The sequence below is a fragment of the Delftia acidovorans SPH-1 genome (genome assembly GCF_000018665.1).
GTDB classification, from domain to species: Bacteria; Pseudomonadota; Gammaproteobacteria; order Burkholderiales; family Burkholderiaceae_C; genus Comamonas; species Comamonas acidovorans.
In genome coordinates this window covers 1-110,775 of record NC_010002.1, presented here as the reverse complement: position 1 = coordinate 110,775, position 110,775 = coordinate 1, and the positions used below count along the sequence as shown (strand labels likewise).

Here is a 110,775-nt window from a genome sequence, read left to right as displayed (position 1 = left end):
GCCATCGGCATGGCCGACCACTACGAAGGACCCATCGAGGACCCGGCCTGGCTGGGCATAGAGCGCCACCGCATCCCCGGCAATGCCGAGCTGTCGCGGCGCCTGATCACCGAGGTCATGCAGACCGTGGACGTGGCCTTTGCCGAGGAGTGGAAGTTCGACCACGGCATCATGGTCCCGCTGCACTTTCTGACGCCGGCCTATGACAAGGACATCATCCCCGTCAACATCAACTGCCAGGGCCCGCCGCTGACGCCGCTGCACCGCGCCTGGGCCTTTGGCGAGGCCCTGCGCCGCGCCTGCGACAAGGCGCCCGAGCGCATCGCCATCGTGGGCACGGGCGGCATCTCGCACTGGCCGGCCACGCCCGACTCGGGCAAGGTCAACTGGGAATGGGACCAGCAGTTCATGGACCGCTGGTGCCGCAACGACCGGGACGCGCTGCTGTCGTACACCGACGCCGAGACCTACCGCGACGGCGGCCAGGGCGGCTTCGAGATCCGCAGCTTCATCGCCGTGGCCGCCGCCGCGCGCGGCGCGGGCCAGGTGCTGTACTGCCAGCCCATTCCCATCTTCGCCGTGAGCTGCACGGCCGCCACCATGGAGGTGGCCTGAATGCCGCACGTGGTCATCCTCTACACGGCCAGCCTGGACGCGCACACCGACATGACGCAGCTGTGCCGCGCCCTGGCCGACACCATGCTCACCGTGCGTGCCGAAGACGGCGCCCAGGTCTTTCCCACGGGCGGCACGCGCGTGCTGGCCTACCCCGCGCCGCACAGCGCCGTGGCCGATGGCGGGGCTGCAGGCCGTGCGGCCGGCGGCGATGGCGACTACGGCTTCATCTACATCAACCTGCGCATGGGCCGGGGCCGCTCGGCCGCCGTGCAGCAGCAGGCAGGCGACGCCCTGCTGGCCTGCGCGCGCCGCCATCTGCAGCCGCTGTTCGCGCAGCGCCACCTGGGCCTGACCGTGCAGGTCGATGAAAGCCCGGGCCAGGTCTACGACGGCAAGCACAGCACCCTTCATCCTCTCTTTTCCAGGCCTTGAAATGTTTTCCCAAGAACTGTTGACCCAACTGGCCCAGGAGCTCGACCGCAGCGAGAAGACGCGCGTGCAGGTCGAGCATTTCTCCAAGCGCTTTCCCGGCATGACCGTGGAGGATGGCTACCGCGTCTCGCGCGAATGGGTGCGTCTGCAGATCGCGGCGGGGCGCAAGGTGATCGGCCACAAGATCGGCCTGACCTCGCGCGCCATGCAGATATCGAGCCAGATCGACGAGCCCGACTACGGCACCCTGCTCGACAGCATGCTCTACCGCTGCACGCCGGGCCAGGTGCTGGACATCCCGGCCGCCCACTTCATCGCGCCGCGCGTGGAGGTGGAGCTGGCCTTCGTGCTCAAGGCGCCGCTGCGCGGCCCCGGCCTGCCCGGCGGCAGGGAGATCACGCTGCAGGACGTGCTGGACGCCACCGACCATGTGACGCCGGCCATCGAGATCATCGACGCGCGCATCGAGCAGTTCGACCGCCACACCAAGGCCATGCGCAAGGTCTACGACACCATCAGCGACAACGCGGCCAATGCGGGCATCGTGGTCGGCGCCGGGCAGGCTGTTCCCGGGGTGCTTGACCTGCCCTGGTGCGGCGCCATACTGCGCTGCAACGGGGTGGTCGAGGAGACCGGCCTGGCTGCCGGCGTGCAGGGCCATCCCGCCATCGGCGTGGCCTGGCTGGCCAACAAGCTCTCGCCTTGGGGCGAGGCCCTGGAGGCCGGCCAGACCGTGCTGGCCGGCTCGTTCACGCGCCCCGTGGCGGCCAAGCCTGGCGACCTGTTCGATGCCGACTACGGCCCGCTGGGCCGCCTGCAATTCCGTTTTGTCTAGGCGCCGTCGTCCCGACGCCTGCCCCGCCCCTATTGGAGATTTCCCATGCCGCTTGCACTGCGCGACCCCAGCCTGCTCAAGAACCTCTGCCTGATCGACGGCCAATGGCTGGCCGCCGACGATGGCAGCCGCATCGACGTCCACAACCCCGCCACGGGCGAAGCCGTCGGCCATGTGCCCCGCATGGGCGAGGCCGAGACGCAGCGCGCCATCGCCGCCGCCGAGCGCGCCTTCGCCCTCTGGAAGCAGCAGACCGCCGAGGCCCGCGCGCGCCTGTTGCAGCGCTGGTTCGAGCTGATGATGGAGAACCAGGAAGACCTGGCCCTGATCATGACCAGCGAGCAGGGCAAGCCCCTGGCCGAGTCGCGCGGCGAGATCGCCTACGCGGCCTCCTACGTGCAGTGGTTTGCCGAGGAAGCGCGCCGCATCTACGGCTCCACCGTGCCCGCGCCCTGGGCCGACAAGCGCATCATCGTGACCAAGGAGCCCGTGGGGGTCTGCGCCGCGATCACGCCCTGGAACTTCCCGGCCGCCATGATCACGCGCAAGGTCGCGCCGGCCCTGGCGGCGGGCTGCACCATCATCGTCAAGCCCGCGCAGCAGACACCGCTGTCGGCCCTGGCCATGGCTGAGCTGGCCCAGCGCGCCGGCATTCCCGAGGGCGTGTTCAGCGTGATCACGGGCTCCTCGCGCGCCATCGGCGGCGTGCTCACGGCCAGCATGGCCGTGCGCAAGCTGACCTTCACGGGCTCCACCGAAGTGGGCCGCGTGCTGGCCGAGCAATGCGCGCCCACGCTCAAGAAGATGTCGCTGGAGCTGGGCGGCAACGCGCCCTTCATCGTCTTCGACGACGCGGACCTCGATGCCGCCGTCGAAGGCGCCATGGCCTCCAAGTACCGCAACACCGGCCAGACCTGCGTGTGCGCCAACCGCCTGCTGGTGCAGGACGGCGTGTACGACGCCTTCATGGCCAGGCTCAAGGTCGCCGTGCAGGCCCTCAAGGTGGGCAACGGGCTGGAGGCCGGCGTGGGCCAGGGCCCGCTGATCGACCAGGCCGCCGTGGACAAGGTCGAGGAACTGGTGGCCGACGCCGTGAAGAACGGCGCCGAGGTCGTGCTGGGCGGCAAGCGCCACGCGCTGGGCGGCACCTTCTACGAGCCCACCATCCTGGCCAACGCCACGGACCGCATGCGCATCGCCAGGGAAGAGGTCTTCGGCCCCGTGGCGCCCGTGTTCCGCTTCAAGACCGAGGAAGAGGCCATCCGCATGGCCAACGACACCGAGTACGGCCTGGCTGCCTACTTCTACGCCCGCGACGTGGGCCGCGTGTGGCGCGTGGGCGAGGCGCTGGAGTACGGCATGGTGGGCATCAACAGCGGCATCATCAGCACGGCCGTGGCGCCGTTTGGCGGCGTCAAGCAGTCGGGCATGGGCCGCGAGGGCGGCGCCGCCGGCATAGAGGAATACCTGAGCACCAAGTACCTGTGCATGGGCCACTGAGGCCCGGACAATCACACCATGCAGACACCTGTGAACCGCTTCAAGGCCGCCATTGCGGCCGACCAACCCCAGATCGGCCTGTGGCTGGGCCTGGCCGACGCCTATTCGGCGGAAATCTGCGCGGGCGCCGGCTTCGACTGGCTCCTGATCGACGGCGAGCATTCGCCCAACGACACGCGCACCCTGCTGGCGCAGCTGCAGGCCATCGCGGCCTATCCCGACAGCCATGCCATTGCCCGCGTGCCCATGGGACACGGCGAGGTCGGCGAGATGCTGATCAAGCAGTACCTGGACATCGGCGTGCAGACCCTGCTCGTGCCCATGGTGGACACGGCCGAGCAGGCCGCACGCATCGTGCGCGCCGCGCGCTATCCGCAGGCCGACGGCCAGGGCGGCATCCGCGGCATGGGCGGCGCACGCGCATCGGCCTGGGGCCGGCGCGCCAACTACGCCCATGAAGCCAACGCCCAGGTCTGCGTGCTGGTGCAGGTGGAGACACGCCAGGCGCTGGCCCACCTGGACGCCATTGCCGCCACCGAGGGCGTGGACGGCGTCTTCATCGGCCCGGCCGACCTGTCGGCCTCCATGGGCCACATCGGCAACCCCGGACACCCCGAGGTGCAGGAGGCGATTGCCGACGCCATCGCGCGCATACGCCGCGCCGGCAAGGCGCCCGGCATCCTCACGCCCAACGAGGCCCTGGCGCGCAAGTACCTGGAGCTGGGCTGCACCTTCACGGCCGTGGGCCTGGACACCAGCGTGCTGGTGCAGGCCACCAGCGCGCTGGCTGCGCGCTTCAAGCAGGCAGCGGCCCCCGCGCCGAAAAGCCAGACCTATTGAGGCCCCGGCCTGACAAGGCGCCCGCAACGCCGCTCCGGGGAGGGAGCGGCGGCTGCATAGAATCCAGCCGACAGATGCTGCCGAACATGCCCCAGACCACGACCTCTTTTGCCCCCGAGCCGCTGCGCGCCTTCTCGCGCTCCCTGCCCATGGCGCTGCTGCGCGCCCGCGAGTCGGTCATGGTGCGCTTTCGGCCCATGCTGCGCGCCCATGGCCTGACCGAACAGCAGTGGCGCGTGCTGCGCGCCATGGCGGCGGTCACGCACAGGCTGCGGCCCATGGAGCTGTCGCAGGCCACCTACATCAGCATGCCCAGCCTCTCGCGCCTGCTCAAGACGCTGGAAGGCCGGCAGCTGGTGGAGCGCTCGCGCCACGCCAGCGACATGCGCGGCGCCGAGTTCGAGCTCACGGCGGCCGGCCACGCCATCGTGGCCGAGATCGCGCCGCATTCCTCCGAGACCTATGCCGAGATCGAGCGCCTAGTGGGCCATGAAGAGATCGAGCAGCTCTACGCCCTGCTCGACCAGGTCGTGCAGCGCCTGGGCGCGGCCGACGGCAGCCAGGCCGAGGAATAGCCGCCCCGGCATGCCGGTCGGGCACTGCCGGGCACAATCGCCCCATGCCGCAGCCGATTGCCGTCATCGACTTTGAAACCACGGGCATGGCGCCCGCCCAGGGCGCGCGTGCCACCGAGGTCGCCATCGTGCTGATCGAGGGCGGCCAGGTGGTGGACCGCTTCCAGAGCCTGATGCGCACGGGCGCCTGGATACCGCCCTTCATCACGCGGCTGACCGGCATCACCAATGCCATGGTCGCCGCTGCGCCGCCCGCCGAGGAGGTGATGCGCGATGCCGCCCGCTTCGTTGGCAGCGCCCCCATGGTGGCGCACAACGCGGCCTTCGACAGCAAGTTCTGGCAGTCCGAACTGGCCCTGGCCGGCGAGGCCGCGCCCCAGCCCTTTGCATGCACCGTGCTGCTGTCGCGCCGCATCTACCCGGAGGCGCCCAGCCACAGCCTGAGCCGGCTCACCGCCCACCTGGGCCTGCCCGTGGCCGAGCGTGCCCACCGGGCGCTGGCCGATGCCGAGATGGCCGCCGCCCTGCTGGCGCGCATGCAGCAGGACCTGTGCCTGCGCCACGCGCTGGCCTGGCCCGAGCATGCGCTGCTGATGCAGCTGCAGCGCTGCACGCGGGCCCGCATGACGGCCTGGCTGAACGAGAACGCCGCGCCCGCCCAGATGAGCATGGCGCTGTGAGCCGGCGCCGCGCACACAGGGCAAAGACCTCCCTGGCAGAGGCCCCATCGGCCGCTTCTGCCGGCATCCGCACCCATAATGCAAGGTTGCTGCCCGGCTCCGGGCGCCCGTCCCAAACGCTGCAGCCCTGCTGCGGCCTTGCTGCCGCCTGGTTCTTGCACCCGTGAATTCCGCACTGCCTCCCGCCGCCATGGCCGCCCTGCCTCCACAGTCCCCGTTCTCGTCGCGCGAGTTCCGCGACGCGCTGGGCCAGTTCGCCACGGGCGTAACCATCGTCACCGCACGCAGCCCGCAGGGCCATCCGGTGGGCGTCACCGTGAGCTCGTTCAACTCCGTCTCGCTCACGCCGCCGCTGGTGCTGTGGAGCATGGCGCTGTCGGCGGCCTCGCTGCCCGTGTTCCAGCATTGCTCGCACTACGCCATCCACGTGCTGTCGGCCTCGCAAAAGCCCCTGGCCGAGCTGTTCGCGCGCAAGGGCGTGGACCGCTTCGCCAACACCGCCTGGCGCAGTTCGGCCCAGGGCGTGCCGCTGCTGTCCGAAGCCACCACCGTCTTCGAGTGCCGCAACCGCCATCGCCATGAAGAAGGCGACCATGTGATCTTCATCGGCGAGGTCGAGCAGTGCAGCCACCAGGCCGGCCACACGCCGCTGCTGTACCACGCAGGCCGCATGCACACGGGCGGCCTGGGCTGAGCCCGGGGCCTGCGGCAGCACTCCCGTCGCCTCTTTCGGCGCCTCCCCCATTCCCGTTTCTTCCCGCCTCCGGGTAATCCCCGGTCCGGGAAATCGGTGTCTGCGCATATTGTATATACAGGCTTATACATCTGATCGCAGACCCATCCACAGGCTGATGAAGCCTGTGGATGCGGCAGCCATTTCACCAATGACGGGGGGAGACAGCACATGAGTTCACCATCTGCAGGCAGCCTGCACCGAGGGCTGTCGGCCCGCCATATCCGCTTCATGGCACTGGGCTCGGCCATAGGCACGGGGCTGTTCTACGGCTCGGCCAAGGCCATACAGCAGGCGGGGCCCTCGGTGCTGATCGCCTACCTGCTGGCGGGCGCGGCGGTCTACATGGTGATGCGCGCGCTGGGCGAGATGGCCGTGCACAACCCCGTGCCCGGCTCCTTCGGCCAGTACGCCAGCGACTACCTGGGGCCGTTCGCCGGCTTCGTCACGGGCTGGACCTATACCTTCGAGATGGTCATCGTCTGCCTGGCGACGTCACGGCCTTCGGCATCTACATGGGGTTCTGGTTTCCCGAGGTGCCGCGCTGGATCTGGGTGCTGTCCATCGTCTGCTTCATCGGCGCGCTCAACCTGTGCTCGGTCAAGGTGTTCGGCGAGATGGAGTTCTGGCTGTCCCTGCTCAAGGTGGCGGCCATCATCGCCATGATCGGCGGCGGCCTGGGCATCATGGTGTTCGGCTTCGGCATGGCAGCCGACCAGGCACCCACCGGCGTGCAGAACCTGTGGGTGCACGGCGGCTTCATGCCCCATGGCGTCTCGGGGCTGATCGCCTCGCTGGCGGTGGTGGTGTTCGCCTTCGGGGGCATCGAGATCATCGGCATCTCGGCCGGCGAGGCCAAGGACCCGGCGCGCGTGATCCCGCGCGCCATCAACGCCGTGCCGCTGCGCATCCTGCTGTTCTACGTGCTCACGCTGTTCGTGCTGATGAGCATCTTCCCCTGGCCGCAGATCGGCAGCCAGGGCAGCCCCTTCGTGCAGATCTTCAGCGGCCTGGGCATTTCCTCGGCCGCCACCATTCTCAACATCGTGGTGATCTCGGCGGCCGTGTCGGCCATCAACAGCGACATCTTCGGCGCCGGCCGCATGCTCTACGGCATGGCGCACCAGGGTCAGGCCCCCGCCGGCTTCGGCCGCGTCTCGCGCCATGGCGTGCCCTGGATGACGGTGGTGGTGATGGCCGTGGCGCTGCTGGCCGGCGTGGTGCTGAACTACCTGATCCCCGAGGACGTGTTCCTGCTGATCGCCTCCATCGCCACCTTCGCCACGGTCTGGGTCTGGCTGATGATCCTGCTGTCGCAGTTCGCGGCGCGCCGCCGCATGAGCCCGCAGCAGGTGGCCGCGCTGAAGTTCCCGGTCCCGCTGTGGCCCGCCGCGCCGCTGGCGGCCATCGCCTTCATGCTGCTGGTGCTGGGCGTGCTCGGCTACTTCCCCCACACCCGTGCAGCCCTGGTCGTGGGCGGCCTGTGGATCGTGCTGCTGGGCGCTGCCTACCTGTTGTGGGTGCGCCCCGCCGCCGCGCGTGCGCAGAGCGAGGCCATGCTGCCTGCGGCGGAGTGAACTGCTGCAGGCCCCCGGGTGGACAATCGACTACCGTATCCAGAAAGCCCGGGCATGCAAATCTTCCAATGGAGCGAAAGTCTTGCCGCATGCCAGCCGGACTGCGTTGGAGCCGCGATGAATCCAATGCAAGAGACTGAGCAAGCACTGTGACCAGGCCATCGGCAGCCTGGCCATCCGCAACCCTTTCAGGATTGCATGAAGCCACGGCCCCAGGCCGTGGCAGCGCTCAGCGCGAGGCGTCGGGCAGTTCGATCTTGACTTCGAGCACTTCGAGGTTTTCCTGGCGCTCCAGGTGCACCTTGATGTCGTTGACGTCGATGTCCACGTACTTGGAGATCACCGCCATCAGTTCCTTTTGCAGCGCAGGCAGGTAGTCGGGACCGCCGCCATTGCCGCCCACGCGCTCACGCGCGAGGATGATCTGCAGGCGCTCCTTGGCCACCGAGGCCGTCTTCTTCTTTTCTCCGAGCAGGAAAGAGAGCATGGACATGGCCGCTTACCTCCCCCCGAACATGCGTTTGAAGAAGCCGGGCTTTTGCGCTTCGGTGAAGCGCATGGGCTTTTCCTCGCCCAGGAAGCGTGCCACCACGTCCTGGTAGGCCTCGGCCACGTCCGAGCCCTGCATGTGCACGGCGGGGATGCCCTGGTTGGAGGCCTGCAGCACGGTTTCGGATTCGGGCACGACACCGATCAGCTCGATGCGCAGGATGTCCTGGATGTCCTCCAGCGACAGCATCTGGCCGTCCTGCACGCGGTTGGGGTTGTAGCGCGTGATCAGCAGGTGCTCCTTGACGCTCTCGCCCGCAATGGCGCGCGCGGTCTTGGAGCTGAGCATGCCCAGGATGCGGTCGGAGTCGCGCACGGAGGAGACTTCCGGGTTGGTCACGACCAGGGCCTCGTCGGCGAAGTGCATGGCGATCAGGGCGCCGCTTTCGATGCCGGCCGGCGAGTCGCAGATGATGTACTCGAAGTCCATGCCCGCCAGGTCGTCCAGGATCTTCTTGACGCCGTCCTGCGTCAGCGCATCCTTGTCACGCGTCTGGGAGGCGGCCAGCACGAAGAGGTTGTCGCACTGCTTGTCCTTGATCAGGGCCTGGTTGAGGTTGGCCTCTCCCTGGATGACGTTGATCAGGTCGTAGACCACGCGGCGCTCGCAGCCCATGATCAGGTCCAGGTTGCGCAGGCCCACGTCGAAATCGATGACGGCGGTCTTGTGCCCGCGCAATGCGAGGCCCGATGCGAAGCTGGCACTGGTGGTGGTCTTGCCCACGCCACCCTTGCCGGAGGTCACGACGACTATTTTGGCCATGTTTGCACGGTTCCTTAAAGACTGGAGAGCAAAGAAGAGGGGTCCGGTGTCATACCGGCTCGATGAGGATTTTCTCGCCGTCGAGACGCACCTTGGCGGGCTTGGCAGCCACGTCCGCCGGGAGATCGGTCTCGATTGTGCGATAGATGCCGGCAATCGACAGCAGCTGTGCTTCCATGCAGGTGCTGAAGATGCGCGCCTCGGTGTTGCCGCGCGCCCCGGCGATGGCCCTGCCGCGCAGTGGCGCGTAGACATGGACGTTGCCGTCGGCGATGACTTCGGCACCATAGCTGACCATGGCCAGCACCACGATGTCGGTGCCGCGCGCATAGACGCGCTGGCCCGAGCGCAGCGGCTTGTCCACGATGAGGGCGTCGGCCTGGGGAGCAGGCACCTCGCGCACCACCTCGATCTCGCGCACGACTTCCTGGATCTCGATCTCGGGCACCGTGGGCCGCACGGGTGCGGCCTCGGGCGCGGGCGCCAGGCCTGCGGCACGCGCCGCCTCCATCTGCGCCGGGCTGCCGCCGCGCACGGCCACGGGCACGGTGCGGTGAAAGCGCAGCGCCTCCACGAGCACGGCGAAGTCGATGGACTCCTCGGCCTCGCGCACATGGGCCAGGTCGATCAGCACGGGGTCGTTGTCGAAGAAATCCGGGTCGTCGGCCAGGCGCTGGGCCAGGTCGGCCACGAGCGCACGTACGTCGGTATCCCGCAGGGTCACGGCCACCACGGGCAGCTGCGCGCTCTTGAGGTCGAAGCTGGGGCGGGCAGTACTCGTCGTTTCAACGGCCATGGGACTGGGAGTGCGGTGGATGGGAGAGTTGCCTCTCGACGCGCAAAGTGTACTGTGTGCGCAGTACATGGGCGCCCACTCCCGCCGGGAGGCCGGCACCGGGGAGTGTCCATTTGTGTTGTGTCACACACGGCCCATGCCCCCGTGGCGGGGGCCGGGCGGGCCCGGTCACTGAAACCGGGGCTTACGCTTCTCCACGAAGGCCATCACGGCCTCGCGGTGGTCGGCGGTCTTGTGCGCCAGGGCCTGGTAGCCGGCGGACAGCTCCAGCAGCGACTCCAGCGTGCTGTGCTCGCCCTCGCGCAAGAGGCGCTTGGTCATGCGCATCACGGCGCCGGGGTTGGCGGCGATCTTGTCGGCCAGCGCGCGCGCCGTGGGCAGCAGCTGGTCGGCGGGCACGACGCGGCTGACCAGGCCACAGGCCAGGGCCTGCTGAGCGTCGATGGCCTCGCCCGTGAACGCCATCTCGGCCGCCTTGGCGCGGCCCACGGCGCGCGGCAACAGCCAGGCGCCGCCGTCCCCGGGGACGATGCCCACGCGCACGAAGCTCTCGGCAAAGGTGGCCGTCTCGCTGGCGATGCGGATGTCGCACATGCAGGTCAGGTCCAGCCCCGCGCCGATGGCCGGGCCGTTGATGGCGCAGATCACGGGCACGTCCAGCTGGGTCAGGGCACGCGGAATGCGCTGTATGCCCTGGCGGTACTCCTCGCGGATGGCGTCGGGCGTGAGCGCGTCGTCGAAGAAGCGCTGCATGTCCTTGACGTTGCCGCCCGAGCTGAAGATGGGGCCGGCGCCCGTGAGGATGACGGCCTTGACCGAGGCATCGCGCCGGATCTCGTCGCAGACCTGCACGAATTCCTCCACGGCCGTGTTGCCCGTGAGCGCATTGCGCGTCTCGGGCAGGTTCATGGTGAGGGTCCAGATGGCGCCGTCGCGCGCGATGTTCAGAAAGGGCATGGATGGGTTCCTTCGAGAGCCTGTCAGGCGGTGATATCGGCGGTGATATCGGTGGTGGAGCGGATCAGATCCAGGGTGCTGCCCGCGTGGCCATGGACCAGCGCGGCACCCGCCACGCCATGCCAGTACGACTCGGAGCCAGCCGTCTGGCGCCAGGCATGCAGGCGGCGCGTGAGCAGTTGCAGGTCGTATTCCTCGGTGAAGCCCATGGCGCCGTGGATGGCGTGGGCTGCCTCGGCCACGGCCAGCGCAGCCTGGCTGCAGCGCGCCTTGGCCACGGCCACGCGCAGCCGCTCAGGGAAGATGCCCTGCCCCGCGCAGCCCAGCCGGGCGGCCATGCGCGCGGCGAAGACATGCTCGCTCATCACCGCCAGCTGGTGCTGAATGGCCTGGAACTTGCCGATGGGGCGGCCGAACTGCTGGCGGTCATTCGCGTACTGCAGCGTGCGCTGGAACACCTCCATGAGTGCGCCCGCGAGCTGCGCCGCCACCAGGCCGGCCTGCAGCGTGCGCAGGTCCAGCCCACCCGGCAGGGCGATAGCGGGAGCAGGCGCCGCGCGGACCTGCTCGGCGCTCCAGCGCAGGTTCACGTCCAGGCAGAAGGCCGCCGGCTTGGACTGCGCCTGCGCCACGGGCAGCAGGCTCCAGCCCTGCGCATGCTGCACCAGCACGCTGTCCGCCACCGCGCCCAGGCGCACGGGTTCGCAGTGCAGGCTGCCATCCGGCTGGAGCAGGCCTTGCACCAACGCGATGGCGCCTGGTGGACGCTCCGCCCCCGCGCCCGCCAGCAGCGCGCGCGCCAGCATGGTTTCGCCCAGCGGCACGGGCAGCGCATGGGCGCCGGCCTGCGACCACACATCGAACAGCTGCGCCAGCGCCAGCCCCGCGCCGCCCGCGTGCTCAGGCACCAGGGCATCGGCAAAGCCGGCCTGCTCCAGCGATTGCCACAGCGCCCGGGGCGAACCCCCGGCCTCGATGGCGCGCACCCGCGCGGGCGTGCACTCGCCCTGCAGCAGCTGGCGTGCGGCATCGGCAAACAAATCGTCTTCCATGTCTCTCTCCATTCATGACACATGACGCCAGGCCTTGGGCGTTCCGTTTGAAACTGGCGCACCTTTAACACCAGGGACACCGAGGAAGGGCCGCCCCGCACCGAGGGTGTCGTCCCCCCCGCGAAGCGAGAGGGGGAAGACGCGCAGCGGCTCAGGGGGCGCTTCGTGTCAACGAAGCCCCAAACCACGCGCAATCATTCCGCGCAGGATGTCGCGCGTGCCGCCGCGCAGCGAATACGAAGGCGCAACCTCCGTCACGTAGTTGAGGGTGCGCAGCAGCTCCAGCGGAACCTCGGACGCCTCGCGTGCGAACAGGTCATCGGCGATGGCGGCGGGAATGGACTGCTCCAGCGTCGTGCCCAGCTCCTTGACCAGGGCCGCCTCGACGATGGGGCTTTCGCCGCGCACCAGCTTGTCCTGCACGGCCACCGACATGGCGCGCAGCGGGGCCAGCTCGGTGAACACGCGGCCGGCCAGGCGCAGCGCGCCTTCGCTGCGCTCGCCCGTTGCACGCAGCCAGGCCAGCCATTCATCGAACAGCACGATGCTGGAGAACAGCCGCTCGGGCCCGCTGCGCTCGAAGGCCAGCTCGGCCGTGACCTGCTCCCAGCCCTGGCCTTCCTGGCCGATCAGGGCGTCGGGCGGCAGCTGCACGTTGTCGAAGAAGACTTCGCAGAAATGGCTGTCGCCCGAGAGGTCGGTGATGGGCCGCACGGTCACGCCCGGCAGCGACAGGTCCACGATGACCTGGGACAGCCCCTTGTGCCGGTCACCCGCCTCGCCCGAGGTGCGCACCAGGGCAATCATGTAGTGGCAGTGGTGGGCGTTGGTGGTCCAGATCTTCTGGCCGTTGAGCACGAAGCCCTTGCCGTTCGGCACGGCGCGCGTCTTCACGCTGGCCAGGTCCGAGCCCGCGCCGGGCTCGCTCATGCCGATGCAAAAGAAGGCCTCGCCCCGGCAGATGCGCGGCAGGTAGAACCGCTTTTGCGCCTCGGTGCCGTACTTGAGGATCAGCGGGCCGCTCTGGCGGTCGGCAATCCAGTGCGAGCCCACGGGCGCGCCGCAGGCCAGGTATTCCTCCACCAGCACGTAGCGCGTGAAGGCGCTGCGCCCGCCGCCGCCGTACTCGCGCGGCAGGGTGACGCCTATCCAGCCCTTTTCGCCCAGCTGCCGGCTCAGTTCGGCGCTGTAGCCGCCCCAGGAGCGCGCACGCACATGGGGCGGCAGGCCGCTTATGGCCTGGGCGAGGAAGGCGCGCACCTCGGCGCGCAGGGCTTCGTCCTCGGCGGGGATGCGGGTCAGGGCAAGGGAATCAAGCACGCTCATTGCAGGGCTCCATGGTTGGACCCCACTCTAGGCAGCCGGTCTGTCGCAGTCCAATATTAAAAACCGAGCCACTGATACCGTTTGAATATCAGGCGGCCTGTGCCTTGGCATGCTGCGCCGCAAAGCCCACATACCAGTCCAGGCAGCCCGGGTTGGCCATGGCCTCCTTGTTGACCACCTTGTCCAGCGGCTGGCCCAGCATCAGCTTCTTGATGGGCAGCTCCTGCTTCTTGCCGCTGAGCGTGCGCGGGATTTCGGCCACCTGCACGATCTCGTCGGGCACGAAGCGCGGCGACAGGGCCTGGCGGATGGCGCCCTGCAGGCGGGCGCGCAGGGCGTCGTCCAGATCCACGCCCGGGCGCAGCACCACGAACAGCGGCATGAAGCTTTCGCGGCCCAGGTATTCGAGGTCCACGACCATGGAGTCCAGCACTTCGGGCAGGGCCTCGACGGCGCTGTAGATCTCGCTGGTGCCCATGCGCAGGCCGTGGCGGTTGATGGTGGCGTCGCTGCGGCCGTAGATGATGCAGCCGCCCTCCGGGAGGATGCGTATCCAGTCGCCGTGGCGCCAGACCGGGCCCATGGCGGCGGGGCCGTCGCCGCCGCCGGGCGCGCGGCCATGGCCGGCCGGGTACATGTCGAAGTAGCTGGACAGGTAGCGCTTGCCGTCCGCATCGCCCCACAGGTACAGCGGCATGGAGGGGATGGGCTGGGTGCAGACCAGCTCGCCCACCTCGTCGATGACGGGCTGGCCCTGCTCGTTCCAGGCCTCCACGGCCGCGCCCAGCTGGCGGCACTGCATGATGCCCGGCTGCTGGGGCAGCTCGCGGTGGCCGCCGATGAAGGCGCCCGCGAAGTCGGTGCCCCCCGAGATGTTGTTCCACCAGATGTCAGGCCGCCCCATGCCTGCGAACTGCGCCGTGCCCCAGCTTTGCACCTCGGGCGACAGCGGCGAGCCCGTGGTGCCCAGGCTGCGGATGCGCGACAGGTCGCCGCACTGGGCCAGGTCCACGCCGGCCTTCATGCAGTTGGCGTAGAAGGCCGCGCCCGAGCCGAAGCTGGTCACGCCGGTCTCGGCCGCGAAGCGCCACAGCACGCCCCAGTCGGGCCTGTCCTTGCTGCCGCCGGGGCTGCCGTCGAAGATCACGCAGGTGGTGCCGCCCAGCAGGCCCGAGACCTGGGCATTCCACATCACCCACCCCGTGGAGCTGTACCAGTGGTAGCGCTCGCCCCAGCTGTTGGGGTGGTAGCTGCAGCCCACGTCGTTGTGCAGGGCCTTGAGCTGCAGGGCCACCAGCACCATGCCGCCATGGCCGTGGACGATGGGCTTGGGCAGGCCGGTGGTGCCGCTGGAGTAGACGATCCACAGCGGGTGGTCGAAGGGCAGCCATTCGGGCTCGAAGGCCGCCGTGGCCGCGTCGTCGCGCGCCGTGACCTGGCCGTAGTCGGCGGCATCGGCCAGCCTCGCCTGCAGATCCAGGTTGGGCACAAGGACCACATGCTCCACGCTGGGCAGGCCTGCGCGCAGCTCCGCCAGCACGGCCATGCGGTCGATATCGCGCCCGGCGTAGTGCACGCCATCGACGGCGATCAGCGCCTTGGGCGCGATCTGGCGAAAACGGTCCAGCACCGCGTTGGTGCCCATGTCGGGCGCGCAGATGCTCCAGACGGCGCCCAGGCTGGCCGTGGCCAGCAGGGCGACCATGGCCTCGGGGATGTTGGGCAGGTAGGCAGCCACGCGGTCGCCGCGGCCCACGCCCTGGGCCTTCAGGTGCAGGGCCAGGGCGGCGACCTGGCGGCGCAGCTCGGGCCAGGACAGTTCGCGGTGGCGGCCCGTCTCGTTGCGGCTGACCACGGCGGGCATGCCGGCCGCATGGGCGGCATCCACATGGCGCAGCGCCTGGCGCGTGTAGTTGATCTGGGCGCCCGGAAACCACTGGGCGCCGGGCATGGTGTTGCGCTCCAGCACGGCCGTGTGCGGCGTGGGCGACTGCAGCGCGTTGTAGTCCCAGATGCTTTGCCAGAAGGCGTCCAGGTCGGTCACCGACCAGCGCCACAGCGCGTCGTAGCTGTCGAACTGCAGGCCGTGGCGCTCGCGCAGCCAGTCCTGGTACAGGCGGATCTGGGGGATGAAGGCAGGGGTATGGCTCATGACCGGCCACGGTACGCGCGCGCTGCCCGCGAGCCCAGACGGGAAAGCCACTAGCCTGGCACCTGGGCGACAAAGTCTGCGGGCCGGATCGCGTATCTGCGCACAAACACTGGGAAAAAATTTCCGCTTCACCCCACCTGCCAGAAAACAAATGCCTCTAATATCGCGCCAATTTTTTACAAGGAGCGATGCCACATGGGCCTTTTCCAATGGACGGAAAAATCCGCCAACCAGCTGCAACGGGGAGGCGTGATCGGCCCCGATGAGCGCCTGCCCTGGCCCCAGACCGGGCTGATGGGCATACAGCACGTGATCGCCATGTTCGGCTCCACCGTGCTGGCGCCCATCCTCATGGGGTTCGATCCCAACGTGGCCGTGCTCATGAGCGGCATCGGCACGCTGATCTTCTTCCTGATCACGGGCGGCAAGGTGCCCAGCTACCTGGGTTCGTCCTTTGCCTTCATCGGCGTGGTGATCGCAGCCACGGCCTATGGCGGCAAGGGCGCCAACGGCAACATCGGCGTGGCGCTGGGCGGCATCATTGCCTGCGGTGCGGTCTATGCGCTGATCGGTCTGGTGGTGCAGATGGTGGGCACGCGCTGGATCGAGCGCTTCATGCCGCCCGTGGTCACGGGCGCCGTGGTGGCCGTGATCGGGCTGAACCTGGCGGCCATCCCCGTCAAGAACATGGCGGCCAACAACTTCGAGTCGTGGATGCAGGCCCTGACCTTCGTCTGCGTGGGCCTGGTGGCCGTGTTCACGCGCGGCATGGTGCAGCGCCTGCTGATCCTGGTGGGCCTGATCGCCGCCAGCCTGCTGTACGGCCTGTTCACCAATGTGCTGGGCATGGGCAAGCCCGTGGACCTGTCGGGCGTGATCAATGCCGCCTGGTTCGGCCTGCCCCAATTCCACGCGCCCGTGTTCAGCGGCCCGGCCATGGTGCTCATCGTGCCCGTGGTCATCATCCTGGTGGCCGAGAACCTGGGCCACATCAAGGCCGTGACCGCCATGACCGGCAAGAACCTGGACCAGTACATGGGCCGGGCCTTCATCGGCGACGGCGTGGCCACCATGGTCAGCGGCGCGGCCGGCGGCACCGGCGTGACCACCTATGCCGAGAACATCGGCGTGATGGCCGCCACGCGCATCTACTCGACGGCCGTGTTCTTCGTGGCCGCCGTCCTGGCCGTGCTGCTGGGCTTCTCGCCCAAGTTCGGCGCGCTGATCCAGGCGATCCCGCTGCCCGTGATGGGCGGCGTGTCCATCGTGGTGTTCGGCCTGATCGCCGTGGCCGGCGCCAAGATCTGGGTGGACAACCGCGTGGACTTCTCGCAGAACAAGAACCTGATCGTGGCGGCCATCACCCTGATCCTGGGCACGGGCGACTTCACGCTCAAGTTCGGCGACTTCGCGCTGGGCGGCATCGGGACCGCGACTTTCGGCGCCATCATCCTGTACGCGCTGCTGGATCACGCACGCGACGATCAGCCACTGATTCACTGAATGTGAGCACACGCAAATATTCTTTGAACCTTTGACTGCGCGGCAGGGCCTTTACGGGGAAACCCGAGGGCCCCTGCCAGCGCTGCTACCATCGGTTTCCGGAGATATACCGCCCTTGCGTTCTTGCATGGGGCGGTTTTTTTTAGGCTTGCAAGCCAGCGCTGCGGCACCCTGCCGGCTGGCGCGAGCCGTCAGCCGGAGCCATAGATGTCCCTCGCAGACCGCGTACGTTTCCCAGAATTCCTTTCGCGCACCATGACGGCCGAGCAGGCCGCCGCCCTGATCCCCCACGGCGTCAACGTCGGCATGAGCGGGTTCACGGGCGCGGGCTACCCCAAGGCCCTGCCCCAGGCCATCGCCCAGCACGCCAAGAGCGAACACGCGGCCGGCCGGCCCTACAAGATCAATGTCTGGACCGGCGCCTCCACGGCCGCCGAGATGGACGGCGCCCTGGCCGAGGCCGGCGCACTGGGCCAGCGCCTGCCCTTCAACACCGACCCGACCTGCCGCGCCAGGATCAATGCCGGCGAGATCGACTTCATCGACATGCACCTGTCCCACGTGGCCCAGCATGCGTGGTTCGGCTTCCTGGGCCCCATGAGCGTGGCCGTGGTCGAGGTGCTGGGCGTGACCGAGGACGGACGCCTCATCCCCTCCACCGCCGTGGGCAACAACAAGACCTGGCTGGAGATCGCCGACAAGGTGATCCTGGAGGTCAACACCAAGCCGCCGGCCAAGATGGAAGGCATGCACGACATCTACTACGGCACGGCCATCCCGCCGCGCCGCGTGCCCATTGCCCTGACCCATGCCGATGACCGCATCGGCGAGCCCTACCTGCGCGTGGACCCGGCCAAGGTGGTCGCCGTGGTCGAGACCCACAAGGGCGACCGCGACAACGTCTTCGCCCAGCCCGACGCCAACTCCAACCTGATCGCCGCGTCCATCATCGACTTCCTCGCGCACGAGATGAAGATGGGACGCCTGCCCAAGGAGATGCTGCCCATCCAGTCGGGCGTGGGCAACGTGGCCAACGCCGTGCTGGCCGGCCTGCTGACGGGGCCGTTCGAGAACCTGCTGGGCTTCACCGAGGTGCTGCAGGACGGCATGCTGGACCTGCTGCGCGCAGGCAAGATGAGCCGCGCCTCGGCCACCTCGATCTCGCTGTCCGGCAGCGCCTACAGGGACTTCGAGGAGAACATCGACTTCTACCGCGAGCGCATCATCCTGCGCCCCCAGGAGATCAGCAACCACCCCGAGCTGGTGCGCCGGCTGGGCGTGATCGCCATGAACTCCATGATCGAGGCCGACATCTACGGCAACATCAACTCCACCCACGTCATGGGCACGGGGATGATGAACGGCATCGGCGGCTCGGGCGACTTCGCGCGCAACGGCTACCTGTCCTTCTTCGTCACGCCCTCGGTGGCCAAGGGCGGCAAGATCAGCTGCATCGTGCCCATGTGCTCGCACGTGGACCATACCGAGCACGACACGCAGATCATCGTCACCGAGCAGGGCCTGGCCGACCTGCGCGGCCTGTCGCCGCGCAAGCGCGCCCAAGTCATCATCGACCGCTGCGCCCATCCCGACTTCCGTCCCCAGCTGCAGGACTACTTCGACCGCGCCCAGCGCCAGGGCGCGCTGCACACGCCGCACATCCTGGGCGAAGCGCTGAGCTGGCACCAGCGCTTTGTCGAAACGGGCGACATGCGCGCCTGAACTGCGCAAGCGCGCCAGCGCGCCAGCGCGCAGTCTCCTGGGCTACAGGCAGCCATCGGCATGGCTGCCCGGACTGGCGTAGCATGCAAGGACGGCCCCCGGGGCCGTCTTTTTCGTTGCACCCACAGGACTTCTCCCATGCCGATCTGGAAGCGCAGCTTCACCCTTGAAGACATCACCTCGCTGAGCGCCGACACGGCCGTCTCGCACCTGGGCATCGAGTTCACCGAGATCGGTGACGACTTCCTGCGCGGCCGCGTGCACGTGGACCAGCGCACCTGCCAGCCCTACGGCATCCTGCACGGCGGCGTGAACGTGGTGCTGGCCGAAACCCTGGGCTCGGTGGCCGCGGCCTGCTCCATCCCCGAAGGCTGGCGCAGCGTGGGCCTGAACGTCTCGGCCAACCATGTGCGCGCCGCGCGCCAGGGCTGGGTCACGGGCACGGCCCGCCCCGTGCACCTGGGCCAGACCACCCATGTCTGGGCCATCGAACTGCACGACGAAACCGGCCGCCTGACCTGCACCTGCAGCCTGACCATGGCGCTGCTGCCGCCCACGCATGCGCAGAACGTCAAGCTCGCGGCGCAGCCGCCGGTGGCGGCACAGCCCTGACCGCTTGATGGACCGGGAACCGTCGCGCTCTCGGTCACGTTGCTGTCGTCCGTTGTATTTCTTCTTCAGTTATTGATAATTGCCTAATCAATACAACAGACTCCGGCATGCCCGCTCCTGGCTCCGCGCTCGAACAAGCCGTTCTGGCACTGGCCGAACAACGGCCGCTGCTGCGCGCACGCGACCTTGCCGCGCTTGGCCTGCCGACCATGGCGCTGAGCCGGCTGGTCGCGGCAGGCCGCCTTGAACGCGTTGCACGCGGCCTGTACAGCCTGCCGGGCCGGCCGCTCAGCGAGCACCGCTCGCTGGCGGAAGTGGCCCTGCGCGTACCGCAAGGGGTGGTCTGCCTGCTGTCCGCGCTGCGGGTCCACGGCATAGGAACGCAGGCACCCTTCGAGGTGTGGATGGCCATTCCCCATCACTCGCCCACGCCCCGCATAGACCAGCCTGCATTGCGCGCCATCCGCATGTCCGGTGCGGCACTGTCCGAAGGCGTGGAAACTCTGCAGATCGATGGCGTCGGTGTCGCCGTCTTCAACGCATCGAAGACCGTGGCCGATTGCTTCAAGTACCGCAACAAGATCGGCCTGGATGTGGCGTTGGAAGCACTGCGCGACGGATGGGCGCAGGGCAAGCTGACGGCCGACGCGCTCTGGCACTACGCCGCCATCGACCGCGTCAGCAATGTGATGCGCCCCTATCTCGAAAGCATCGCCGCATGAGCCGCGATATCGCAGCCTCGATCCGTGCACGTTTGAAGCAATGCGCGGACGCCCGCAGGCAGGACTTCAACCTCACGCTCACCCACTATGGCCTGGAGCGCCTGCTGTACCGCCTGTCCATCTCGCCCCATGCGGACAGCTATCTGCTCAAGGGCGCACTGCTGTTCGCCATCTGGTACGAGCAGCCGCACAGGCCGACCCGCGACGCCGATCTGCTGGGCTTTGGCCTGGACGACGTTGACTCGGCGGTGAGCGCTTTCCGCGAGATCTGCGGGATTGCCGTGGACGACGGCATTGCCTTCGATGCCGCGTCGGTGCGTGGAACCACCATCCGCAAGGAAGCCGGCTATGGCGAAGTACGGATTGACCTGCGCGCCACGCTGGACGGTGCACGCATCACGCTGCAGGTGGACATAGGCTTCGGCGATGCCGTGACACCATCGCCACAAGCCATCCGCTACCCCGTGCTGCTCGACGGCCTGCCCGCACCGCAACTGCGCAGCTACCCCAAGTACACCGTGGTGGCCGAAAAACTCCACGCGATATGCCTGCTGGGCATGGCCAATACCCGGATGAAGGACTACTTCGATCTCTGGGTGTTGATGACCGAAGGCACGCTGGACCCTGCCGAACTGCGGCGCGCCATGAAAGCGACCTTCGAGCGCCGCCAACTCGCGCTGCCCGCGGGCCTGCCTGCCGGATTGAGCGATGGTTTCAGCAGCGATGCGGCCAAGCAGGCGCAGTGGGCCGCCTTCCTGAAGAAGAACCGGCTTGAAGCGCTGGAGCTGGCCCCTGTCGTGGCAAGGCTGCGAGAGGAATTCCAGCAATGCGGCATCTTCTGATACCGCCTGGAAGTCCTCCGCCCACCACCATCTCAAACCCCCAGCAACTCCGACAGGCGCTCCGGCTGCGTCAGCAGCTCCCGCGAGTCGGCCTGCAGCGCCAGCCGGCCCTTGGCCATGACCACGGCGCGGTCGGTGTGGGCCAGGACCTTTTTGTAGTCGCGGTCCACGATCAGGGTGGAGATGCCGGTGCTGCGGATGGCGGCGATCACGCGCCAGATTTCGGCGACGACCAGGGGGGCCAGGCCTTCGGTGGCTTCGTCGAGGATGAGCAGGCGCGGGTGCGTCATCAGCGCGCGGCCTATGGACAGCATCTGCTGCTCGCCGCCAGAGAGCTGGTCGCCGCCGTTGGCCAGGCGCTCCGCGAGCCGGGGGAAGGTGTCGAGCACGCGCTCCAGCGTCCAGTGGCGCTCTCCCTGCAGGCCGGGGCGGGCGCTCATGACCAGGTTCTCGCGCACGCTGAGGTTGGGGAAGATGCCGCGCCCCTCTGGCACATAGCCAATGCCCAGCCGCGCCATGCGTTCGGGCGGTGCGCCCGTGCAGTCGCGGCCATCGGCGCGCAGGCGGCCGCGGCGCGCGGGCACATAGCCCATGAGCGTGCGGATCAGCGTGGTCTTGCCCATGCCGTTGCGCCCCAGCAGGCCCACGGCCTGGCCCGCGCCCAGCGCCAGGCTCACGCCCTGCAGGATGTGGCTGTCGCCGTAGTAGGTATGCAGCTCGTCGATGGCGAACATGGGCTCAGTCATCGTCTTCTCCCAGATACGCAGTACGGACCACGGGATCGACACGGATCTGCGCTGGCGTGCCCGTGGCCACCACGCTGCCGTTGACCATCACGGTGATGCGGTCGGCGATGCGGAACACGGCGTCCATGTCGTGCTCGACCAGCAGTACCGCATGGCCGCGCTTGAGCTCCTGCAGCAGGGCCAGCATGCGCTCGGTCTCCTCGGCGCCCATGCCGGCCAGCGGCTCGTCCAGCAGCAGCACGCGCGGGCCGGTGGCCAGGCACATGGCCACTTCAAGCTGGCGCTTGGCGCCGTGGCTCAGCGTGCCGGCCACGGCCTGGGCCTGCCCGGCCAGGCCCGCACGCTCCAGGGCCGCATGGGCCTGGCGCACGCTGGCCGCGCAGCGCTGTGCGGACAGGCCCAGCTGCCAGGGCCTGAGCGCCATCTGCGCCTGGGCCGCGAGCCGGCAGTTCTCCAGCGCCGAGAACTCGGGAAAGATGGTGGTGCGCTGGTAGCTGCGGCCCACGCCGGCACGCGCGCGCCGGGGCTGGGGCATGCGCGTGACGTCCTGGCCCGCGAGCGCAATGCGCCCCGCGCTGGCCGCCAGTTCGCCCGAGAGCATGTTGACCAGGGTGGACTTGCCCGCGCCGTTGGTGCCGATCACGGCATGGACCTCGCCCTCGTGCAGGTCCAGGTCCACGCCGCCCACGGCCGTGAGCCCGCCGAAGCGGCGCGTGAGGCCGCGCACCGAAAGCAGTGCCGCATCAGCCATGTCCGGCCTCCTTGTGGTGGACCTCGTTGTGCACTCCAGCGCGTTGCCGTGCAAGGCCCGCCAGCCCGATCAGCCCCATCAGTCCTTTCGGCAGCAGGGCCACAAGCACGATGATGGCCAGGCCCAGGCTCAGCTGCCAGTGGTCGGCCATGGGGCCGACGATGGCATGCGTGGACAGCACCTCCTTGAGCGCGATGAAGGCCACCGTGCCCAGCACGGCGCCGCGCAGCGAGCCCAGGCCGCCGAGGATGACCATCAGCAGCACCTCGCCCGAGTGGTGCCAGGACAGCAGCTCGGGGTTGACCACGGCATCGCGCACCGCCAGCAAAAAGCCTGCCACGCCGGCCAGCATGCCGGCCAGCACGAAGGCCGCGAGCTTGTACCCGTAGGTGGTGAAGCCGGCCGCACGCATGCGCTGTTCGTTGACGCGTATGCCCGCCAGCGCCGCGCCGAAGCGCGACTGGCGCAGCCCGGCCAGGAAGGCATAGACCAGCACCAGGGCCGCCAGCACCACGTAGTACTGCACGCGCGGAATTTCCATGTCGATGGCGCCCAGCGCGGGCCGGGCCATCAGGTAGATGCCATCGCTGCCACCGCCGATGCCCGTGTCGTGGACCACGAAGTAGGCCATCTGTGCGAAGGCCAGCGTCACCATGATGAAGTAGATGCCGCGCGTGCGCAGGCTCAGCAGGCCCACCAGCAGCGCATAGCCGCCCGAGGCCAGCAGCGCCCAGCCCAGCATGGCCGGCAGGCTGCCGCCCTCGTTGCCTGCGGACAGCACGGCGGCATAGGCGCCCAGGCCCATGAAGGCCGCATGCCCCAGGCTCACCAGGCCCGTGCCACCCACCAGCAGCTGCAGGCTGAGCGCGAAGATGGCCAGGATCATGGTCTTGACCACCAGGCCCGACAGATAGTCCGACCACCAGGGGCCGGCCAGCGCCAGCAGCGCCACGCAGGCCAGCGGCACGGCGCAGGCCTGCCATCGGCAGGCGCGCTGCGGCATCTCTGCGGGCTGCACAGGCTGCAGGGGCTGCACGGCGGCCGCCAGCAGGGCCGGAGAAGGATTGGATACGGCCATTGTTCAGCTCCTTTGCCCCATCAGGCCCTGGGGCCGCCCCACCAGCACCACCGCCATCAGCAGGTAGACGCTCATGCCGCTGAGCTCCTGGAAGAACAGCTTGCCGAAGGTATCGACAAAGCCCACCAGCAGCGAGGCCAGCAGCGCGCCCGTGATCGAGCCGATGCCGCCGATCACCACCACCACGAAGCAGATGATGAGCACGTTGCCGCCCATGCCCGGATAGACCGAACTCATGGGCGCGGCGATCATGCCCGCCAGTGCCGCCAGCGCCACGCCGATGGCGAAGACGATGCGGTACAGGCGCTTCACGTCGATGCCCAGGCCGCGCACCATGTCGCGGTTGCTGGCGCCCGCGCGCACCATCATTCCCAGGCGCGTGCGGTTGACCACCCAGTACAGCGCCAGCGCCACCAGCAGGCACACGCCCGAGGCGAACAGCCGGTACCACGGATAGCTCATGAGCCCGCCCAGCGAGAAGCTGCCCGACAGCCAGCCGGGCAGCGGCACGCCATGCACGTCGTTGCCCGCCAGCAGCGAGCGCAGCTCCTCGAACACCAGGATCAGCCCGAAGGTCATCAGCACCTGCTGCAGGTGCTCGCGCTCGTAGAGGTAGCTGAAGAAGGCCCACTCCAGCGCATAGCCCAGCACCACGGTCAGCGCCACGCCGGCCAGCAGCATGGTGATGAAGTGCTGGCCCAGCAGCGGGGACAGCGCAAAGGCCATGTAGGCGCCGATCATGTAGAAGCTGCCATGGGCCAGGTTGATCACGCCCATGATCCCGAAGATCAGCGTCAGGCCCGAGGCCAGCAGGAACAGCAGCAGCCCGTACTGGACGGCGTTCAGGCACTGCACGAGAAAGGTGGCAAGGTCCATGGCGATGTCCGTATGCGTGCGTATTCGTCCGTATGAGTGCGCCCCGCGCCTCACATGCGGCAGCCGCGGCCGGTATCGCCCAGGGCCTTGATGGCCACGCCCATGCGCTGGTTCTCCTTGCCCACGACCTTGCGCAGGTACATGTCCTGCACGGGGTTGTGCGACTTGCTGATGGTGAAGTCGCCGCGTGGGCTGGGGATGGTGGCCTTCTCGATGGCCTGGCGGAACTCGGCCTTCTTCGCGATGTCGCCGCCCGCCGCCTTCAGGCCCACGCCCAGCATCTGGGCGGCGTCGTAGCCCTGCACGGCATACACATCGGGCATCAGCTTGTAGGCCTGGGCATAGGCGGAGCGAAAGCGCCGGTCGCGCTCCGTGCCCAGCTCGTCGGCGTAGTGCAGCGTGGTCAGCACCCCCTGGGCGGCCTCGCCCTGGGCCTCCAGCGTGCCGTCGGTCAGAAAGCCCGAGCCGTACAGCGGGATGGTCTTGTGCAGGCCGGCCGCGTGGTAGTCCTTGACGAACTTGACGGCGCCCGCGCCCGCGAAGAAGGCAAACACCGCATCGGGCCTGGCCGCCGCGATCTCGGTCAGCAGGGCCTGGAACTCCACGTTGGGAAAGGGCACGGTGAGCTGCTTGCTGACCTTGCCGCCCTCCTTCTCGAAGCCTTCCTTGAAGGCATTGGTCATCTCCTCGCCGGCCGCGTATTTCCAGGTGATGGTCATGGCGGTTTTCTTGCCCTCCTGCCTGGCGGCCACCACGCCCATGGGATAGGAGGACTGCCAGTTGGAGAAGGACGAGCGGAAGATGTTGGGCGCGCACATGGCGCCCGTGACCGCATCGGCACCCGCATTGGGCACGATGAGCACGGTGCCGCTTTCCTTGGCCGCGCGCGCCATGGCCATGGCCACGCCCGAATGCACGGTGCCCACCAGCACATCGACCTTGTCGCGCTTGATCAGGCGGTTGACGTTGTCCGTGGCCTTGGCCGGATCGGACTCGTCATCGACCTTGAAGAACTCGATCTCGCGCCCGCCCAGCCTGCCGCCCTGCTCGTTCACGAACATGCGAAAGCCGTTTTCTATGGCCGAGCCCAGCGCCGCATAGGTGCCGCTGTAAGGCAGCATGAAGCCGACCTTGATCCTGTCCTGCGCATATGCGCCGCAGGACAGGGAGGCCGTCAGGGCGAGGACGGCCCAGTGTTTGCGATCGGTGTTCATGCGTGTCTCCTTGTGGTCGATGGGTCTTGCTTTTGTCAGGGGAATCGGAAGGGGCTGTTCAGCCGACGCTGGCCTCGCGTTCACGCAGGCGAAAGCGCTGGATCTTTCCGGTGGCGGTCTTGGGAAGTTCGTCCACGAACTCGATGAAGCGCGGGTACTTGTAGGCGGCCAGGCGCTGCTTCACGAAGGCCTTGAGTTCGGCCTCGGTGGCGCTGCAGCCGTCCTTGAGCACGACGAAGGACTTGGTCTTGAGCAGGCCGTCTGCGTCGGTCTTGCCGATCACGGCGGCCTCCAGCACGGCCGGGTGCTGCATCAGCGTGGCCTCGACCTCGAAGGGCGAGACATAGATGCCGCTGACCTTGAGCATGTCGTCGCTGCGCCCGGCATAGGTGTAGTAGCCATCGGCGTCGCGCACGTACTTGTCGCCGCTCTTGAGCCAGCCGCCCTGGAAGGTCTCGCGCGTCTTGTCGCGGTTGCCCCAGTACATGAGGGCGGCGCTGGGCCCCTGGATGAACAGGTCGCCCACCTCGCCATCGGCCACGGGGCGGCCGTCCTCGCCGCGCAGCTCCACGCGGTAGCCGTCCACGGGCTTGCCCGTGGTGCCGTAGCGGATGTCGCCGGGCCGGTTGGACAGGAAGATGTGCAGCATCTCGGTGGAGCCGATGCCGTCCACGATGTCGGCGCCGAAATGCGCCTTGAAGCGCTGGGCGATCTCGGCCGGCAGCGCCTCGCCGGCCGAGGAGCACATGCGCAGGCTGACCTGCTCGCGCGCGGGCAGCAGCGGCGAGGCCAGCATGCCCGCAAAGCCCGTGGGCGCGCCGAAGAACACCGTGGGCCGGTGCTGCACCCAGCGCGCGAAGGTGGCCTCGGGCGTGGGCCGCTCGGCCATCAGCAGCACGGTGGCGCCCACGCTCAGCGGAAAGCTCAGGGCATTGCCCAGGCCGTAGGCGAAGTAGAGCTTGGCGGCGGAAAAGCAGATGTCGCCCTCGCCCAGACCCAGCACCGGGCCGCCATAGAGTTCGGCCGTCCAGTACGGATTGGCATGCGTGTGGACCGCGCCCTTGGGCTTGCCCGTGGAGCCCGAGGAATACAGCCAGAAGCCCGGGTCATCGCCCAGCGTGGGCGCCGGTGCGGGCAGCGGCGGCTGCGCCGCCAGCCAGGGCTGCAGCGGCGCAAAGCCTGCGGCGCGCGCCGCCGCTTCGTCGCCGGCCACCCAGACATGGCGCACCTCGTTGGGCGCCCGGTCCAGCGCCTGGCGCAGCAGGGGCAGCAGCGCATCGCAGGTCAGCACGGCCTGGGCGCGGCTGTGGCCCAGCATGTAGGCGTAGTCGTCGGCCGTGAGCAAGGTGTTCACCGCCACCGGCACCACGCCCGCATACAGCGCGCCCAGAAAGGCCACGGCCCATTCATGGCGGTCGTGCATGAGCAGCAGCACGCGCTCCTCGCGGTGGATGCCCGCCGCCAGCAGGCCGCTGGCCATGCGCTGCGCCTGCTGCTGCAGCTGGCCGTAGCTCAGCGTGCCGTGGTCGTCGATGTAGGCGATCTTGCCGGGCCGCCCCTCATTGAGCGCGAACAGGTGCGCGGCGAAATTGAAGGGCTGGGTGAAGTCGATCATCGGGGTCTCCTTCGACATCGGGCATCCGGCCCGACTTGTGATCTTCCGCACAACATGCAATATTGTGCGTGCATCAGAAAGATAGTTAGAACACCACCGAGCGTCAAGCACTATATTGCATGGCTGGTGTTAACCCCGACTGTTTATCATTCACGCCCTCTTCAAGGAAACTCTATGGACCAGTTCGAGACGGCAGCCCAGTCCGCCGGGGCGGCGGATTCCCTCTCAGAAGCCCCCAGGAACCAGGTGCTGCAGGCGCTGGGCGAGCGTGTGCGCAGCCTGCGCTCGCGCCGGGGCATGACGCGGCGCGCCCTGGCGGCGGCGGCCGATGTCTCGGAGCGCCACCTGGCCAACCTCGAATACGGCACGGGCAATGTGTCGGTGCTGGTCCTGCACCATATTGCACAGGCCCTGCAATGCTCCATGGCCGAGCTGCTGGGCGACGTGACCACCACCAGCGCCGAATGGCTGCTGATCCGCGAACTGCTGGAAGGCCGCAATGAAGAGGACCTGCGCCGCGTGCGCCTGGCCGCAGGCGAGCTGCTGGGCACGGCGCCCAGCGACCGCCAGCGCCACACGCGCATCGCACTGATCGGCCTGCGCGGCGCGGGCAAGTCCACACTGGGCCGCATGCTGGCCGAGCAGCTGGGCGTGCCCTTCCTCGAACTCAACCAGGAAATCGAGCGCATTGCCGGCTGCAGCGTGCGCGCCATCCACGACCTGTACGGCGCCAACGCCTACCGCCGCTACGAGCGCCGCGCGCTGGAGGAGGCCGTGCAGATCTACAGCGACGTGGTCATCGCCACGCCGGGCGGCATCGTCTCCGACCCGGCCACCTTCAACGAACTGCTGTCGCACTGCACCACGGTCTGGCTCAAGGCCCAGCCCGAGGAGCACATGGCCCGCGTCGTGGCCCAGGGCGACACCCGCCCCATGGCCGCCAATCCCGAGGCCATGGACGATCTGCGCAGCATCCTCGAAGGCCGCGCCGGCTTCTACGCCAAGGCCGACCACGTGGTGGATACCAGCGGCCAGACGCTGGAGCAGAGCTTCGACCAGTTGAAGGCACTGTTCCTGCCCGCACGCTGAGACGGCGGCAGCAACCCACGGCATCCAGGTCCCAGGCCTGGATTTTTTTCGCCTGCACTGCTGGGGTTTACCCTGGATATCAACAAAACACGCACTATCGTGCGTGTTGTTGCGTGCATTTTTTGGATGAGTCTGCATAATTGTGCCTGCACCGTATCTGCGACTGCACTATTTTTCATCCAAGAGGCCGTCCATGCACCCGTCCAGCCCCACTGTCGATTACCGCACCGAGCCCGCCCAGTACCGCCACTGGTCGTTCACCGTCGAGGGCGCCATCGCCCGCATGCAGCTGAACATCGCCGAGGACGGCGGCATACGGCCCGGCTACAAGCTCAAGCTCAACAGCTACGACCTGGGCGTGGACATCGAGCTGCACGACGCGCTCAATCGCATCCGCTTCGAGCATCCGCAGGTGCGCACCGTCATCGTCACCAGCGGGCGCGACCGCATCTTCTGCTCGGGCGCCAACATCTTCATGCTGGGCGTGTCCAGCCATGCCTGGAAGGTGAACTTCTGCAAGTTCACGAACGAGACGCGCAACGGCATCGAGGACAGTTCGCGCCACTCGGGCCTGAAGTTCCTGGCCGCCGTCAACGGGGCCTGCGCGGGCGGCGGCTACGAGCTGGCCCTGGCCTGCGACGACATCGTGCTGATCGATGACCGCTCCTCCTCCGTCTCCCTGCCCGAGGTGCCGCTGCTGGGCGTGCTGCCCGGCACGGGCGGCCTCACGCGCGTGACCGACAAGCGCCATGTGCGCCATGACCTGGCCGACATCTTCTGCACCAGCGTGGAAGGCGTGCGCGGCCAGCGCGCCGTGGACTGGCGCCTGGTCGATGCCGTGGCCAAGCCCGCGCAGTTCGAGGCCGTGGTGGCCCAGCGCGCGCAGCGCCTGGCCGAGGGCAGCACGCGCCCCGCCAATGCGCAGGGCATCACGCTCACGCGCCTGGAACGCGAAGCCACGGACGACGCGCTGCACTACCGCCATGTCAGCGTGCAGATCGACCGCGCGCGCCGCAGCGCCACGCTGACCGTGAAGGCGCCCACGCTTGGGCAAGGCCCGCAGCCGGCCACCATCGAAGCCATCGAGCAGGCCGGCGACGCCTGGTGGCCGCTGGCCATGGGCCGCGAGCTGGACGACGCCATCCTGCACCTGCGCACCAATGAGCTGGACGTGGGCACCTGGCTGCTCAAGACCGAAGGCGATGCCGCCGCCGTGCTGGCCGCAGACGCAGCCCTGCTGGCCCACCAGGACCACTGGCTGGCGCGCGAGACGCTGGGCCTGCTGCGCCGCAGCTTTGCGCGGCTGGATGTGTCCTCGCGCACGCTGTTCGCGCTGATCGAGCCCGGCTCCTGCTTCGTGGGCATGCTGGCCGAGCTGGCCTTCGCGGCCGACCGCGCCTACATGCTGGTGCTGCCCGATGACACCGAGCGCGCCCCGCGCATCCAGCTGGACGAGTTCAATTTCGGCCTCCTGCCCCTGGTCAACGACCAGTCGCGCCTGCAGCGCCGCTTCTACGAGGAGGCCGCGCCGCTGGAGGCCGCGCGCGCCGCCACGGGCCGCGCGCTGGACGGCGACCAGGCCCTGGCCCTGGGGCTGGTCACGGCCGCGCCCGACGACATCGACTGGGACGACGAGATCCGCATCGCCATGGAAGAGCGCGCCGCCATGTCGCCCGATGCGCTCACGGGCCTGGAGGCCAACCTGCGCTTTGCCAGCCGCGAGAACATGGTCACGCGCATCTTCGGGCGCCTGTCGGCCTGGCAGAACTGGATCTTCAACCGCCCCAATGCCGTGGGCGACAAGGGCGCTCTCAAGCTCTACGGCACGGGCCAGAAGGCCGGCTTCGACTTCAACCGCGTCTGACCGCAGGCACGCCCCGAAACATCCACGGAGACCCCACCATGAGCGCCATCAACTACAGCGAGAAGATCCCCAACAACGTCAACCTCGGCGAAGACCGCACCCTGCAGCGCGCGCTGGAGAGCTGGCAGCCCAACTTCCTGAACTGGTGGGGCGACGTGGGCCCCGAAGGCTCCACCGACTACGACGTCTACCTGCGCACCGCCATCAGCGTGGACCCCCAGGGCTGGGCCCAGTTCGGCCACGTGAAGATGCGCGACTACCGCTGGGGCATCTTCCTGAACCCGGCCGAGGCCGACCGCAAGGTGCACTTCGGCGACCACGCGGGCGAGAAGGCCTGGCAGGACGTGCCCGGCGAGCACCGCGCCAACCTGCGCCGCATCATCGTCACCCAGGGCGATACCGAGCCCGCCTCGGTGGAGCAGCAGCGCCACCTGGGCCTGACCGCGCCGTCCATGTACGACCTGCGCAACCTGTTCCAGGTCAACGTGGAGGAAGGCCGCCACCTGTGGGCCATGGTCTACCTGCTGCACAAGCATTTCGGCCGCGACGGCCGCGAGGAGGCCGAGGCCCTGCTGGAGCGCCAGTCCGGCGACGAGAACAACCCGCGCATCCTGGGCGCCTTCAACGAGAAGACGCCCGACTGGCTGTCCTTCTTCATGTTCACCTACTTCACCGACCGCGACGGCAAGTTCCAGCTGGCCGCGCTGGCCGAAAGCGCCTTCGACCCGCTGGCGCGCACCACCAAGTTCATGCTGACCGAGGAGGCCCACCACATGTTCGTGGGCGAGTCCGGCGTCTCGCGCGTGCTGCAGCGCACCTGCCAGGTCATGAACGAGCTGCGCACCGACGACGTGGGCCGCCTGCGCGCGGCCGGCGTGATCGACCTGCCCACGCTGCAGCGCTACCTGAACTTCCACTACAGCGTGACCATCGACCTGTTCGGCGCCGACCAGTCCAGCAATGCCGCCACCTTCTACAGCAGCGGCCTCAAGGGCCGCTACGAGGAAGGCAAGCGCGCGGACGACCACCGCCTGCACGACCAGCACTACAAGGTGCTGGAGGTCGTGGACGGCAGGCTGCAGGAAAAGGAAGTGCCCATGCTCAACGCGCTCAACGAGGTGCTGCGCGACGACTACATCAAGGACTCCAACGCAGGCGTGGGCCGCTGGAACAAGGTCATGGAAAAGGCCGGCATCGACTTCCGCCTCACCGTGCCGCACAAGGCCTTCAACCGCCAGATCGGCGCGCTGGCCGGCGTGCGCATGAGCCCCGACGGCCGCGTGGTCAGCGAGCAGGAATGGCGCATGCGCGAGGGCGAATGGCTGCCCACGGACGCCGACCGCGCCTTCGTCGCCTCGCTCATGGGCCGCTGCGTGGAGCCGGGCCAGTTCGCGGGCTGGATCGCGCCGCCGGTCATGGGCATCAACCGCCAGCCCGTGGATTTTGAATACGTGCGCTTCAACTGAAGCGCCGCGCCAGCAGGGAGTCGCCCATGACAGTCGCCTTGGTAGAACACGGCATCCTCACGCAGCACCTGATCGACCCGGAGATCTGCATTCGCTGCAACACCTGCGAGGCCACCTGCCCCGTGGGCGCCATCACGCACGATGACCGCAACTACGTGGTCCTGGCCGAGCAGTGCAACGGCTGCATGGACTGCGTCTCGCCCTGCCCCACGGGTGCCATCGACAACTGGCGCAAGGTGCCGCTGGCAAGCGCCTATCCCGTGGCCGAGCAGCTGCTTTGGGACGAGCTGCCCGAGGAGCTGCCGCCTGAGGTGCTGGTCCAGGCACAGGACGCAGGGGATGCGTCTGCCGCCGAGGACCTGAGCCAGGCACAGGCCGTGATCGCGGCGGCCGCCACGCGCGGTGCGGATGCGTCCCGGCCCGACGACCAGGCCGATACCCAGGTGTTGCGCAGCGCCAGCTACGGCGCCACCGTGCCGCCCTGGTCAGCCGCCCATCCGTACACCAACCTGCATGGCCCCAGAAGCCCCGTCACGGCGACCGTGGTCGGCAACCTCAACTGCACGGAGGCGGGATTCGACAGCGAGACCCACCACATCGTGCTGGACTTCGGCAGCCAGCCGTTTCCCGTGCTCGAAGGCCAGTCCATCGCCGTCATCGCGCCCGGCACCGATGCCCAGGGCCGCCCGCATGTGGCGCGCCAGTACTCGGTGGCCAGTGCGCGCAATGGCGAGCGGCCTGGCTACAACAACCTGGCGCTGACCGTGAAACGCGTCACCCAGGACCACCAGGGCCGCCCCGTGCGCGGCGTGGCCAGCAACTACCTGTGCGACGCACGCATCGGCGACAGGGTCCAGGTCATAGGCCCCTTTGGCCAGTCGTTCCTGATGCCCAACCATCCCCGATCGCACATCGTGATGATCTGCACGGGCACGGGCAGCGCCCCCATGCGTGCCATGACCGAATGGCGCAGGCGGCTGCGCAGGAGCGGCAGGTTCGAGGGCGGCAAGCTCATGCTGTTCTTCGGCGCACGCACGCCGCAGGAGCTGCCCTACTTCGGCCCGCTGCAAAGCCTGCCGCGCGACTTCATCGACAACAACCTGGCCTTCTCGCGCGTGGCCGGCCAGCCCCGGCGCTACGTGCAGGACCTGCTGCGCGAACGTGCGGCCGACCTGGCGGCCCTGCTGCGCGACGACAACGCGCACTTCTACGTCTGCGGGCTCAAGAGCATGGAGGAAGGCGTGGTGCTGGCACTGCGCGACGTGGCGCAGCAAGCCGGGCTGGACTGGGAGCAGGTCGGCGCGCGCCTCAAGCGCGAAGGCCGACTGCATCTGGAGACTTATTGAATCGCCACAGGCCCATACGCATCACCGGCCAGGGCCTGGGCCAGGATCCAGGCAGGGTCCACCAGCCCGGCGCCGCGCGCCAGCGGCGACTGCGGCAGGGCCAGCGGGATCTCGGTGCAGCCCATGATCACGGGCACATCGCCATGGCGCTGCAGCAGCGGGGCCAGCACCTCGCCGAAGCAGCGCGCGGCCAGGTCCATGTCGCCCTGCTTGACGCCGTCGTAGATGCCCTGCATGAGCCGCGCGCGGCCCTGTGCATCGGGCTGCAGCGCGGTGATGCCGCACTCGGCCAGTGCCGCGTCGTACAGGCCGCTGTCGTAGGTGCCCTGCGTGGCCAGCACGATGGCCTGCTGCGCGCCGCCGGCCTGCAGGTGCAGGGCGGCCTGGCGCGCAATGTGCAGCACATGCAGCTGCGGAAACAGCGCCTGCAGCTGCCCATGCCAGGCATGGGCCGTGTTGCAGGCCAGGGCCACGCTGCGCACGCCCAGCGCCGCCATGCGGCCCACGCCCTGCAGCAGGTGCTGGGCCGGCCCCGTGGGCGACTGCGGGTCCGCGCGCAGCGCGGCGCTGCGGTCGGGCATGGGCAGCTGCACCAGCCAGTGCTCGGGATAGGCCTGGTCATGCACGGGCAGGCCCTGCTGCTGCAGGTGCGCCGTGCAGGCCTGCACGAACAGGCGCACGAAATCCGCGCCTGCGGCCGGGCCCATGCCCCCGAGAATGCCCACCGCGCGCGGGGGCTGAAGCTGCTGCTGCATGCTGCGATCCGAAATCAAAAAGCAGGTTTGTCGCTGAGGTCCTGCAGGTTTTTCTGCAATTGCTCGCTCATCGGCAGGCCCAGGGCCACGTTCCTCGGGGCAATGGGCTGCATGAACCACTTGTCATACAGCCTGGCGAACGCGCCCGACTTCATCATGTCGCCGATCACGCCATCGACCAGTTGCTTGAACTGGGGGTCGTCCTTGCGCAGCATGCAGGCATAGGGCTCGACCTGCAGCGAGTCGGCCACCACCTCGAAGTCCCCGGGGTTCTTGGCCGTGGGGATCAGGCCGAAGAGCAGGATGTCGTCCATGCCGAAGGCCGCGGCGCGGTCGTTCTCCACCAGCAGGAAGCCGTCCGCATGGTCCTTGGCCATGACGATGTTCATGCCCCAGGCCTTGTCGGCATTGGCCTTGCGCAGCACCTGCAGGTTGGTGGTTCCCGTGGTGATGGCCACGGTCTTGTCCTTGAGGTCGGCGTAGTTTTTGATGCCCGAACTCTTCTTCACCAGCAGCCGCGTGCCCGTGTAGAAATGGTTGATGGCAAAGGCCACCTCCTTGCCGCGCACCGTGTTGTTGGTGGTCGAGCCGCATTCCAGGTCGATGGTGCCGTTGGCCAGCAGCGGCATGCGGTTCTGCGAGGTCACGGCCTGCCACTGCACCTTGAGATCGGGCCGGTTCACCGCCTTCTTCACGGCCTCGGCCACGGCCTGGGACATCTCCACCGTCATGCCGATGGGCTTGCCGTTGTCCAGGTAGCTGAAGGGCACGGAGGACTCGCGGTAGGCCAGCGTGATGCGGCCGCTGTCGCGCACCTTGGCCAGCGTGTCGGCATGGGCCGCAGCCAGGCCTCCCAGGGCCAGGGCCGCGCACAGCGCGGTGGTGTGAAGTTGCATGCTTGTCTCCTCGTCTTTGGTGGATGTGCGGCCAGTGTAGGAAGGGCTGCGGCCTTTGCGGAATGACAATATCGGGCCGGTCCATGCCCGCCGGTTATGGGCTGGCCGCCTGCCCGCAGCAGCAGCCCCCGGCCATAACCTGCGTGCATGGCCCGTGTGCCAAATGCCATGGCGCAGCCTGCCGCGCGCGGCCTACAGTGCGGCTGCATGGAGAAACGATCAATGCATGTCTGCATCGTGGGCGCCGGCATCGTCGGCCTGGCAACGGCCTGGGCGCTGCAGCAGGCCGGCCACCGCATCACCGTGCTGGACCGCGCACCGGGCCCCGCCCAGGGCGCCAGCGGCGGCAATGGCGCGCAGCTGAGCTATTCCTACGTGCAGCCGCTGGCCGATCCCGGCATCTGGAAGATGCTGCCCCGCCTGCTGCTGGAAAAGGATTCGCCGCTGGCCTTCCGCCTGCGCGCCGACCCCGCGCAATGGGCCTGGGGACTGCGCTTTCTGGGCGCCTGCAATGCCCATGCCTCGGCCGAAGGCACGCGCGCCCTGCTGGCCCTGGCCGCCGAAAGCCGCCAGGCCTTCGAGTCGCTCCAGGCCGACGAAGCACTGGCCTGCGACCTGCACACGCCCGGCAAGCTGGTGCTCTACCCCACCCAGCAGGCGTTGGATGCCGCCGCGCAGCAGGTGGCACTGCAAGCGGGCCTGGGCGGTGCGCCGCAGCGCATCGTCAACGCCGCCGAAGTGTCGCGCATCGAACCCGCGCTCGCCGGCTACGCCCAGCGCATTGCAGGCGCCGTGCACACGCCCAGCGAGGCCGCCGCCGACTGCCGCCTGCTGTGCGAGCAACTGGCCGCCCGGCTCACCGCACGCGGCGCCGAACTGCGCTACGGCGTGGAGCTGCAGGGCTTCGAGCGCGAAGGCGACGCCATCACCGGCCTGCGCACCGCCGCAGGCCCGCTGCCGCTGCGCGCCGACCACTACGTGCTGGCCAGCGGCTGGGAAAGCGCGGTCCACGCGCGCCAGCTGGGCCTGCGCATTCCCGTCTACCCGCTCAAGGGCTACAGCATCACCGCCGATGCCGCCGCGCAACTGCCGCACGCCGCACCCCGGGTCAGCGTCACCGACACCGCACGCAAGGTCGTCTTCGCACGCATCGGCGAACGCCTGCGCGTGGCCGGCATGGTGGAGATCGTGGGCCGGGACACGCGCACCGACCCGCGCCGCATCGCCAGCCTGCGCCGCTCCACGCAGGAGGTCTTCGCCGACCTGCCGCTGGACGGCAACCTGCACCCCTGGACCGGCATGCGCCCCGCCACGCCCACCGGCCTGCCCCTCACCGGCCGCCAGCGCGGCGGTCCGCGCAACCTGTGGCTGCAGACAGGGCACGGCGCGCTGGGGCTGACGCTGGCGTTCGGGTCGGCGCAGAGGCTGGTGGGGCAGATGGAGGCGGACGATCTGTAGAACCCGGTCCCGCAGCCACCTATGTCATGTCGCCGCTCAATCTCCGTACGAGTTGCCAGTCGTCCTTGGACCAGCCATGTCGGGCATCCACCGACATGGCTGCGGCGCCAATCAAGGCAAGCCAACCGCTGGCCTCCACACTTCGCAACGGCTCCCATGCCGGCTGCTGGGCTATTTGCTGCCAATCCGAACCATGGCAACCAGTGCACTTTGTCAGCGTGTCATCAGGCCGGAGTGGTTCGACCGTGACCGTCCCGGGTGGCACTTCGCCCCAATCAGCGATGAGGGTCTCCAAGGAACCTGTTGGAGGCATACCACCTCGACCCAGAATCCACTTGATCAAGCGCTCCCATAGCGAGACATCGGGAGGTTGATTGCGTGAATCGACATTTTTTGCTTTGGCCCACGCATCGTGAGACATCGGATTGATGTAGGCCACCAAAATGCATCTACTGGATCCTGCTTGACAGATGGTCACTGTATCTCCGGGCTTCCACTGTCCAATCGACAAGGACGAGTTGACCGTCTCCAGGATGAATCGAGCAATCTCGGTGTTGTTCCACCCGCGCGGATCTTCCTGGGTGTCGGAGACGCCACGCCAACTCGCTGCGATGAGTAACGCGGCAAGCGCGATGATGATCACAGAGCGCCACGTTTGGGGCAGGCGCGGTGACAACGAAGTTATTTGGCTAGCCACCACAGCATCTCCTCAGCAACTCCTGGGCCATATCCCTCGCGCGTTGACGGCCCTCAGGCGGCACTCGTTGGTCGATGCTCTGAAGCAGGTTCGCTTGCGATGACACATTGCCTTTGGCCTTGGCGTCGGCATAGACATATGCCCACACCTCGGCAGGCTGCGGCTCCCCCCATGTGGGGTTACTTCTGATGGAGGCCATCGAGATCAGCGCATCGACATAGCCTTGGTCGATCAAGGCGTTGAGGTATATCAGGGTGGTGCGCCGATACTCGGCGAGGCGCTCTGGATCCGTTCTCGCATGCTCCAGACCCCGGGTCCAGTAGGCTCCGCCATAGTCCATCATGCTCTGAGGATCTCCCTGCACCGCGAGCCGGGCAGTCCACTCATCGGCCCTTGTGTATGCGTCCATCGGGAGTTGTCCGCAGCCAGGGCGCGCACTGGCCCTCTGCTCCCGAGCCAGCCGTTGCGCCATTGCGTGCCCCTTGGGATCGGAATCCGGCGGAACCAGCAGCGCCATGCGCTCATAGAGGGACGCCATCCAGCAAGGCTCCAATGCCTTGTGGAGTTTGGCGACTTCGCCGGCCTGGTCCAGCGTGACCTCGCTGCGGGCAAGCCGGTTGTACAGAATCTCCGCCGATGCATCCACGACAACGGCAGGAAACGCCTTGGCTCGAGGTGTCGTGAGGGGCGCCACCGGCACGGGCGCCGGTACGGAAGCGATCGCCGGTGGAGCGGGAGTTTCAGGTGCTGGCGCAGCAGGCCTGGAAGCTTGCGCAGGTGGCTTGGTTGCGCTCACCTGTGCATGCCTGACCTCAGGCGCTGGTTCGGCAAAAAAGATGAGCGCCAGCCCACCGGCAAAGGCAAGAGCAGCACATGCCCAGGCAACGACCTGCCAGCGCGGACGCAAAGCTCCTGAATTTCTCATGACCCTCCTTCATGACGATGCAGTTGTCAGATCCCGGGTAATGATTGTGAATAATTCTCATTAGCAAATCAATCGATCATGAGAATTCAGTTGAATTTGACAATCGATCGTGCCAATGACCACGGCGCATCAGCCGCAGTCCAGCAGGCATGCTTGTATGAACGGCCTCAACCAGCCAGCAACTCGCGCAAGGCCTTGCGCATTTCCTCGGTCATTGCACGCGCCAGCACCGACCCCGGCCGCTGGGGCAGGCTGAGTGCATTCACACCCACCGTGATGCGCGGCAGCAGGGGCACGACATGGACCTTGCGGCGGTCGGCGGCCAGGGCGGTGCAGCCGTCCATGATGGCGGCGCCCAGGCCGTACTCGGCCATGGACAGGGCTGCGTGGTAGGTCTGCACGGTGACCACGGGCGACAGGCCCACGCCGTGCTCGCGGCAGGCCTGGCCCAGGCGCATGCCCAGCGGGTCGCGCGCATCGAGAGCGACCACGGGCAGCTCGGCCAAATCCTTGAGCTCCATCCCCTCTTCGCGCACGCGCGAGGGCGGCAGCAGGCCCTTGGGCAGCACGCAGAACATGTCCACCTCGGCCAGCAGTTCATGCTCCAGCGCGGGCTGGCCCACGGAGCTGATGACGAAGCCCACGTCGGCCTCCTGCAGCAGCAGGGCCGAGACCACCTGGGGGGTGTGCAGCGCTTGCACATGGACCTGCACCTGGGGGTGGCGGCGCCGAAAGCCGGCCACGGCGCGCGGCAGCACCTCGCGGCTGAGTGCGAAGACGGTGAGCACGGTGAGCCGGTCCGCGGCTTGGCCATGGCGCAGGTTGTCGGCCAGGCGCTGGACCTCGTCGAGCTGCTCGAACAGCTTCTCGATGTGGGGGAACAGCGCCAGCGCCTCATTGGTGGGCGTGAGCCGCCCGCGTGCGCGCTGGAACAGCGCAAAGCCCAGCTGCAGCTCCGCGTGCTGCAGGGTGCGGCTGACGGCCGGCTGGGTGATGTTGATCAGCCGTGCGGCAGCGCTGACGCTGCCGGTCTGCATGACGGCATTGAAGACCTCGATGTGGCGCAGGCGCATGGGCCGTCCTAAACGCGGGATTGGCGCGGGATTGGCGCAGGTTCAGTGCAGGTTCACTCTTCGGCGGACTGCGCGCGGGCCATCCGCTCGCTCTTCCAGTAGACGTCGTCGCCGCCATCCATGCGGTTGAGCACGCGCGCCAGCACGAACAGCAGGTCCGACAGGCGGTTCAGGTACTGGCGCGGCGCGGGCCGCATGGCCTCGCCCTGCTCCAGCGCCACCACCATGCGCTCGGCGCGGCGTGCCACCGTGCGGCAGACATGGGCCTGGGCCGCGGCGCGGCTGCCGGCCGGCAGAATGAATTCCTGCAGCCGGGGCAGCTGCGCGTTGTAGTGGGCCAGCGCTTCATCGAGCTGCAGCAGAGCGTCATCCTTGAGCAGTTCATAGCCGGGAATGGACAGCTCGCCACCGAGGTTGAACAGCTGGTGCTGCACATCGACCAGCAGTTCGCGCACCTCGTCGGGCAGGGCCTCGCACAGCAGCAGGCCGATGTGGGAATTGAGCTCGTCCACATCGCCCATGGCGTGCGGGCGGCCGCTGTTCTTGGAGACGCGCGTGTTGTCGCCCAGGCCCGTGCTGCCGTCGTCTCCGGTGCGCGTGGCGATCTGTGTCAAACGGTTGCCCATGGGCGTTCTCCTTGGCGGTGCGGGGGTGGAAAGCTGGACCCGTAACGGCCCAACACCCAATTGTGCGTTACAGGCGGCACGCAAATGTTGTAGCAGGCAACAGCCGGCAAAAGTGCTGGCCCTGCTGCGCTGCAGCAGATGGAATGCAGTCATGTTCCACGTTCGACAAGGAGTTCGACACATGACCTCTCAACTGCGCAAAGTCTCTGGTTTTGAAATCCGCAGCGTGATGTTGTTCGCGGCCATTTCGCTGGGCAGCGTTGCTGCCATGGCGCAGACATCTACTCCCGCTGCGCCTCCTTCGCAGGCCTCCTTTGGAGCCGGTAGCGGCCCTGCAACTGGTGTGCAAGCCGCACCCACTCCATCGTCGGCCGGCGCCAACGACGTGCAAGCCGCATTCGACCGCGCCGACACCAACCGGGACGGCAAGCTGAGCAAGAAGGAGGCCGAGGCCCTGCCCGCCGTGAGCAGCAATTTCGCGCAGATCGATGCCGACAAGAACGGATCGCTGTCGCGCGATGAATTCAGCAAGGCTGTCCAGCCGCGCTGACACCCGGATGCCAGGCGGCTGACCCACACGGTTGGGCGGCAGGGCCGGTGGTATTCTTTCCAGTTCCCCCTGGAGAACACCGATGAACGCCCCTGTCGCCCCCGTCCGCCTGCAGCCTGACTTCGCTCAGCGCCCCATCCCCGAAGCCTTCCTCCAAGCCCTGGCCCAGCGTTTCGGCGCCCAGTGCTCCACGGCTTTGGCGGTGCGCGAACAGCACGGCCGCGACGAGGGCGCCATCCAGGCGCCCCCGCCTGCGGCCGTGGTCTTTGCCGAAAGCACGCAGGACGTGCAGGATGCGCTGAAGCTGGCCGACCAGCATGCCGTGCCGGTCATCCCCTACGGCGCTGGCTCCTCGCTCGAAGGCCATCTGCTGGCCGTCGAGGGCGGCATCAGCCTGGACCTGAGCCGCATGAACCGCATTCTCTCGGTCAACGCCGAGGACCTGACGGTCACCGTGCAGCCCGGCATCACGCGCAAGCAGCTCAACGATGCCATCAAGGACACGGGCTTCTTCTTCCCCATCGATCCTGGCGCAGATGCCTCCATCGGCGGCATGACCGCCACGCGCGCCAGCGGCACCAATGCCGTGCGCTACGGCACCATGCGCGAGAACGTGCTGGCGTTGGAACTGGTCACGGCCAGCGGCGAGCTGATGCGCACCGGCACGCGCGCCAAGAAAAGCAGCGCGGGATACGACCTCACGCGCCTGATCGTGGGCAGCGAAGGCACGCTGGGCGTGGTCACCGAGATCACGGTGCGCCTGTACCCGCTGCCCGAGGCCGTGAGCGCGGCCATCTGCTCCTTCCCCAGCATCGAGGCCGCCGTGCGCACGGTGATCCAGACCATCCAGATGGGCGTGCCGATCGCCCGCGTGGAGCTGGTGGACGTGAACTCGGTGCGCATGGTCAATGCCTACAGCAAGCTCACGCTGCGCGAGGAACCCATGCTGCTGATGGAGTTCCACGGCTCGCCCACGGGCGTCAAGGAGCAGGCCGAGATGGTGCAGGACATTGCGGGCGAGTTCGGCGGCAATGCCTTCGAATGGGCCGAGCGTCCCGAGGACCGCACGCGATTGTTCACGGCCCGCCACAACGCCTATTTCGCGGCTGTCTCCAGCCGCCCCGGCTGCCGCTGCATCACCACCGACGCCTGCGTGCCCATCAGCCGCCTGGCCGATGCACTGCTGGACTCGGTGCGCGAGGCCGACGACAGCGGCATCCCCTACTTCCTCGTCGGCCACGTGGGCGACGGCAACTTCCACTTCGGCTACCTGATCGACCCGGACAACGAGGACGAGCGCTCGCGCGCCGAGCAGCTCAACCACCAGCTGGTGTCGCGCTCCATTGCGCTGGGCGGCACCTGCACGGGCGAGCATGGCGTGGGCATCCACAAGATGGACTTCCTGCGCGAGGAAGCCGGCGACGGCGCGGTGCAGATGATGCGCTCCATCAAGCAGGCGCTGGATCCGAAGAACATCCTGAACCCCGGCAAGATCTTCAGCCTCTGAGTCCCTCCGCCGCGGCCTTCTCGCGCAGGAAGTCGATCAGCGTGGTGATGGCCCGCGTCTGGTAGTGGGACGGCATGTACAGCAGGTACTGGCGCGTGGCCAGAAAGTCCAGGCTGCCCGGCGGCAGCGGCAGGCGCTCAAGCGCGCCGCTGGCCAGTTCGGCCGCCACCATGTAGCGCGGCACAACGGCCACGCCCAGGCCCTGCAGCACGGCATCGCGCAGGAAGTGGAAGTTGGGCGACATCAGGCGCGGGCGTATGCGCAGCTCGGTGGGCCGGGCGCCGTTCATGCCCGCCGTGCGCAGCTTCTGGCCCGTGAGCGCCGAGGTGATCAGCGGCACGCGCTTGAGCGCCAGCAGCGAGTCGGGTTGGCCATGCTGCGCCAGGAACTGCGGCGTGGCGCAGGCCTCGTAGAGCACATCGCCGAGCTTGCAGGCCACCAGGCTTTCAGGCGGCTCGGTCATCACGCGCACGGCGAAGTCCACCGCGCCCTGCATCAGGTCCTCGATGTCGTTGTCGAAGATCACCTCCAGCGTGATGCCCGGATGCATGCGCATGAACTCCGTCAGCCAGCCCGACATCTGCAGCTGGCCGTAGCCGCTGGGCACGCTCAGCCGCACGGTGCCCTGCAGGCTCTGGCCCAGGCTGTCCACCGACTCGTCCGCCGCCATGGCTTCCTGGCGTATCGCGCGGCCATGGGCATACAGGCGCAGGCCCAGCTCGGTGGGCTCGACCTGGCGCGTGGTGCGGCGCAGCAGCTGCTGGCCGATCTGGCGCTCGAACTGGTTGAGCCGGTGGCTGACGTTGGCGCGGCTCATGCCCAGGCGCACGGCGGCGCGGCTCAGGTTGCCGGCTTCGATGATGTCCACCAGCAGGGACAGTCCGCCCAGATCCATTGTCAAACCTCAGTACACACAATGTCCATTTTTTAGCACGATTGTCAAAGTCCATAAACGAATGAAGAATGCGGGCCTGCCCGGGCATCACCGGCCCGTTGCGGTTTTCGTGGTTCGACAAGGTTTCGCATGAGTGCTCTCCCCTCTTCCCTGCCGCTGGACGGCGTGCGCGTCCTGGATCTTTCGCGCGTGCTGGCCGGCCCCATGTGCGCCATGGCGCTGGCCGACCTGGGCGCCGATGTCGTCAAGGTCGAGCACCCGGGCCGCGGCGACGACACGCGCGACTGGGGCGTGCGCGTGGGCCAGCGCAACACCTCCTACTTCAACAGCGCCAACCGCAACAAGCGCTCGGTCACGCTGGACCTGCAGGCCGAAGAGGGCCTGCGCATCGCACGCGAGCTGGCGGCCGACAGCGACGTGGTCATCCAGAACTTCAAGGTCGGCGGCGCCGAGAAGCTGGGGCTGGGCTACGAGCAGCTGTCGCAGCTGAACCCGCGCCTGGTGTACTGCTCCATCTCGGGCTACTCGCGCAGCGGCCCCGAGGCCACGCGGCCCGGCTACGACCTGGTGGTGCAGGGCGAGTCCGGCATCATGGCCATGAACGGCGAGCAGGGCCAGGGCCCGCTGAAGTTCGGCGTGGCCGCCGTGGACATGTTCACGGGCATGTACTCGGCCCAGGCCATCCTGGCCGCGCTCTACGAGCGCGAGCGCAGCGGGCGCGGCCGCCATGTGCAGATGGCCCTGTACGACTGCGGCCTGATGATCACCAGCTACTACGGCATGGAGGCCTTGCTCAAGGCCGGCGACCCGCCCAAGTTCGGCAACGCCCATCCGTCCATCGTGCCCTACGGCGTGTTCGAGGCGGCCGACGGCCCGCTGGTCATCACCGTGGGCAACAACGGCCAGTTCCAGCGCTTTTGCACCGACGTCATCGCCAAGCCCGAGTGGGCCGCCGACGAGCGCTTTGCCACCAATACCGCACGCTCGGCAAACCGCGAGCTGCTGATGCCGCTGGTGCAGGCCGAGCTGCTGCGCTTCACGCGCGCCCAACTGCTCGAATGCCTGACGGCCGCGCAGATTCCCTGCGGCGAGGTGCTGGGCCTGTTCGAGGCCCTGAACTCGCAGCGCACGGCCGACGCCGGCCTGCTGCACCGCTTCGAGGACAGCGAGGCCGGCAGCCAGTCCGTGCTGGCCCCGCCCTATGCGCTGGACGGCCAGCGCCTGCCCGTGCGCCGCCCGCCGCCGCACCAGGGCGAACACACCGACGAGGTGCTGCAGCAGCGCCTGGGCCTGGACGAACAGGCCCGCGCCGCACTGCGCGCCAAAAACATCATCTGAGAGCGCGCAGACGTTCCCGCCCAGACCGCTCCACGGCTCTCACTTCCACCCCTTCCCGCTTGAGGAGACATATGACTTCCACCCCCTTCCAGGCCTCGCGCCGCCAGATCCTTTCCGCCGCCTGCGCCACCGCCATCGCCACGCTGGCCCCCGCCGCCCGGGCCCAGAGCCAGTGGCCCGACAAGCTGATCAAGCTGACCGTGGCCTTCCCGCCCGGCGGCCCCACCGACACGGCCGCGCGCATCGTCGCGCAGCGCCTGACCGAGCGCCTGGGCCAGACCATCGTCATCGACAACCGCCCCGGCGCCTCGGGCTCGGTGGGCACGGCGGCCTTCATCAAGTCGCAGCCCGACGGCTACTCGCTGTCCATGTTCGGCATGCCCGCGCTGCTGGCGCCCATGCTGTTCAACAACAACCTGTACGACGTGCGCAAGGACTTCCTGCCCGTGGCCACGGTCTATGACCTGCCCATGGCCATCGTCATCAACCCGCGCGAGCTGCCAGACGTGACCAACCTGCAGCAGCTGATCGAGCATGCCAGGAAGGCCAAGCCCGCGCTGAACTACACCAGCTCGGGCACGGGCAGCTTCGGCCACCTGTCCATGGAGCAGCTCAAGGACCTGGGCGGCTTCGACATGCAGCACGTGCCCTACCGCGGCAGCGCGCCGGCCGTGACCGACCTGATCGGCGGCCAGATCGCCGTGATGTTCGCCGACGTGGTCGCGGCCCTGCCCCACATCCAGGCGGGCAAGCTGCGCGCCATTGCCGTCAGCTCGCAAAAGGCCAAGCAGCTGCTGCCCAATGTGAAGTCGGTGGCCGAGCAGGGCTTCCCCGGCTTCGACGCCGACACCTGGGGCGGCCTGATCGCCCCGCTGAACACGCCGCCCGCCGTGGTCCAGCGCCTGAACCAGGAGCTCAAGCTCATCCTGGCCGAGCCCGAGCTGCAAAAGAAGATGCTGGCCGCAGGCGCCATCGCCACCTACCAGGACGGCGCGGCCATGAAGGCGCGCCTGAACGCCGACTTCACGCGCTGGAGCAAGATCGCGAAAGACAAGAACATCTCTTCGCAGTAAAGAACACAGAGCGCCCCACGATGCGCCTTCAGGGCATGCCGCAAGGCATGCCCTTTTTTGCTTTTTGCCCCCGCCATCTGCAGAGTGCGCCAGGTTTCGCCGCCGGGCCGCCCCAAGGCGAAACGCGGCCCCCTCGGGGGGCGCCCGGCCAGGGGCAGCGGACCATGCGAAGCAGGGGAGCGTGGGGGCTACTTCGACAGATCCATGATCATGCGCGTGGCCAGGTACAGGCGCGGCACGATGGTGTTCAGCTGCACATACTCCGCATCATTGGAGTGCGCGCCGTAGCCGCTCAGGCCAAAGCCCTCGATGACCGCACCCTTGGCCTTGAGCGCCGCAAACGCCGCGTCGGTGCCGCCGCCCGTGGCCTTTTCCATCACGCTCATCTTCAGGCCCAGCTCATCGCTGTAGATGGTCTGCGCCTGTTTGGCCAGGCTGCGCGAGGCCTCGTTGGCCTCCAGCGGCGGGCGGCGCACTTCGAACTTGAGCTGCACCTTGCTGGCGTCCAGCAGCTTGTGGCCCACCTTGGCCTGCATGGCCTGCTCCAGCGCCGTGAAGTCGGCCACGCGCAGCGCGCGGGCGTCGGCCTGGGCCGTGGCCTCGGCGGGAATGACGTTGCGGTTGGTGCCGGCCTTGGCCACGGTCCAGTTGAGCTTGAGGCCGGTCTCGGGCTTGGACAGGTCCTTCATCTGCAGCAGCTGGTGCGACAGTTCGTACAGCGCGTTCACGCCGTCCTCGGGCTTGGCGCCCGCGTGCGAGGCCTTGCCCTCGACCTTGAGGTAGGCCGCGCCGATGCCGCTGGTGGCCAGGCGCACGCCGCCGTCGGTGCCGCCGCCTTCGAACGAGAAGACCGCATCCTGCTCGGCGCCCATGCGCGTGATGGTGCTGCGCGCGCCGGGCGAGCTGATTTCCTCGTCGCTGTTCATCAGCACGGTCAGCGTGCCGTAGTTGTCGAAGCCCAGCTGGCGCAGCATGGCCACGGTGTGCAGGATCAGGGCCACGCCCTGCTTGTCGTCGGCAATGCCCAGGCCGTAGGCGCGCTCGCCATCGATGCGAAACGGCTGGTCCTTGAGCATGCCGCGCAGGTAGACCGTGTCCATGTGGGCGATCAGCATGATGCGGCTGGTGCCCTTGCCCTTGAACTCGGCATGCACCATGGGGCCGATCTTCTCGGGCGTGTCGCCCAGCCGGTAGACGTCGGTGGGCTGCAGGATCTCGACCTTGCCGCCCTGCTCGCGCAGCTTGCCGGCCACGTAGTTGGCGATCTGTTCCACGCCCTCCATGTCCTTGCTGCCCGACTCGATGTGCACCAGGTCGCGCAGCGTGTCCAGCAAGGGCTGCTGGTGCTTTTGCGCCAGCGCCTGGATATCGGCCTTGGGCGCAGCCAGGGCACTGCCGGACAGGCCGGCCATGGCAAGGGCCAGCGCCAGCGGGGCGCTGCGGAACATGAGGGAAAGCGGTGCGAAGGCGGAACGCATGGACAGGTCTCCTGTGTTGAAAAAGTTGTGCCTGCACGATAGCAGGCGCCGCGCAGGGCGCACGCAATTGCCGTGCCTGTTTTGTCCATCTCACCGCCCAAAGCAAAGGCCCCGCAAGCCTTGGCTTGCGGGGCCTTGTGGGGAGCGAGACCCGGGATCAGCCCGCGCTCAGCGCCATGCCGCCCTTCTTGCTCACGCCATCTCCCACGACCACGGCCGACACCACGCTCAGCACCAGGGCAATGGCCGATCCGTAGAACACGCCGTGACTCATGCCGTGGTCCAGCATGTAGCCGAACACCGGCGCGGCCAGGCAAAAGCCCAGGTCCAGGCCCGAATACACCGTGCCGTAGACGCGACCCGTGGCGCCGGGCGGCGCGGCGCGCTTGATCAGCATGTCGCGCGATGGGCCGGCCAGGCCCGTTCCCAGGCCCGCGATGGAGGCCACGGCCACGGCCGCCATGGCCGGCAGCCAGCCCGTGCCGACCAGGAACAGCGCAACGCCCGAGCCCAGCATGCAGATGGAGATCACCTTCTCCAGCCGCTGCACGCGGCCCACGAGGAAGCCGCCGGCCAGCATGCCTGCCGCGCCGCACAGCATGTAGCCCGTGACGATCAGCGCCGTCACGCTCAGCGGCAGTCCGTACATGGACTGCATGGCGGGGCTGGCAAAGCTCTGGATGGCGCTGAGCGCGCAGGTGCTCCAGAAGAAGAACGAGAAGCACAGCCAGACCGAGGGCAGCTTCAGGAAGGCCATGGGATGCTCCTGCGGCACGGCGGCCGCAGCGGCGCGCGCCGCGGGGGCGTGGGCATCGGCGGCACGGTCGTCCAGCGCCTCGCGGTTGAGCACCATGATGGTGAGGATGACGGCGGCCAGGGCCGCGCCGCACAGGCAGGCCAGGCGCCACGAGCCCGTGGCCGTGGTGATGCCCGCCATGAACAGCGGCGCCAGCGCCCAGCCGATATTGCCCGACAGGCCGTGCACCGAGAACGCATGGCCGATGCGCTTGGCCGACACGCGCTTGTTGAGGATGGTGAAGTCCACCGGGTGGAAGGGCGCATTGCCCAGGCCCGCGAAGAAGGCTGCCAGCAGCAGCATTCCATAGCCCTGTGCCAGGCTGGCGACCACGCCCGCCACGGTGAAGCTGCCCAGCGCCGCAAACAGAATGGGGCGCGCGCCGAAGCGGTCCACGGCAAAGCCGGCCATGGCCTGTCCCACGCCGGAGACCACGAAGAACAGCGACACCATCACGCTGAGTTCGGCATAGCTGTAGCCGAACTCGGCGATCAGCCACGGGAACAGCGGCGGCAGCAGCAGGTGGAAGAAATGCGAGGAACCATGCGCCAGGCCGATCAGGCCGATGGTGCGCACATCGCTGCGCAGCGGGTCCGGAGCCACGGCGTCCGGCATGGAAGAAGAAGAGGCGGTCATGGGCCGCATCTTAGGCAGCAGCGTTTCGTCTTGTATGCGATAGTCTGCCAACTTCTATCGCAAACATGCCAAAGCCTGTCTCCACGCCCGGCACCCCTGCCCACACCCTTGCCGACACTTGTGCCGACACCCTGCCCAGCGCCTGCCCCGCAGCCGCGCTGCGGTCGGTGCGCAGGGCCCGGCCGATGGAGCCGGTGGAGGCCTTGCATCCGCACCTGTTCGTGCCCACGCCCCAGCGCCCCGTGCGCGCCAAGCAGCACCGCCTGTCGGCACGCACGCGCGTCATACCGCACAGCCACAGCTGGGCACAGATCGCCATCTCGCTGGACGGCGTGCTGCACCTGTCGGCCCCCCAGGGCACGCTGATCGCACCACCCTCCAAGGCCGTGTGGATTCCGCCCGGCCTGGTCCACGCCGTGGCCATGGTCGAGGAAGCCGATCTCGTCTCCATCTACGTGCTGCAGGACGATCCGGCCCAGGGCCCCGTACTGCCGGACCTCCCGTCCTGCGGCGTGGCCTGCAACCCGCAGGACTGGGCACGCTGCCGCGTGCTGGAGGTCTCGCCGCTGATGCGCGAGCTGATCACGGCCCTGCCCAAGCAAAGCGATGACCAGCCCGCTCCCGACGCCGCCACGCTGCAGCGCGAGCACCATCTCAGCGCCCTGCTGCTGGAAGAACTGCGCCGGGCCAGCGAAGTCCACCTTGGCGTGAACATGCCCCAGGACAAGCGGCTGCGCATGCTCTGCGAGGCCGTGGTGGCCGACCCCACCCAGCACGAGAGCCTGGCCGACTGGGCGGCAGACACCGGCGCCAGCCCGCGCACCGTGGCCCGGCTGTTCCAGCAGCAGCTGGGCTGCAGCTTCACCACCTGGCGCCAGCAAGTCGTGCTGGCCCATGGCCTGAGCCTGGCCGCGCGCGGCCTGCCCATACAGCAGATCGCCGCCGAGCTGGGCTACAGCCCCAGCGCCTTCAGCGCCATGGTGCACCGCACGGTGGGCATGCCTCCGGCACGGTTCTTCGGGCAGCAGGCCGGCTCCGCTGCCCACAGGGTCGGATCAGGCGCTGTATCGCGGCCGACCAGGGAATTACTGGGAACCATCGCCTCTTCGCGATAGCTGATCCGATATAGGGTTTGCCTAAGGCCAGCCCATGGAATAGGGCGGCGCCCTGCGTGCTCTTATGCCGCATGATCTCCACCGCCGAGTCGCGCTACAACCAGTGGGTGCGCGAGCACTACCGATTCCTGTTGCGCAGCGCCTGGGCGCTGACCGGCTCGCGCGCGCTGGCCGAGGACGTGGTGCAGGACTGCTTCACCAGCGCCTGGCGCTTTCGCCACCAGCTGCGCGAGGCCGCAATGGCGCGGGCCTGGCTGTTCCAGATCATGCGCCGCCATGCCTTCCGGCACCTTGCGCCATCGGCCCATCTGGTCAGCGATGACGAGGCGCTGGACCAGCATCCCGCCCCCACCCCCTCGCCTTCGGCGCTGGACGACCGGCTCGACGTGGTCAAGGCGCTGGCGCGCATCGCGCCCATCCACCGCGAGGTGCTGGTGCTCTATTACTTCGACGACATGCCCACGGCCCAGATGGCCGAGGCCCTGGACATTGCGCCGGGCACGGTGCTGTCGCGCCTGTCACGCGCCCGCGATGCGCTGAAGGCGGCACTGGAGCAGGCCGCCCCGGCGCCTGCTCCAGAGACTGCCAGCGTGATCCCGCTGCGCCCCACCCCGCTGCGCGCCACCCGATACCAAGGCTTGAAATGACTGCCCCGGACACGACCGACGAATCGGCCTTCGACCTGCGCGCACGCGCCGAACTGGCCCTGGCCTTCGACCCCGGACCGCACGGCGAGCCGCCCGCCCATCTGCTGCGCCACACGCCCTGGCATGCGCGCAGCGGCGTGCGCCGGCTGATTGCCGCGCTGCTGGTGGGCAGCTCGGCCGCCACGGCCGTGTTTGCCATGCGCCCGCCCGAGCTGGTGCGCGCCGCCATCGAGCACGAGTACTACGAGCGCACGCTGCGCGGCAGCTTCATGCCCGAGGCCGAGGTCGCGCGCCGCATGGACCTGCCGGCCGGCGAGAAGCTGCCCGGCTACACCCAGCTGATGCGGCCCTGCGACATCGACGGCACGCGCGCCTACCACCTGACCACCTTCTTCGAGAAGGGCGGCATCGTCACCGTGCTGGCCTTCGACCAGCCCCAGCGCCTGGCCGACGGCCAGGGCTGGTGGGCCAACATGCACTGGCAGGTCGTTCGCTCGCGCGAAGGCCGGCCGCTGGTGCTGGTGGCCCAGAAGAAACAGGCCCTGGCCGTGGCCAGCAAGGCCCTGGGCACCCCTGCCCCATGAGATGCCCCATGAGACGCCCCATGAGACGCCGCATGACACGCCCCCATGACAACCACCACGAGGAGACAACCATGAACCACTTGCCGACATCGCCCACCTCCCCCGCGCGCCGCAGCCTGCTGGCCGGCAGCGCCAGCGCACTGGCCGCCGCAGGCCTGGCCGGCCTGCACCAGGGCGCACTGGCCCAAGCCCAAGCCCAAGCCCAGGCACCCGCAGCTGCGGCAGCCCCGGTGGCCAAGCCCCTGCCCGGCTACGCGGGCTGGAAGAAGGCCGATGCCCTCATCGTCCACAGCTCCACCACCATAGAGACGCGGCGCGGCGCCTTCGGCACCAGCGTGATCACGCCCAGCGACCAGCTCTATGTGCGCAACAACCTGCCCACGCCACCCGAATCCATCGTGGCCGACCGCGATGCCTGGCAGCTGCAGGTGGAGGGCGTGCGCCAGCCCCGCAGCCTCAGCTTGCGCGAGCTCAAGTCCCTGGGACTGGAGACCGTGGCCATGGTGCTGCAGTGCTCGGGCAATGGCCGGGCCTTCTTTCCCAGCAAGCCCAGCGGCACGGCCTGGACCGTGGGTGCGGCCGGCTGCGTGATCTGGAGCGGCGTACCCGTGCGCGAGGTGGTCAAGGCCCTGGGCGGTGTGTCAGACGGCGGTCTCTACATGACGGGCACGGGCGGCGAGGTGCTGCCCGCGGGCCTGGACCCCAAGAGCGTCATCGTCGAGCGCTCGGTGCCGCTGTCGGCCATGGAAGACGCGCTGCTGGCCTGGGAGATGAACGGCGAGCCCATCCCGCTGGCCCATGGCGGGCCGCTGCGCCTGATCGTGCCCGGCTACACCGGCGTGAACAACATCAAGTACATCAAGCAGCTGGCCTTCACGCCGCGCGAGAGCGAGGCCCACATCATGTCCCACGGCTACCGCATCTCGCCGCCCGGCAGCAAGGGCGACCCGAGCCAGCCCTCGGTGCAGGAGATGAGCGTCAAGTCCTGGATCAACTCGCCCCTGCCCGAGGATGGCGGGCAGGCCGCCGGCCTGGTGCAGATCCACGGCGTGGCCTTTGGCGGCATGGACGCCGTCAAGGGCGTGGAGGTGTCCACGGACGGCGGCAAGAGCTGGCAGGCCGCGCGCCTGGTCGGCCCCGACCTGGGCAAGTACGCCTGGCGCCAGTTCGTGCTGCAGGCGCGCCTGCCCAAGGGCACGCATGTGCTGGCCAGCCGCGCCACCGACGCGCGCGGCCGGGTCCAGCCCGAGACGCGCGGTGAAAACCAGAGTGGCTACAACAACACCAGCTGGGCCGACCACGCCGTGACCGTCACCGTGGCCTGAGCACGGCCCGCGCGCCCATCCCGCCCCCCTTCCCGTCACCTCCCGCACACGGCGCCAGACCGTGGCGGGCCCGTACCCCCATTGCCATGTTCACGATGAAACACCTAGTCCACACCGCCCTGCTGGGCAGCACTTTGCTCGGCAGCGCCCTGCTGTCCGCCCCCGCCTTTGCCGATGAAGCGGCCCAGATGGCCCTGGGCAAGAAGCTGTTCGCCACGGCCACGCCCGCCTGCGCGCTGTGCCACACGCTCAAGGACGCGGGCGCCGAGGGCGCCATCGGCCCCGTGCTCGACGAGCTCAAGCCCGACGCCGCGCGCGTGGCCCGTGCCCTGCGCGACGGCATAGGCGCCATGCCCTCGTTCAAGGCCACGCTCAGCGAGGCCGATATCGCCGCGCTGTCGCTCTATGTGAGCAAGGCCAGCGCGAAGAAGTAGGCGGCACGGCCCCTCACCGGCGTTCCTGCAGTTCCCGCAGGGCCTTTTCGTAGGGCGTTTCCTCGGGCTCGGGCACATGCACCACGGCCTCGCCGGCACCGCCCAGCGGCATGCGGTAGAGCCAGAGGCTGTGGCGGCCCGGTCCCTGGCGCTGCCAGGAGGGCTCCACGCCGGGCAGCGCAAAGTCCAGGCTGACCAGCCAGGCGCCCTCAGGCAGCTCCGTGGCGGCCTTGACGGCCGCACGGCCCATGCTTTCGGGGCGCTGGAACAGGTAGACCATCTGGTAGCTGCTCCAGTCGGCCAGCCAGATGTCGGCACGGCGCACGCGGGCCCAGGGGCAGCGCAGCGCGCACAGCCAGCGCAGGGGCCAGCTCCACTCCATGCCGTTGAGTCGCGCCTGCGGGTACTGGCCGCGCAGCGCGCGCAGGCCGTCGCCCAGGCCGCAGCCGGCATCGAGCACGGCCGCGCCATCGGGCAGCGGCGCGGCATCGGCCAGGCCTTGCAGCGCATCGGTCGGCGTGGGAAACAGCGGCGCATCGCGCCAGGCGTTGAGCGGATAGACCAGGGTCAGCAGGCCCAGCGCCGCCAGCCACAGCCAGGGGCTGATGGCGGCCAGGCCGCCCGGCCCCCACAGCATCAGGCAGGACAGCGGAAAGCCCGCCGCCACGGCCAGGCGCCGCCACCAGGGCGTGGCCAGCAGGCTGGCGAGCACGCCCAAAAAACAGGCCGCCAGCCAGGCGGCCAGCGGCCCTAGGGTCGATTGCAGCGCGGCGTAGACAAGCCAGGCGCCCGCCCAGGCAAGAAGGGCCGGGGCCGGCCAGGGAAGGCGCCGCATGTCAGAGCCTCATTGCGCGACGCGCCTCCCACAGCCCATGAAACGAGCGCGACCTATGCGCCCGAAACGCCCCAAACCAGGGACAGCGAGCAAGGGCCGCCCCGCAGCGAGGCTGTCGCCGGCCGCCCGTATGCCCCCCTCCCGCAGGAGAGGGGGAAGGCGCGAAGCGACTCAGGGGATGCTGCATCTCATTGCTGTTGCAGTGCTTGCGAGGTGGCACGGTCGAGGCGGCCGGTCTGCGGCAGGCTCTGGTCGCGCTGGAACTCGCGCAGGGCGTTCTGGGTGTTCTTGCCCATGGAGCCGTCAGGCGTGCCTGCGGTGTAGCCCAGGGCATTGAGCTTTTGCTGTGCGGCGCGCAGCGACATGCCGGCGGCATTGGCGCCCGGAGCCGATGTCTGCGACGGTGCGGCACCGCCGTCCACGCCCAGGCGTCCACCGCCGCCCAGGCCCTGGCCCTTGACGGTCTGAGCCTTGTAGTTGCGCAGCGCGCGAACCATCTGGTTGTAGGCGTCCATGAAGGCGGCGGCGATCACCTTGCCTTCGGCCGTGCGTGTGTAGCCGCCCAGCGAGGCGCCGGCGGAGCCGCCGAACAGCGCGCCCATGCCGCCCCAGTCGGTCTTGGAAGACGAGCCTTCGGAAGCCGACACCTGCACGCCCGAACGGTTGTCCACCAGGGCCAGCATGACCGAGGCCTCGCGCGTCTTGGTGGCTGCAGCCAGCGCGCCGAAGATGCCGCCTGCGCGGCCGCCGATGGCGCCGCCCATGCCGCCGGCATCGCTCTGGTTGAAGATCACTTCGGGGGACAGGCCGTAGTCGGAGGCCACCATCTGGCCCTTGCCCAGGTTGCTGCCGCCGCGCATTTCGCCCGAGTCCATCAGCGCGCGTTCACGCGCCATGGCGCCCATGCCGGCCGCGCCGCGTTCCACGACGATGAAGCAGTTGGACTGCTGGATCATCAGGCGCAGCAGCTGCGAGGTGGGCGGCAGGCGGTACTGCTGGGTGAGGATGGTGTACCAGCCCGCGGTCTGGTTCTCGACCAGGGAGATGGTGCCCAGCGAGGAGTCGCAACGCTCCAGCTCGGTATTGGCGTTCTCGGCGCTGGCACCGCCTGCGGCACCCGTGGCCACGGTCTTGGCTTCGGGCGAGCCCATGCGCATGTCGGTGGTCACGCAGCCGGTCAGCGCCACGGCAGCGATGGCGGTCAGGGCAAGATACTTCTTCACGTTGTAATCCTCTTGGTCTGGTCTAGGTGAATCAGCGCCAGGGCGATGGGCGTCCACGGCCAGGCGGCGTCGCCAGCCATCGATTACACACAATTACCCCGCATAACAGCGCGCAAATATACCGGGATTCATCCTTGCGAAAAAGCGCTGCTTTGCTGGAGAACGACAGATCACAGACGGTTACAGATATTGCCATTACTCCGATGCATCACCGCGCAAACGTTCGATCAGCCCGTTGAGCGCATCGAGCGATCCGAACTGGATCGCCACTTCGCCCATTTCCTGCAGCTTGCCGCCACGGCGCACGGACTTCTTGATGCGCACTTCGACATCGGCCATCAGCAGGTCGGACAGCTCTTCTTCCACGCGCTTGATGTCGCGCGACTTGCCGTCCTTCTTTGACTTCTGGCGCACCAGGCTGAAGTCGGCGCCGATCTTCTTGACCAGGGCCTCGGCCTCGCGCACCGACAGCTTCTTGGCCGCGATCTGGTTGCCGGCCGTGATCTGGGCCGCGCGGTCCAGCGACAGCAGGGCGCGCGCATGGCCCATGTCGATGTCGCCGGCCATGAGCATGGTCTGCACCGGGTCGGCCAGGTTGAGCAGGCGCAGGATGTTGGTGGCTGCGCTGCGCGAGCGTCCCACGGCCTGGGCCGCCTGCTCGTGCGTGAGGCCGAATTCCTTGACCAGGCGCGACAGGCCCTGGGCCTCTTCCAGCGGGTTGAGGTCCTCGCGCTGGATGTTCTCGATCAGCGCCATCGCGGCGGCGGCCTCGTCGGGCACCTCGCGCACCAGCACCGGCACCTCGGCCAGGCCGGCGATGCGGGCCGCACGGAAGCGCCGCTCGCCCGCGATGATTTCGTACTTGCCGGCGTGGTCGCCCTTGGCCAGGCGGCGCACCAGGATGGGCTGCATGATGCCCTGGGCCTTGATGCTTTCGGCCAGCTCGTAGAGCGCGCCCTCGTCCATGTGGGTGCGCGGCTGGTACTGGCCAGGCACCATGACGTCGAGCTGCAGGATGCTGGGCAGGCCGGTCTCGGCCACCGGGCCGCCGCCCTCTTCCTTGTCGTGGACCTTGGGTCCGAGCAGGGCTTCCAGCCCGCGTCCCAGTCCCTTGGGTTTCTTGGTCACCATGGTGTTGTCCTTGTCAAAGCGATGCCAGCAGCGCGTGTCCGCTGTCCCAGTCGCCCAGCCCGCTGGCCGTGTTGAGATGGCCCGAAGGCCCTGCGTCGACAAAGCGTGCGCCCCAGGCATCGGCCATGGCTTGCACGCGCTGGGCGCTGCAGTAAATGTCGTTGTCGCTGCCGACCACGATGGAGGCAAACGGCAGGCGCTGCATCATCACGGGCGACCAGCCGGGCAGTTGCTCGCGCAGCTGCGGCTGCTCGGTATCGCCGGGGGCCACCAGCAGCGCGCCGCGCACCTTGCGGGCGGCCAGCGGAGAATGCGCCGCCCACCAGGCCACAAGGATGCAGCCCAGGCTGTGCGCCACCAGCACCACGGGGCGCGGGGCGTCGAGCACCGTCTCCTGCAGCCTCGCGCTCCAGTCGCCGCGCAGCGGGCGGTCCCAGTCGTTTTGCTCCAGGCGGCGGTAGCCGTGGCGCTGCTCCCAGCGGCTTTGCCAGTGATCGGCGTCCGAGTTCTGCCAGCCGGGCAGCAGCCAGACGTCCTCGGCAGTCACGTCGATTTGCATGGTCTGCTCAGCCATTTAAATAACCAATGCGCTGAGTTGCGCCTAAAGCCCATGAAACCGGCGTGGCCCAAGGCCAGTGACAGCAAGCAAGGGCCGCCCCGCAGCGAGGCTGTCGTCCCCCTCCCGCAGGAGAGGGGGAAGGCGCGAAGCGACTCAGGGGGTGTTGTGTCGAACCTTGCATGGCTCTCACATCTTCTTGATGCGGCGCACCATCTCGTGCGCGAAATCGATGAAGGCCTTGCTGCCCTTGGCGCCCGGATCGAAGACCACGCCAGGCACGCCATAGCTGGGCGCCTCGGCCAGGCGCACATTGCGCGGGATGACGGTGTCGAACACCTTGTCGCCGAAGTGCTCCTTGAGCTGGTCGCTGACCTGCTGCTGCAGCGTGGTGCGCGGATCGAACATCACGCGCAGCAGGCCGATGATCTGCAGGTCGGGGTTCATGTTGGCATGCACCTGCTTGATGGTGTTGACCAGGTCGGTCAGGCCTTCGAGCGCGAAGTACTCGCACTGCATGGGCACGACCACGCCATGGGCCGCGCACAGGCCGTTCAAGGTGAGCATGGACAGGCTGGGCGGGCAGTCCACCAGCACGAAGTCGTAGTCGGCATCGACCGCCTTGAGGGCGCCCTTCAGGCGATCGTTGCGGCGCTCCAGGGTGACCAGCTCGATCTCGGCGCCGCTGAGTTCGCGGTTGGCGCCCAGCACGTCGTAGCCCACGGCCTCGGAACGCACGGCGGCTTCCTTGACGCTGGCGTTCTCCAGCAGCACGTCGTAGACCGACAGCTCCAGCGCACGCTTGTCCACGCCCGAGCCCATGGTGGCATTGCCCTGCGGGTCCAGGTCGATCATCAGCACGCGCTGGCCGACCTTGGCCAGGCCCGCTGCAAGGTTGACGGCGGTGGTGGTCTTGCCGACCCCGCCCTTTTGATTGGCGACACAGAAGATTTTGGCCATGGTATTTACACGCTTATTTGGCGATGGCCAGCTTGAGGCCAAAACCGATCAGGAACACGCCCGCAGTCTTTTCGAGAACCCGGGAAACCGCAGGATTGGCGCGCATGCGCTCGGCCAGATGCGCGGTCAGCAGCACCACGATCAGGCAATAGAGAAAGGTCAGCGCGGCCACCGTGGCCGCCATCACCGCGAACGTGAGCAGGCCCTGGTGGCTTGCGGGATCCACGAACAGCGGGAAGAAGGCCATGTAGAACACGATGGACTTGGGGTTCATCAGGGTGATCAGGCCGGCCTGGCGAAAGTAGTGGCGCGGCTCGATGTGCAGCACGGGCTTGTCGCCGGGCTTGGCCGTGAGCATCCTGAAACCCAGCCAGCCCAGGTAGGCGGCGCCCAGCCACTGCACGGCATGGAAGGCCGTGGGATAGGAGGCCAGCAGCGCGGCAACGCCCGCCACGGCCATCCAGATCAGCACCTGGTCGGCCGCCAGCACGCCGGCGCAGGCCGCCATTCCGGCACGTATGCCGCCCTTGCCGGTGGAGGTGATCAGCGCCAGATTGCCCGGCCCCGGAATCAGCAAAAACAGAAGAATGGCAACAACGAATGCGCTGAAATCGGAGATGCCGAACATACTGACCCCTGAGCGATGAAAGCTGGGAGTTTATGCGAGGGCCATGGCCAGCGCATGTGGAACATGGCCCCGCCGCAACGCGGCAGTGTGCCATTCGGTAAAAAAATCAGGCGCAAACGCGCAGCCAGAGGATGCAGCGCTCGGCATCCAGGCCCGGCACCTTCAATGGTTCCACGTGAAACACCTGCACGTCGGCGGGCAGCGCGGCGATTTCATCGTCGGGGTGCTTGCCCTTCATGGCCAGCCAGGTGCCGCCCTCCTCCAGCGCCTGGCGCGACCAGCTGGTGAAGTCCGCCAGCGAGGCAAAGGCACGGCAGCTGATCAGCGGATAGCGCGTGGTCAGCTGCTCCACGCGGCTGTGGATGCCGCGCAGGTTGGGCAGGCGCAGCGTGGCCGCCGCCTGCTGGATGAAGGCGGCCTTCTTGCCCACCGTGTCCACGCAGTGCACGTCGATCTGCGGGCAGCAGATGGCAAACACCACGCCAGGCAGGCCGCCGCCCGAGCCCACGTCCAGCATGGCGGTGCGGCCTTCGCGCGCAGGCATCTGTGCCAGATGGCGCTGCAGCGCCGGCACGGCAGCCAGGCTGTCGAGCAGGTGATGGGTCAGCATCTCCTGCGGATCACGCACGGCCGTGAGGTTGTAGACCTTGTTCCACTTGCCCAGCAGGGCCTGGAATTCCATCAGCGTATCGATCTGGGCGGGGGTGAGGTCCAGCCCCAGCGCCTGCAGGCCGGCTTCGAGCGGAGCGCGCAGTTCCTGGCTCATGCGGATGCCTCCTCGCCCTTCGCATCAGTCACATCCGGTGCAAAGCCCCGAAAGCCGCCCTTCTTCAGATGCACCATCAGCAGCGAGATCGCCGCCGGCGTCACGCCCGACATGCGCGACGCCTGGCCCAGCGTCTCGGGCCTGTGCTTTTGCAGCGACTGGCGCACCTCGAAGGACAGGGCCGGCACCTGCATATAGTCCAGCTCGGCCGGCAGGCGCAGGTTCTCGAAGTGGGCGGCGCGCTGGACCTCGTCCTTCTGGCGGTCGATGTAGCCCGCGTACTTGGCCGCGATCTCCACCTGCTCTACCACGGAGGCGCTGAGATCGCCCAGCACGTCGGGCTGCACATCGGCCGAGGCATAGCGGCCCTCGTTCAGGCTCATCAGCTTGCCGTAGCCCACGTCGGGGCGGCGCAGCAGGTCGAACAGGTTGTACTCGCGCTCGATGGACTTGCCCAGCACACGCTCCGATTCCTCGGGCGTGACGATGCGCGGATTGACCCAGGTGGACTTCAGGCGCTCTGTTTCACGTGAAACAGCATCGCGCTTGCGGCTGAAGGCATCCCAGCGCGCATCGTCCACCAGGCCCATGGCGCGGCCCGCTTCGGTCAGGCGCATGTCGGCGTTGTCCTCGCGCAGCTGCAGCCGGAACTCGGCGCGGCTGGTGAACATGCGGTAGGGCTCGGTCACGCCCTTGGTGATCAGGTCATCGACCAGCACGCCCAGATAGGCCTCGTCGCGGCGCGGCAGCCAGGCTTCCTGGCCGCGGCACTGCAGTGCGGCGTTGAGGCCGGCGAACAGGCCCTGGGCCGCCGCTTCCTCGTAGCCCGTCGTGCCGTTGATCTGGCCGGCGAAGAACAGGCCCTGGATCTGGCGCGTCTCGAAGCTGCTCTTGAGCGAACGCGGATCGAAGTAGTCGTACTCGATGGCGTAGCCGGGGCGCAGGATGTGCGCGTTCTCCAGCCCCTTCATGCTGCGCACCAGTTCGTACTGGATGTCGAAGGGCAGGCTGGTGGAGATGCCGTTGGGATAGAACTCGTTGGTGGTCAGGCCTTCGGGCTCCAGGAAGATCTGGTGGCTTTCCTTGTCGGCAAAGCGGTTGATCTTGTCCTCGACGCTGGGGCAGTAGCGCGGGCCCACGCCCTCGATCTTGCCCGTGAACATGGGGCTGCGGTCAAAGCCGCTGCGGATGATGTCGTGCGTGCGCTCGTTGGTGTGGGTGATCCAGCAAGGCATCTGGCGCGGGTGCATGGCCGCATTGCCGATGAAGCTGAACACGGGCAGCACGCCTTCGTTGACACCGCCGGGCATGCCATCGCCGGGCTGCTCCTCGCACTGCGAGAAATCGATGCTGCGGCCATCCAGGCGCGGCGGCGTGCCGGTCTTCAGGCGCCCCTGGGGCAGCTGCAGCTCCTTGAGCCGCGACGACAGGCTGACGGCCGGCGGGTCGCCCGCGCGGCCTGCCGCGTAGTTGTTCAGGCCCACGTGGATCTTGCCGTCCAGGAAGGTGCCCGCCGTGAGCACCACGGTGCGGCTGCGAAAGCGCACTCCGACCTGGGTGACGGCGCCCACCACGCGGTCGCCCTCGACCATGAGGTCGTCCACCGCCTGCTGGAACAGCCACAGGTTGGGCTGGTTCTCCAGCATGTCGCGGATGGCGGCCTTGTAGAGAATGCGGTCGGCCTGGGCGCGCGTGGCACGCACGGCCGGGCCCTTGGAGCTGTTGAGGATGCGGAACTGTATGCCGCCGATATCGGTGGCCAGCGCCATGGCGCCGCCCAGCGCATCCACTTCCTTGACCAGATGGCCCTTGCCGATCCCGCCGATGCTGGGATTGCAGCTCATCTGGCCCAGGGTCTCGATGTTGTGGCTCAGCAGCAGCGTCCTGCAGCCCATGCGCGCAGCGGCCAGCGCGGCCTCGGTGCCGGCGTGGCCGCCACCGACCACGATCACATCAAATTCCTGTGGGTACAACATGCTTATCACTCCGGGGGCCTGCCCGGCCCAAGCCCCCGACACGGAGCACTCACGCTCCGGCGCTCATGGCAGGTGGCCCTCGTTCATGTAGCGAGGGGAACCCAGCGGGGAACCCGCGATTTTCCCACCTTTGCCGCACCAGTGCCTTGCAAGGGGTCGGCCGGCCCCGCCACCGGGCCGGCACTGCGCCGGTGTTCCACGTGAAACAGTGCGGCGAACACGTGTGCACCGCAGGATGCTGCGCGCCGCCGCCCGCAGGGCGGCCCGCTTGCAAGAAACATGTGCAGGGCCTGTGATGCAATGGCGGCCATGCAGATCCTCATCTTCGCGGGCAGTACCCGCCAACAATCGCACAACCGGCGCCTGGCCGCCGCCGCCGCCGGCATGGCGCGCGAACTGGGCGCCCAGCCCACGCTGCTGGAGCTGTCGGATTTCGACATCCCCATGTACAACGCCGACCTGGAGGCCAGCGGCACGCCGCCCGACGTGCTGCGCTTCAAGGCCGCGCTGCACAGCCACCCGGCCTGGCTGATCTGCTCGCCCGAGTACAACGGCAGCTACCCCGCCCTGCTCAAGAACGCCATCGACTGGGCTTCCAGCCCCGTGGCCGGTGATCCGGTCTGGTCCGATGGCACCCTGCCCTTTCGCGGCAAGGTCGTGGGCATGGCCAGCGCCTCGCCCGGCGGCCTGGGCGGCCTGCGGGCCCAGTCGCACCTGGCGCCGCTGCTGCTGAACCTGCAGTGCTGGCTGGCCCCCGTGAGCCACGCCGTGGGCCAGGCAGGCCAGGCATTCGACGACGCCGGCCGCCTGCAGCGGCCCCAGGACCAGCTGGGCATGAAGGCCGTGCTGGAACAGGTGCTCTGGGCTGCACAGCGCCTGTCGGCCTGAACCCTGCCGCCAGCGCGGTCCCATCATGCGCAGCCCCTGCACATGGGGTTAGCATGGGCGCTTGTCTTTCTTACCCTGATCGGAAGCCATCCACCATGAAGCTCTACTACAGCCCTGGCGCCTGCTCTCTGTCTCCCCACATCGTCCTGCACGAGGCAGGCCTGGCCTACGAGCCGGTCCTGGCCAGCACCAAGACGCACAAGCTGCAGGACGGCACGGACTACTACGGCATCAACCCGCTGGGCTATGTTCCCTTCCTCGTGCTCGACGACGGCGACACGCTGCATGAAGGCCCGGCCATCGTCCAGTACCTGGCCGACCTGGTCCCCGAGAAGAAGCTGGCGCCGGCCAACGGCACCATGGCCCGCTACCACCTTCAGGAGTGGCTGAACTTCATCGGCACCGAGCTGCACAAGGGCTTCGGCCCCCTGTTCAACCCCGCCACGCCCGACGACTACAAGCCCGTGGTGCGCCAGCGCGTGCTGGACCGCCTCAAGTGGGTGGACGGCGAGCTCAATGGCCGCGACTACCTGATGGGCGAGCAGTTCACCGTGGCCGACGCCTACCTGTTCACCGTGACGGGCTGGGCCCAGTTCGTGGGCGTGGACATCTCCGAGCTGACCAACCTCCTGGCCTACCGCGAGCGCGTGCTGGCCCGCCCTGCCGTGCAGGCCGCGATGAAGGCCGAAGGCCTGCTCAAGTAAGCAGCGCCGAGCCCGGGCTCGGCGGCACAAGGGGCCGACAAGGGGCCGGCTGGTGTGGACCAGCCGGCCCCTTATCTTTTGCGCGTGCGGATGCGCTGCTCTATCTGGGCCGCCGCAGCGCGCACCTGCTGGGCGATGCGCCGCACGCGCGCCGCCGTCATGCGCTGGGTCAGCGCGGCCACGCTGACCGCCCCCATGGCCTGGCCCATGCTGTCGCAAAAATGCGCGCCCACGGCCGTCACGCCCAGGCTCACGCGGTTCTGGATCACGGCCACGCCTGCACGGGCCGTTTCCTCGCAGGCCAGGCGCAGCCCCGCATCGGTGAGCTTGCCAAAGGCCGGCAGGGCGGGCGCCACGCGCTCGATGATGGCCTCGCGCTCCTCGGGCGCAATGGCGGCCAGCACGGCCAGCCCCCCGGCGCCCACGCCCAGCGGGCGCCGGCTGCCGACCTGCAGCACCAGCGTGCGTATGGGGAAGTCACCTTCGAGCCGGTGCAGGCACACGGCCTCGAATCCGCTGCGCACCACCAGGTAGGCCGTGTCCTCGGTTTCACGTGACAGCGCCGCCATGGCCGGCTCGCACAGGTCGCGTATGTCGTGCAGCATCGACCCGGCCAGGCCCAGCTCGAAGGCCAGCGGCCCCAGCCGGTAGCGGTGGGTCTGGGCGTCGTGCACCACCAGCCGCTCGGCAATCAGCTGCTTGAGGATGCGGTGGGCCGAAGGGTGGGGCACGCCGGATTTTTCGGCCAGTTCGCTGAGCGGGCAACCGCGCACGCCCCCGGTCGCCAGCAGCTTGAGAAAGGCCACGCCCCGCTTGAGGGAGCCGGCATCGGACGATGAGGTCATGTTCGTTTATCGGACAACTGAGTGGCGCCGCCGGGCGATTTGAAAACAATCGGAATAGCCGATCAACCACGGCCCGGCCAGGGCACGGCAAGGCCGGGCGCCACGGATTTCCGAATGATGCAACTCTCCCATCCGCCATTGCAAGACAGAATCGCCGTCGTCACCGGCGCCAGCAGCGGCATAGGCGCCGCCACGGCGCGGGCCCTGGCCCGCGAGGGCGCCACCGTCGTGATCGGCTACCACCAGGGCCGCGACCGCGCCCAGGCGCTGCGCGAGGAACTGCCGGGCAGCCACCACACGCTGCAGCTGTCGCTGCAAGACGAGGCCAGCCACGCCACCGCCGCCCAGTGGCTGCAGCAGCACCTGGGCCGGGTGGACCTGCTGGTCAACTGCGCGGGCTTCACCGAGCGCATCGCGCACGCGCAGATCGATGCGCTGGAGCCCGCTCTGTTCAACCGCATCCTGTGCGCCAACGTGGGCGGCACCTATGCCGTGACGCGGGCCCTGCTGCCGCTGCTGCGCGCCTCGCAGGACGCCGCCGTGGTCAACGTGTCCTCGGTCTCCGCCTTCACGGGCCTGGGCAGCAACATGGCCTATTGCGCCGCCAAGGCCGCGCTGGACACGCTGACGGTGTCCATGGCGCGCGCCTTCGGCCCGGTGCGCTTTCTCTGCGTCTCGCCCGCCGCCGTGGACACCGGTTTCGTGGAGGGCCGCAGCCGCCAGGAGCTGGAGAAAAAGGCCGCGCACACGCCGCTGGGCCGCGTGGTCGAGCCCGGCGATGTGGCGCAGGCCATCCTCGCCTGCGCCACGCATCTGCGCACGGCCACGGGCACGCGCATCGTGATCGACGGCGGCCACAGCCTCGGTTGAAAGAAGGCACGTCATGCTCGTCGAACAACGCACCTACACCGCCCACCCCGGCAAATGGCGGGACTACATGGCGCTCTACCAGACAGAGGGCCTGGAGCTGCAGCAGCGCATTCTGGGCCGCATGGTCGGCTACTACACCAGCGACTCGGGGCCGCTCAACCAGATCGTCCACCTGTGGGCCTATACGGACCTGAACGAGCGCGCCGAGCGCCGCGCCCGCCTGCTGGCCGAGCCACGCTGGCAGGCCTATGTGGCGCGCATGCTGCCGCTGCTGCAAAGCCAGGAATCGAAGTTCCTGGTCCCGGCCCCCTTCTTCCAGCCCCAGTGGAGCGGCTGCCAGGAGCCGCTCCACGGCGCCACAGGCCCCGCCTCCGCTTCCGGCCCCCTTTCCACCGACTGACAGGAGACATCCATGCTGTGCAAAAAGCTTCACCACGCCGCCTACCGCTGCAAGGACGCGGCCGAGACCGTGCGCTTCTATACCGAGGTGCTGGGCCTGCGCTTCACCCACGCCATGGGCGAGGACCATGTGCCCTCCACGGGCCAGTACAGCCCGCACATCCACATCTTTTTCGAGATGGAGGACGGCAGCTCCATCGCCTTCTTCGAGTGCCCCAGGGACCCGGGCCAGATGAAGGACATGGAGTCGCCGGGCTGGATACAGCACTTCGCCTTCGAGGTCGCCGACGTGGACACCGTGCTGCGCGCCCGGCAGGACCTGCTGGACCGGGGCATTGACGTGGTGGGTCCCACCAACCACGACGACTTCATCACCTCCATCTACTTCTTCGACCCTTCGGGCCACCGCCTGGAGCTGACCGCGCGCACGGCCGACGCGGCGCGCCACCAGGTCTTCGAGCAGGAGGCCATGCAGGTGCTGGCCCTGTGGAACGAGACCCACGACTGGTCGCAGCGCGAAAAGCTCTACGGCGCCCAGACCGGCTACGCACGCGCGGACCGCTAGCCGCAACGCCAGCGAAGCCTGCCAATCCAGCCAAGCCAGCCAAGCCAGCCAGGCCACTGGACACAGCCACAGCGCGCAATACAAAAAAAGGAGACATGACATGACTGCCATCACCCGACGCACGGCCCTGCTTGCAGGCGCCGCCTCACTCTCCCTTTCCACGGCCCGGGCCCAGGGCGGTTTTCCCAGCCGGCCCATTCAATTGATCCACGGCTTTGGCGCGGGCGGCAATGCCGACGTGGTGGCCCGGCTCGTGGCCCAGAAGCTGCAGGAATCGCTCAGACAGCCCGTGGTGGTGGAGATCAAGAGCGGCGCGGGCGGCTCCATTGCCAGCAACTTCGTGGCCAAGGCGGTGCCGGACGGCTACAGCCTGGTCATGCTCACGGGTGCGCACACCGTGTCGGCCGCGCTGCGCAAATCGCTGCCCTACGACGCGGTCAAGGACTTCGCCTTTGTCTCCACCGTCTCGTCCTTTCCCTTCGTGGTGGCCGTGCGTGCCGAGCATCCCGCCAGGACCCTGGCCGATCTGCTGGCCATGGCCCGCAAGGAGCCGGGACGCATCACCTTCACCTCGGTGGGCGTGGGCTCCACCCAGCACATGGCCGGTGAGCTGCTGGGCTCCACGGCAAAGGTACAGCTGCTGCACGTGCCCTACCGGGGCGGCGGCGCACCCGTGCAGGCCGTGATAGCGGGCGATGTGGACGTGCTCAGCGACACGCTGACCGTGGCCATGCCGCACATCAAGTCGGGCCGGCTGCGCGCCCTGGCCGTCACCAGCGCCCAGGCCTGGCCCACCCTGCCCGAGGTGCCGCCGGCCTCGGCCGTGCTGCCCGGCTTCGAGGTGCACTCCTGGCTGGGCCTGGCCGCGCCCGCAGGCACGCCCGCCGACGTGGTGCAAAGGCTGGCCGCCGAAGCCCACAAGGCCCTGAAGGAGCCCGACCTGCTCCAGGCCCTGGCCAGCGCCGGCAGCGCGGCCACGCCCTGCAGCCCCGAGGAGATGCGAGCCATGGTGGGCGCCGAGATCGCGCGCTGGCGCGGCGTCATCCAGCAGGTCGGCATCCCGCTGCAGGCCTGACGCCATGGACATCATCGGCCTGTGCGGCAGCCTGCGCCGCCATTCCCTGAACCGCCTGCTGCTGGAGCTGGCGGGCGAATGCCTGCCACCCCAGGCCACGATGCAGGTCTGCGACTGGCGCGCGCTGCCGCCGCTGGATGCCGACCTGCTGGCCACGGGCATGCCCGCATCCGTGCACCAGTTGCGCGAGCGCATCCGCCGTGCCGACGCCGTGGTGCTGGCCACGCCCGAGTACAACTTCTCCATTCCAGGCATGTTCAAGAATGCGCTGGACTGGATCTCGCGTGGCGACGACCAACCCTTTCGGCACAAGCCCGTGGCCCTTGTCTCGGCCTCGCCCGGCCCGCTGGGCGGGGCGCGCGTGCAGTACGAACTGCGCAAGGTATTGCAGTGCATGGAAGCCGACGTGCTGGCCCGGCCCGAGGTGTTCGTGGGCCAGGCGACGCAGAAATTCGACAGCCAGGGCCTGTGCACCGATGCCGCCACGCGCAGCTTCGTGACGGCGCAGATGCAGGCGCTGGGCCGACTCGTGGCACAGCACCGTCGCCTGCACGACAGCGCGCAAATCCCTGGCCTGCACGATTGATTCCATGGGCGTAATCTGTGCCGTACGCCGCGCCGCCCGCACGGGTGGCGCTTTTGCTTCACGCACAGAAAGCCCCGTTGCATGACCTCTCTGTTCGATCCCATACAGGCTGGCGAACTGCGCCTGCCCAACCGCATCGCCATGGCGCCGCTGACGCGCAACCGCGCACCCCAGGCCCTGCCCAACGACATCATGGTCACCTACTACGCCCAGCGCGCCAGCGCCGGCCTGCTGATCAGCGAAGGCACGGCCATCAGCCACCAGGGACAGGGCTATGCCCATGTGCCGGGCCTGTACGGCAGCGAGCAGCTCGACGGCTGGAAGCGCGTGACCGACGCCGTGCACAAGGCCGGTGGGCGCATCGTCACCCAGCTGTGGCATGTGGGCCGGGTCTCGCACACCTCGCTGCAGCCCGAAGGCCAGGCGCCCGTGGGGCCGTCCCCGGTGGCGGCCAAATCCAAGACCTATGTGATCGACGAGGACTCGGGCAAGGGCCAGTTCGTGCCCACCTCCGCGCCGCGCGCGCTCGCCCAGCACGAGCTTCCCGCCATCGTCCACAGCTTCGCCGTGGCCGCGCGCAATGCCGTGGAGACGGCCGGTTTCGACGGCGTGGAGCTGCACGGCGCCAATGGCTATCTGCTGGACCAGTTCCTCAAGACCGGCGCCAACCAGCGCGATGACGACTACGGCGGCAGCATCGAGAACCGCGCCCGCCTGCTGCTCGAATGCACGCGCGCCGCCGCCGATGCCGTGGGCGGCGGCCGCGTGGGCATCCGCCTGTCGCCCGTCACGCCGGCCAACGACATCGCCGATGCCGACCCCCAGCCGCTGTTCGAATACGTGGTGCGCCAGCTGGCGCCGCTGGGCCTGGCCTACATCCACATCATCGAAGGCGCCACCGGCGGCCCGCGTGAATTGCCCGACCGGCCCTTCGACTACGCGGCCCTCAAATCCGCCTACCGCGAGGCCGGCGGCCAGGGCGCCTGGATGGTCAACAACGGCTATGACCGCGACATGGCGCTGCGCGCCGTGGAAAACGGCCACGCCGATATCGTGGCCTTCGGCAAGGCCTTCATCTCCAACCCCGACCTGGTCCACCGCCTGCGCGACGACCTGCCGCTGAACCCCTGGAACTCCAGCCTTTTCTACGGCGGCGGCGCAGAGGGCTATATCGACTACCCGTTCGCGCGCCAGGCCTGATTTGCGGCCGCACAAACAAAAAGCGGAGTGCATCGCACTCCGCTTTTTTTATTCAGACGATCCACGTGGAGCAGGAGTCAGGCTCCTGTCCCTGCGTCCGCTATCTCAGGCGTGTTCCAGCAGCTGGGTCTCGCGCGTGTCCCGGCCAGAGGCCAGCGAGGCGCGGCCTGCAGCCGGCGCCAGGCTGGGCTGGCCCTGGGAGGGACGGCCATAGGAAGCATGCGAGCCCATGGACGCCACGGCCGCACCGGCAATGCGGAACTGGCCCACCACCTGCGCCAGGCGCGCGGCCTGCTCGCGCAGCGACTCGGCGGCGGCGGCCGATTCCTCGACCAGGGCTGCGTTCTGCTGCGTCATGCGGTCGATATCGCCCACAGCCTGGTTGACCTGGCCGATGCCGCCCGACTGCTCGCTGGAAGCCGCCGTGATCTCGCCAATGATGTCGCCCACGCGCTGCACGCTGTCCACGATTTCCTTCATGGTCTTGCCCGCGTCCTCGACCTGGCGCACGCCCACGTCCACGGCCTGCACGCTGGTCTGGATCAGCGCCTTGATCTCGCTGGCCGCCTGGGCCGAGCGCTGGGCCAGGGATCGCACCTCGGCCGCCACCACGGCAAAGCCGCGGCCCTGCTCGCCGGCGCGCGCCGCTTCCACGGCGGCGTTCAGCGCCAGGATGTTGGTCTGGAAGGCGATGGAGTCGATCAGGCCGATGATGTCGCCGATCTTGCGGCTGGAGGTCGTGATCTCCTGCATGCTGACCACCGCCTGGGCCACCACGTCGCCACCGCGCGTGGCCGTGGTCGAGGCAGAGGCCGCCAGCTGGTTGGCCAGTTGCGAGGACGATGCCGTCTGCTGCACCGTGGCCGTGAGCTGGGACAGCGAGGCCACTGTCTCCTGCACATTGCTGGCCGTCTGCTCGGTGCGCGAGGACAGGTCCTGGTTGCCCGTGGCGATCTCCTGGCTGGCCGTGGCGATGTTGCCGCTGGCGTCGCGCACCTGGGTCACCATGGAGCCCAGACTCTGCTGCATCTGGTCCAGCGCGCGCTGCAGATCGGCCACCTCGTCCTTGCCCTCCACCTTCACGCTCTGCGACAGATCGCCCTGGGCAATGGTCAGCGCCGTCTGGCGCGCCTGCACCAGGGGGCGGCAGATGGACAGCATGTTCATCAGCGTCAGCGGCACCACCACCAGCACCGTGAGCACCACGGCCGCCACGAAGATCCACTGCGTCTGCTCGGCCACGCCCTGCTCCTCCGCGGCCATGGCATCGACCTGCTGGCGCAGCAGCTGGTCGAGCTGTGCGATGAGCTTTTCGACCTCGGCCACCTCGGCCATGGCCTTGCCGCTCATGCGGTTGGCCGTGGTCGCCGTGTCATAGCCACCGGCCTCCAGCTGTCGCGCAATGTGCTCGAACTGCTGGCGGTAGCGGTCCACGCGCTCGGAGATGCCGCTGACGATGGCATCGTCGGCCGGGTCCTCGTCCTTCAGAAAGCGCTCGGCCACGGATTTCACGCGGTCAATGGCAGCCAGCCACTGGGTGTGGGCCTTGCGCACCTCTTCGGCACGCTCGTACTGGATGATCATGTCCTTTTCATGGGCGCGCACGGCACCCAGCTCGGCGCGCAACTCCACCATGTAGCCCATCTTGGCGTACGAGGTATGCATGAACTGCTGACTCATGCCATGGATGCGGAACATGCCCAGCATCCCGGCTCCGCCCAGCAGACCCAGCAGTACCAGCACCATGGCGATGGCACCCAGCATCCGCGTGCGGATCGTGAAAGCCCGCATCATTCCCAACAAGTTCATGACCGTTTTCCTCTCTGTCAGTCAAGGCGCCCGCACGGTCTCCAAATGCATAGCGCCAACGTAAATACAAATTGTTGCAGTTTGTCAGATGATCGCCAATGGCCTATGACGGTTTTTGCCTATTCACGGCTCTTTTCGATCTATCGGCCATTGCAGCGGATCATTGAGCCGGCCGACTCACATCGAATTGGGCCAAATCAACCCTTGTCCAGCCAGACGCTTGACCTTGCCATGGTGTCAGGGTTCAACATGCCGTCCATGGCTTGCGCCACTTCGGCGCGCCCCAACCAGGAGCGAGAGATGCAACATGTTTTCACCGTGCAGGGCATGACCTGCGGCCACTGCGAACGCGCCGTCACCCAGGCCGTGCAGGGCGTGGATGACCAGGCCCAGGTAAAAATCGATCGCGCCGCCCAGCGCGTGGAAGTCGACAGCAGCGCCAGCCGCGAGGCACTGGGCGCCGCCATTGCCGAAGAAGGCTACAAGGTCGCCTGAGAGACACCTCAAAGACACCCGAAGGCATCCGAAAGGCACGCACCATGTCCGCCCACCCCGCACAGCACTGGCCCGTCTCCATCGGCGAGGCCGCGCGCCGCGCCGGTGTCTCGGCGCGCATGGTGCGCCACTACGAAGCCCAGGGCCTGCTGCCGCCCATGCACCGCACGGACGGTGGCTACCGCCAGTACGCCGAGGCCGACGTGCACGCCCTGCGCTTCATCCGCCGGGGGCGCGACCTCGGCTTTTCCATGGACGAGATCGCCACCCTGCTCGGCCTGTGGCAGGACAAAAGCCGCGCCAGCAGCCAGGTCAAGGCCATCGCCCAGCGCCACATCGACGAACTGACCGAGCGCATCGCCGCCATGCAGGCCATGCAGCGCACGCTCAAGACCCTGGTGCACTGCTGCCACGGCGACGACCGGCCGGACTGCCCGATATTGGATGATCTGGCGGCGCAGGAGAGTGCGGCGCCGTAGCGTGTCTCACGGCAGGGAACGGCGCTTCAGCCGCCCGCCTTCGCACGCTTTGCAGGCTTGCCCACCTTGGGTGGCTTGGATAACTTGGGCGTATCGAGAACATCCGCCCGCCGCAACACGCCCCCCATCAAGGTATCAATGCACTGCTGCGCCACTTCCTCGGCCGAGTACTGGCCGCCAGGCTGGTACCAGCGGCCTATCCAGCTGAGTGCGCCGGCAATCACGAAGGCCGTCATCTTGGGGTCGCAGGGGGCCAGCGAGCCCTCCTGCACGCCGGCGGCCACCAGGCGGCGGAAGGCCTGGTCTATGGCGGCCTTCTGGCGGCGCAGTTCGCGGCGGCTGTCGGGGGGGACCTGTTCGTCGCCGACACGGATCAGGCACATGCCGAAGTCCATGGTGACGATGCGCGCATAGACCTGCATGCAGGCGCGCAGCTGGTCCACGGCCTGGCCGCCTGCGCGGCGCGAGGCCTCGATGCCTTCCAGCGTCATGGCCAGGCCCTGGTTCACGCACTGCAGCAGGATCTCGTCCTTGTTCTTGACGTAGTAGTACAGCGTGGGCTTGCTCACGCCCAGCCGTGCGGCGATGTCGTCCAGCGAGGTGGCGGAGAAGCCGCGCTCGTTGAACAACTGGGCGGCGGCCTGCAGCACGGCCTGGCGCTTGGCCTCGCGTTGCTGCTCGCGGTCGGGCGTGCCGCTCCAGGGCGAGTCCACGGAGGGCGCCGCACGGCCTTTGCCGGCGCGGGTTCCGGGGCTGGGGCTGGGTCGGGTCTTGGTTTCAGGGCTCGATTGCTTCATGGCGGCGGGTGCACCGGGGAAATCACCGATGCTGCATGCGGAGGGCGACAACCAGAATCTACTCCAAAGTAAACAGCCTACGCATCAGTAGGCTCCTGCCCGGCTCGACGAACCAACGCACGAGAGCGCCATGGAGACACACCCCGACGGCGGCCCGCCCGCCCCCTTGCTGCAGGTCGATGGCGTCACGCTCGCCTTTGGCGGCGTGAAGGCGCTGTCGGGCGTGGGCTTCGATGTGCAGCCCGGCTCGATCACGGCGGTGATCGGTCCCAACGGCGCGGGCAAGACGTCGCTGTTCAACACCATCTCGGGCTTTTACCGGCCCACGGGCGGCTCCATCCGCTTCCAGGGCGAGGACATCACGCGCACGCCGGCGCCGCGCCGCGCGCGGCTGGGCCTGGGGCGCAGCTTCCAGAACATTGCGCTGTTCCGGGGCATGACGGTGCTGGACAACATCAAGCTGGGCCGCCACGCCCACCTGCGCACCAACGTGCTCGACGCCCTCCTCTACCTGGGCCGCGCGCGCCGCGAGGAGGCCGAGCTGCGCCGCGACATCGAGGAGCGCATCATCGATTTCCTGGAGATAGACCACATCCGCCATGCGCCCGTGGCCGCCCTGTCCTACGGGCTGCAAAAGCGCGTGGAGATGGCTCGCGCCCTGGCCATGCAGCCGCGCATCCTGATGCTGGACGAGCCCGTGGCCGGCATGAACCGCGAGGAGACCGAGGACATGGCGCGCTTCATCCTCGATGTGCGCGCCGAATGGGGCGTGACCGTGCTCATGGTGGAGCACGACATGGGCATGGTCATGGACCTGTCCGACCATGTGGTGGTGCTCAACTTCGGCCAGGTCATCGCCCAGGGCACGCCCGCCGTGGTGCAGGCCGATCCCGAGGTGAACCGGGCCTACCTGGGCGCCGGTGATGTGGGCGAGCTGCGGCGCCGGCTGCGCGGCACGTCCACCCGGCCAGAGCCCGCCACGCCGCAGCCTGCCCTGGCACAGGAAGCCGCATGATGGACTGGGCCTACCTGTTCGAGATCGCCCTCACGGGCCTGGCCGCAGGCGGCCTGTATGCGCTGGCCGCGCTGGCCTTCGTGGTGGTCTACAAGGCCACGCGCGTGGTCAACATCGCCATCGGCGAGCTGCTGATGGTGGGCGCCTACCTGTTCTTCACCTTTGCGGCCATGTTCACGCTGCCGCTGTGGCTGGCCATTCCCGCCGCCGTGCTGGGCACGGGGCTGCTGGGCGCGCTGATCGAGCGCACGATGATCCGGCCGCTGCTGGGCGAGCCGCCGATCTCGGTGTTCATGGTCACCGTGGGCCTGGCCTCGGTGCTGGTGGGCCTGGTGGAGCTGATCTGGACGGCCGACCAGCGCCGCCTGCCCGAGTTCATGCCCACGCAGCCCGTGATGATCGGCGAGGCCTTTCTCGCGCCCAAGGTGGCCTGGGGCGCAGCCGTGGCCGTGGTCTTCATCGCGGCCGTGCTGCTGGTGTTCCGCTACTGGCGCGGCGGCGTGGCCCTGCGCGCCACGGCCAGCGACCAGGCAGCGGCCTATTCGGTGGGCATCAACGTGCCGCGCGTTTTCTCGCTGGCCTGGGTGGTGTCGGCCATGATCGCGGCGGTCTCGGGAATCATCGTCGGCTCCATCGGCGGCATCTCGTCGAGCATGGGCGTGTTCGGCCTGTCGGTGCTGGTGGTCGTCATCGTGGGCGGGCTGGACAGCGTGCTGGGCGCCCTGGTCGGCGGCCTGTTCATCGGCCTGGTGGAGGCGCTGGCCGGCGCCTACCTGGGCGGCGAGTACAAGCTGCTGGCCACCTTCATCGTGCTGGTCGTGGTGCTGATGCTCAGGCCCTACGGCCTGTTCGGCACGCACGAGATCGAGCGGCTCTAGACAGCTTCAGAAAGACGGCAGCATGCGCATAGGCACCCTCAAGGAAAGCTACATCGCCGATGCGGCGCTGTACGACTCCCGCACGCAACGCATCTGGCTGGCCATGGCCGGCGCGCTGCTGCTGCTGTTTCCCTTCATGGCCAGCGACTACTGGCTGTACCTGGCCTGCCTGGTCAGCATCAACGTGGCCGGCGCCACCGGGCTGAACATCCTCACCGGCTACACGGGCCTGGTCAGCCTGGGCCAGGCCGCCTTCATGGGACTGGGCGCCTACACGGTGGCCATCGTGCAGGCGCGCTGGGGCACGCCCGTACTGTTCAACCTGCTGGCTGGCGGCTTCGTGGCCATGCTGGGCGGCATCGTGGTGGGCCTGCCCTCGCTGCGCGTCAAGGGCCTGTACCTGGCGATTGCCACCATCGCGGCCTCGTTCATCGCCCATTTCCTGTTCGCCAACCTCAGGCTCACGGGCGGCACGGCGGGCCTGACGCTGCAGCCGGCCACGGTGTTCGGCGTGGCGCTGGACACCTCGTTCCGGCTGTACTGGGTGATCGTGCCCGTCACGCTGCTGATGCTGCTGGGCGCGGCCAACCTGTTTCGCACACGCATAGGTCGCGCCTTCATCGCCATCCGCGACCGCGACATCTCGGCCGAGGTGCTGGGCATACCGCTGCTGCGCTACAAGCTGCTGTCGTTCGGGCTGTCCTCGTTCTACGCGGGCGTGGCGGGCGGGCTGTGGGCGTACTTCTTTCGCGTGGTCACGCCCGAGAGCTTTCCCCTCTTGATGTCCATCTTCTTTCTGGCGGCCATCATCGTCGGCGGCATGGGCTCCATCCTGGGCGGCATCCTGGGCGCGGTCTTCATGACCATGGTCCCGGAGCTGCTCAAGCTCATCGTGGACCTGCTGCCCGGCGGCTCGGAGCTGGCCGTCTTCCTGTCGCCCGTGCGCACCATGGTGTTCGGGCTGCTGATCATCGTCTTTCTGGTCTTCGAGCCGCAGGGGCTCGCACAAATGTGGCGGCGCCTGCGCCGCTTCTTCCACCTGTGGCCCTTCCGCAATTGAGGCGGCGCCGCGCACGACAAGCAAAAGGAGACAAGCAATGCAGCAACACCCGACCTCCTCGCGCCGCCGCAGCCTGCTGCTGGCGGCCGGCGCCAGCCTGGCCGCACCGCTGGCCGCCCGCGCCCAGGCTGGCGGCGAAGACATCGTGATCGGCGGCTCCATCCCCATGACGGGCGTGTTCGCCTTCGCGGGCGTGGGCATCAATGCCGGCATGGGCGACTACGTGAAGATGGTCAACGAGGCCGGCGGCATCAAGGGCCGCAAGATCCGCTACGTGCCCGAGGACACGGGCTACAAGGTCGATGTCTCCGTGGCCGCGTTCAAGAAAATCACCAGCCAGAACAAGGTCAACCTCTACTACGGCGACTCCACGGGCTTTTCCAAGACCATCAACCCCGAGCTGGACCGCAACGGCGCCATCCTCATGGCGGGCGCCTCCTTCGCCACCGAGCTCAACAACCCGGCCAAGTACCCGAACCAGTTCCTCGTGGGGCCCGACTACACGGAGATGTTCGGCATCCTGCTCAAGCACATCGCCAAGGAAAAGCCGGGCGCCAAGGTGGCCTTCGTCTACTCCGACTCCGAATTCGGCCGCGACCCCATCGAGGCCAGCGAGGCGGCCGCCAAGAAGCTGGGCCTGAACGTGGTGGCCAAGCTGATGACACCGCCCGGCAGCGTGGACGTGTCCACCGAAGTCATCAAGCTGCGCCGCGCCGCGCCCGACTACACCATCTTCCACGGCTACATCCTCGCGCCCATTCCCGAGTTCATCCAGCAGGGCAAGCAGATGGGCATGACCAGCCAATGGATGGGCACCTTCTGGACCATGGACAGCTCCACCGTCATGAAGATGGGCGAGGCCGGCGACGGCTTCATGGGCGTCATGCCCTACCGCTACTACTACGACACCTCGGCCAAGGCGCCCATGCTGGACAAGATCCGCGCGCTGCGCCCCGAGTACCAGAGCACGGCCTATATCCAGGGCTTTCTGGCGGCCATGCTGTTCGTGGAATCGGCCAGGCGCTGCCTGGACGCGGGCAAGCCGCTCACCGGCCCCAACCTCAAGGCCGCGCTCAATTCCATCAAGGACTTCGACACGGGCGGACTGATCGGCGTGCCCATCACCATCAAGGGCAATTCGATTCCCGTGGGCCGCGTCTACAAGGCGGACATGAAGGCGCAGAAGATGCTGCCCGCCTCTGACTGGATCGCACTTTGACCGTCGTCCGAACAGACGCCCGCACATGACCGAGCAGCCCACGGACAAGGTCCTCGAAATCAACAACATCGAGGTCATCTACAACAAGGTCGTGCAGGCCCTGCGGGGCTTGTCGCTGGCCGTGCCGCGCGGCCAGATCGTGGCGCTGCTGGGCAGCAACGGCGCGGGCAAGAGCACCACGCTCAAGGCCGTCTCGGGGCTGCTGGCGCTGGAGGACGGCCTGCTGGCCAGCGGCAGCGTGCGCTACAACGGCCAGTCCACCGCGCAGTACGCGCCCCAGCAGCTGGTGCGCCTGGGGCTGTCGCATGTGATGGAGGGCCGGCGCGTGTTCGAGGACCTCACGGTGGAGGAAAACCTCGTGGCCGCCACCTACGCGCTCACGGGCCGCAATCAAGTCAAGCCCGACTTCGACCTGGTCTACAGCTACTTCCCGCGCCTGCATGAGCGACGCAAAGGCCTGGCCGGCTACCTGTCGGGCGGCGAGCAGCAGATGCTGGCCATTGGCCGCGCGCTGATCGCCCAGCCCCAGCTCATGCTGCTGGACGAGCCCTCGCTGGGTCTGGCTCCGAAGCTGGTGGAGGACATCTTCACCATCATCGCGCGCATCAATGCCGAGCGCGGCACCTCCATGCTGCTGGTCGAGCAGAACGCCACCGTGGCCCTGGCCGTGGCGCACAGCGGCTACATCATGGAGAACGGCAAGATCGTCATCGACGGCCCGGCCGAACGCCTGGCCCAGGATGCCGACGTGCGCGAGTTCTACCTGGGCATGGGTGGTGGCGGCGAGGCAAAAAGTTTTCGCGACCTGAAGCACTACAAGCGCCGCAAGCGCTGGTTGTCATGAAGCACCCCCTGAGTCGCTTCGCGCCTTCCCCCTCTCTCTCGCTTCGCGAGGGAGGGGGACAGCACCCTCGGTGCGGGGCGGCCCTTCCTCGGTGCTCCCGTGTGGGGGCACGCCAGTGTCACAGGCAGCGCGATGGGTCATTGATATGAAGAACCTTCCCGAACTCACCCTGCCCCAGATGCTGGCCGAACGCGCGCGCAGCGATGCCCTGCGCGTGGCCATACGGCAAAAGGACTTCGGCATCTGGAAGCCCACCAGCTGGGCGCGCTACCACGAGCGTGCCAGCCACTTCGGGCTGGGCCTGGCGCAGCTGGGCCTGCCGCCAGGCGGCCACATGGGCGTGATCTCCGAGAACCGCATCGAGTGGGTGCTGGCCCAGATGGGCGCGGGCCTGATCGGCGCCATCACCGTGGGCGTGTACCCCACCAGCCCCACGCCCGAAGTCGCCTACGTGGCGGGCCATGCCGATGTGGACATCATGGTCTGCGAGGACCAGGAGCAGACCGACAAGCTGCTGGCCGCCCTGCCCCAGCTGCCGCGCCTGAAGAAGATCATCGTCATGGAGACCAAGGGCCTGCGCAGCTTCGCGCCGGAGGTCCGCGCCCTGATCGCCACCTTCGACGAGGTCGAGCGCCTGGGCGCCCAGGCCGCCAGCCGCGCCCCCATCGAACAGGCGCTGGCACGCCAGACGCTGGATGACGTGGGGCTGATGATCTACACCTCAGGCTCCACCGGCAAGCCCAAGGGCGCCATGATCACCTACCGCAACATCCGCGGCGTGGTGCCCGGCATTGCCGAGCGGCTGGGGCTGGACGGCGGCACTCGCCACCTGTCCTACCTGCCGCTGTGCCACGTGGCCGAGCAGATGCTGACCAGCTTCGTGCCCGTCTACCTGGGCTCGCAGGTGCACTTTGGCGAGTCCATCCGCACGGTGCAGGAAGACCTGCGCGAAGTGGCGCCCAACATGTTCCTGGGCGTGCCGCGCATCTGGGAAAAGCTGCATGCGGCCATCAGCATCAAGATGCAGGAGACCGGGCCGCTGCGCCGCGCGCTCTACCGGCGCGCCATGGCGGCCTGCGCGCCGCTGGCCGAAAAGCCCCGCAGGCAGTGGAGCCTGGCCGAGCGCCTGGCCTGGGCGGCCAGCTACTGGAGCGTGCTGCGCGCGCTGCAGAACTTCATCGGCCTGCGCGAGGCGCGCGTGGCGCTCACCGGCGCCGCGCCCATACCGCCCGACGTGGTCCGCTTTTTCCGCACGCTGGGCGTGCCGCTGATCGAGGTCTACGGGCTGACCGAATCCACGGGCATGGTTACCGGCCACCGCCTGGACGACGTGGCCGTGGGCAGCGTGGGCGTGGCCACCGAAGGCGTGCAGTGGCGCATCGCCAGCCATGGCGGCCAGCCCGGTGACGAAGGCGACGGCAGCGGCGAGCTCCTGATCAAGGGCGACATGGTCTTCGCGGGCTACTACAAGAACCCAGAGGCCACGGCGCAAAGCCTGCAGGACGGCTGGCTGCACACGGGCGACGTGGTGCGCGTGCAGGGCGGCCAGCTGCGCATCGTGGACCGCCTCAAGGACATCATGATCACCGCCGGCGGCAAGAACCTCACGCCCTCGGAGATCGAGAACACCATGAAGGCCAGCCCCTTCATCAAGGAGTGCATCGTCGTGGCCGAAGGCCGCAAGTTCGTGGGCGCGCTGGTGCAGATCGACTACGAGACGGTGGGCCAATGGGCCCAGGCGCGGCGCATTCCCTTCACGCATTTCCGCTCCCTGGCCGAGATGGCCGAGGTACGCGCGCTGATCGATGCCGAGATCGCGCAGGGCAATGCGCGCCTGGCCCAGGTCTCGCATGTGCGGCGCTTCCACCTGCTGACCAAGGAGCTGGACCACGACGATGGCGAAGTCACGGCCACGATGAAGGTGCGCCGCTCGTCCATCTACAAGACCTACGCCGCCGAAATCGACGCCCTGTACCACTGATCCGCTCCCATGACCGACACGCAAGACACCCCGCTGCTGCTGCACCGCGAAGGCGCCATCGCCACGCTGACCTTCCACCGCCCCGCCGCCCTCAACGCCATCGACGTGCCCATGGCGCTGGCACTGCGCGACGCCGTGCGCACCCTGGCCCAGGACCGCGCGCTGCGCTGCGTGGTGCTGGAAGGCGCGGGCCGCGCCTTCATGGCGGGCGGCGACCTGGACACGCTGGCCGCCGACCCCGTGCGCGGCGCGGCCGAGCTGCTGGCGCCGCTCAACGAGGCCGTGGCGCTGCTGGGCCAGCTCGATGCACCCGTCATCGCCAAGGTGCACGGCGCGGCGGCAGGCGCAGGCCTGTCGCTGATGCTGCAGGCCGACTTCGTCTACGCGGCCGAGGGCACACGCTTCAACCTGGCCTACATCAACCTGGGCGCCAGCTGCGACGTGGGAGCCTCCTGGGCACTGCCGCGCATCGTGGGCCTGCGCAACGCGCTGGAGATCGCCATGCTGGGCGAGACCCTGGACTGCGCCCAAGCGCAGCGCCTGAGCCTCATCAACCGCGTCCTGCCGCCCGCCGAACTCGACGCCGCCGTGCAGCAGCTGGCCCAGCGCCTGGCCGCCGGCCCCACGGTGGCGCTGGGCCATATGCGCCGCCTCATGCGCGCGGGCCTGGACCGCAGCCTGCGCGACCAGCTGGCCGCCGAGGCCTGCGCCTTCGACGCCTGTGCGCGCACGGCCGACCTGCCGCGCGGCATTGCGGCGTTCCACGCCAAGCAGACGCCGCAATTCGAGGGACGTTGACCTGCGCCCGGAACTGACGCCGAGGCGGCTGCGCTGCCTGCCGCCTGCCCGGCACAATGCACTCCATCCCCCGTGTTCATCGCTTCGAGGAGCTTCACCATGACCCCACGCGACGTCTTCGTCGTCGGCACTGCGCGCACCGCCATCGGCACCTTCGGCGGCAGCCTCAAGGACGTACCCAACACCCAGCTGGCCACCACGGCCGTCAAGGCGGCCATCGAGCGCGCGGGCCTGGCGCCCGACGCCATCGGCCACGTGGTCATGGGCAATGTCATCCCCACCGATACCAAGGACGCCTACCTCTCGCGCGTGGCCGCCATCGATGCGGGCTGCCCCATCGAGACGCCGGCCTTCAACGTCAACCGGCTGTGCGGCTCCGGCCTGCAGGCCATCGTCTCTGCCGCCCAGGCCATTGCGCTGGGCGACTGCGACGTGGCCATCGGCGGCGGCAGCGAGTCCATGAGCCGCGGCCCCTACTTCGACCAGGCCGCCCGCTGGGGCGCGCGCATGGGCGACGCCAAGAGCATCGACTACATGCTGGGCATCCTGCACGACCCCTGGCAGAAGATGCACATGGGCATCACGGCCGAAAACGTGGCCGAGCGCTACCACATCAGCCGCGAAATGCAGGACGAACTGGCGGCAGCCAGCCACCAGCGCGCGGCCGCTGCCATTGCGGCAGGCCACTTCAAGGAGCAGATCGTTCCCGTGGAGATCGCCACGCGCAAGGGCGTCGTGGTCTTCGATACCGACGAGCATGTGCGTGCAAGCACCACCATCGAATTGCTGTCCACCATGAAGCCCGCGTTCCGCAAGGAAGGCGGCAGCGTGACGGCCGGCAATGCCTCGGGCATCAACGACGGCGCCGCCGCCGTGGCCCTGGCCGCAGGCGATCGCGTGGCGGCCCTGGGACTGAAGCCGCTGGCGCGCCTGGTGGGCTACGCCCATGCCGGCGTGGACCCCGCCTACATGGGCATAGGCCCCGTGCCGGCCACGCAGAAGGTGCTGCAGCGCACGGGCCTGAAGATTGCAGACATGGACGTGATCGAGGCCAACGAGGCCTTCGCGGCCCAGGCCTGCGCCGTGATCCAGCAGCTGGGCATGGACCCGGCCAAGGTCAACCCCAACGGCTCGGGCATCTCGCTGGGCCACCCGGTCGGCGCCACGGGCGCCATCATCACCACCAAGGCCATCGCCGAGCTGCAGCGCACGGGCGGCCGCTATGCGCTGGTGACCATGTGCATTGGTGGCGGCCAAGGGATCTCGGCCATCTTTGAAAGAGTCTGAGCGCCGCCTGGGCGTGGCGATGTTTCACATGAAACATCGCCACCGCAGCCGCCTGCCGGCCTAGAAAGGCGCTTCTTCAGGCGCCGTATCCACGGGCGCCAGGGCCGGCCCCGTCAGCGCACCACGGCCCGATGCCGCTGCACGCGGTGCCGCTGGTGTCGCTTGTGTCGCTGTAGGAGTCTGGGCAGCGGGTGTCTGCAGCGATGCCGGCAGATCCTGGCCCAGGCCCGTGCGCCCTTCCCCGCCCAGCGCCTCGATCAGATCGGGGATGAGCTTGGACAGCTCGCCCGTGGCAATCGCCACATCGGCATCGAAGCCGCCGTCGTCCTGCGACTGGCCTTCCATCACGGCATCGAGCAGCGCGATCTTGCGGAGCTGCAGACCCTCGGTCAGCACGAAGCTCACGCGGTCATCCCAAGTCAGCGCCAGGCGCGTGGGCAGCTTGCCGTGCTCGATATGCTGGCGCACCTCGTCGATGTCCAGCGGATGGCGCGCATAGCGCACCACGGCCTTGGATTCGTCGGCGGCCTTGAGCTCGCATTCGCGGTCAATCGAGAAGCCGGCCGGGCTTTCCTGCGTGGTCAGCCAGTGCGCCATGGCGGCCTGGGCGCTGGTCTGCGTATCGACCAGGGCCAGCGCAAAGCCTGTGAGGCCCTCCACCAGCGAGCTGACCACCTCGTCGGCGCGCGCCTGGCTGCCGGTGTCCAGCACCAGGGTGCGGGCCTGCGGGTCCAGCCAGACCCACATGGCGCCCTGCTTGGTGAAGGCCATGGGCAGCAGGTCCAGCTTGGCCTCGTCCTTGAGTTCCTTCTTTTCCTTCTTGCCGGGCTTGCGGCCTTCGGTGGCCTCGATGTGGGCAGCCTTTTCGTTGACGCGGCGGTTGAGCACGCTGGCCGGCAGCATCTTGGCCTCGGTCATGAAGCGCATCACCCACTGATTGGCCACGGACTCGGCCAGCGGGCCATGGGGCTCGCCGCGCGGCGGCACCCAGCCGGCGCTGCGCTCCTGCGTGGCGCCGCACTCGGCAAACGGGCTCTTGCCCAGGGCTTCTTCAAGCTGCTGCAAATCGCCCTGCCAGCTCTCGGCAATGCGATAGACGATCATGTTTTTGAACATAGCGAACCTTTGCTCGGACGGACTGCGGCTGCGCCGCAGCAGGGGTGTGCAACACCGGGCTGCGCCGCCTCCATCCAGAGGGAGAAAACAGAAAAAACAGCAGGGGCGCCATGCCTTGGCGCCCCGCCCGGTCATTGTGCATGCCTGGCACCGGACGGCGCTGCACAAGCTTGTCAATTCTTTACAAGCCGTGCGCAAAACCTCACTGCCCCGATACATCGGACGACCACACTTCAATCATCCGCTGCACAGGGCTCGCCAAGTGCCTTGACGGCGGCCTTCAGTCACCCTCTCCAGAAAGGATTTTGGAATGACCACCACCTTCCGCCGCACCCTCGCCAGCGCCGCCGCTGCCACCGCCTTGCTGGCATCGTTCGCCCTGCCCTCGTACGCCCAGACCGCCGCGGCGGCAGCCCCCGCCGCCGCCGCTACCACCACAGCGCCCAAGCCCGATCGCGCCATGCACAAGCACGGCGACCGCATGGAGCACATGCAGCAGCGCATCGCCAAGCTCAAGGCCGACCTCAAGCTCACGCCGGCCCAGGAAACCGCATGGAACACCTATGCGGCCACCTTCAAGCCCGGCGAGCGTCCCCAGCGCATGGAGCGCGAGGACTTCGCCAAGCTGACCACGCCCCAGCGCATCGACAAGATGCGTGAAATGCGCGCCCAGCGCGCGGCCGACGCCGATCGCCGCGGCGAAGCCACCAAGGCCTTCTACGCCCAGCTGGATGCCAGCCAGCAAAAGACCTTCGATGCCGCCACGCTGCACAAGGGCCACCCCGGCCACCACGGCATGGACCACGGCCCGCGCCATGACCACAAGAGCGGCCAGGCCCGCCCTGCCCCGGCACCCGCCCAGTAAGCAGCCACCTGGCCTTCCCGCCACCAGCGGGCAGCCGGATTGCTCGCGCCAGCCCTTGCACGGACGCCTTGTCAGGCAGCCGACAGTGCAAGGGCTTTTTTGCTGACTCCCCGATCTTCCCCGGACTGCCTAGAGTGGAACAGGCACAGCATTGTGTGCTGCCCCGGAGAAGATCATGGCCCCCAAAAACACTCAAACGACGCCATCCAGCTGCCAGAACCACGCAACGGCGCGCAAAAATCCACCAGAACGTTCAGGGCGACCACAGCGACCAGGACGACCCGCAAGTTTTGCCGCCGTGCTGCTGGCCGGTGCAGCGGCCGTCCTGCCCCTGGCGGCGCAGGCGCAGTCCACGCCGGAATCCTCCCCTTCCATGTACCTGCAATACGGCGCGGCCGAGCACAGTGCCGACAGCTGGACCGTGGGCGTCACCGTGCCCTGGCGCAACTGGCGCCATGCGCTGTGGGGCGGCCAGCTCAGCGGCTACTGGGATGTCTGGGGCGCCCGCTGGTCGGCACCGCTGGAGGGTCGCGATCGCGGCACCTGGGTCATCGGCGTGAATCCCACCGTGCGCTGGCGCCCCAGCAACGGGCAGTCGCCCTGGTTTGCAGAAACCGGCGTGGGCCTGAGCTGGGCGCTGAACCGTCGCTACGTCACGGACGAGAAGGAATTCCCCACGCGCTACAACTTCGCCACCCATATCGGCGTGGGCTACCTGTTTGGCAGCCAGGGCCAGCATGAGCTGGTGCTGCGGCTGGAGCACCATTCCAACGCAGGCATCAAGAAACCCAACCCCGGCGAAAACTTCCTGCAGCTGCGCTACGCCCACCATTTCTGATCACGGTTGCGGATCCCGGCAAGACCACCTTAGAGGTGGTCTTTTTTTGTCCTCAGCCGCCCTGTGGAAAAACCTGGGCATAAAAATCTCGTAAATCCATGCTTATCCACAAGGAGGATGCGCCATGGAAAGTTGTGCCCAAAACGGGTGCAGCAGCGAAGCTGCATCCACCACAGGGTTTGAAGTGTCTTAAGATGTTGATTTTTATAAGATAAATTCAGTTATCAACAATTAAGCGCTTCACTTACTACTACTACTAATTAAAAAATAAGAGAGATAGGAATAACAGCCAAGGGCGGTTTTTCACAGCGGCAAGACCGTTCGGGATAAAAAAGGCAGCCGGTTCGTCAGGAAAAACGGCCTGTCAACAGGTCACAGCACTGCCAGACCATGTGCTCATCCATGTCTGGCAAGCCTTCTTTTCATCTGGATAAACCGAAAAATCCTTATAGATCAATAACTTGAAGTTCAATAAAGGAAAAAATGCACCTCGCACAAAACTGTGGATAGATGAAGACCAACTCAACAGTTATCCACAGAAAAAATCGAAACAGGCAAACTATCCCCGTTCGGGAGACACCGGGAACAGGGCTTTGATCACATGTTTTTCAATCGGGCAAGACATTGTTTTTTTTGAGGAATAGTGAGTTATCCACAGAGATGTCATGCCTCTACTACTACGACTATTCTTTATAAGAAGATCAAAGAACAACCGAAGGCGAAGTCACGCGGGAAGCGAAGGCCGAACGGTTTTTCAAAAAAAACAGACGTGCCAGGTTGTCTGGAGCCTGGGCATGTCCAGACGAGGGACTGCTCCAGCGAAATTGGCGCGCCTGTGTTCAAAAAAATTCCGGATCGGCTCGCGCGCCATGGCCGTATGCATGAAGACGCACGAAGACAAGACTTCCTCGCGGCCTCGCAGGAACGCTGTGGAACGGGCGCTTTTCCACAACGGGCTGTGCACTGGACGTGGAAGACTTCAGGAAAACGCGGTTTGCCAAGCGGACGCAAGCGGATGCGCCAGAGGCAGTGTTCGGCCATTCAAAAAAATTCAACCCCTTGTTGCCGGCCTGCAAGAGGACTGCGCATCCAGATCAGGAGCAGCAGATCCAGTCCAGGCAAGGGCAATCACGAAAAGTGATGGCTGCTGGCGCACCAGGGCAAGAGGACGTGAATCAGCCCGAGCGCTTCAGCGGCCTGCAGAGGACCGTGGAGGCTTGGCAGCTGTCAGGCCCTGGGTTGCCCGCGCAGGCGCGTCCTGGGCGTTCTGCAGGCCTGTTGGCGGGGTATGTGGGCGGGTACGGCCGGGCCGGGGAGCAGGCACGGTCTGCGAGATCCAGCGGTATCCAGCGGGATCCGGGACCGTGCTGCAGAGGGCATGTAGGGAGATGCGGGAGCCGGGAAATACGGTTGCCCACAGGCTGTGTGCAAGTGGCCTGTGGGCAATCGGCAGGCTCGCTGATTGAAAAAATCAGCCGTGATCAATGACTTGCGTATGCAGGGGAATGCAGTGGCGACAGGGCGCAGCCTGTTTTTCGCATGCTTTCCACAGGGTCCGGCTCAGCGTGCCGGGCGGCGCTGCAAGGCAAAGGGCGGCAGGCCCTTGAGCAACTGCTGGCCATAGCTGGTGTTCACCAGGCGCCGGTCATAGCAATACACATGGGCCTGGTCTTCCTCGGTGCGTATGGCGCGGCCCACCCACTGGGCCAGGCGGATCGCCGTGGCCGGCACCACCAGCTCATTGAAGGGGTTGCGGCCGCTGCTGCGCAGCCATTCGGCCCGGGCCTCGCCCACGGGGTCATCGGGCGGGGCAAAGGGCAGCTTGGTGATGAACAGGGACTCGCACAGCGCGCCGGGCAGGTCCAGGCCCTCGCCGAAGGACTGCATGCCGAAGATGATGGAGGGCTCGCCCATCTCCACGGCGTCGCGGTGGCGGGCCAGCAGCAGGGCGCGGGGCATGGCCGTCTGCACCAGCACCTGCGAGCGCATGGCCGTGGACAGCGCATCCACCGCCAGGCGCATCTGCTCGCGCGAGGTGAACAGCACCAGGGCGCCGGCCTGCACGTGGGACAGGTCGCCCAGCAGCGCGTCCACCATCTCCTGGGTGAAGCGGGCGGCCTCCTTGGGGTCGGCCACGGTTTCGCGCGCCACCAGGGTGCCCTGGCGCGCGTAGTCGAAGGGGCTGGGCACTTCCAGCGTGGTCACGGCCGCATCGTCGTGCAGGCCTGCCTCGCGCAAAAAGAAGTCGAATTGTCCACAGCTGGTCAGGGTGGCCGACGTGAGCACGGCACCGCGCACCTGGGACCACAGATGGTGGCGCAGCGTGGCTCCGGGCAGGATGGGGCTGGCATGGGCCTTGACCACGATGTACTCGCCATCTGTCTCCAACGTGAACCATTTGGCATTGGGAACGCGGCTGCTGTCGTCATCCTGCGCTGGCTGCTGCATCAGCAGCTGGGCCGTGTCATAGACGGATTCCAGGCGGGGAGCCAGTGCGCCAACCTGTGCATAAGCTGTAGACAGCCTGCGTGCTTCCTCTGGATTGTCCTTGATGGCGGCGCGCAGTGCCTTGGAGATGGCACGCAGCGCATCCAGAAAGCTGTTGGCATGGTGGGCGGCCTTGCCCAGAGGCTCCAGCAGGGGCTCGGGCAGCATGCCGCGCGGTGCGCGCACCCGCGCCGGCCCCCAGCTGTCCTTTTGCGACTTGAGCGTATCGCCGTACAGCTCCATCACCAGGCGCGCCAGTTCCTGCAGCTGCTGGCGCAACTGGCTGGCATGGCTGGGCAGATCGGCCAGTTCCTCCACTTCGACCAGGGTATTCACGCGCAGGGCGCGGCTGGTCAGCTTGTCTATCCAGCCCAGGCGGCTCAGGTCCATCTCGCCGGCGAATTGGCCCAGCGCCGTGGCGGGCAGATGGTGGGCTTCGTCCAGCACCAGCAGGCAGTTGTCCAGCTCGGGCAGCAGCCGCGCGCCCAGGGAGGACAGCAGCAGATCGTGGTTGGCCACGATGACCTGGGCGGCCACCAGGTCCTTGCGGCGCTCGTAGTAGACGCAGTTGCTGAAGGCCGGGCAGTGCTTGCCGGTGCAGGACGAGGATTCGGCCGCCACGGGGCTCCAGGCCTCGGCCTCGGGCGGGGTCTCCAGAGAGTCGCGGTCGCCGTCCCAGGCCTGGGACGCCAGCGCATTGGCCATGCTTTTGTAGAACTGCATGCGCGCCTCCAGCTCCTGGGCCGGGCGTGCCACGCGGCTTTGGGCCTGCGCCTTTTCTTCGGCGAACAGATCGTCCAGATCCTCGTCCTGGGCCTCGCCGGTGCTGGCCAGCCGCTCCAGCTTGAGCTTGCAGACAAAGCGGCCCCGCCCCTTGGCCAGCGCGAATTTGAAGGGCTGCTCCAGCTGCTGGGCCAGCGCGGGCAGATCCTTGTTCACCAGCTGTTCCTGCAGGGCGACGGTGGCCGTGGAAATCAGCACCCGGGTGCCGCGCGCCAGCGCCATCGAAATGGCGGGAATGCTGTACGCCAGCGATTTGCCCACCCCCGTTCCGGCCTGCACCACGGCAATGGACCGGGTGGGCTCCGGTGCGCCCTCATCGATTTTTCCCAGCTGGGCCTGGCTGAAGGTCTGCGCGATCTGGGCCGCCATTTTTCGCTGCCCCTCACGATTTCGGAACCCTGGGATGGCCCCGACCACGTCATCAAAGGATTTCAGGGCCTGATCAGCCCATTTTTTTTCATGCATTTCGGCGTGTTTTGACCAGATGGATCATCTTGGTCCATCTGTTTATAAAGATTCGTACAGTGATATGTATTAAATAAGATGCGAAATCTTATGAAATACAGCGCACAAAGCGCGTTTTTCGTATGCCGTACAGCCTACAAGCTGCCCGTCATATGGATCACTGAACCCGCCAATCGCATGTGTGCACAGGTGGGTATCGGTCACCGGGATGGACATCTGTCCACCGGCTGTTCCTGGATTGTTCCCATGGCCGTTGATGGCCATGCGCGTGGCCGCATCCACAGTCTTGCCCACAGCGGCCAGGGCGTTCGGCCTGTGATCAATCCTGTGTGCATGTTGTTGGCATGCTTGTGGATTGATTGGGTGATTGTCGCCATTCACCGTTGATTTGCAACGGGTTTTTCATGGATTCAGATTTCCCGCGATTTCCAGAAGATGGTGGAAGTTGTCACCACTGTGGAAAACAGGGCCTGTGCAGATCTTTGGCTTTGCAGAGCGCGTTTTTCCCCGGGATATCCACAGGTCTGCGGCCGCTGCGGCTGGGGCCCTGGTGCACCGCAGGCGGCAGGTCCGCAGCGGCGCAGCGGCGCAGCGGATCGCGCTGGTTCTCGAAAAAGCCCAGGCGATCCCTGCCGGGGAGCAGCCCCGGGCGCCGGCCCAGGTACGCGAATGTCTTACCAAACGGTAATGAAGGCTTCACGCACGCAGGAAGATGCGTTTTCTAGCATCTGTTTCATCTCAGGAGACAAGGGTCGGCTCGCTGCAGTCCCTGCGCTCCAGGCATGGATTGAAGGGGCAAGAATGATCAAGACATTTGCGGGCCTGCCCAAGGCAGCCCGGTTTCCGGCGGCATCGGCATGCGCTGTCATCGCCGTGGCCTGCCTTGTGGCGGGCTGCGATGCATCCAAGGCATCGGCACAGAACGAACCTGCCGCGCAGGCGCCCGCGCCGGCCGGCGTGGTGCGGGTCAAGCCCGAGTCGCTGAAGATGCTGGACATTGCCGTGGTGGCCGATCCGCAGGGCACGCAAATGGCCTGGGCGCCCGCACGCGTTGCCTTTGCCGAGGACCGCGTGGCCACCGTCTCGGTGCCGCTGGCCGCGCGCGTGGTGTCGGTTCGTGCCCACGTGGGTGACATCGTCAAGGCCGGCGACGAGCTGGCCACCCTGGTCAGCCCCGAGGCGCTGCGCGTGCGCTACGAGGTGGAAGCTGCCCGCAGCGCGCATGACGTGGCAACCGTGGAAGTGCGGCGCCAGCAGACCATGGTGGACAAGGGCGTGGGCGTGGAAGTGGATCTGCGTGCGGCCCAGGCCAAGCTGCGCGAGTCGGCCCAGGAGCTGGCGCGTGCCCAGGGCACGTCGGCGCTGCTGGGGCAAGGCGGTGGCGACCGGCTGGTGCTGCGTGCGCCGCGCGCCGGCGTGGTGGCCGAGCGCAAGGCCGTGGTCGGCGCCTCGGTCGAGCCCAGCGGCGAGCTGTTCCTGATCGGCGATCCCGCCGCCATGAACGTGGTGGCCGATGTCTTTGAAAGCGATCTGCCCGGCATCCGCCTGGGCAGTGCCGTGCAGGTCGATGTGCCGCAGCTGCCCAAGCCCCTGACCGGCACGGTGCGCCACCTGGGCGCCACGCTGGACAAGGAGTCGCGCCGCGCCTCCGTCATCGTGCAGCTCGATGCGCAAAACCCCGTGCTGCGTTCCGGCATGCAGGCGCGCGTGGGCCTGCAGGTCTCCAACGAGCACGAGATGCTGATCCCCGTGACGGCCGTGCTCATCAAGGATGAAAGCCGCAGCATCGTCTTCGTGCAGACCGGCGAGCAGCAGTTCGAGGCCCGCACCGTGGTGCTGGGCCGGCCCTCGCGCGGCATGGTGCCCGTGGTGTCGGGCCTGAAGTCGGGTGAAAAGATCGTCGTGCGCGGTGGCCTGCTGCTCGACGGCGCAGCCAGCCAGCTGCTCTGATCGCGGCCAGGAGACTCATCAATGCTGCGTTCCCTGATAGCGTTTGTGGTGCACCGGCGGCTCGTCGCCCTGTGTGCCACCCTGATCATCGCCATCTATGGCGTGTACTCATACCTGCACACGGCCATCGAGGCCTATCCCGATGTGACCAATGTGCAGGTCGGCGTGATTGCCCAGGCGCCGGGCCTGGCCCCCGAGGAGGTGGAGCGCCAGATCACCCAGCCGCTGGAGCGCGAGCTCAACGGCACGCCGGGCCTGGTGTCGCTGCGCTCGGAGAGCTACTTCGGCCTGGCCATGATCAACCTCGTCTTCAATGACGATGCCGACAGTTTCCATGCGCGCGCCGAGGTGTCGCAGCGCCTGCCCCAGGCCAATTTGCCCGATGGTGTCACGCCCGAGATGGCGCCTGACTACACGCCGCTGGGCAAGATCTTCTACTACCGCTTGAAGAGCGACCGCCACACGCTGGCGCAGCTGCGCACCGAGCAGGAATGGCGCGTGGTGCGCGTGCTCAAGCAGGTGCAGGGCGTGGCCGACGTGGTCAGCATCGGCGGCTTCGTCAAGGAGTTCCACGTCGAGGTGGATCCAGAGAAGCTGTATGCGCTGGGCCTGTCGCTGGAAGACGTGAGCGATGCCCTGTCCAAGTCCAACCGCAACGTGGGCGGCGGCCTGATGCGCCGCGGCGAGCAGTCGCTGATCATCCGAGGCATCGGCCTGCTGCGCACGCCGCAGGAGATCCAGGGCGTGGTGGTGGCCATGCGCGGCAGCGCGCCCGTGACCATTGGCGACGTGGCGCGCGTGGTGCAGTCGCACACGCCGCGCCAGGGCTCGGTGGGCATGGACGATGCCGACGACGTGGTCCAGGGCATCGTGCTGCTCAAGCGCGGCGAGAACCCCTCGGTGGTGCTGGACCAGATCCATGCCAAGGTGGCCGCGCTCAATGACGGCGGCCTGCCCGAGGGCATGCACATGGAGACCAACTACGACCGCTCCGACCTGGTCGGCCACACGCTGGGCACGGTGCAGCACAACCTGCTGTTCGGCGCCACGCTGATCGTGGGCGTGCTGTGGCTGTTCCTGCGCAGCCTGCGCGGCTCGCTGATCGTGGCCACGGTGATCCCGCTGTCGCTGCTGGTGGCCTTCATCGGCCTGCACCTGCTGGGCATGCCGGCCAACCTGATCTCCATGGGCGCCATCGACTTCGGCATCATGGTGGACGGCGCCGTGGTGCTGGCCGAAAACATCATCCGCAACGCCCGCATGCGCAAGCCGCAGACGCAGGCGGACATGCGCCACATCATCATCGACTCGGCCGTGGCCGTGGCCAAGCCCACGCTGTTCGCCATGGCCATCGTGATCGCGGCGCTGATCCCCGTGTTCTCGCTGGAAAGCATCGAGGGCCGCATCTTCCGTCCGCTGGCCATGACCTACAGCTTCGCGCTGCTGGGTGCCCTGGTCTTCGCCATGGGCCTGGTGCCGGCGCTGTGCGCGCTGTTCCTCAAGCCCCAGCACGTGATGGTGGAAGAGCCCAAGATCTTCGACCGCGCCCACCACGGCTACCAGCACTGGATTGCCAAGGTGCTGGACGCAGGCCGCCGCCGCGCCATGATCGTCATCGCCTCGCTGGCCATTCTGGTGGCTGCCGGCGTGTCGGCCGCCTGGCTGGGCACGGAATTCCTGCCCGAACTCGATGAGGGCGATGCCTATGTGCTGGTGCAGATGCCCGCATCGATCTCGCTGGAAAAGGGCCAGGAAGTGCTGCGCGACGTGCGCCTGCGCCTGAAGACCTTCCCCGAGGTGATCACCGTCACCACCGAGCAGGGCCGGCCCGAGTCCGGCACCGACAACGAGACGCTGAATCTGGCCAAGGTGCTGGTGCGCCTGAAGGGCCACGGCGAATGGCGCAAGGGCCTGACCAAGCCCCAGCTCATCGAGCAGATGCGCGCCACGCTGAGTGAGATTCCGGGCGTGTCGTTCAACTTCGCCCAGCCCATCCGCGACAGCGTGGAGGAATCGACGTCCGGCGCGCGCGGCCAGGTGGTGCTCAAGGTCTTCGGCCCCGACATTCCGCAGCTGCGCTCCATCCTGCAGCAGACCGTGGACCTGGTGAAGGACATCGACGGCGTGGTCGATCTGGGCCTGTACCGCGATGCGCCTGCACCCCAGGTCCACGTGGAGTTCGACCGCCAGTCGCTGGCGCGCCAGGGCATTGCCATGGAGACCGCGCAAAAGACGCTGGAGGCGGCACTGGCCGGCAACATCTCCACCACGCTGTGGGAGGGCGAGTACCCCGTGCCCGTGCGCGTGCGCCTGCCCTATGTGGACCGCATGGACGAGGAGCGCATCCGCAACATCGCCATCCCCCTGCCCAACGGCGGCTCGGTGCCGCTGCATTCGGTGGGCCAGGTCGCCATCAAGATCGGCAACTCCTCCATCTTCCGCGAAGGCAATGCGCGCTACATGGCGCTCAAGTTCAACGTGGAAGGCCGCGACATCGGCTCCGTGGTCAAGGACACGCTGGCCACGTTCAAGAAGAACGTGAAGATCCCCGAGGGCTACCAGGCCGTCTGGGGCGGCGAGTGGGAGAACCAGCAGCGCGCCGCTGCACGCCTGAAGATCGTGGTGCCGCTGTCGCTGATCATCGTCTACGCCCTGCTGTTCGGCGCGCTGGGCCAGGCGCGCAGCGCGGGCATCATCTTGCTGTGCGCGCCCTTCACCATGGTGGGCGGCATCGCGGCCCTGCACTTTGCGGGCATCGAGCTGTCCATCAGCGCGGCCATCGGCTTCATCGCGCTGCTGGGACAGGTGGCGCTGGCCGGCCTGCTGGTGATCTCGGCCGTGGAGGAGCTGCGACGGCAGGGCATGCCCATGATGCAGGCCCTGGTTGAGGGCGCTGCCGAGCGCATGCGCTCCATCGTGCTCGTGGCGCTGCTGGCGCTGCTGGGCCTGCTGCCCATGGCGCTGTCCACGGGCGTGGGCAGCGAGACGCAAAAGCCCTTCGCCTCCGTGATCGTGGGCGGCATGGTGGTGCTGCCCCTGGTGGCCCTGGTGCTGCTGCCCGTGCTCTATGCGCTGCTGGGCCCCAAGAACATGTTGACGCAGGAAGAACTCGATGAAAAAGAGTGATAGCCCCCTGAGCGGCTTCGCCGCTTCCCCCTCTCGCTTCGCGGGGGGGACGACGCCCTCGCCGCGAGGCGGCTCTTGCTCGGCGTCCCTGGCTTTTGGTCGCGCCGGTTTTGCAGGCAGCGCCCGTTATCGGGCCCTGTTTGTGGCTGTGGCGCTGTGCTGCGGGGCGGGTTCTGCGCTTGCGCAGCAGGCTGTGCCCGCTGTGCCGGCCATCACTGCGGCGCCTGCCTCCGAGGTGGCTCCGGCGGCTGCGCCGCAGCAGCCGGTGGGGATGCAGGAGTATCTGCAGATGGTGGTGCGCAATCAGCCCCAGCTGGCGGCGCAGCGGCTGCAGATCGGGATTGCGCAGGCGGACAGCCGCACGGCGGCGGCGTTTCCCAATCCCACGGCGTCGTACAGCAGCAAGCCGGGCGAGAAGCAGTGGGGCATCGAGCAGCCGCTGCCCATCTTCGGCCAGCGGCGTTTGCGCATGGAGAACGCGCGCAAGGGCGAGACGGCGGCGCGTGCCAATGTCGAGGTGGCCGTGGCCACCACGCTCAACGATGCAGCCACGGCCTTCATCGACCTGCTGATGACGCAGCAGCGCCTGAAGGTCTGGGAAGAGGCGCAGGAGGCGCTGAACGGCGCAGGCAATATCGTGCGCGGCCAGATCGAGGCCGGCGCGCGCAGCCGCTATGACGGCGCACGCCTGAGCCTGCAGCAGGCCCAGATGGCCATGCAGGTCAGCCAGGCCCAGTCGGACTGGCAGGACGCCGCCTCGCACGCCGCCGCCCTGGCCGCCCTGCCCCAATGGGCGCCGCGCGCCACAGGCAGCCTGCAGGCCGTGCCCGTGGGCCAGCTGCTCAACGAGCAAGAGCTGTGGGAAGCTGCGCGCCAGCGCCTGCCGGTCCTGGTCGCTGCCCAGGCCGAGCTGGACCAGTTGCGCCACAAGGTCGAGCTGGAACGCCGCGAAGCCCTGCCCACGCCCAGCGTGAGCGTGGCGCGCGTGCGCAACCGGCTTGACGGCAACTACAACCAGATCGGCGTGTCGGTGGAGCTGCCGCTGTTCGACCGCCGCGAAGGCCCCATCGCCCGAGCCCAGGTCGAGGCCGAACAGGCCCAGCTGCGCTACGACGCCGCGCTGATCGAGGCGCGCACCGAGCTGCAGCGCGCCATCAAGCAACTGAAGCTGCGCCGCGATGCCGTGCGCGCCTACGAAAAGCAGGGCCTGGCCCAGATCGCGCCGCTCAACCAGATGGCCCAGGACGCCTACAAGCTGGGCCAGGGCTCCATCCTGGAGCTGATCGATTCGCTGGGATCGATCAACGAGCACCGCCTGGAGCACCTGGACCTGGTCAAGGAAATGATGCTGGCCGAGTGGCAGGTGCGCGTGGCCAGCGGCGATCTGCCGATGTGGGCAGCGCCCTGAGGCGCTTGACGCCCTTCCCCTCCTGCTGTGCGGGAGGGGCGGTCGGACCCTGGGTGGCACCCCCGGTGTGCCTGGTCCGGATCACGCCAGTTTCATGCGGTGCGATGCCGCGCAGCGCAGCCCAAGGCTGAAAAGAGGTGGTAAACATGCCGGCATCCCCACCGATCTCGGCGGAGTCTGGCGCGCCGTATAGTGTCTGCCTCAGTTTCGAGTCAGGCCCTGCCGCCCGCATGTACCGCTATCTCATCATCGAAGACGACGCGCTGAACGCGCGCTACATCGCCGAAGGCCTGCGCCAGCAGGGCGCGCAGGTGGCGGTGTGCAGCGATGGTGTGCAGGGCATCGCCATGGCCGTGGGCGAGAGCTGGGATGTGATCATCCTCGACCGCATGCTGCCCAACGGCTTCGACGGCCTGCAGATCCTGCAGACGCTGCGCTCCATGGGCAAGCAGACGCCGGTGCTGGTGCTCAGCGCCCTGTCGGCCACGGACGAGCGCGTGCGCGGCCTCAAGGCCGGCTGCGACGACTACCTGACCAAGCCCTTTGCCTTCTCCGAACTCTCGGCGCGCCTGGAGGCCCTGGTGCGCCGCGCCCAGATCCCGGCCCCTGCGCGCGAGATGCGCCTGGCCGACCTGCGGCTGAACCTGCTCACGCGCAGCGCCGAGCGCGCAGGCCAGCCGCTGGCGCTGCAGCCGCGCGAGTTCCGCCTGCTGGCCTTTCTGATGCAGCATGCGCACCAGATCGTCACGCGCACCATGCTGCTGGAGTCGGTGTGGGACTACCGGTTCGACCCGCAGACCAATGTCATCGACGTGCACATCAGCCGCCTGCGCGGCAAGGTGGACAAGGGCTTCGAGCCCGCGCTGATCCACACCGTGCGCGGCGTGGGCTACAGCCTGTCGGACCGCCCGCAGGACCTGCCGCAGGTGGCCTGACCCGATGTCGCTGGCCAAGCCCTGGAGCTCCACGGCCTTCCGGCTGGCGCTGACCTACGGCGTGCTGCTGGTGCTGACCATGTCCATCGTGCTGTCGGTGTTCTACGTGCAGACCGTGGGCGTGCTGCGCATGCGAACCGATCGCCAGGCCGAGAACCACATGCGCCGCCTGGTCGAGCACCGCGACAAGTACGGCGAGCCCGCGCTGGAGGCCGAGATCCAGCAGACCCTGCTGGACGGCGTCAACACCGATACGGAAATCCTCATCCTCATGGATGGCGAGGGCAACCCCATCATCGGCAATGCCGACGTGGTGCCGGCGCGCCGGCTCACCGAGATGGGCGTGCGCGACCTCAAAGTGCGGCGCAATGGCAAGATCATCGCCGGCCGCGTGGCCGTGGCCCAGCTGTCCGACGGCAAGCTGCTGGCCGTGGGCAGCGACATGCAGGTGCAAAGCGATGTGGAGGAGCTGTTCGGCCGCGCAAGCCTGCTGGCCGGCCTGGTGGCCCTGGGCATGGCCGTGCTGGGCGCCGGGGCCTTCCGGCGCGTGGTGGAAGAGCGTGCCGCCGACATCCGCAGCACCATGGCGCGCGTGGCCACGGGCGACCTGCGCCAGCGCATTCCGGTCACGCGCCGCGACGATGAGTTCACGCTGCTCAACCGCGACATCAACACCATGCTGGACCGGCTGGAGCTGTTGATGGACGGCATACGCCACGTCTCCAACACCATCGCCCACAACCTGCGCACGCCGCTGACGCGCATCCTGCTGCGCCTGCGCAATGCCCAGCAGGCCACGCCCGAGGAAAAGAACGAGACGCTGGCGCTGGTGGCCCAGGAAGTGGCCGAGCTGGGCGTGGTGTTCGACAAGCTGCTGCAGATCGCCGAAGTGGAAAGCGGCGCCAGCCGCAAGAACTTCGCGCCCGTGGACCTGCGCGCCCTGCTGGTCGACGTGGTGGAGTTCTACGAGCCCCTGGTCGAGGACGCGGGCGGCGTGCTGCGCCTGGATGTCGAGGGCATGCCCATGGCGCTGGGTGACGGCGACCTGCTGGCCAGTGCCGTGGCCAACCTCGTGGACAACGCCATCAAGTACGGATCATTGCCCGACAGCGACCACGGTGCCGACATGCAGCTGCGCGCGGGCGTGGCCCACGAGCACGGCATGGACGGCGGCGCCTGGGGCGTGGAAATCATCGTGCAGGACCGCGGCCCCGGCGTGGACGCGCAAACGCGCGAGAAGATGAGCACCCGCTTTTACCGCGCCGAATCGGACCGCGAAGGCTATGGCCTGGGCCTGGCCAGCGTGCTGGCCATCGTGCAGCTGCACGGCGGCAAGCTGGGCTTCGAGAACATGCATCCGGGCCTGCAGGCGCGCATCTGGCTGCCGGGGTTGCCTGGCAACTCCCCCTGAGCGGCTTACGCCGCTTCCCCCTCTCTACCCGCTTCGCGGGGGAGGGGGACGACACCCTCGGTGCGGGACGGCCCTTCCTCGGCGTCCCTGGCCTGGGTTGTGCCAGTTTCAAGCGCTTTTGGCTATTGCTGGAACTTGCAGGAGTTGAAAGTCTTGAGCAACAGCTGCTGTCAGCGGTCCTTGTGACCGTAGGCGCAAAAGCCGGGCTTGGGGCCCTTCTTGGGGTGCAGGCGACAGGTTTCGGGCCGCTTGTCGTATACCGTGCAGCGCCGCGACTGGGCATCCAGAAAATTGCAATCCCCGCTGGCGCGCCGCGCCATGGTGAAGATGTTGTGCTTGGGGTTGTAGTGGTCGATCAGCCGCATCTTCATCAACCGCTTGGCGATGAGCTTGGGCTCCACGTTGTCCACCTCGAACGGATCCACCAGCTCCAGTCGCACCAGATCGGGCAGCTGCACCTCCAGCGGCATGGTGCAGCAGTTGGCCGCACAGCTGTCGCACATGCCGGGCTTGTATTTGCTCCAGGAGTCGAGGCGGTCGACGTCGACGATGCTGATGGGGGATCTCATGGTGGGGGGATGGGCGTGTGCAGGGCCGCTATTTTTCGTCAGAAAGCCCGGCGGCGGTTGCCGCGCCGGCGTAGCCAAGCGAGGGGGCGGGTCTTTGGGGGACGCTGCCCCTGCATCCATCCCCTGGCCTTCAGGCCGGCCGCTTCCTCAACAGGTATTTCTGAAACCCGTCCGACACCCGCTCGTCGCGCTGGTTCAGCACCTCGGTGGCCAGGGTCAGTACGCCCGTGGTGTTGCCGGGCTTGAGCTCGGACACCGTCAGCGTGCAGTACAGCGTGTCGCCCACATAGACGGGGGCCAGGAAGCGGCTGCCCTGCTCCAGGAAGCCCTTGAGCGATTCCTCGACCATGTGCGGGAACAGGCCGGCGCCCGCCGCCGTCTGTATGGCCACCTGGTAGCCGTGGGCCAGCATATGGGGCATGCCGCGCGCGCGGCAGTACTCCACGTCGTAGTGCACGGGATGGTTGTCGCCGCTGGCCAGCTGGAAGGCGGCGAACAGGGCATCGGTCATGGTGCGCGATGGCAGGGCGAAGACCTCGCCCAGCGCGAAGTCTTCAAAATAGCGCTGGGCGCACAGGGATGGGTGGCGTGGCATGGCGACTCTCCTCAGTTCGCGCTCATGTGGGCGGCGCGGGCGACCTTGCCCCATTTGTCCAGCTCCTGCTTGAGGAAGGCGGCCAGCGCCTGGGGGCGGGGCTGCTTTTCCAGCACCAGGCCCATGTCGTAGGCCTTTTTCTGCAGCCCGGCATCGTCCACCGTGGCCTGCAGGCTGGACTGCAGGCGGGCAATCAGCGCTGGCGGCGTGCCTGCGGGGGCGAACACGGCGTTCCAGGTATAGGCCTCGTAGCCGGGCACCTGCTCGGCAATGGCAGGCGTGTCGGGTGTCTGCGGCAGGCGCTGGGCCATGGTGGTGGCCAGCAGGCGCACCGTGCCCGCCTTGACCTGGGCCAGGCCCGTGGGAGCGCTGTCCAGCATGAAGGCCAGGTGCCCGCCGATGAGGTCCTGTATGGCTGGCGCACTGCCCCGGTAGGGCACATGCTGGGCCCGGGTGCCCGCCATCAGGTTCAGCAGCTCCGCACCCAGGTGCGGAGCGCTGCCCACGCCCGCCGATGCATAGCTGACCTGGCCGGGCCGCGCCCGCAGATAGGCCAGGAAATCCGGCAGGCTTTGCACGGGCAGCCGCTTGTCGACCACCAGCACCAGCGGCGCCCTGGCGAGCAGTCCCACAGGCGCGAAGTCTTCCTCCGTGCGGTAGCCCAGCTTGTCGTGGATGTAGGGATTGACGGCATGCGCCACCGTGGTCAGCAGCAGGGTGTAGCCGTCAGGGGCTGCCTTGGCAACCGCCTCCGTGCCCACCAGGGTGCCGGCACCCGTGCGGTTCTCGATCACCACGGGCGTGCCCAGCTTCTGGCTCCAGACATCGGCCATGGCGCGGCCGAAGGTGTCGGTGGGGCCGCCTGCCGCATAGGGAATCACCAGCTTGATGGGGCGCGCAGGATAGTCCTGCGATGCGGCCGCGCCGGCGGCCAGAAGCAGGGCGGTGAGAAGGGTTTGGCGTCTTGCCGTCTTGAAGTCCATAATTTTCTCCGTTGTCTCCTGGCGCCGACTATAGAAATGCGCGGCCAATGCGGCCAGTCGAATCATTGATAGGGCGGTTAGAAACCGTCTAACACCAAGGAAATGCTCCCGGCGGGCATGCAACGGATGCGATATGAATTGACGGATCTCAGGGTTTTCCTTGCCATTGCCCAGGCCAAAAGCCTCAGCGCAGGCGCGGCCGAAATGCATTTGACGGCGCCATCGGCCAGCTACCGGCTCAAGAATCTGGAGCAGGCCATGGGTGCATCGCTGTTTGAAAGAACGTCCAAAGGCATGGTGCTGACCCCGGCGGGAATGACGGTCAAGAAATACGCCGATTCCATTTTCGGCAGCGTGGACCGCTTGCACGGAGAAATGCAAAGACACATCAACGGAATATCGGGCCATATCCGCGTCTTTGCCAACAGCAGCACGCTGACGGGAATCGCGCCCGTGCTCAGCCGCTATCTGGCCCATTATCCGAACGTCAATGTGGACCTGGAGGAGCGCCTGAGCGAAGACACGGTGCGCGCCGTGCTCGACGGCAATGCCGACGTGGGCCTGGTGGCCGGCCAGATCGATCTGCATGGCCTGCATGCCATCACCTATGGCCACGATGAACTGGTGTTTGTGGTGCCCGCTGGCCACCCCTTGGCCGCCAGCAGCAGGGTGCCGCTGGAAACCGCGCTGACCTACGACCTGGTCTCGATCGGCCGCAAGACCAGCAACTTCCTCTACCTCCAAGGCATGGCCTCCAGGCTGGGCATGAATCCCAGGGTACGTGTGCACGCACCAACATTCGAGGCCGTGCTGCAGTGCGTGCAGGAAGGCGTGGGCATTGCGCTGGTGCCACGCTCCATTGCCCGGCCGGCGCTGCAGGCGCACAGGCTGGCCGCCGTGGGCCTGGACGAGGCCTGGGCGCAGCGCGAGCAGAAGGTGGTCACGCGCGAACCCGAAACCCTGCCCGCCTATGCCCGCGATTTCGTGGCCTATGTGGCGGCCCAGCCTTTGCCCGAGGAAGGCGCCGTGCAGGAATCCCTGCCTTAGAAGATTTGAAATTCTGCTTAGAAAATGCCGACTGGCTGGGTGATGGTCGCACTTCTAGAATGCGGCGAATCGAATATTCGCCTCGTTCAAGAAAATGCAGACACGCCCATTGGATGGTTTGACGGTATTGGCCATGGAACACGCCGTGGCAGGGCCTTTTGCCAGCCGGCAGCTGGCGGACCTGGGTGCCAGGGTCATCAAGCTGGAGCGATTACCCGATGGGGATTTTGCACGGGGCTATGACGACAAGGTCCATGGTGAATCATCCTTTTTTGTCTGGGCCAATCGGGGAAAGCAAAGCCTGGCCGCAGATATCAAGACCGCCGAAGGGCAGCATATCGTCGGGAAAATACTGGAAAACGCCGATATCCTGATCCAGAACCTGGCCCCGGGTGCCATGCAGAGAATGGGCATGGATTTCGACAGCCTGCATGAGAAATATCCGCGTCTCATCGTCTGCGATATATCGGGCTATGGCGAAGGCGGCCCGCTCAGCGACAAAAAGGCCTACGACCTGCTGATCCAGGCGGTAGCCGGCCTGATCTCGGTCACGGGCACGCCCGACCAGCCCGCACGCGTGGGCATTTCCATCGCCGACATCGCGGCCGCCATGTATGCCTACTCGGGCATCCTGTCTGCGCTGTTGCAGCGCGCCCGCACAGGCCGGGGCCTGCGCGTGGAGGTTTCCATGCTGGAGGCGCTGGCCGAATGGATGTCCTACCCGCTGAACTTCGCCCACTACGGCGGCACGGCGCCTGCGCGCAGCGGGCTGACCCATCCTTCCATCGCGCCCTATGGCCAGTACACGGCCGGTGACGGCCAGAGCCTGATCTTCGGCCTGCAGAACGACCGCGAATGGCACAGCTTCTGCATCCATGTGCTGCAGCAGCCTGCGCTGGCGCAGGACGCGCGCTTTGCCACCAACCTGCAGCGCGTGGCGCACCGCGCGGAACTCGATGCGGTGATCGCATCCGTGCTGGCCCACCTGAGCCGCGAACAGGCCATGCAGCGCCTGGATGCAGGCGGCATCGCCAACGCGCCGCTCAACGACATGCACGCGGTCTGGAACCATCCGCAATTGCAGGCGCGCCAACGCTGGCGCGAAGTCGCCACGCCCGCCGGCAACATCCAGGCCCTGCTGCCCCCGGCCACGCTATCGGATGCCGAAGCCGCCATGGGCGCCGTGCCCGCGCTGGGCGAGCATACGCAGGCGCTGTGGGATGAGTTTGGCGGGCAGGCTCGAGGCTGGCTAGAGTGATGCCCGATGGGTCCAGGCGGGCGATGGTGGTTGAACTACGGCACCCATTCCAGAGTGGCGAACTCGACCGCTTCCTTGGTTGTCATCGGCTCTCTTGAGAGGGACGAAGAGGGCCGCGCTCAGGCCGAGAGCGCTGCGCGCAAGCGCTCGATTCTTCGCCGCCGCTCGGCGCGTGCTTCGAGTGCCTGCGCCATATCGACTTCGACAAAGCGTGCCTTGTGGTTTGGCTGCATCTGGGCGATGAGATCCATGTCGGCGCTGATGACGGTGCCCACCATCGCGTAGCCGCCGCCCGAGACCGCATCACGGTGCAGGATGATCGGTTCGCGTCCGCCCGGCACCTGGATGGAACCGTATGGGTAGCCCGCATCGACGATGTTCGACGGGTCGTCACCCGCGCCGAATGGCGGCGTGCGCTCGTGGAACTTCAGCGGCGTGCCGTTCTTGTAGCGGTAGCCGATGCGGTCGGCCTCGGAACCGACGGTCCAGGTGTCGGCAAAGAAGCTTTGCACCGACACCTCCTGCAGTCGGTGGAAGTAGATGCCCGGCAGCACACGCAGGACCACTTCCTTGTCGAGCACCGGCAGCAATGCGGCCTGCACCGTGCGACCCGCGCGGGCGGTGGCGGACGGTACTCCCACGGGCAGTCTGTCGCCGGCCAGCAGCTTGCGTCCGTTGAAGCCGCCGAATGCGCCCAAGCTGTAGGTCGAGCGGCTGCCCAGCACCACCGGCACGTCGATGCCGCCGGCCACGGCGATGCACATGCGCGCGCCGAGCTTCATGAAGTCGAAGCCGAGCCTGTCGCCGGCCTGCACCGCGAATGCAGTATTGCGTGGCACCTCATTGACGTTGAGCTTGATCTTCGCGTCGGCGCCGGTCACGGCCACCAGCGCGGGCGCGTCGAACTGCAGCTCGGGCCCGAGCAGCGTGCTTTCGATGACGGCCGCACCTTCGTCGTTGCCGACCAGCAGGTTTGCGAGCACCAGGCTTTGCTGGTCGAGCGCACCCGACAGCGGAATGCCCAGGTGGTAGTAGCCGGGGCGGCCGGCGTCCTGCACGCTGGTCGCGAGGCCGGGCTTGAGCACTTCAATCGCCATGGAGCACTTTCAGGAGCTGTTGGTTGTAGCCGCCCGGGTCGGCCAGGAAATCGTTGAGCGAGAACGACACTGGCGCGATGCGCAGCGCGTAGGTGCCGGCCTCGACCTGCGCGATCTGGCGGTCGTACTCGGCGCGGTCAATGGGCTTGTACTTGACGATGTCGCCGGGCTGGAAGAACACCATCAGCTCCTTCAGGTAGGACAGCCGTTGCGCCGGGTCGAAGATGGGCGCGGGCGTGACACCGAACATCTGGTAGCCGCCCGCACCACGCACCGAGTAGATGCAGCTGAAGCAACCGCCGTGGCCCAGCGTGAGCCTGGGCGTGTCGGTGCGCGGGCTCAGGTATTTGGGCACCTGGATCTGGCGCTGGCGCTCGACCATCTGGAACAGAAAGGGCAGGCCGGCCACGAAGCCGACCATCGACACGAACCAGGGCGCCGACGAGTGCGCCTCGATGAAGGCCTCGACCGAGACGTGGCCGTTGATGCGCGCCGCGTACTCGATGTCGGTGCCCGACGGGTCCTGGTGCCGCTCGCGAAAGCGCATCAGCGTCTCGTGCGTCCACGGGTCGTTGTAGAGCACGGGAATCTCGACGATGCGCGTCTGCATCTGCAGGTCGGCATCGCCCAGGCCCGCTTCGATGTCTTTGAGCGTGGCGAGCAGTGCGTCGGGCGCGATCGCATCGGGATCGAAGCGCACGAGGTAGGCGGCGTTGGCCGGACAGATCTCGGTCACGCCCGTGATCTCGCCCGCCTGTGCGCGGCGGCGCAGCTCATTGCAGATGGCCATGCCCTTGAAGAACGCGGGCAGCGACATCTCTTCGCTGATCTCGACGAACAGGTGCTCGTCGCCGCCGAAGCTGTAGCGGGCCTGGGTGGGGAGGGTGCTGGCAGCGGTCATGCGGTCACCTCCGCAAGTGGGGCGGGTGCGTCGGCCAGCGGATTCAACGCCAGCCAGGTTTCGAGAAAGCCCGTGTGGAATGCGGCCTGCGCCACGCCCGCGTCCTCGCACAGTGCGCGGTGCAGCGGGATCGTGGTGTGGATGCCTTCGACCTGCAGCTCGTCGAGCGCGCGCCGCATGCGGGCCAGTGCACCGGCGCGATCGGTGTCGTGCACGATCAGCTTGCCCAGCAGCGAGTCGTAGTACGCCGGCACGGTGCAGCCGGGGAACAGCATGGTGTCGAAGCGCACGCCGGGGCCGCCCGGCACCACGAGCTGCGACACGAGGCCCGGGCTGGGCATGAAGTTCTTCGCGGCGTTCTCGGCGTTGATGCGCACTTCGATGGCCGCGCCGGTCAGCCGGATGTCTTCCTGCTGCAGGCGCAGCGGCTGGCCCAGCGCGATGCGCAGCATCTCCTTCACGAGGTCGATGCCGGTGATCATCTCGGTGACGGGGTGCTCGACCTGGATGCGCGTGTTCATCTCGATGAAGAAGAACTCGCGCGTGTCGTCGTCGTACAGGTATTCGAGCGTGCCCGCGCCGCGGTAGGCCACGGCATGGGCCAGCCGCAGCGCCGATTCGCACAGCGCCGCGCGCGTGGCCTCGCTGATGGCGGCCGAGGGCGCTTCTTCCCACACTTTCTGGCGGCGTCGCTGCAGCGAGCATTCGCGCTCGAAGCAGTGAACCACGCGCTGGCCGTCGCCCAGGATCTGCACCTCGATGTGGCGCGCCTGGCGGATGAAGCGTTCGAGGTACACCTCGCCGTTGCCGAAAGCGGCCTGCGCCTCCGCCGTGGCGGTGGCGAACTGCTGGCGCAGCTCGGCTTCGTCGTGCGCCACGCGAATGCCGCGCCCGCCCCCGCCGGCCGAGGCCTTGATCATGATGGGGTAGCCGATGTCCTTTGCCACCGCAACGGCGGTGTCGGCATCTGTCACTGCCCCCACGCTGCCGGGCACGGTGGGCACGCCGGCCTTCATGGCCGCGGCGCGCGCGGCGGCCTTGTCGCCCATGGTGCGGATCGCGTGCGGTGTCGGGCCGACGAACACCAGACCCGCGCCCTCGATGCGCTCGGCGAACGCGGCGTTCTCCGACAGGAAACCGTAGCCCGGATGCACGGCGCCGGCGCCGCTGTCGGCTGCCGCTTCAAGAATGGCGTCTACGCTCAGATAGCTCCTGGTGGCATGCGCCGGGCCAATGCGCACGGCTTCGTCGGCCATGCGCACCGCGAGGCTTTGCGCGTCAGCGTCGCTGTAGACGGCGACGGTCTTGAGGCCCAGTTCCTTCGCGGCGCGGATGATGCGCACCGCGATCTCGCCGCGGTTGGCGATGAGCAGCTTGTCGAATGCGGCGGTCATGGTCCGGGCCTCACGCCGTTTCGATGACGGCCAGCGCTTGGCCAGGATCGACGGGTTCGCCGTTCTCCACGGCAAAGCCCCGCAGCCGTCCTGCCACGTCGGCCGTGACTTCGCTGAACTGCTTCATCACCTCGACCAGGCCGATCACATCGCCCACGGCCACGGTGTCGCCTTCGGCCTTGAATGGCGGCGCGTCAGGCGCCGAACGGCGGTAGAAGGTGCCCGGCAGCGGGCTCAGGACTTCATGGGTAGCGGGCATCGATGCACTCCTGGAAAGCGGGAACAGGAACGAAAGCGGGAAGAACGGAAAACTCAAGGCTGCGCCGGCGCAGCCGCACCGGCAAAACCTGCAACTTCGATGCCGTGCTTGGCCAGTGCTCGGCGCGTGGCCTGCACGAGCGCCAGCGCGCCGGGCGTGTCGCTGTGGATGCAGACCGAGTCGAAGCCGATCGCCAGGTCCTGGCCTTCGACCGTGCGCACCACGCCTTCGGTACAGGCGCGCAGCACCTTGGCGGCCACGGCCTCGGGGTCGAGCGCGCCGACGCGGCGGGTGAAGACGATGGAGCCGCTCAGGTCGTAGTCGCGGTCGGCATAGAACTCGCGCGCCACGGGCTGGCCCAATTCGCACGCCACCTGGAAGGTGACGGACGATTCCATGCAGAACAGGCGCAGCGTCGGTTCGATCTGCTGCAGGGCCGTGACGAGTGCGCGCGACAGCGCCTCGTCGCGCGCCGCATGCATGTAGAGCGCGCCGTGCGGCTTGATGTGCTGCAGCGTCATGCCGGCCAGCCGCGCGAATTCGCGCAGCGCGCCGAGCTGGTAGACCATGTCGTTCACCAGCTCGTCGGCCGGTGCATTGATATGGCGGCGCCCGAAGCCCACGAGGTCGCGAAAGCCCGGGTGCGCGCCGATGCCCACGCCGTTTTCCCGGGCCAACAACACCGTCTTGCGCATGATGTTCGGATCACCCGCATGAAAGCCTGTGGCGATATTGGCCGAGCTGATCAACGGCATCAATTCCTGGTCCACACCATCGCCGATGGCCCATGGACCGAAGCTTTCGCCCATGTCGGAGTTCAGATCAATCAGCGTCTTCTTCACGTTTTTGCCTTGTGTTGTTGGCACGGCCAGATGGCAGCAATGCGGGACAAGGTGAAGATTAGTGAGCTGAAAATCGGCTGAAAAGCATTATTTACAGGCGATGCGATATCTGAAAAACAGATACTCCGACTGCCTGCAATGAACGCTACCCTGCAGATCAGTGAATACTCGGTATCGGATTTGCGCGCGCTGGCATGTAATTTTTGAGAGATAAGTAAATACCCCAGGAAGGCCGCACCATGTCTCTGACCCTTCGCCAGCTCAAGTACTTCACGGCGGTGGCCGAAGTGGGGCGCATCTCACATGCGGCACTGCAACTCAACATCTCGCAATCGGCGGTGACCACGGCAGTCCGGGAGCTGGAGGAAATGCTGGGGCAGCAGCTGTTTGAGCGACAGCCTCATGGCGTGGAGCTGACCCGGGCCGGACGGCGGTTTCTGAGCCATGCCTATGCCGTGCTCTCGGCTGCAGACGAGGCGATCCGCATGCCGCATGAGGGAGTGAATGTCGAGGGGACGCTGACCATTGCCGCCACCTACACGGTGCTCGGCTACTTCTTGCCCCATCACCTTCAGCGTTTCGAGCAATTGCATCCGCAGATCAAGGTCAAGGTGCACGAGGTAGTGCGTGAAGCCATTGAGGAGGGGCTGATCACGCAGCAATACGACATGGGAGTACTGCTCACCTCCAATGTGGTGCTGCGCGAGCTGTCGCTCGAGACATTCTTTGGCTCGCAACGCCGACTGTGGGTGCCGGCCAAGCATGCGCTGCTCGAAAAGGCGGAAGTCACGCTGGCCGATGTGGCTGCCGAGCCCTACATCCTGCTCACCGTGGACGAGGCTGCGGGCACTGCAATGAAATATTGGAGCAAGACGCCGTACCAACCTCAGATCAGGCTGCGCACGAGCTCTGTAGAAGCAGTGCGCAGCACCGTGGCGAATGGCCTTGGCGTGACCGTTCTCTCGGATATGGTTTATCGACCTTGGTCGCTGGAGGGAAAGCGCATTGAAACCATCAGTCTGCGCGACGCCGTGCCAACGATGAACATCGGGCTTGGGTGGAAGCAAGGCATCGAATTTTCCCCAGCGATGACGGCGTTTCGCGATTACTTTCGGCAGTTGTTTCTCGAGCCGGTCGTGCATCAAGGCAGAAGAAGGCCCGGCGGTTGATGTCGTTGGTTGGACATGCCCGTTTCTGCATTCAGCAAAACGGCTTGCTCCGAATTTCTCGCGCATGCGAATGCATCAATTGAGGCATCACTTCATGGCCCGGGTGAAGAATGCCGCCGATTCTCGGATCGATCGACATTCTCTTTCAGCCTTTGTTTTGCACGCTTGATCTGGCGATGCGCTGGTGCCCGGGTATCAGGGGGCATGCTGATCCCGGGCTTTGCGTTGCTGTTGGCGCCATGCTGTGCAATCCAATGCCGCACTGCAGGGTCAACAGCTCGATGGCGACGTCGAAGGTTCTACGAGATGGATGAAACCTGCGCCATCACACGTCGATATTGCCCGCCCGCAGCGCATTCGTCTCGATGAATTCCCGGCGTGGCTCCACTTCATCGCCCATGAGCATGGTGAACACGCGGTCGGCCTCGATGGCGTCGCCGATCTGCACCTGCAGCAGGCTGCGGACGGTGGGGTCCATTGTGGTTTCCCACAGCTGCTCGGGGTTCATTTCGCCCAGGCCCTTGTAGCGCTGGCGGGCCGTGGTGCGTTCGGCCTCGTGCAGCAGCCATTGCATGGCCTGGCGGAAGTCGCCGGCCTTGTCGCTCTTGGCCTTTTCGCCTTCGCCACGCGTGACCTTGGCGCCTTCGCCCAGCAGGCCGTTGAAGTTCTGGGCTTCGTCGGCCAGCGCGGCGTAGTCGTGGCTGCGCACGAACTCCTGGGTGAGGATGGAGCTCTTGATGTTGCCGTGGTGGTGGCGGCTGATGCGCAGCACGGGCTTTTCGGAGACTGGATCGATTTCGGCCGTGACCTCGGCGGGCACGCCCGTGGTGGTCAACTCGCGCAGCTTGGCCTCCAGGATGGGGGCACAGGCCTGTGCCGCCTCGATGCTGTCCAGCGTGATCTGCACGCCGTCGGCGATGGCGCGCAGGGCCTCGGCATCCATGAAGTTGGACAGACGGTCGATGACGGTCTCGGCAGCCAGGTGCATGTTGGCCAGCTTGGCCAGTTCCTCGCCGTCCAGCGTGCGCGGGTTGGCACCGCCGGTGCTGACGCTGGCGTTCATCAGCGCGATGCGCAGCAGGTACTGGTTGAGCGCGGGGCCGTCCTTGATGTACAGCTCTTCCTTGCCGTTCTTGACCTTGTACAGCGGCGGCTGGGCGATGTAGATGTGGCCGCGCTCGACCAGGTCCGGCATCTGGCGGTAGAAGAAGGTCAGCAGCAGGGTGCGGATGTGGGCGCCGTCCACGTCCGCGTCGGTCATGATGATGATGCGGTGGTAGCGCAGCTTGTTGGGGTCGAAGTCGTCGCTGCCGCTCTTGCCCGATTCGGCCGTGGCCTTGCCGATGCCGGTGCCCAGGGCCGTGATCAGGGTGACGATTTCGTTGCTGGTCAGCAGCTTTTCGTAGCGGGCCTTTTCCACGTTCAGGATCTTGCCGCGCAGCGGCAGGATGGCCTGGAACTTGCGGTCGCGCCCTTGCTTGGCGGAGCCGCCGGCGGAGTCACCCTCGACGATGTAGATCTCGCACAGCGCCGGGTCTTTTTCCTGGCAGTCGGCCAGCTTGCCGGGCAGGCCCATGCCGTCGAGCACGCCCTTGCGGCGCGTCATCTCGCGGGCCTTGCGCGCGGCCTCGCGGGCACGCGCGGCATCGACGATCTTGCTGCACAGGATCTTGGCGTCGTTGGGCTTTTCTTCCAGGTAGTCGGTCAGCGCCTTGGCGACGATGTCCTCCACGGGCGCGCGCACTTCGCTGGAGACCAGCTTGTCCTTGGTCTGGCTGCTGAACTTGGGTTCGGGCACCTTGACGGACAGCACGCAGCACAGGCCTTCGCGCATGTCGTCGCCGCTGACCTCGACCTTGGCCTTCTTGGCCAGTTCGTTCTGCTCGATGTACTTGCCGATCACGCGCGTCATGGCGGCGCGCAGGCCCGTCAGGTGGGTGCCGCCGTCGCGTTGCGGGATGTTGTTGGTGAAGCACAGCACCTGCTCGGCATAGCTGTCGTTCCACTGCATGGCGACTTCGACGCCGATCTCGGTGCCGGGGATGCCGCCGTAGCTTTCCGCAGGACGCGTGCCGTTGGCGTGGAAGGCCGTGGGATGCAGCACCTTCTTGTTGGCGTTGATGAACTGCACGAATCCCATGACGCCGCCGGCGCCGGAGAAGTCGTCTTCGCGGCCGTCGCGCTCGTCCTTGAGGCGGATGCGCACGCCGTTGTTCAGGAAGGACAGTTCGCGCAGGCGCTTGGCCAGGATCTCGTAGCGGAACTCATGGTTCTGCGTGAAGATTTCCGTGTCGGGCAGGAAGTGGACCTTGGTGCCGCGCTTGTCGCTCTTGCCGACCACGCGCATGGGCGAGACCTCGACGCCGTCCACGATCTCGATCGGGCGGTTCTGCACGTGGCCGCGCGAGAAGTCGATTTCGTAGACCTCGCCATCGCGGCGCACGTTGAGCTTGAGCCAGATGGACAGCGCGTTCACGCAGGACACGCCCACGCCGTGCAGGCCGCCCGAGACCTTGTAGCTGTTCTGGTTGAACTTGCCGCCCGCGTGCAGTTCGGTGAGGGCGATCTCGGCCGCCGAGCGCTTGGGCTCGTGCTTGTCGTCCATCTTCACGCGCGTGGGGATGCCGCGGCCGTTGTCGATGACGGACAGGGAGCCATCGGCATGGATGGTGACCAGGATGTCGTCGCAGTAGCCGGCCAGGGCTTCGTCGATGGAGTTGTCCACCACTTCGAAGACCAGGTGGTGCAGGCCCGTGCCATCGGAGGTATCGCCGATGTACATGCCGGGGCGCTTGCGCACGGCCTCCAGGCCTTCGAGGATCTGGATCGCGCCTTCGCCATAGCCGCTGGAGTCTGAGCCTTCGGGGGCAATGGTCTGGTTTTCTGGCTTGTTCTCGTCGGTCATGGAAGGCCCTGGGGTAGTTCCGTCGGAAGCTGTCGCTTCGCTTGAAAATGTTCGATTCGGCCGCTGGCGCGGTGCGTAGGGACGCGCGCTGCGGGCTACGAGTCGGGTAGGGTGGTTGCGCGCCTTGCACCGGCTTGTGCCACCGGGCGGCGGGTGCAGGGGCTGCGCAATGTGTCAGGCATCGGTGTCGTGTGGCGCGCGGTCAGATGCGCATGGGCATCACGACGTACTTGAAGCTGTCGTTCTCGGGGATGGTCAGCAGGGCCGAGCTGTTGCCGTCCTGCAGGTCGATCCTGATCATGTCCTGGCTCATGTTGGACAGGGCGTCGATCAGGTAGGTGACGTTGAAGCCGATCTCGATGGTGTCGCCACCGTAGTCGATGTCCAGCTCGTCCATGGCCTCTTCCTGCTCGGCGTTGTTGGACGCCACGCGCAAGGTGCCGGGCTCCACCGTCAGGCGCACGCCCTTGAACTTGTCGCTGGTCATGATGGCCGTGCGCTGCAGGCTTGCCAGCAGCGGGGCGCGGCCCAGGGTCACGCTGTTGGTATGGTTGCGCGGGATGACACGGTTGTAGTCGGGGAACTTGCCCTCGACCAGCTTGGTCACGAACTCCATGCCGCCGAAGGTGAACTTGGCCTGGTTGTTGGCGAACTGCATCTCGATGTGGGGCTGGTTCTCGCCACCGGCATCCGACAGCAGGCGCTGCAGCTCCAGCACGGTCTTGCGCGGCAGGATCACTTCCTGCTTGGGCACTTCCACGTCCAGCTGGCTGCTTGCGAACGCCAGGCGGTGGCCGTCGGTGGCCACCAGGGACAGCTGCTTGCCCTCGGCCACGAACAGGATGCCGTTGAGGTAGTAGCGGATGTCCTGCACGGCCATGGCGAAGGAGACCTGGCCCAGCAGGTCCTTGAGCACCTTCTGCGGCACGCTGAACGAAGGGCCGAAGGCCGCAGCCTCCTGAACCAGCGGGAAGTCCTCGGCCGGCAGGGTCTGCAGCGTGAAGCGGCTCTTGCCGCCCTTGAGCACCATCTTGGCCTGCTGGGTCTCCAGGCTCACGGTCTGGTCGCCGGGCATGGTCTTGAGGATGTCGATCAGCTTGCGCGCGCCCACGGTGGTGGTGAAGTCGCCGGTGTCGCCGCCGAGCTCGGCGGTGGTGCGGATCTGGATTTCCAGGTCGCTGGTGGTCAGCTGCAATGCGTTGCCGGTCTTCTTGATCAGCACGTTGGCCAGGATGGGCAACGTGTGGCGGCGTTCGACGATGCCGGACACCGATTGCAGGACCGCGAGAACTTTGTCTTGTGTGGCTTTCAGGACGATCATGTCAACCTCTGATTTAAGGATGCGGGTCTCGGTAGGAGCGGCGGCTCACAAATGAGCCCCCTCTTGCCGCTCGAATCCCCCATTTTGCCGCGTACATACGACCAGAACGGGGGAGTTTTCATCAACCTTTGAGAGTTTGCTCCAGCACGTGCAGCTGCTGGTTCAGCTCGGTCAGTTGCTGGCGTTCGCCGGCGATCTTGCGCACCGCGTGCAGCACGGTGGTGTGGTCGCGCCCGCCGAACAGCTCGCCGATCTCGGGCAGGCTCTTCTGGGTCAATTCCTTGGCCAGGTACATGGCAATCTGGCGCGGCCGGGCGATGCTGGCCGGGCGCTTCTTGCTGTACATGTCGGCCACCTTGATCTTGTAGTAGTCGGCCACCGTCTTCTGGATGTTCTCCACACTGATCTGGCGGTTCTGGATGGACAGCAGATCACGCAGGGCCTCGCGGGCCAGCTGGATGGAGACTTCCTTCTGGTTGAAGCGCGAATAGGCCAGGATCTTGCGCAGCGCGCCTTCGAGCTCGCGCACGTTGGAGCGCACGTTCTTGGCCACGAAGAAGGCGACTTCCTCGGGCATCTCGGCGTTCTCGGCGCGGGCCTTGTTGATCAGGATGGCCACGCGCATCTCCAGCTCGGGCGGCTCGATGGCCACCGTCAGCCCGGAGTCGAAGCGCGATACCAGCCGCTCGTGGATGTTCGCCAGACCCTTGGGATAGGTGTCCGAGGTCATCACGATGTGGCTCTTCTTGGCCAGCAGCGCCTCGAAGGCGTTGAAGAACTCCTCCTGCGTGCGGTCCTTGTTGGCGAAGAACTGCACGTCGTCGATCAGCAGCAGATCCAGCGAGTGGTAACGCTCCTTGAATTCGTCAAAGGTGCGGCGCTGGTAGGCCTTGACCACATCCGAGACGAACTGCTCGGCATGGATGTAGAGAACTTTGGCGTCGGGCTTGTCGGCCAGCAGCTTGTTGCCCACGGCATGCACCAGGTGGGTCTTGCCCAGGCCCACGCCGCCGTAGATGAACAGCGGGTTGTACAGGTGTCCGGGCGAGCCCGCCACATGCATGGCGGCCGAGCGTGCCATGCGGTTGGCCGTACCTTCCACCAGGGTCTCGAAGGTCAGCGCGGCGTTCAGGCGCGTGCGAAAGACGGGCGCTGCCGCGTCTTCGCTGGTGACCGTGGGCACCGAGGTGACGATGGTTTCCGGTGGGGCCGAGCGCTCGCTGGAGGAGGGGCGGACGTAAGTCCGCACAACGCTTTCCCGCTGAGCAAGTGCCAACTCAAGCGTCACCGGCTGGCCATAGAGCGACTCCAGCATGGCCGAGATGCGGCCTGCATATTGGGCGCGGATCCAGTCGAGCTTGAAGCGGTTGGCCACGTAGACGGTGACTTTGGAGAAGTCTTCGGCGACGTGCGCGGTCAGGGGCTTGATCCAGGTGTTGAACTGCTGTTCGGGCATTTCCTGCCCCAGTTGCTCAACGCAGACTTGCCACAGGCCCTGGCCTGCATCGTTCGTAGGTTCCTCTGTCATTGTCGAAGTCTAGTT

General features: G+C 67.4%; 102 protein-coding genes and 1 pseudogene (1 of these 103 only partly in view). 57 read left to right on the top strand and 46 right to left on the bottom strand.

The window, feature by feature from the left end; genetic code table 11:
* The 9 genes and pseudogenes from DACI_RS00510 to DACI_RS00470 all read left to right on the top strand — a co-directional run.
* A protein-coding gene (locus DACI_RS00510; RefSeq protein ID WP_012202042.1) for a DODA-type extradiol aromatic ring-opening family dioxygenase crosses the window boundary here: on the top strand, positions 1-615 show its 3' portion. It extends 204 nt beyond the left edge of the window; 615 of the gene's 819 nt are visible here — the last part of the coding sequence; the start codon falls outside the window, past its left edge; the stop codon is at positions 613-615.
* A complete protein-coding gene (locus tag DACI_RS00505; protein WP_012202041.1) occupies positions 616-1,050 on the top strand; it encodes a 5-carboxymethyl-2-hydroxymuconate Delta-isomerase in 435 nt (144 codons plus the stop codon).
* Between the two features lies 1 nt (position 1,051).
* Positions 1,052-1,885, top strand: a complete 834-nt coding sequence (gene hpaH, locus DACI_RS00500) for a 2-oxo-hept-4-ene-1,7-dioate hydratase (RefSeq protein ID WP_012202040.1) — start codon at positions 1,052-1,054, stop codon at positions 1,883-1,885.
* Between the two features lie 45 nt (positions 1,886-1,930).
* Complete coding sequence (locus DACI_RS00495; protein WP_012202039.1) at positions 1,931-3,385, top strand: NAD-dependent succinate-semialdehyde dehydrogenase; 1,455 nt, start codon at positions 1,931-1,933, stop codon at positions 3,383-3,385.
* Between the two features lie 18 nt (positions 3,386-3,403).
* The gene (locus DACI_RS00490) at positions 3,404-4,225 is read left to right on the top strand and encodes an aldolase/citrate lyase family protein (RefSeq protein WP_012202038.1); all 822 of its coding nucleotides are present in this window, start codon (positions 3,404-3,406) and stop codon (positions 4,223-4,225) included.
* A gap of 86 nt (positions 4,226-4,311) precedes the next feature.
* The gene (gene hpaR / locus DACI_RS00485; RefSeq protein WP_016447335.1) at positions 4,312-4,800 is read left to right on the top strand and encodes a homoprotocatechuate degradation operon regulator HpaR; all 489 of its coding nucleotides are present in this window, start codon (positions 4,312-4,314) and stop codon (positions 4,798-4,800) included.
* 44 nt (positions 4,801-4,844) lie between these two features.
* Positions 4,845-5,480, top strand: coding sequence for a 3'-5' exonuclease (locus DACI_RS00480; RefSeq protein ID WP_012202036.1), 636 nt, complete (start codon positions 4,845-4,847; stop codon positions 5,478-5,480).
* Positions 5,481-5,670: 190 nt separating this feature from the next.
* A complete protein-coding gene (locus tag DACI_RS00475; protein WP_012202035.1) occupies positions 5,671-6,174 on the top strand; it encodes a flavin reductase family protein in 504 nt (167 codons plus the stop codon).
* Positions 6,175-6,384: 210 nt separating this feature from the next.
* Positions 6,385-7,790 (top strand): annotated as a pseudogene (locus DACI_RS00470) (amino acid permease).
* A 229-nt stretch (positions 7,791-8,019) separates the two neighbouring features.
* On the opposite strand, the gene minE reads toward DACI_RS00470, so the two are convergent.
* The 7 genes from minE to DACI_RS00435 all read right to left on the bottom strand — a co-directional run bounded on the left by minE (position 8,020) and on the right by DACI_RS00435 (position 15,385).
* A complete protein-coding gene (minE, locus tag DACI_RS00465; RefSeq protein WP_012202033.1) occupies positions 8,020-8,283 on the bottom strand; it encodes a cell division topological specificity factor MinE in 264 nt (87 codons plus the stop codon).
* A gap of 6 nt (positions 8,284-8,289) precedes the next feature.
* Positions 8,290-9,102: a septum site-determining protein MinD gene (minD, locus tag DACI_RS00460; protein WP_012202032.1), complete on the bottom strand. Its 813-nt coding sequence runs from the start codon at positions 9,100-9,102 to the stop codon at positions 8,290-8,292.
* Positions 9,103-9,151: 49 nt separating this feature from the next.
* Complete coding sequence (gene minC / locus DACI_RS00455; RefSeq protein WP_043780189.1) at positions 9,152-9,898, bottom strand: septum site-determining protein MinC; 747 nt, start codon at positions 9,896-9,898, stop codon at positions 9,152-9,154.
* Positions 9,899-10,066: 168 nt separating this feature from the next.
* Complete coding sequence (locus DACI_RS00450; RefSeq protein WP_012202030.1) at positions 10,067-10,855, bottom strand: crotonase/enoyl-CoA hydratase family protein; 789 nt, start codon at positions 10,853-10,855, stop codon at positions 10,067-10,069.
* 23 nt (positions 10,856-10,878) lie between these two features.
* Entirely contained in the window at positions 10,879-11,907 is a 1,029-nt protein-coding gene (locus DACI_RS00445) for an acyl-CoA dehydrogenase family protein (RefSeq protein WP_012202029.1), read from the bottom strand.
* 168 nt (positions 11,908-12,075) lie between these two features.
* Complete coding sequence (locus tag DACI_RS00440; RefSeq protein WP_012202028.1) at positions 12,076-13,233, bottom strand: acyl-CoA dehydrogenase family protein; 1,158 nt, start codon at positions 13,231-13,233, stop codon at positions 12,076-12,078.
* 88 nt (positions 13,234-13,321) lie between these two features.
* On the bottom strand, positions 13,322-15,385 hold the full coding sequence (locus tag DACI_RS00435; protein ID WP_043780183.1) for an acetoacetate--CoA ligase: 2,064 nt from the start codon (positions 15,383-15,385) through the stop codon (positions 13,322-13,324).
* Between the two features lie 195 nt (positions 15,386-15,580).
* Here DACI_RS00435 and DACI_RS00430 point away from each other — a divergent pair, with 195 nt between their 5' ends.
* From DACI_RS00430 to DACI_RS00410, 5 genes are all read left to right on the top strand, one after another.
* Positions 15,581-16,888 carry a solute carrier family 23 protein gene (locus DACI_RS00430; protein ID WP_012202026.1) on the top strand — a complete coding sequence of 436 codons (1,308 nt, stop codon included), beginning with the start codon at positions 15,581-15,583 and terminating at the stop codon, positions 16,886-16,888.
* Between the two features lie 207 nt (positions 16,889-17,095).
* Complete coding sequence (locus tag DACI_RS00425) at positions 17,096-18,610, top strand: acetyl-CoA hydrolase/transferase family protein (RefSeq protein WP_012202025.1); 1,515 nt, start codon at positions 17,096-17,098, stop codon at positions 18,608-18,610.
* A 138-nt stretch (positions 18,611-18,748) separates the two neighbouring features.
* Positions 18,749-19,222: a hotdog fold thioesterase gene (locus tag DACI_RS00420; RefSeq protein WP_012202024.1), complete on the top strand. Its 474-nt coding sequence runs from the start codon at positions 18,749-18,751 to the stop codon at positions 19,220-19,222.
* Positions 19,223-19,329: 107 nt separating this feature from the next.
* Positions 19,330-19,944 carry a type IV toxin-antitoxin system AbiEi family antitoxin domain-containing protein gene (locus tag DACI_RS00415; RefSeq protein ID WP_012202023.1) on the top strand — a complete coding sequence of 205 codons (615 nt, stop codon included), beginning with the start codon at positions 19,330-19,332 and terminating at the stop codon, positions 19,942-19,944.
* On the top strand, positions 19,941-20,786 hold the full coding sequence (locus tag DACI_RS00410) for a nucleotidyl transferase AbiEii/AbiGii toxin family protein (protein ID WP_012202022.1): 846 nt from the start codon (positions 19,941-19,943) through the stop codon (positions 20,784-20,786). The genes DACI_RS00415 and DACI_RS00410 overlap by 4 nt, the downstream gene beginning before the upstream one ends.
* 32 nt (positions 20,787-20,818) lie before the next feature.
* Here the strand turns inward: DACI_RS00410 and DACI_RS00405 are convergent, their stop codons facing one another.
* Genes DACI_RS00405 through DACI_RS00380 form a run of 6 tightly spaced genes read right to left on the bottom strand, consistent with a single transcriptional unit; the run spans position 20,819 to position 27,066 of the window.
* Complete coding sequence (locus DACI_RS00405; RefSeq protein ID WP_012202021.1) at positions 20,819-21,532, bottom strand: ABC transporter ATP-binding protein; 714 nt, start codon at positions 21,530-21,532, stop codon at positions 20,819-20,821.
* Positions 21,525-22,283, bottom strand: coding sequence for an ABC transporter ATP-binding protein (locus DACI_RS00400; protein ID WP_012202020.1), 759 nt, complete (start codon positions 22,281-22,283; stop codon positions 21,525-21,527). Before DACI_RS00400 ends, DACI_RS00405 begins: the two co-directional genes overlap by 8 nt.
* Positions 22,276-23,361 (bottom strand): branched-chain amino acid ABC transporter permease, encoded by a 1,086-nt coding sequence (locus tag DACI_RS00395; RefSeq protein ID WP_012202019.1) that lies wholly within the window; start codon positions 23,359-23,361, stop codon positions 22,276-22,278. Before DACI_RS00395 ends, DACI_RS00400 begins: the two co-directional genes overlap by 8 nt.
* 3 nt (positions 23,362-23,364) lie before the next feature.
* A complete protein-coding gene (locus DACI_RS00390) occupies positions 23,365-24,237 on the bottom strand; it encodes a branched-chain amino acid ABC transporter permease (RefSeq protein ID WP_012202018.1) in 873 nt (290 codons plus the stop codon).
* Between the two features lie 50 nt (positions 24,238-24,287).
* Positions 24,288-25,451, bottom strand: coding sequence for an ABC transporter substrate-binding protein (locus DACI_RS00385; RefSeq protein WP_012202017.1), 1,164 nt, complete (start codon positions 25,449-25,451; stop codon positions 24,288-24,290).
* A gap of 58 nt (positions 25,452-25,509) precedes the next feature.
* Positions 25,510-27,066 carry a benzoate-CoA ligase family protein gene (locus DACI_RS00380; protein ID WP_012202016.1) on the bottom strand — a complete coding sequence of 519 codons (1,557 nt, stop codon included), beginning with the start codon at positions 27,064-27,066 and terminating at the stop codon, positions 25,510-25,512.
* Positions 27,067-27,240: 174 nt separating this feature from the next.
* Here DACI_RS00380 and DACI_RS00375 point away from each other — a divergent pair, with 174 nt between their 5' ends.
* The 4 genes from DACI_RS00375 (at position 27,241) to boxA (ending at position 32,831) form a co-directional block, all read left to right on the top strand.
* Complete coding sequence (locus tag DACI_RS00375) at positions 27,241-28,155, top strand: helix-turn-helix transcriptional regulator (protein WP_012202015.1); 915 nt, start codon at positions 27,241-27,243, stop codon at positions 28,153-28,155.
* Between the two features lie 193 nt (positions 28,156-28,348).
* On the top strand, positions 28,349-30,019 hold the full coding sequence (boxC, locus tag DACI_RS00370; RefSeq protein ID WP_012202014.1) for a 2,3-epoxybenzoyl-CoA dihydrolase: 1,671 nt from the start codon (positions 28,349-28,351) through the stop codon (positions 30,017-30,019).
* Positions 30,020-30,057: 38 nt separating this feature from the next.
* Positions 30,058-31,485 (top strand): benzoyl-CoA 2,3-epoxidase subunit BoxB, encoded by a 1,428-nt coding sequence (gene boxB, locus DACI_RS00365; RefSeq protein ID WP_012202013.1) that lies wholly within the window; start codon positions 30,058-30,060, stop codon positions 31,483-31,485.
* A 26-nt stretch (positions 31,486-31,511) separates the two neighbouring features.
* Positions 31,512-32,831, top strand: a complete 1,320-nt coding sequence (boxA, locus tag DACI_RS00360) for a benzoyl-CoA 2,3-epoxidase subunit BoxA (protein ID WP_012202012.1) — start codon at positions 31,512-31,514, stop codon at positions 32,829-32,831.
* Here the strand turns inward: boxA and DACI_RS00355 are convergent.
* On the bottom strand, positions 32,825-33,586 hold the full coding sequence (locus tag DACI_RS00355) for an aspartate/glutamate racemase family protein (protein ID WP_012202011.1): 762 nt from the start codon (positions 33,584-33,586) through the stop codon (positions 32,825-32,827). The genes boxA and DACI_RS00355 overlap by 7 nt on opposite strands.
* 14 nt (positions 33,587-33,600) lie before the next feature.
* Entirely contained in the window at positions 33,601-34,482 is an 882-nt protein-coding gene (locus DACI_RS00350) for an amino acid ABC transporter substrate-binding protein (protein ID WP_012202010.1), read from the bottom strand.
* A gap of 222 nt (positions 34,483-34,704) precedes the next feature.
* On the opposite strand from DACI_RS00350, the gene DACI_RS00345 reads away from it, so the two are divergent.
* A complete protein-coding gene (locus DACI_RS00345) occupies positions 34,705-35,940 on the top strand; it encodes a D-amino acid dehydrogenase (protein WP_012202009.1) in 1,236 nt (411 codons plus the stop codon).
* A 19-nt stretch (positions 35,941-35,959) separates the two neighbouring features.
* On the opposite strand, the gene DACI_RS31780 is transcribed toward DACI_RS00345, so the two are convergent.
* The 4 genes from DACI_RS31780 to DACI_RS00330 form a co-directional block, all read right to left on the bottom strand.
* The gene (locus tag DACI_RS31780; RefSeq protein ID WP_157059617.1) at positions 35,960-36,583 is read right to left on the bottom strand and encodes a hypothetical protein; all 624 of its coding nucleotides are present in this window, start codon (positions 36,581-36,583) and stop codon (positions 35,960-35,962) included.
* 46 nt (positions 36,584-36,629) lie between these two features.
* Positions 36,630-37,562 carry a hypothetical protein gene (locus DACI_RS00340; RefSeq protein ID WP_012202008.1) on the bottom strand — a complete coding sequence of 311 codons (933 nt, stop codon included), beginning with the start codon at positions 37,560-37,562 and terminating at the stop codon, positions 36,630-36,632.
* Between the two features lie 167 nt (positions 37,563-37,729).
* Complete coding sequence (locus DACI_RS00335; RefSeq protein ID WP_012202007.1) at positions 37,730-38,635, bottom strand: LysR substrate-binding domain-containing protein; 906 nt, start codon at positions 38,633-38,635, stop codon at positions 37,730-37,732.
* 53 nt (positions 38,636-38,688) lie between these two features.
* On the bottom strand, positions 38,689-39,261 hold the full coding sequence (locus DACI_RS00330) for a cob(I)yrinic acid a,c-diamide adenosyltransferase (protein WP_012202006.1): 573 nt from the start codon (positions 39,259-39,261) through the stop codon (positions 38,689-38,691).
* 181 nt (positions 39,262-39,442) lie between these two features.
* On the opposite strand from DACI_RS00330, the gene DACI_RS00325 reads away from it, so the two are divergent.
* Entirely contained in the window at positions 39,443-39,811 is a 369-nt protein-coding gene (locus DACI_RS00325) for an EF-hand domain-containing protein (RefSeq protein WP_012202005.1), read from the top strand.
* Between the two features lie 82 nt (positions 39,812-39,893).
* Positions 39,894-41,318, top strand: a complete 1,425-nt coding sequence (locus DACI_RS00320) for an FAD-binding oxidoreductase (RefSeq protein ID WP_012202004.1) — start codon at positions 39,894-39,896, stop codon at positions 41,316-41,318.
* On the opposite strand, the gene DACI_RS00315 is transcribed toward DACI_RS00320, so the two are convergent.
* Complete coding sequence (locus DACI_RS00315) at positions 41,308-42,213, bottom strand: LysR family transcriptional regulator (protein WP_012202003.1); 906 nt, start codon at positions 42,211-42,213, stop codon at positions 41,308-41,310. The two genes, DACI_RS00320 and DACI_RS00315, sit on opposite strands and share 11 nt — an antisense overlap.
* A 129-nt stretch (positions 42,214-42,342) precedes the next feature.
* Here DACI_RS00315 and DACI_RS00310 point away from each other — a divergent pair, with 129 nt between their 5' ends.
* Both DACI_RS00310 and DACI_RS00305 read left to right on the top strand, forming a co-directional pair.
* On the top strand, positions 42,343-43,551 hold the full coding sequence (locus DACI_RS00310; protein ID WP_012202002.1) for a CaiB/BaiF CoA transferase family protein: 1,209 nt from the start codon (positions 42,343-42,345) through the stop codon (positions 43,549-43,551).
* A 71-nt stretch (positions 43,552-43,622) separates the two neighbouring features.
* Positions 43,623-44,624, top strand: coding sequence for a Bug family tripartite tricarboxylate transporter substrate binding protein (locus DACI_RS00305; RefSeq protein ID WP_012202001.1), 1,002 nt, complete (start codon positions 43,623-43,625; stop codon positions 44,622-44,624).
* A gap of 188 nt (positions 44,625-44,812) precedes the next feature.
* Here the strand turns inward: DACI_RS00305 and DACI_RS00300 are convergent, their stop codons facing one another.
* Positions 44,813-46,102, bottom strand: coding sequence for a M20/M25/M40 family metallo-hydrolase (locus DACI_RS00300; protein WP_012202000.1), 1,290 nt, complete (start codon positions 46,100-46,102; stop codon positions 44,813-44,815).
* A gap of 157 nt (positions 46,103-46,259) precedes the next feature.
* The gene (locus tag DACI_RS00295) at positions 46,260-47,534 is read right to left on the bottom strand and encodes an MFS transporter (RefSeq protein WP_043783091.1); all 1,275 of its coding nucleotides are present in this window, start codon (positions 47,532-47,534) and stop codon (positions 46,260-46,262) included.
* 65 nt (positions 47,535-47,599) lie between these two features.
* Between DACI_RS00295 and DACI_RS00290 the strand changes: the two genes are divergently transcribed.
* The 5 genes from DACI_RS00290 to sorU all read left to right on the top strand — a co-directional run bounded on the left by DACI_RS00290 (position 47,600) and on the right by sorU (position 51,639).
* Positions 47,600-48,649, top strand: coding sequence for an AraC family transcriptional regulator (locus DACI_RS00290; RefSeq protein ID WP_043780164.1), 1,050 nt, complete (start codon positions 47,600-47,602; stop codon positions 48,647-48,649).
* A 71-nt stretch (positions 48,650-48,720) separates the two neighbouring features.
* Positions 48,721-49,296: an RNA polymerase sigma factor gene (locus DACI_RS00285; protein ID WP_013799971.1), complete on the top strand. Its 576-nt coding sequence runs from the start codon at positions 48,721-48,723 to the stop codon at positions 49,294-49,296.
* Positions 49,293-49,880 (top strand): hypothetical protein, encoded by a 588-nt coding sequence (locus DACI_RS00280; protein WP_012201996.1) that lies wholly within the window; start codon positions 49,293-49,295, stop codon positions 49,878-49,880. Before DACI_RS00285 ends, DACI_RS00280 begins: the two co-directional genes overlap by 4 nt.
* A gap of 71 nt (positions 49,881-49,951) precedes the next feature.
* The gene (gene sorT, locus DACI_RS00275) at positions 49,952-51,205 is read left to right on the top strand and encodes a SorT family sulfite dehydrogenase catalytic subunit (protein WP_012201995.1); all 1,254 of its coding nucleotides are present in this window, start codon (positions 49,952-49,954) and stop codon (positions 51,203-51,205) included.
* 86 nt (positions 51,206-51,291) lie between these two features.
* Positions 51,292-51,639 (top strand): SorU family sulfite dehydrogenase c-type cytochrome subunit, encoded by a 348-nt coding sequence (sorU, locus tag DACI_RS00270; RefSeq protein ID WP_012201994.1) that lies wholly within the window; start codon positions 51,292-51,294, stop codon positions 51,637-51,639.
* 13 nt (positions 51,640-51,652) lie between these two features.
* Here the strand turns inward: sorU and DACI_RS00265 are convergent, their stop codons facing one another.
* The 8 genes from DACI_RS00265 to mnmG all read right to left on the bottom strand — a co-directional run bounded on the left by DACI_RS00265 (position 51,653) and on the right by mnmG (position 59,714).
* Positions 51,653-52,474 carry a class I SAM-dependent methyltransferase gene (locus tag DACI_RS00265; protein ID WP_012201993.1) on the bottom strand — a complete coding sequence of 274 codons (822 nt, stop codon included), beginning with the start codon at positions 52,472-52,474 and terminating at the stop codon, positions 51,653-51,655.
* A gap of 188 nt (positions 52,475-52,662) precedes the next feature.
* Complete coding sequence (locus DACI_RS00260) at positions 52,663-53,697, bottom strand: peptidoglycan-binding domain-containing protein (protein ID WP_012201992.1); 1,035 nt, start codon at positions 53,695-53,697, stop codon at positions 52,663-52,665.
* A gap of 195 nt (positions 53,698-53,892) precedes the next feature.
* Positions 53,893-54,828, bottom strand: a complete 936-nt coding sequence (locus DACI_RS00255; RefSeq protein WP_012201991.1) for a ParB/RepB/Spo0J family partition protein — start codon at positions 54,826-54,828, stop codon at positions 53,893-53,895.
* 13 nt (positions 54,829-54,841) lie between these two features.
* Positions 54,842-55,387 (bottom strand): RBBP9/YdeN family alpha/beta hydrolase, encoded by a 546-nt coding sequence (locus tag DACI_RS00250; protein WP_043783088.1) that lies wholly within the window; start codon positions 55,385-55,387, stop codon positions 54,842-54,844.
* Positions 55,388-55,573: 186 nt separating this feature from the next.
* On the bottom strand, positions 55,574-56,344 hold the full coding sequence (locus tag DACI_RS00245) for a ParA family protein (protein WP_012201989.1): 771 nt from the start codon (positions 56,342-56,344) through the stop codon (positions 55,574-55,576).
* A gap of 13 nt (positions 56,345-56,357) precedes the next feature.
* Positions 56,358-56,972 (bottom strand): LysE family transporter, encoded by a 615-nt coding sequence (locus DACI_RS00240; RefSeq protein ID WP_012201988.1) that lies wholly within the window; start codon positions 56,970-56,972, stop codon positions 56,358-56,360.
* A 106-nt stretch (positions 56,973-57,078) separates the two neighbouring features.
* Positions 57,079-57,738, bottom strand: coding sequence for a 16S rRNA (guanine(527)-N(7))-methyltransferase RsmG (gene rsmG, locus DACI_RS00235; RefSeq protein ID WP_012201987.1), 660 nt, complete (start codon positions 57,736-57,738; stop codon positions 57,079-57,081).
* Complete coding sequence (gene mnmG, locus DACI_RS00230; RefSeq protein WP_012201986.1) at positions 57,735-59,714, bottom strand: tRNA uridine-5-carboxymethylaminomethyl(34) synthesis enzyme MnmG; 1,980 nt, start codon at positions 59,712-59,714, stop codon at positions 57,735-57,737. Before mnmG ends, rsmG begins: the two co-directional genes overlap by 4 nt.
* Positions 59,715-60,014: 300 nt before the next feature.
* Here mnmG and DACI_RS00225 point away from each other — a divergent pair, with 300 nt between their 5' ends.
* Both DACI_RS00225 and gstA read left to right on the top strand, forming a co-directional pair.
* A complete protein-coding gene (locus DACI_RS00225; protein ID WP_012201985.1) occupies positions 60,015-60,602 on the top strand; it encodes an NADPH-dependent FMN reductase in 588 nt (195 codons plus the stop codon).
* Positions 60,603-60,697: 95 nt separating this feature from the next.
* A complete protein-coding gene (gene gstA, locus DACI_RS00220) occupies positions 60,698-61,306 on the top strand; it encodes a glutathione transferase GstA (RefSeq protein ID WP_013799958.1) in 609 nt (202 codons plus the stop codon).
* A gap of 71 nt (positions 61,307-61,377) precedes the next feature.
* Here gstA and DACI_RS00215 read toward each other — a convergent pair whose 3' ends face one another.
* Entirely contained in the window at positions 61,378-62,151 is a 774-nt protein-coding gene (locus tag DACI_RS00215) for an IclR family transcriptional regulator (protein ID WP_012201983.1), read from the bottom strand.
* Positions 62,152-62,265: 114 nt separating this feature from the next.
* Between DACI_RS00215 and DACI_RS00210 the strand changes: the two genes are divergently transcribed.
* The 6 genes from DACI_RS00210 to DACI_RS00185 all read left to right on the top strand — a co-directional run bounded on the left by DACI_RS00210 (position 62,266) and on the right by DACI_RS00185 (position 66,846).
* Positions 62,266-63,021, top strand: a complete 756-nt coding sequence (locus DACI_RS00210) for an SDR family NAD(P)-dependent oxidoreductase (protein ID WP_012201982.1) — start codon at positions 62,266-62,268, stop codon at positions 63,019-63,021.
* A 13-nt stretch (positions 63,022-63,034) separates the two neighbouring features.
* Positions 63,035-63,421 (top strand): NIPSNAP family protein, encoded by a 387-nt coding sequence (locus DACI_RS00205; protein ID WP_012201981.1) that lies wholly within the window; start codon positions 63,035-63,037, stop codon positions 63,419-63,421.
* Positions 63,422-63,433: 12 nt separating this feature from the next.
* Positions 63,434-63,985, top strand: coding sequence for a VOC family protein (locus tag DACI_RS00200; protein WP_012201980.1), 552 nt, complete (start codon positions 63,434-63,436; stop codon positions 63,983-63,985).
* Between the two features lie 100 nt (positions 63,986-64,085).
* Positions 64,086-65,060, top strand: coding sequence for a tripartite tricarboxylate transporter substrate binding protein (locus DACI_RS00195; protein WP_012201979.1), 975 nt, complete (start codon positions 64,086-64,088; stop codon positions 65,058-65,060).
* Positions 65,061-65,064: 4 nt separating this feature from the next.
* Complete coding sequence (locus DACI_RS00190; RefSeq protein ID WP_012201978.1) at positions 65,065-65,646, top strand: NADPH-dependent FMN reductase; 582 nt, start codon at positions 65,065-65,067, stop codon at positions 65,644-65,646.
* An 81-nt stretch (positions 65,647-65,727) separates the two neighbouring features.
* The gene (locus DACI_RS00185; RefSeq protein ID WP_012201977.1) at positions 65,728-66,846 is read left to right on the top strand and encodes an alkene reductase; all 1,119 of its coding nucleotides are present in this window, start codon (positions 65,728-65,730) and stop codon (positions 66,844-66,846) included.
* Positions 66,847-66,951: 105 nt separating this feature from the next.
* Here DACI_RS00185 and DACI_RS00180 read toward each other — a convergent pair whose 3' ends face one another.
* Positions 66,952-68,655: a methyl-accepting chemotaxis protein gene (locus DACI_RS00180; RefSeq protein WP_012201976.1), complete on the bottom strand. Its 1,704-nt coding sequence runs from the start codon at positions 68,653-68,655 to the stop codon at positions 66,952-66,954.
* 300 nt (positions 68,656-68,955) lie between these two features.
* Here DACI_RS00180 and DACI_RS00175 point away from each other — a divergent pair, with 300 nt between their 5' ends.
* Both DACI_RS00175 and cueR read left to right on the top strand, forming a co-directional pair.
* Positions 68,956-69,150: a heavy-metal-associated domain-containing protein gene (locus DACI_RS00175; protein WP_012201975.1), complete on the top strand. Its 195-nt coding sequence runs from the start codon at positions 68,956-68,958 to the stop codon at positions 69,148-69,150.
* A 44-nt stretch (positions 69,151-69,194) separates the two neighbouring features.
* Positions 69,195-69,629, top strand: a complete 435-nt coding sequence (gene cueR / locus DACI_RS00170) for a Cu(I)-responsive transcriptional regulator (protein WP_012201974.1) — start codon at positions 69,195-69,197, stop codon at positions 69,627-69,629.
* Between the two features lie 26 nt (positions 69,630-69,655).
* Here the strand turns inward: cueR and DACI_RS00165 are convergent, their stop codons facing one another.
* Positions 69,656-70,426 carry a TetR/AcrR family transcriptional regulator gene (locus DACI_RS00165; protein WP_012201973.1) on the bottom strand — a complete coding sequence of 257 codons (771 nt, stop codon included), beginning with the start codon at positions 70,424-70,426 and terminating at the stop codon, positions 69,656-69,658.
* A gap of 130 nt (positions 70,427-70,556) precedes the next feature.
* On the opposite strand from DACI_RS00165, the gene DACI_RS00160 reads away from it, so the two are divergent.
* From DACI_RS00160 to DACI_RS00125, 8 genes are all read left to right on the top strand, one after another.
* Positions 70,557-71,441 (top strand): ABC transporter ATP-binding protein, encoded by an 885-nt coding sequence (locus tag DACI_RS00160; RefSeq protein ID WP_012201972.1) that lies wholly within the window; start codon positions 70,557-70,559, stop codon positions 71,439-71,441.
* Positions 71,438-72,319: a branched-chain amino acid ABC transporter permease gene (locus tag DACI_RS00155; RefSeq protein ID WP_012201971.1), complete on the top strand. Its 882-nt coding sequence runs from the start codon at positions 71,438-71,440 to the stop codon at positions 72,317-72,319. The genes DACI_RS00160 and DACI_RS00155 overlap by 4 nt, the downstream gene beginning before the upstream one ends.
* Before the next feature lie 22 nt (positions 72,320-72,341).
* Positions 72,342-73,379, top strand: coding sequence for a branched-chain amino acid ABC transporter permease (locus DACI_RS00150; protein ID WP_012201970.1), 1,038 nt, complete (start codon positions 72,342-72,344; stop codon positions 73,377-73,379).
* 37 nt (positions 73,380-73,416) lie between these two features.
* Positions 73,417-74,598, top strand: coding sequence for an ABC transporter substrate-binding protein (locus DACI_RS00145; RefSeq protein WP_012201969.1), 1,182 nt, complete (start codon positions 73,417-73,419; stop codon positions 74,596-74,598).
* Positions 74,599-74,623: 25 nt separating this feature from the next.
* Complete coding sequence (locus tag DACI_RS00140) at positions 74,624-75,442, top strand: ABC transporter ATP-binding protein (RefSeq protein WP_012201968.1); 819 nt, start codon at positions 74,624-74,626, stop codon at positions 75,440-75,442.
* A 145-nt stretch (positions 75,443-75,587) separates the two neighbouring features.
* Positions 75,588-77,423 carry an AMP-dependent synthetase/ligase gene (locus DACI_RS00135; RefSeq protein ID WP_012201967.1) on the top strand — a complete coding sequence of 612 codons (1,836 nt, stop codon included), beginning with the start codon at positions 75,588-75,590 and terminating at the stop codon, positions 77,421-77,423.
* A gap of 9 nt (positions 77,424-77,432) precedes the next feature.
* Positions 77,433-78,221, top strand: coding sequence for an enoyl-CoA hydratase/isomerase family protein (locus tag DACI_RS00130; protein ID WP_012201966.1), 789 nt, complete (start codon positions 77,433-77,435; stop codon positions 78,219-78,221).
* A gap of 99 nt (positions 78,222-78,320) precedes the next feature.
* Complete coding sequence (locus DACI_RS00125; protein WP_012201965.1) at positions 78,321-79,508, top strand: acetyl-CoA C-acyltransferase family protein; 1,188 nt, start codon at positions 78,321-78,323, stop codon at positions 79,506-79,508.
* A 60-nt stretch (positions 79,509-79,568) separates the two neighbouring features.
* Here the strand turns inward: DACI_RS00125 and DACI_RS00120 are convergent, their stop codons facing one another.
* The gene (locus tag DACI_RS00120; RefSeq protein WP_012201964.1) at positions 79,569-80,624 is read right to left on the bottom strand and encodes a recombination-associated protein RdgC; all 1,056 of its coding nucleotides are present in this window, start codon (positions 80,622-80,624) and stop codon (positions 79,569-79,571) included.
* A 310-nt stretch (positions 80,625-80,934) separates the two neighbouring features.
* Between DACI_RS00120 and DACI_RS00115 the strand changes: the two genes are divergently transcribed.
* Together DACI_RS00115 and DACI_RS00110 are read left to right on the top strand one after the other, a co-directional pair.
* Positions 80,935-81,489, top strand: coding sequence for a Spy/CpxP family protein refolding chaperone (locus tag DACI_RS00115; protein ID WP_012201963.1), 555 nt, complete (start codon positions 80,935-80,937; stop codon positions 81,487-81,489).
* Between the two features lie 175 nt (positions 81,490-81,664).
* Positions 81,665-82,327: an acyloxyacyl hydrolase gene (locus tag DACI_RS00110; RefSeq protein WP_012201962.1), complete on the top strand. Its 663-nt coding sequence runs from the start codon at positions 81,665-81,667 to the stop codon at positions 82,325-82,327.
* Positions 82,328-83,887: 1,560 nt separating this feature from the next.
* Here the strand turns inward: DACI_RS00110 and dinG are convergent.
* Positions 83,888-86,062, bottom strand: a complete 2,175-nt coding sequence (gene dinG, locus DACI_RS00105; protein WP_080518161.1) for an ATP-dependent DNA helicase DinG — start codon at positions 86,060-86,062, stop codon at positions 83,888-83,890.
* Positions 86,063-86,152: 90 nt separating this feature from the next.
* Here dinG and DACI_RS31775 point away from each other — a divergent pair, with 90 nt between their 5' ends.
* The 6 genes from DACI_RS31775 to DACI_RS00075 all read left to right on the top strand — a co-directional run bounded on the left by DACI_RS31775 (position 86,153) and on the right by DACI_RS00075 (position 94,892).
* Complete coding sequence (locus DACI_RS31775; RefSeq protein ID WP_143343517.1) at positions 86,153-86,449, top strand: hypothetical protein; 297 nt, start codon at positions 86,153-86,155, stop codon at positions 86,447-86,449.
* A 414-nt stretch (positions 86,450-86,863) separates the two neighbouring features.
* On the top strand, positions 86,864-88,012 hold the full coding sequence (locus tag DACI_RS00095) for an efflux RND transporter periplasmic adaptor subunit (RefSeq protein ID WP_012201959.1): 1,149 nt from the start codon (positions 86,864-86,866) through the stop codon (positions 88,010-88,012).
* A 21-nt stretch (positions 88,013-88,033) separates the two neighbouring features.
* Complete coding sequence (locus DACI_RS00090) at positions 88,034-91,138, top strand: efflux RND transporter permease subunit (protein ID WP_012201958.1); 3,105 nt, start codon at positions 88,034-88,036, stop codon at positions 91,136-91,138.
* On the top strand, positions 91,125-92,546 hold the full coding sequence (locus DACI_RS00085; RefSeq protein ID WP_012201957.1) for a TolC family protein: 1,422 nt from the start codon (positions 91,125-91,127) through the stop codon (positions 92,544-92,546). Before DACI_RS00090 ends, DACI_RS00085 begins: the two co-directional genes overlap by 14 nt.
* A gap of 230 nt (positions 92,547-92,776) precedes the next feature.
* Entirely contained in the window at positions 92,777-93,481 is a 705-nt protein-coding gene (locus DACI_RS00080) for a response regulator transcription factor (protein WP_017407046.1), read from the top strand.
* A 4-nt stretch (positions 93,482-93,485) separates the two neighbouring features.
* Positions 93,486-94,892 (top strand): sensor histidine kinase, encoded by a 1,407-nt coding sequence (locus DACI_RS00075; RefSeq protein WP_012201955.1) that lies wholly within the window; start codon positions 93,486-93,488, stop codon positions 94,890-94,892.
* A gap of 170 nt (positions 94,893-95,062) precedes the next feature.
* Here DACI_RS00075 and DACI_RS00070 read toward each other — a convergent pair whose 3' ends face one another.
* The 3 genes from DACI_RS00070 to DACI_RS00060 form a co-directional block, all read right to left on the bottom strand.
* Entirely contained in the window at positions 95,063-95,461 is a 399-nt protein-coding gene (locus tag DACI_RS00070) for a YkgJ family cysteine cluster protein (RefSeq protein ID WP_043780135.1), read from the bottom strand.
* Positions 95,462-95,591: 130 nt separating this feature from the next.
* A complete protein-coding gene (locus DACI_RS00065) occupies positions 95,592-96,056 on the bottom strand; it encodes a MaoC family dehydratase (RefSeq protein ID WP_012201953.1) in 465 nt (154 codons plus the stop codon).
* Between the two features lie 11 nt (positions 96,057-96,067).
* Positions 96,068-97,039, bottom strand: a complete 972-nt coding sequence (locus DACI_RS00060; RefSeq protein ID WP_012201952.1) for a tripartite tricarboxylate transporter substrate binding protein — start codon at positions 97,037-97,039, stop codon at positions 96,068-96,070.
* Between the two features lie 126 nt (positions 97,040-97,165).
* On the opposite strand from DACI_RS00060, the gene DACI_RS00055 reads away from it, so the two are divergent.
* A complete protein-coding gene (locus DACI_RS00055; protein ID WP_012201951.1) occupies positions 97,166-98,086 on the top strand; it encodes a LysR family transcriptional regulator in 921 nt (306 codons plus the stop codon).
* Positions 98,087-98,180: 94 nt separating this feature from the next.
* Positions 98,181-99,344 (top strand): CaiB/BaiF CoA transferase family protein, encoded by a 1,164-nt coding sequence (locus DACI_RS00050; protein ID WP_012201950.1) that lies wholly within the window; start codon positions 98,181-98,183, stop codon positions 99,342-99,344.
* Positions 99,345-99,463: 119 nt separating this feature from the next.
* Here the strand turns inward: DACI_RS00050 and DACI_RS00045 are convergent, their stop codons facing one another.
* The 5 genes from DACI_RS00045 to DACI_RS00025 are packed head-to-tail and all read right to left on the bottom strand — an operon-like array spanning position 99,464 to position 103,837.
* The gene (locus tag DACI_RS00045) at positions 99,464-100,441 is read right to left on the bottom strand and encodes a 5-oxoprolinase subunit C family protein (RefSeq protein WP_012201949.1); all 978 of its coding nucleotides are present in this window, start codon (positions 100,439-100,441) and stop codon (positions 99,464-99,466) included.
* Positions 100,431-101,342, bottom strand: coding sequence for a 5-oxoprolinase subunit B family protein (locus DACI_RS00040; RefSeq protein WP_012201948.1), 912 nt, complete (start codon positions 101,340-101,342; stop codon positions 100,431-100,433). Before DACI_RS00040 ends, DACI_RS00045 begins: the two co-directional genes overlap by 11 nt.
* Positions 101,339-102,736 carry an acetyl-CoA carboxylase biotin carboxylase subunit gene (locus tag DACI_RS00035; RefSeq protein ID WP_012201947.1) on the bottom strand — a complete coding sequence of 466 codons (1,398 nt, stop codon included), beginning with the start codon at positions 102,734-102,736 and terminating at the stop codon, positions 101,339-101,341. Before DACI_RS00035 ends, DACI_RS00040 begins: the two co-directional genes overlap by 4 nt.
* 10 nt (positions 102,737-102,746) lie before the next feature.
* Entirely contained in the window at positions 102,747-102,995 is a 249-nt protein-coding gene (locus DACI_RS00030; RefSeq protein WP_012201946.1) for an acetyl-CoA carboxylase, read from the bottom strand.
* A 53-nt stretch (positions 102,996-103,048) separates the two neighbouring features.
* A complete protein-coding gene (locus DACI_RS00025) occupies positions 103,049-103,837 on the bottom strand; it encodes a 5-oxoprolinase subunit PxpA (RefSeq protein ID WP_043780123.1) in 789 nt (262 codons plus the stop codon).
* Positions 103,838-104,076: 239 nt separating this feature from the next.
* On the opposite strand from DACI_RS00025, the gene DACI_RS00020 reads away from it, so the two are divergent.
* Entirely contained in the window at positions 104,077-105,006 is a 930-nt protein-coding gene (locus DACI_RS00020; protein WP_012201944.1) for a LysR family transcriptional regulator, read from the top strand.
* Positions 105,007-105,331: 325 nt separating this feature from the next.
* On the opposite strand, the gene gyrB is transcribed toward DACI_RS00020, so the two are convergent.
* The 3 genes from gyrB to dnaA form a co-directional block, all read right to left on the bottom strand.
* Complete coding sequence (gene gyrB, locus DACI_RS00015; RefSeq protein ID WP_012201943.1) at positions 105,332-107,911, bottom strand: DNA topoisomerase (ATP-hydrolyzing) subunit B; 2,580 nt, start codon at positions 107,909-107,911, stop codon at positions 105,332-105,334.
* Between the two features lie 202 nt (positions 107,912-108,113).
* Entirely contained in the window at positions 108,114-109,232 is a 1,119-nt protein-coding gene (dnaN, locus tag DACI_RS00010; RefSeq protein ID WP_012201942.1) for a DNA polymerase III subunit beta, read from the bottom strand.
* Between the two features lie 121 nt (positions 109,233-109,353).
* Positions 109,354-110,760, bottom strand: coding sequence for a chromosomal replication initiator protein DnaA (gene dnaA / locus DACI_RS00005; RefSeq protein ID WP_012201941.1), 1,407 nt, complete (start codon positions 110,758-110,760; stop codon positions 109,354-109,356).
* Positions 110,761-110,775 lie beyond the last annotated feature (15 nt).

What these genes read in the sequence shown, in the direction of transcription:
- DACI_RS00505 (WP_012202041.1), top strand. Translation starts at nt 616, where the DNA reads ATGCCGCACGTGGTCATCCTCTACACGGCCAGCCTGGACGCGCACACC.
- hpaH (WP_012202040.1), top strand. Translation starts at nt 1,052, where the DNA reads ATGTTTTCCCAAGAACTGTTGACCCAACTGGCCCAGGAGCTCGACCGC.
- DACI_RS00495 (WP_012202039.1), top strand. Translation starts at nt 1,931, where the DNA reads ATGCCGCTTGCACTGCGCGACCCCAGCCTGCTCAAGAACCTCTGCCTG.
- DACI_RS00490 (WP_012202038.1), top strand. Translation starts at nt 3,404, where the DNA reads ATGCAGACACCTGTGAACCGCTTCAAGGCCGCCATTGCGGCCGACCAA.
- hpaR (WP_016447335.1), top strand. Translation starts at nt 4,312, where the DNA reads ATGCCCCAGACCACGACCTCTTTTGCCCCCGAGCCGCTGCGCGCCTTC.
- DACI_RS00480 (WP_012202036.1), top strand. Translation starts at nt 4,845, where the DNA reads ATGCCGCAGCCGATTGCCGTCATCGACTTTGAAACCACGGGCATGGCG.
- DACI_RS00475 (WP_012202035.1), top strand. Translation starts at nt 5,671, where the DNA reads ATGGCCGCCCTGCCTCCACAGTCCCCGTTCTCGTCGCGCGAGTTCCGC.
- minE (WP_012202033.1), bottom strand. Translation starts at nt 8,283, where the DNA reads ATGTCCATGCTCTCTTTCCTGCTCGGAGAAAAGAAGAAGACGGCCTCG.
- minD (WP_012202032.1), bottom strand. Translation starts at nt 9,102, where the DNA reads ATGGCCAAAATAGTCGTCGTGACCTCCGGCAAGGGTGGCGTGGGCAAG.
- minC (WP_043780189.1), bottom strand. Translation starts at nt 9,898, where the DNA reads ATGGCCGTTGAAACGACGAGTACTGCCCGCCCCAGCTTCGACCTCAAG.
- DACI_RS00450 (WP_012202030.1), bottom strand. Translation starts at nt 10,855, where the DNA reads ATGCCCTTTCTGAACATCGCGCGCGACGGCGCCATCTGGACCCTCACC.
- DACI_RS00445 (WP_012202029.1), bottom strand. Translation starts at nt 11,907, where the DNA reads ATGGAAGACGATTTGTTTGCCGATGCCGCACGCCAGCTGCTGCAGGGC.
- DACI_RS00440 (WP_012202028.1), bottom strand. Translation starts at nt 13,233, where the DNA reads ATGAGCGTGCTTGATTCCCTTGCCCTGACCCGCATCCCCGCCGAGGAC.
- DACI_RS00435 (WP_043780183.1), bottom strand. Translation starts at nt 15,385, where the DNA reads ATGAGCCATACCCCTGCCTTCATCCCCCAGATCCGCCTGTACCAGGAC.
- DACI_RS00430 (WP_012202026.1), top strand. Translation starts at nt 15,581, where the DNA reads ATGGGCCTTTTCCAATGGACGGAAAAATCCGCCAACCAGCTGCAACGG.
- DACI_RS00425 (WP_012202025.1), top strand. Translation starts at nt 17,096, where the DNA reads ATGTCCCTCGCAGACCGCGTACGTTTCCCAGAATTCCTTTCGCGCACC.
- DACI_RS00420 (WP_012202024.1), top strand. Translation starts at nt 18,749, where the DNA reads ATGCCGATCTGGAAGCGCAGCTTCACCCTTGAAGACATCACCTCGCTG.
- DACI_RS00415 (WP_012202023.1), top strand. Translation starts at nt 19,330, where the DNA reads ATGCCCGCTCCTGGCTCCGCGCTCGAACAAGCCGTTCTGGCACTGGCC.
- DACI_RS00410 (WP_012202022.1), top strand. Translation starts at nt 19,941, where the DNA reads ATGAGCCGCGATATCGCAGCCTCGATCCGTGCACGTTTGAAGCAATGC.
- DACI_RS00405 (WP_012202021.1), bottom strand. Translation starts at nt 21,532, where the DNA reads ATGACTGAGCCCATGTTCGCCATCGACGAGCTGCATACCTACTACGGC.
- DACI_RS00400 (WP_012202020.1), bottom strand. Translation starts at nt 22,283, where the DNA reads ATGGCTGATGCGGCACTGCTTTCGGTGCGCGGCCTCACGCGCCGCTTC.
- DACI_RS00395 (WP_012202019.1), bottom strand. Translation starts at nt 23,361, where the DNA reads ATGGCCGTATCCAATCCTTCTCCGGCCCTGCTGGCGGCCGCCGTGCAG.
- DACI_RS00390 (WP_012202018.1), bottom strand. Translation starts at nt 24,237, where the DNA reads ATGGACCTTGCCACCTTTCTCGTGCAGTGCCTGAACGCCGTCCAGTAC.
- DACI_RS00385 (WP_012202017.1), bottom strand. Translation starts at nt 25,451, where the DNA reads ATGAACACCGATCGCAAACACTGGGCCGTCCTCGCCCTGACGGCCTCC.
- DACI_RS00380 (WP_012202016.1), bottom strand. Translation starts at nt 27,066, where the DNA reads ATGATCGACTTCACCCAGCCCTTCAATTTCGCCGCGCACCTGTTCGCG.
- DACI_RS00375 (WP_012202015.1), top strand. Translation starts at nt 27,241, where the DNA reads ATGGACCAGTTCGAGACGGCAGCCCAGTCCGCCGGGGCGGCGGATTCC.
- boxC (WP_012202014.1), top strand. Translation starts at nt 28,349, where the DNA reads ATGCACCCGTCCAGCCCCACTGTCGATTACCGCACCGAGCCCGCCCAG.
- boxB (WP_012202013.1), top strand. Translation starts at nt 30,058, where the DNA reads ATGAGCGCCATCAACTACAGCGAGAAGATCCCCAACAACGTCAACCTC.
- boxA (WP_012202012.1), top strand. Translation starts at nt 31,512, where the DNA reads ATGACAGTCGCCTTGGTAGAACACGGCATCCTCACGCAGCACCTGATC.
- DACI_RS00355 (WP_012202011.1), bottom strand. Translation starts at nt 33,586, where the DNA reads ATGCAGCAGCAGCTTCAGCCCCCGCGCGCGGTGGGCATTCTCGGGGGC.
- DACI_RS00350 (WP_012202010.1), bottom strand. Translation starts at nt 34,482, where the DNA reads ATGCAACTTCACACCACCGCGCTGTGCGCGGCCCTGGCCCTGGGAGGC.
- DACI_RS00345 (WP_012202009.1), top strand. Translation starts at nt 34,705, where the DNA reads ATGCATGTCTGCATCGTGGGCGCCGGCATCGTCGGCCTGGCAACGGCC.
- DACI_RS00340 (WP_012202008.1), bottom strand. Translation starts at nt 37,562, where the DNA reads ATGAGAAATTCAGGAGCTTTGCGTCCGCGCTGGCAGGTCGTTGCCTGG.
- DACI_RS00335 (WP_012202007.1), bottom strand. Translation starts at nt 38,635, where the DNA reads ATGCGCCTGCGCCACATCGAGGTCTTCAATGCCGTCATGCAGACCGGC.
- DACI_RS00330 (WP_012202006.1), bottom strand. Translation starts at nt 39,261, where the DNA reads ATGGGCAACCGTTTGACACAGATCGCCACGCGCACCGGAGACGACGGC.
- DACI_RS00325 (WP_012202005.1), top strand. Translation starts at nt 39,443, where the DNA reads ATGACCTCTCAACTGCGCAAAGTCTCTGGTTTTGAAATCCGCAGCGTG.
- DACI_RS00320 (WP_012202004.1), top strand. Translation starts at nt 39,894, where the DNA reads ATGAACGCCCCTGTCGCCCCCGTCCGCCTGCAGCCTGACTTCGCTCAG.
- DACI_RS00315 (WP_012202003.1), bottom strand. Translation starts at nt 42,213, where the DNA reads ATGGATCTGGGCGGACTGTCCCTGCTGGTGGACATCATCGAAGCCGGC.
- DACI_RS00310 (WP_012202002.1), top strand. Translation starts at nt 42,343, where the DNA reads ATGAGTGCTCTCCCCTCTTCCCTGCCGCTGGACGGCGTGCGCGTCCTG.
- DACI_RS00305 (WP_012202001.1), top strand. Translation starts at nt 43,623, where the DNA reads ATGACTTCCACCCCCTTCCAGGCCTCGCGCCGCCAGATCCTTTCCGCC.
- DACI_RS00300 (WP_012202000.1), bottom strand. Translation starts at nt 46,102, where the DNA reads ATGCGTTCCGCCTTCGCACCGCTTTCCCTCATGTTCCGCAGCGCCCCG.
- DACI_RS00295 (WP_043783091.1), bottom strand. Translation starts at nt 47,534, where the DNA reads ATGACCGCCTCTTCTTCTTCCATGCCGGACGCCGTGGCTCCGGACCCG.
- DACI_RS00290 (WP_043780164.1), top strand. Translation starts at nt 47,600, where the DNA reads ATGCCAAAGCCTGTCTCCACGCCCGGCACCCCTGCCCACACCCTTGCC.
- DACI_RS00285 (WP_013799971.1), top strand. Translation starts at nt 48,721, where the DNA reads ATGATCTCCACCGCCGAGTCGCGCTACAACCAGTGGGTGCGCGAGCAC.
- DACI_RS00280 (WP_012201996.1), top strand. Translation starts at nt 49,293, where the DNA reads ATGACTGCCCCGGACACGACCGACGAATCGGCCTTCGACCTGCGCGCA.
- sorT (WP_012201995.1), top strand. Translation starts at nt 49,952, where the DNA reads ATGAACCACTTGCCGACATCGCCCACCTCCCCCGCGCGCCGCAGCCTG.
- sorU (WP_012201994.1), top strand. Translation starts at nt 51,292, where the DNA reads ATGTTCACGATGAAACACCTAGTCCACACCGCCCTGCTGGGCAGCACT.
- DACI_RS00265 (WP_012201993.1), bottom strand. Translation starts at nt 52,474, where the DNA reads ATGCGGCGCCTTCCCTGGCCGGCCCCGGCCCTTCTTGCCTGGGCGGGC.
- DACI_RS00255 (WP_012201991.1), bottom strand. Translation starts at nt 54,828, where the DNA reads ATGGTGACCAAGAAACCCAAGGGACTGGGACGCGGGCTGGAAGCCCTG.
- DACI_RS00250 (WP_043783088.1), bottom strand. Translation starts at nt 55,387, where the DNA reads ATGCAAATCGACGTGACTGCCGAGGACGTCTGGCTGCTGCCCGGCTGG.
- DACI_RS00245 (WP_012201989.1), bottom strand. Translation starts at nt 56,344, where the DNA reads ATGGCCAAAATCTTCTGTGTCGCCAATCAAAAGGGCGGGGTCGGCAAG.
- DACI_RS00240 (WP_012201988.1), bottom strand. Translation starts at nt 56,972, where the DNA reads ATGTTCGGCATCTCCGATTTCAGCGCATTCGTTGTTGCCATTCTTCTG.
- rsmG (WP_012201987.1), bottom strand. Translation starts at nt 57,738, where the DNA reads ATGAGCCAGGAACTGCGCGCTCCGCTCGAAGCCGGCCTGCAGGCGCTG.
- mnmG (WP_012201986.1), bottom strand. Translation starts at nt 59,714, where the DNA reads ATGTTGTACCCACAGGAATTTGATGTGATCGTGGTCGGTGGCGGCCAC.
- DACI_RS00225 (WP_012201985.1), top strand. Translation starts at nt 60,015, where the DNA reads ATGGCGGCCATGCAGATCCTCATCTTCGCGGGCAGTACCCGCCAACAA.
- gstA (WP_013799958.1), top strand. Translation starts at nt 60,698, where the DNA reads ATGAAGCTCTACTACAGCCCTGGCGCCTGCTCTCTGTCTCCCCACATC.
- DACI_RS00215 (WP_012201983.1), bottom strand. Translation starts at nt 62,151, where the DNA reads ATGACCTCATCGTCCGATGCCGGCTCCCTCAAGCGGGGCGTGGCCTTT.
- DACI_RS00210 (WP_012201982.1), top strand. Translation starts at nt 62,266, where the DNA reads ATGATGCAACTCTCCCATCCGCCATTGCAAGACAGAATCGCCGTCGTC.
- DACI_RS00205 (WP_012201981.1), top strand. Translation starts at nt 63,035, where the DNA reads ATGCTCGTCGAACAACGCACCTACACCGCCCACCCCGGCAAATGGCGG.
- DACI_RS00200 (WP_012201980.1), top strand. Translation starts at nt 63,434, where the DNA reads ATGCTGTGCAAAAAGCTTCACCACGCCGCCTACCGCTGCAAGGACGCG.
- DACI_RS00195 (WP_012201979.1), top strand. Translation starts at nt 64,086, where the DNA reads ATGACTGCCATCACCCGACGCACGGCCCTGCTTGCAGGCGCCGCCTCA.
- DACI_RS00190 (WP_012201978.1), top strand. Translation starts at nt 65,065, where the DNA reads ATGGACATCATCGGCCTGTGCGGCAGCCTGCGCCGCCATTCCCTGAAC.
- DACI_RS00185 (WP_012201977.1), top strand. Translation starts at nt 65,728, where the DNA reads ATGACCTCTCTGTTCGATCCCATACAGGCTGGCGAACTGCGCCTGCCC.
- DACI_RS00180 (WP_012201976.1), bottom strand. Translation starts at nt 68,655, where the DNA reads ATGAACTTGTTGGGAATGATGCGGGCTTTCACGATCCGCACGCGGATG.
- DACI_RS00175 (WP_012201975.1), top strand. Translation starts at nt 68,956, where the DNA reads ATGCAACATGTTTTCACCGTGCAGGGCATGACCTGCGGCCACTGCGAA.
- cueR (WP_012201974.1), top strand. Translation starts at nt 69,195, where the DNA reads ATGTCCGCCCACCCCGCACAGCACTGGCCCGTCTCCATCGGCGAGGCC.
- DACI_RS00165 (WP_012201973.1), bottom strand. Translation starts at nt 70,426, where the DNA reads ATGAAGCAATCGAGCCCTGAAACCAAGACCCGACCCAGCCCCAGCCCC.
- DACI_RS00160 (WP_012201972.1), top strand. Translation starts at nt 70,557, where the DNA reads ATGGAGACACACCCCGACGGCGGCCCGCCCGCCCCCTTGCTGCAGGTC.
- DACI_RS00155 (WP_012201971.1), top strand. Translation starts at nt 71,438, where the DNA reads ATGATGGACTGGGCCTACCTGTTCGAGATCGCCCTCACGGGCCTGGCC.
- DACI_RS00150 (WP_012201970.1), top strand. Translation starts at nt 72,342, where the DNA reads ATGCGCATAGGCACCCTCAAGGAAAGCTACATCGCCGATGCGGCGCTG.
- DACI_RS00145 (WP_012201969.1), top strand. Translation starts at nt 73,417, where the DNA reads ATGCAGCAACACCCGACCTCCTCGCGCCGCCGCAGCCTGCTGCTGGCG.
- DACI_RS00140 (WP_012201968.1), top strand. Translation starts at nt 74,624, where the DNA reads ATGACCGAGCAGCCCACGGACAAGGTCCTCGAAATCAACAACATCGAG.
- DACI_RS00135 (WP_012201967.1), top strand. Translation starts at nt 75,588, where the DNA reads ATGAAGAACCTTCCCGAACTCACCCTGCCCCAGATGCTGGCCGAACGC.
- DACI_RS00130 (WP_012201966.1), top strand. Translation starts at nt 77,433, where the DNA reads ATGACCGACACGCAAGACACCCCGCTGCTGCTGCACCGCGAAGGCGCC.
- DACI_RS00125 (WP_012201965.1), top strand. Translation starts at nt 78,321, where the DNA reads ATGACCCCACGCGACGTCTTCGTCGTCGGCACTGCGCGCACCGCCATC.
- DACI_RS00120 (WP_012201964.1), bottom strand. Translation starts at nt 80,624, where the DNA reads ATGTTCAAAAACATGATCGTCTATCGCATTGCCGAGAGCTGGCAGGGC.
- DACI_RS00115 (WP_012201963.1), top strand. Translation starts at nt 80,935, where the DNA reads ATGACCACCACCTTCCGCCGCACCCTCGCCAGCGCCGCCGCTGCCACC.
- DACI_RS00110 (WP_012201962.1), top strand. Translation starts at nt 81,665, where the DNA reads ATGGCCCCCAAAAACACTCAAACGACGCCATCCAGCTGCCAGAACCAC.
- dinG (WP_080518161.1), bottom strand. Translation starts at nt 86,062, where the DNA reads ATGCATGAAAAAAAATGGGCTGATCAGGCCCTGAAATCCTTTGATGAC.
- DACI_RS31775 (WP_143343517.1), top strand. Translation starts at nt 86,153, where the DNA reads ATGAAATACAGCGCACAAAGCGCGTTTTTCGTATGCCGTACAGCCTAC.
- DACI_RS00095 (WP_012201959.1), top strand. Translation starts at nt 86,864, where the DNA reads ATGATCAAGACATTTGCGGGCCTGCCCAAGGCAGCCCGGTTTCCGGCG.
- DACI_RS00090 (WP_012201958.1), top strand. Translation starts at nt 88,034, where the DNA reads ATGCTGCGTTCCCTGATAGCGTTTGTGGTGCACCGGCGGCTCGTCGCC.
- DACI_RS00085 (WP_012201957.1), top strand. Translation starts at nt 91,125, where the DNA reads ATGAAAAAGAGTGATAGCCCCCTGAGCGGCTTCGCCGCTTCCCCCTCT.
- DACI_RS00080 (WP_017407046.1), top strand. Translation starts at nt 92,777, where the DNA reads ATGTACCGCTATCTCATCATCGAAGACGACGCGCTGAACGCGCGCTAC.
- DACI_RS00075 (WP_012201955.1), top strand. Translation starts at nt 93,486, where the DNA reads ATGTCGCTGGCCAAGCCCTGGAGCTCCACGGCCTTCCGGCTGGCGCTG.
- DACI_RS00070 (WP_043780135.1), bottom strand. Translation starts at nt 95,461, where the DNA reads ATGAGATCCCCCATCAGCATCGTCGACGTCGACCGCCTCGACTCCTGG.
- DACI_RS00065 (WP_012201953.1), bottom strand. Translation starts at nt 96,056, where the DNA reads ATGCCACGCCACCCATCCCTGTGCGCCCAGCGCTATTTTGAAGACTTC.
- DACI_RS00060 (WP_012201952.1), bottom strand. Translation starts at nt 97,039, where the DNA reads ATGGACTTCAAGACGGCAAGACGCCAAACCCTTCTCACCGCCCTGCTT.
- DACI_RS00055 (WP_012201951.1), top strand. Translation starts at nt 97,166, where the DNA reads ATGCGATATGAATTGACGGATCTCAGGGTTTTCCTTGCCATTGCCCAG.
- DACI_RS00050 (WP_012201950.1), top strand. Translation starts at nt 98,181, where the DNA reads ATGCAGACACGCCCATTGGATGGTTTGACGGTATTGGCCATGGAACAC.
- DACI_RS00045 (WP_012201949.1), bottom strand. Translation starts at nt 100,441, where the DNA reads ATGGCGATTGAAGTGCTCAAGCCCGGCCTCGCGACCAGCGTGCAGGAC.
- DACI_RS00040 (WP_012201948.1), bottom strand. Translation starts at nt 101,342, where the DNA reads ATGACCGCTGCCAGCACCCTCCCCACCCAGGCCCGCTACAGCTTCGGC.
- DACI_RS00035 (WP_012201947.1), bottom strand. Translation starts at nt 102,736, where the DNA reads ATGACCGCCGCATTCGACAAGCTGCTCATCGCCAACCGCGGCGAGATC.
- DACI_RS00030 (WP_012201946.1), bottom strand. Translation starts at nt 102,995, where the DNA reads ATGCCCGCTACCCATGAAGTCCTGAGCCCGCTGCCGGGCACCTTCTAC.
- DACI_RS00020 (WP_012201944.1), top strand. Translation starts at nt 104,077, where the DNA reads ATGTCTCTGACCCTTCGCCAGCTCAAGTACTTCACGGCGGTGGCCGAA.
- gyrB (WP_012201943.1), bottom strand. Translation starts at nt 107,911, where the DNA reads ATGACCGACGAGAACAAGCCAGAAAACCAGACCATTGCCCCCGAAGGC.
- dnaN (WP_012201942.1), bottom strand. Translation starts at nt 109,232, where the DNA reads ATGATCGTCCTGAAAGCCACACAAGACAAAGTTCTCGCGGTCCTGCAA.
- dnaA (WP_012201941.1), bottom strand. Translation starts at nt 110,760, where the DNA reads ATGACAGAGGAACCTACGAACGATGCAGGCCAGGGCCTGTGGCAAGTC.